Raw genomic sequence first — 115,343 nt, forward strand, 5'->3', positions numbered from 1 at the left:
CCGCTGCCCGAGGACCACCGGGCGGCGCCCGACCCCGTGTCCCGGCTCACCGGACGCGGCCTGCGCTACAAGGACCGGGCCACGAAGCTGGCCATGGCCGCCGCGCGGGACGCGCTGGCCGAGGCCCGACTGGTGGACGCCAAGGGGGAGCTGACCGTTCCGGGCGAGAGCGTCGGGGTGGTCACCAGTACCAACTACGGCAACGCCGACACGGTCTGCGAGACCGTGCGGACCATCGCCGAGTCCACCTATCTGGCGACCAGCCCGATGATGCTCCCCGCCACTTCCAGCAATGTGGTCGCCTCGTGGCTCGCCATCACGCACGGCCTGCGCGGCGCCAACCTGACCCTGTGCAACGGGCCGACCTCCGGGCTCGACGCCGTCCACTGGGCCCGGCTGCTCATCGGGGCGGGCCGGGTGGAACGGGTGCTCGTCGTCGGCACCGAACCGGACAACGCCCCCGTGCGCCACCTCACCGAGGTGCCGGACGACGACGGCACCGGCGCGCCCGCGCTCTTCGACGGCGCGGTCGCCCTGGTCGTCGAGTCCGCCGCCTCCGCCACGGCCCGTGGAGTGGACGCGCTGGCCGCGATCGGACCGTACGCACGCCGCGGCGACCACGCCGTCGCCGTCGCCGACGTGCGCGGCAGGCTGCCGGGAACGGTCGGCCTGTGGTGCGTGCCGCAGCACCCGGACGGGGTGCGCGCCCCCGCACCCGGTCTCGGCGCCGGGGCCGGAACGGCCCCGGTCCACGACCTGTCCGCGCTGTACGGCCCGTCGTCGGGCGCGCTCGGCGTGCTCCAGTGCGCGGCGGCGGCCCTCTGGTTCGACGACGCGGAGGCGGGCTCCGGGACCCTGGTCCTGGCCAGCGCGGGTACGGGCGACGCGGGCGGGGACGACGCGAGCGCGGCCCTGCTCCTGGCGGCCCCCGGTGCCCCGGTACCCGGTCCGGCGGGCGCGGCGCGATGACCCACTACGACGGGGAGGACAGCCCGGAGCCCAGGGCCTCGGTACGGCTGCGGCGTGCCGCCCGCGAGCCGGAGGGCGCCGTGCGCGTGCTCGCGCTGCACGGCCTCGCCGGGAGCGTGTCCAGTTGGGCGCCGTACGAGCGACTCGCCCTCGACGAGGTCGAGTTGTGGGACGGGGAGCTGCCCTGGGGCTCCGCCGGCGACCCCGGCTGGAGCCTGCGGGACGACCCGGCCGACCATGTGGAGCGCGCGCTCGACGCGGTGCCCGGAGGCGTCGACCTCCTCATGGTGCATTCCTTCACCGCGGGCCCCGCGCTGGAGGCCCTCGTACGCCGGGCGGACTCCGGCGGACCCCGGGCCGCCGTGGTCGTCGCCCCGTTCCACCGGCGTCGTACCGACGACTTCTCCTGGGACGACGCCACGTACTACCTGGGCGGCTTCCACCGCATCCTGGAGGAGGGCCTGCGGATCGGCGGCGGCGAGCGGCTGCCGGCCGAGGTGCGGGCCGCGATGGCGCTGCGGGTCCGCGACCGGGTCGGCCCCTACGGCTGGCAGCAGTTCTTCGGCGCCTACCTGCGCAGCCCCTTCCTGGACGTCGCCTCCTTGCGGCTTCCGGTGCTCGTCGTGGCCGGGAGCGAGGACTTCGCGGCCCCGCCGGACGACGCCCGCGCGCTGGCCGCCGCCCTGCCCGAGGGCAGGTTCCGGCTCTTCGACGACTGCGGCCACTTCGCGATGGCCGAACAGCCGCAGCGCTTCGCCGACGCGGTGCACGAACTGCTCCGCGAGACCTTCCCCGCCGCTCCCGCCACCCCTTCCCCTTCCGATGTCCATCCCTACGTACCGGAGTTGACGTGACAACGAACACCGCTGGCATCGAGGCCGCGGCTCTCGCGCTCCAGGAGCCCAGCACCCTGGAGATCCGCCCTCGCTACGAGGGCTCCAACATCTGCACCTGGATCGGCTTCAAGCACGTCAACTACCTCGTCGAGGAAGCCGTCCTGAACCATCTCAGGCAGGCCGGGATCGCCCCGGGCGCGATCTACGAGACGTACGGCCTGTGCACGGACATCGTCGACATCGACACCCGCATCCTGCATGCCTTCCACATCGACGACACGGCCGTCGCCGAGGTCAGGCCGCACCGCAGGGCCAAGGACGGAGAGCTCGTCCTCGCCGTCACCCTCCAGGTGCAGCGCGAGTCCCTCCTGAAGGCGGTCACCTCCACGGTCCGTGTCCAGTTGCGCCTCGACCCGCGCGGTGGCGGCGAGCAGCCCGTCCCCGCCGCGCTCGCCCCCTTCGCCGTCGACCGGCTCGGCGCCGTGCCCGGCTGGACGCCGGAGCCCGTCGCGGCGGACCCGGCCGCCGCCGACCTGGTCAAGGAGCTGACAGCCGGACGCAACGCGTACGCCTGGAAGTTCCGCATCCCCTACTGGTACTGCCACTTCACCGAGCGTCAGCAGATGTCCGGCTATCTGCGGCTCATGGAGGAGGCCAAGGACCGGCTCGTCGCCGATCGCGGGGTCTCCATCAAGACGCTGCTCGACGAGCAGAACTGGATCCCCGTCGTGCCGCACTCGCGGATCACCGTGCTCGACGAGGCGCGGATGGAGGAGGACCTGTATGTCGTCCTCACCGTGGAGAACGTCTTCAAGGGCTTCACGTACGACTCCCGCATGGACACCTACGTCGTCCGTGACGGGAAGCTGCTGCAGACCGCGACCGGCCGGATCACCCACGGCTACGCGGTGATCGAGAACCGCCGCGACTGGAGCCTCGTGCCCTTCGACGACCGTATGAACGCGGCCCTGGAGGGCCGGACGGCATGAACACCGAGGTCGAGGTCGTGGTCACCGGGGTCGGCGCCGTCACCTGCCACGGTGCGGGTGCCGGCACCCTGTGGCGGGCCATGACGGCGGCCGGGGTCCGTCGGCCCGAGCGGCCGGCGGACCCGCTCGCCCGGATGGACCTGCCGCTGATCAACCTGGTGCCCGATCTCGGCCCCGACCCCGTCCCGGCGGCCGAGCGGGCAACCCGCTTCGCCTCCCGCGCCGCCGCCGAGGCCCTCTCCGACGCCCGCCACGACACCGCGTCACTGCGCGCCTGCCGCACCGCCGTCGTACTCGGCAGCTGCATGGGGGAGCCCGGCCCGAACGAGCGCGGACGGGGACGCGGGGTCCACGGCGACGGCTTCGAGTGGACGCCTCCGTTCCGGCTCGCCGGCCGACTCGCCTCCGAACTGGGCGTGTTCGGGCCGGTGCACGACATCGCCAACGCCTGCGCGGCCGGCGGCTACGCCCTCGGCATCGCCGCCGACCTGATCCGCGCGGGGGAGGCAGACGTGGTGATCGCGGGCGGATCCGACGCGTACTCACGCGTCGCGCTCGGCTGCTTCAACCGGCTCGGCGCCGTGGACCCCGAGCGGTGCCGCCCCTTCGAGAACGACCGGGCCGGCACGGTGTTCGCCGAGGGCGCCGGAATCCTCGTCGTCGAATCGGCCGCGCACGCCGCGGCCCGGGGGGTACGGCCCGCACCGCGTCTGAGCGGGACCGCGTGGAGCTGCGACGCGGGACACCCGACAGCCCCCGAAGCGGACGGCGAGCAGATCGTACGGGCGATGCGGCAGGCCGTCGGTGATGCGCCGGAGAGCGTCGGCTGTGTGATCCCGCACGGCACCGGCACCCGCCTCAACGACGTGCTGGAGAGCCGCGCGCTGCACCAGGTGTTCGGCCCGCGCGCGGCACGCGTCCCCGTCTACAGCCTCAAGGCGCTGCTCGGTCACGCGGGCGGCGCGTCCGCGGCACTCGGCGCGGTGGCGGCGGCCCTGATCCTGCGGCACGGCTCCGTCCCTGCGAACGTGCCGCTCAAGGACCAGGACCCCGAGTGCGAGGTGCTGCTCCCGCAGGGAGCAGCCGTCCCGCTGCCGTCGTCGCGGCGGCGCGTACTCGTCAACGCCTACGGGTTCGGCGGCAACAACGCCTCGCTCGTTCTCGCGGGAGGTGAGGACCGGTGAACGGCCCGTACGGACAGCAGCTCGCCGTCACCGGCGTCGGCGTCGTCTCACCCTGGGGCGACGGGCCCGGAACCGCCCACGCCGCACGGGGAACCGCCCCGGCCGGGAACGGTGACTGGTTCGACCACCGGGACCGGCTCGGGCCGCGCGGCTACAAGTACCTGCCCGCCGCCGCCCAGTACGCGCTGGCCGCGGCCCGTGCCGCGCTCGCCGACGGCGGGCGGCCCGACGCGGTGCCCGACCACCGGCGAGGTCTGCTGCTCGCCACCAACGCGGGGCTCGCCGGGCTCTTCGACGTCATGGACACGACCGTGGCCGAGGACGGCGGCGCGGCACGCCTCTCCCCGGCCACGGCCCCCTACTTCGCCGTCAATGTCCTCGGCAACCGGCTGGCCGCCGAACTCGGACTCAGGGGCTTCGCGCTGACGGTCGCGAACGAGCGCACCGCCGCCGTCGACGCGCTGGCCACCGGTGCGCTCGCCCTGGCGGCGGGCCGCTGCGACACGCTCCTGATGGCCGCGGCCGAGGAGCCGCCGCCCGGGGGGCGGGGCGAGCAGGGGGCCGCGGCCCTCGCGCTGGAGCCGCTCGCCGCCGCGCGGGCCCGGGGAGCCGGGGTGCACGCCCTGGTGGCGGCCCGCTCCCTGTTCCTGCCGCCGCGCGCGCTGGGGAGCCCCGCGGGCCGGGACGGCGCGGTGAACCGCCTGGCGGAGGTTCTCGCGGCGGTACCGGGCCCCCGCACCGTACATCTGGACCTCGACGGATCCGCGGTGTCCGAGACGGTGGCGCTCGCCGTGGCGCGGGCCGCGGCGGGCCGGACCGTGCCGCCGCCCGGCGGAGCGACGGCCGAACCGCGCCGCGCGCAGCCGCTGTCGCCGCAACGCGGCGCCGGCTGCCTCGGGCCCGCGTTCGCCGTCGCGCACGCCGTCACCACAGCCCGCGAGGAAGACCGGATCGTCGTCACGGCCGACGGCGCCGGACACGTCGCCCTGGTCCGGATCTCTTCCGCGTCGGCCCACCACACACAGGAGTCGCAGCATGCTGAAACCGCTTGAGGGGAGCTGGAGCATGGTCCTCGGAGCGTCCAGCGGGATCGGCCGGGCCATCGCCCTCGGACTCGCCCGCGAGGGCGTGCACATCGCCGGGGTGCACTTCGACACGGCCTCCCGCACCGAGGAGATCGAGGCCGTCGTCGACGAGATCCGGTCGCTGGGTGTCGAGGCGCACTTCTTCAACGCCAACGCCGCCGCCAGGGCCACCCGGGCCGACATCGTGCCGCGGCTCGCCGAGCTGACCGGATCGGGCGGCGGCATCCGGATCCTCGTCCACTCGCTGGCCTTCGGCACCCTCGTCCCGTTCACACCTCGCGAGGGCTGGGACAAGCAGGTCAGCTCGCGCCAGCTGGAGATGACGCTCGACGTCATGGCCAACAGCCTCGTGTACTGGACCCAGGACCTGCTCGCCGCGGGCCTGCTGCGCAGCGGGGCCAAGGTGTTCGCGATGACGAGCGCGGGCACCTCCCAGGCGCTGCCCAGTTACGGTGCGGTCTCCGCGGCCAAGAGCGCCCTGGAGTCCCATGTGCGCCAACTGGCGTGCGAGTTGGCCGTCAGCGGCATCGCCGTGAACGCCCTGCGCGCCGGCACCACCGTCACCCCCGCGCTGCGGCGCATCCCGGAGCACGCCGGCTACATCGAGCGCGCGGCGGAGAACAACCCGCACGGCCGCCTCACCCGGCCCGACGACGTCGCCGAGGCGGTCGCCCTGCTCTCACGCACCGACTCCTCGTGGCTGACCGGCAACACCATCGGCGTCGACGGGGCGGAACTGCACGCCGCCGCCGGGGCGTGGGGCTGAGAGCCTGTCGGGCGACCTCCGCTCTCCGGTCGAAGGTCACCCGACAGGCCCAGAGCACCACCGGCCTCCCGTGCCCGTCGGCCCCCAGGGGCCTCCACCGGATCCCTCTTGTCCGGCCGGCCCGCACCCGACCGGGGCGGGCACCGGGCGGGGAACCACACCGGCCAGGTATTCGACCGACGGGTCCTCACCCCGGATCCTTCACCGACAGGAGCAGAACGCGATGAGTGCCAGTCTTGCCACCGGGGCGGACCCGGACACGCTGGTCGTATCCGGCTGGTCGGCGTCCTCCCCGTACGGGCTCGGCGCAGCGGCCTTCACCGAGGGCATCCGCGCCGACCGGGACGGGACGCGGGCCGCCGACGGCACCGCGGACCTCGGGCCCTACGAACGGGCGGGCCGCATACCCGACTTCGACGCCCGGTCGGTACTCGGCCGCAAGGGCACCCGCGCCATGGACCGCGCCACGGCCATCGCCGTCGCGACGGCAGGGATGCTCCTCGGCGAGGCCGGGCCCGGTCTCGCCGAGGACGTCCCGGAGGCCGTCGGCATGGTCCTCGGCACCGGACACGGCAGCGTCCAGAGCATCATGGACTTCACCCGGGACTCCCTCACCGGCGAGAAGCCCTTCCACGTCGACCCGGCCCTGTTCCCGAACACCGTGATGAACCGCGCGGCGGGCCAGAGCGCCATCTGGCACACCCTGCGCGGTCCCAACACCACGGTCGCGGGCGGCGCCCCGACCGGGCTGCTCGCGCTCAACTACGCGGCCAGGCTGCTGCGTCAGGGGCATTGCGGGGCCGTGCTGTGCGGAGCCGTGGAGGAGTTCTCGGCCGAGCGGGCCTGGCTGGAGTACCGGGCCCGCACCGGCGGCCCGCACCGCAGGCCCGCGGGGCCGCTCGGCGAGGGCTGCGCGCTGTTCCTGCTCGAATCGCCGGACCGGGCCCGCTCCTACGGGCGGACCCCGCTCGCCACGCTGCTCGGTACCCGCTTCATGGCGTTCACCGACCCCGAGCGTGCCCAGGACGCGGTGTCCCGCGCCGTCACGGAGGCGCTCAAGAACGCCGACGTACGTCCCGACGAGATCACGCTGATCGTGCCGTCGGACAGCGGCGGCCCGCTCGGCGCCCACGAGGACGCCGCGCTCGCCGCGCTCTTCGGCGACCGGCTGCCGCCCCGGCTGCGGCTGCGCAAGCTCCTCGGCGACGCCGGGGCGGCGTCCGCGTCGCTGCAGCTCGCCGGCGCGCTCGCCGCCGACGCCGCGGCCGGGCCCGTGCTCGTCACCTCCATCGACCCGGACGGCCAGACCGGTGCGGTCGTACTGCGCACCGGCGCGTCCTGACCGCCGCCACGGCACCCCGCGCGGCGTGCCGGCCGCACCGGATCCCCGACCACTGCCCGTATGCCGAACCACACCCGGAAGGACGTGTCCCGCTCATGCCCGAGACCACCACCCCCGCACTCGACAAGGAAGAACTGCGCGACCTGGTCGCGGATGTCCTCGACCTGGACGTCGCCGAGGTCACCGACAGCGCCCACTTCATGGAGGACCTGGAGGTCGACTCGCTGATGGCCCTGGAGATCGTCGTACGCCTGGAGAAGGAGTACGGGGTCCGGCTCGCGGAGTCCGAACTGACCTCGATCACCTCGCTGCTGGGCACCTACGAACTGCTCGCCGACAAGCTGCGGGACGCGCGGTGAGCGCCGCCACGCCCCTGGGCGACATCGAGCTGATCCGCACCGGCGCGCAGGGCGCGATCGCCGCGTTCGACGCTCCCGTCGACGGCCCGGTCGTCGACGGGCACTACCCCGGCTTCCCGCTGCTGCCCGGCGTGTTCCTCATCGAGGCCGCCGACCGCACGGTCCGGCAGTGGGCCAGGAGCAATCGCGCCACCCCCGACGGCGACGACGGGGAGGTGGAGCTGGTCGCCATGGACCGCTGCCGCTTCCACCGCCCCGTCCACCCGGGCGACCGGGTGCACACCGACATCGGCGTCACGGAGAGCGCCGCCGGGCTGCTGTTCAAGGCGGCCGTCACCACCAACCGCGGCAAGGTGGCCGACATCCGGCTGCGCTACCGCGACAAGGAACGGCAAGAGGAGGTCCGATGACCGTCCACGGCGTCGACCGGATCAAGGGCACCATCCCGCACCGCGGCGAGATCCTGCTGGTGGACCGGGTCGCGGACGTGGTGCCGGGCGAGAGCCTGACCGCGTACAAGGCCGTCTCCGGCAACGAGCCGGTGTACGCGCCGCTCGGCCAGGACGCCGCGGCGTCCGACTACGCCTACCCGACCTCGCTCGTCATCGAGTCGTGGGCCCAGTCCGCGGTGCTGCTCTCCGTGTGGGAGAAACCCAACCCCGACGTGCTCGCCGGGAAGGTCGAACTGGCCGGGGCCATCAACGAGGTCGTCGTCGGCGGGCGCGCCTGGCCCGGCGACGTGCTGGAGCACCGGGTGCGCCTGGTGAAGGCCGCCGGGGAGACCTCGGTCCTGGCCGGCGAGACGCTCGTCGGCGGGCGCGAGGTGCTGCGGGTCGGCGCGTTCGTGGTCGCGCTGCGCGACATGACCGAGCTGCTTCCGGCGCCCGACCGCGCCCTGCTGAAGGTGTGAGGAGAGGACGCGATGAGTGCGCACAGCACTGCACGGAACCAGGCCACCGCACAGAGCGGCGGCGAACCGCACGGGGACAAGGTCGCACTCGTCACCGGAGGGTCACGGGGCATCGGCCGCGCGGTCGTCGGCAGGCTGGCCCGCGACGGCTACGACATCGGCTTCTGCTACCGCTCCGACGACCAGGCGGCGGCCCTGGTGGAGAAGGAGGTACGTGAGCTGGGGCGCCGCGTCCTGGCGCGGCGGGTGGACGTCACGGACCGCACGCAGGTGCGGGACTTCGCCGCCGCCGCCGAGGACCGGCTGGGCCCCGCGTCGGCGGCGGTGACATCGGCCGGCATCACCCGGGACTCCCCGCTGGTGCTGATGCCGGACGAGGACTGGGACGCCGTACTGCGCACCAACCTCGACGGCACGTACAACCTGTGCCGCGCGGTGGCCTTCCCGATGATCAAGCGCGGCGGCGGCGCCGTCGTCACGTTGTCGTCGGTGGCGGGCGTCGCGGGCAACGCGGGCCAGACCAACTACTCGGCGTCCAAGGCGGGGATCATCGGCTTCACCCGGTCGCTCGCCAAGGAGGGCGGGCGGCACGGCATCCGCGCCAACACGGTGGCGCCGGGCTTCATCGACACGGACATGACCTCGGAGCTGCCGCCGAAGGTGGCCAAGGAGATGCTGGGCCGGATCCCGCTGAAGCGGTTCGGGCGACCCGAGGACGTGGCGTCGCTCGTGGCGTTCCTGGTGTCGCCCGAGGCGTCGTACGTCACCGGGCAGGTGTTCCAGGTGGACGGCGGGATCGCGCTGTGAGCGGCGCCGCCCGCGAGCAGCGCCGTCGCAGGCGTCCCCCGCGGTTCTACTTCTCGCTGCGCAGCCCGTACTCGTGGCTGGCGTGGCGGGATCTGCTCGACCGCTATCCGGCCACCGCGGCGGCCGTGGAGTGGGTGCCGTTCTTCGAGCCGGACGAACTGAGCCGGAAGCTGCTCGCCGAGGCGGGCGGCGCCTTCCCCTACACGCCGATGTCCCCGGCCAAACACCGCTACATCCTCCAGGACGTGCGGCGGCTGGCCGCCGAACGGGGACTGTCCTTCACCTGGCCGGTGGACCGTGATCCGGTGTGGGAGGTGCCGCACCTGGGCTACCTCGCGGCGCACCGGCACGGCAGGGGGGCCGAGTTCATCGCGCTCGCCGCACGGGCCCGCTGGGAACGGGGACAGGACATCTGCGACCGCTCGGTGATCGGGGGCTTCGGCCCCGAACTGGGCCTGGACGGCGAAGAGCTGGCGTCCGCCGCCGACGACCCGGGACTGCGGGCCGAGGGCGTGCGGGTGCTGCTCGACATCCAGCGCGACGGAGTCTTCGGCGTGCCGTTCTTCGTCGACCGCTTCGACAAGTACTGGGGCGTCGACCGGCTGCCGGCCTTCGCCGCGGCACTCGCCGCCGAGCCCCCCGAGGCCCCCGAGGCCCCGCCCCCCGCGGACGCGGTCCCGCCGCCCGCCCCCGCGGCCCCGGTGGACGACGGCCACGCGGGCGGCTGCGGCTGAGAGCCTGTCGGGCGGCCTTCGATCGGACGGCGGACGCGGTCCGGTGCGTGCGACTCCAAGGCGCCGGAATTTTTCCTCGTAGCAGAGCCACCAGGGCATTTCGGCGAACGGGAAGCGTGCGTGCCAGGGCGTGGCCGCCCGGTCAGAGGCCGCCCGACAGGCTCTGAGCCGCCCCGGACCGGCGCGGCCCGGAGCAGGCCGCGCCCAGGGCCGCCGCACGACGCCTCCCCCGCGCCGTGCGGCGGCCCTTCCATGTCCCCGGACGGCCGGGTCCGCGTATAGGTGCCGCATAGCGCACGGCTGTTGCGTGGGGATCCGTAACTCTACGAGAAGGTGGGTGGTTGGGTGTCCGGCTTCGAGAGCTTCGTCAGCGCGCTGCGCCGCGGGGCGGCGGCGGCGCCCGAGCGCCGCGCCGTCGTGTTCGGTGCCGCGTCCGGCGAGGAGGAACTGTCCTACGCGTCCCTGGACACCGGGGCCCGGGCCGCGGCCGTGACGGTCGCGGAACTGGTCGCGCCCGGCGACCGGGTGCTGGTCTCCTGCCTGCCCGGCACCGGCTTCCTCCGCGCCTTCCTCGCCTGCCTGTACGCGGGTGCGGTCCCGGTCCCGGTCCCCGCCCCCGGAGGGTTCGGCCGACAGGAGTCCCGGACCGACGCCATCGCCGTGGACACCGGGGCCCGGCTGGTCCTCACCGACGAGGCGAGCGCCGCCGCCGTCACCCGCTGGATCGAGGACGAGCGTGCCGCACCGCCCGGCCTCGACGCCGTCACGGTGGAGTCCGCCGAGCGGGCGGGCGATCCGGACGCGTGGACCGAGCGGTCCGTCGAACCCGGCACGCTCTGCTTCCTGCAGTACACCTCCGGGTCGACCGGCGACCCGAAGGGCGTGATGGTGCCGCACGGCGCACTGGTCCACAACCTGCGTCTGATGCGGGACAGCCACGGCTGGCACGGCGGCATGACGTGGTGCAGCTGGCTGCCCGCCCACCACGACATGGGCCTCATCGCGATGATGCTCGCCCCGCTGTACCTGGGCGGCACCGCGGTCCTCATGTCGCCCACCGACTTCCTCAAACGGCCGGTGTCCTGGCTGCGGTTGATCGCGCGGCACGGCGCCGAGATCAGCTGTGCCCCGAACTTCGCCTACGACCTGTGCGCCCGTCGCCTCACCGAGGAGCAGACCGCCGGGCTCGACCTGTCACGCTGGCGGTACGCCTGCAACGGCGCCGAGCCCGTCGACGCCGCGACCCTCGCCCGCTTCGCGGAGCGGTACGCCGCAGCGGGCTTCGAGGCGCGCTCCCTGCTGCCCGGCTACGGCCTCGCGGAGGCCACGCTGTACGTCAGCGGAACCCGTGCGCAACTGCCTCCGACGGTGCTCCGCGCGGATTCCGACGCGCTGGCCCGCGGCGAGCTGACCGGGGCCCGGCAGGGCGTGCCGGTGCAGGAACTGGCGAGCAGCGGCGTCGTGCGCGGACTCGACGTCCGGGTCGTCGACCCCGCCACACGCGCCGAACTGCCGGACGGGCGCGTCGGCGAGATCTGGATCCGCGGCGGCAGCGTCGCACTCGGCTACTGGAACCGTCCCGAGGAGACCGCCGCCGTCTTCCGCGCACGCACCGCCGCCGGCGAGGCCGGCTTCCTGCGCACCGGCGACCTGGGCGCGCTGCGCCTCGGCGAGCTGTATGTCACCGGGCGCATCAAGGAAATGATCATCGTGCACGGACGCAACCTGTACCCGCACGACATCGAGCGTGAACTCCGCGAAGCGGTACCCGCGTTCGCCGAGCACACCGCGGCCGTCTTCGCGGTGCGTCCGGGCGGCAGCCACGCGGCGGAGGAGATCGTCGCCGTGCAGGAGACCCGTGGGCGCGGCCTGTCGGGGGAGGAGCTCACCGCCCTCGCGCGCGGCGCCCGCGGCGCTCTCGCCCGGCGGCTCGGACTGCGGGTCGGCGGTCTCGTCCTGGTCAGACCGGGACGGGTCCGGCGCACCACCAGCGGCAAGGTGCGGCGCGCGGTGATGCGGGAACTCTTCGAGCGCGGTGAGCTGGAGGTCCTGCACGAGGAGCTGGCGCCGGAGGTGGCCGCCGCGTTCCGGGGACCGGCCGCGGCAGGGCAAGCCCGCCCCGTGGACGCGCTGAGCGTGCCGACCGACGAGCCCTGGCACCCGTACGCGCTCAGCCGTGAACTGGAGGCGAGGCTGGGCGACCCCGCCGACGGGAGCGGGGTGTTCTCCCGCCGGGCCTGCGCACAGCTGGACCGGGCCGAGGAGTTCCCCGCCGCGATCTGCCGGGAGCTGGACGCCCTCGGGGTGCCGCGCTGGTTCGCCCCCGCCCGGCACGGCGGCGAACTCCGCTCCGGCGAAGAACTGTCGCAGCTCATCAGGACGCTGGGACGGCGCGACTTCACCGTCGCACTCGGACACGTCAAGACCTATCTGGGTGCCGTCTCCGTATGGGCGGCCGGAACTCCCGAACAGGCCCGGACCCTCGCCTCGCGCGTCGCCTCGGGCGCGGTCGTCTCGCTCGCGGTCACCGAGCGGGAGCACGGCAGCGACCTGCTCGCGGGGGAGCTGCGGGCCACGCGCACGGAGCGCGGATGGCGGCTCGACGGTGAGAAGTGGCTGATCAACAACGCGACGCGGGCCGATTTCGTGACCGTGCTCGCCCGCACCACCGACCGGGGGGGAAGCCGGGGTTTCAGCCTCTTCCTGGTCGACACGTCCCGGCTGGGGACGGGGGGCCGGCGCGCCCTTCCCCGAGTGCCCACGCACGGCGTGCGCGGCGCCGACATCAGCGGCATCGCGTTCGACGGCGCCGAGGTGCCCGCCGACGCGCTGATCGGCGCCGAGGGCGAGGGCCTGGAGATCGTCCTCAAGGGATTCCAGATCACCCGGACCCTCTGCTCGGCGATGTCGCTCGGCATGACCGACCACGCGCTGCGCATCGCGCTGGACTTCGCCCGCACGCACCACCTCTACCGGCGTCCGCTCGCCGAACTGCCCTACGCCGCACGCACCTTGGCCGAGTCCTACGCCGACCTGCTCGCGATGGAGGCGGTGAGCCTCGTCGCGACCCGCTCGATCCACACACTCACCGGTGAGCTGGCTGTGGTCTCCGCCGTCGTCAAGTACCTGGTGCCGACCCTGGGCGACGAAACGATCGGGGCGCTGCGCGGACTGCTCGGGGCACGGGCGATGCTGGTCGAGGACTTCGCCGACGGCGCGTTCCAGAAGCTGGAGCGCGATCACCGCATCGTCGGCATCTTCGACGGCAGCACCGCCGTCAACCTCAACTCCCTGATCAACCACTTCCCGGTGCTCGCCCGCGGCTACCGCGACGGCACTGCCGACCGGGACGCGGTCGCGATGGCCGCCCGCCTGGACGGACCGCCGCCCGGGCTCGACCACGGACGGCTCGCGCTGTACGCGCGGTCGGGCTCCGGCGTCGTGCAGTCCCTGCCGGACGCGGTGGCGCGGATCAGGCCGGCGGCGCCGTCCCATGTCGCGGAGCGCGCCGCGCGGCTGCTCGCCCTGGCCACCGAACTCCACGAGGAGCTGAAGGCATCGCGGCACAGCCCCCGCGCGGTGCCGCCGGAGGCGTTCGCCGCGGCGCGCCGCTACGCCCTCGTGTACGCGGGCGCCGCCGCGGTGCACCTGTGGCTGGAGAACACCGGCACCGTCCGGGCGAGCGGCCCGCTCTGGCAGGACGCGGCATGGCTCGACGCGGTCCTGGCCCGTCTGCTGCGCCGTCTGACCGGCGCCCCCGACCTGGACGACCAGGACGGGCCCGCCCTCGACGCCCTGCTGCCCCCCCTGTACGCCCAGCACGAGGAGGGGCTGCTGTTCTCGCTGCTGCCCTGCCCGCTGGGCGAGGGACGCCGGGTGCCCGGCGGCGGGCCGGCGAGGGACGCGGCGTGACGCACCCGACCACCACCCCGACATCGACGAAGGACCTGGCATGACGGACCTGTTGACCACCGGCGCCCGCGAGGCCCCGCACCTCGCCGGGGAGGGTCCGGTGTCCGACCCGGACCTGGCGCGCGTCGACCGCCTGGAGACCCTGCTGGGCGATCCGCGGGACGCCGCCAATCCGCTCGGTCTGCGAGCGGTGCTCGCCGCCGACGAGCGCGGCGAGCTGTCGGCCGAGGGCGAGCGCGCGCTCGCGGACTTCGGGCTGGGTGCCGAGTTCGTGCCGGTCCGTCTGGGCGGCCGGTTCGCGCGTGCCGACCGGTTCGCGCTGCTCATGCGCTCCCTGTTCCGGCGCGACTGCGCGCTCGGCATCGGCTACGGCGTCACCAGCTTCATCGCGGGCCTGCCCATCTGGGCCGACGGCAGCGACGAACAGCGCCGCCGAGCCGCCGAACTGCTCATCGGCGGCGGCCGGATCGTCGCCGCGTACACCGAACTCGACCACGGCAGCGACTTCGCCCGTATCTCGCTGACCGCCGGGCCGACACCCGGCGGATACCTCCTGGACGGCGGCAAGCAGCTGGTGAACAACATCTGCCGCGCCGAGGCAGCCGTCCTGTTCGCCCGCACGGGCGAGGACGCCGGCAGCCGCGCCCACGCGCACTTCCTGGTCGATCTCGACGCGCTGCCCACGGAGCGCGCGGACCGCTCCGCCCGGTTCGCCACATCGGGCGTACGGGGATGCCGTCTCGGTGGCATCGACTTCGACGCCTGCCGGGTACCGGCCGATGCGCTCCTCGGCGTCGAGGGGGGTGCCATGGAGACCGTCCTGAAGGTCTTCCAGGTCACCCGCAGCGTGCTGCCGGGCATGGTCGTCGGCGTCGGCGACACCCAGCTGCGCACGGTGCTCGACTTCGCCCGGCAGCGCCTCCTCTACGGACGACCCATGTCCGAACTCCCCGAGGTGCAGGGCGTGCTGGCGGAGTCCTTCCTCGATCTGTTGATCTGCGACGCGCTGTCGGTCGTGGGGGCGCGGACACTGCATCTGGCACCGGGGGAGGCGAGCGTACGCGCCGCGGCGGTGAAGTACCTGGTGCCGAAGCTGCTTCAGGACAACTCCTACCGCCTCGGTGTGACGCTGGGCGCCCGCAGCTATGTGCGTGAGGGGCCGTACGCCGTCTTCCAGAAGGCCGCCCGGGACCTGCCGGTCGTCGCCCTCGCGCACGCGAGCGGAGCGGTGTGCCTGTCGAACATCGTTCCCCAGCTGCCGCGGCTCGCGGAGCGGTCCTGGCGGCCCGCCCTCGACGGCGGGACGGCCGTCCCCTGTGCCGCGGCGCTGTTCCGGCCCGACGAACCGATGCCCGACCTCGACCTCGGCCTGCTCGAACTGTCCGCGCGAGGCGCCGACGGCCTCGCGGCGAGCCTGCCCGCGTTCGCCCGCGACCTCGCCGAGCGCGCCGTCCGCGAGCCCGAACTCGGTGAACTCGCCTCATTGGCAGCCATGTTCGCCGAGGAACTGGCCGGCCTCGCCGACCGGGCCGCCGCCCTGCCGCCGCGCGACCGCACTCCGCTCGCGAGCCGTCGCGCCTTCCTGCTCGCCGAGCGCTACACCCATCTGCTCGCGGCCGCCGCCTGCCTCGGCATCTGGCACGCGGCCACGCCCGCCGACGGCTTCGCCGCCGACCCGCTGTGGGTCACCGGCGCGCTGCACCGGCTCGCCGACCGGCTCGGGCCGCGTCGCGGCCCGCTGCCCGGACACCTGGTCCGGGGCCTGACGGCGGAACTCGCCACCAGACACGAACACCACCGCACCTTCGACCTGTTCCGCGGACGGCTCGCCCACGGGCCGGTCCCCGCCAAGGGAGTCATCGCATGACCGAGACCACCGCAACCAGCCCCGACCCCGTCATCCGCACGCCGCAGGCGATCAGCTCCTGGCTCGTCGACCGCGTCTCCTACTACCTGGAGCGCCCCGCCTCGGAGATCGACGAGGGCGCCCAGCTCGCCGAGATGGGCCTGGACTCGGTGTACGTGTTCACGCTCTGCGGTGACATCGAGGACCGGTTCGGCCTGGTCGTCGAACCGACCATGGCGTGGGACCACCCGACGGTCGAGGCCATCACCGCCCACCTGGTGGCCGAGCTGGCCGGCCGGGCCGCGTCCGACCGATAGCGCCGTCCGCCCGGAGGGCGGGCGCGCGGCGTCCGGTGCGTGCAATCGCGAGACGGAGGACCGTCCCCGTACCGGGCGTACGTGGACGATTCCGGCGCGCGGCGCGTGTGCGTGCCGGACCTCGCGCGCCAGGCGGGATCCGTCAGACACGACCTGGTCCGGCGGACCGGGGCCGGACAGGGCCCCGGTCGCGCCCAAGTACGCGCTTCGCAGTGACTATCCGGGAAGGGGCAGCCATGCCCGACATACCGTTCCCAGGCATTCTGTCGACCGTGGGGAACACCCCACTCGTGGAATTGGAAAAACTGCTGCCGGATTTCGGCTCCCGGGTCTTCGGGAAGGTCGAGCGCTTCAATCCGGGCGGCAGCATCAAGGACCGCTCAGCCCTCGGCATGCTGCGCGAGGCCATCCGCAGCGGCGAGGTGGAGCCCGGCCGTTCGGTGATCGTCGAGTCCAGCTCGGGCAACCTGGCCGTCGGACTCGCGCAGATCTGCCGCTACTACGGACTGCGCTTCGTCTGCGTCGTCGACGCGAAGACCACCGAGCAGAACCTCGCGATCCTGCGCGCCTTCAGCGCCGAGGTGGAGGTCGTCACCGAACGCGACGAGCTGACCGGGGAGTACCTGCCCGTGCGGCTGCGCCGGGTACGCGAACTGGTGGCCTCCATCGACGGGGCGTACTGGCCCAACCAGTACGCGAGCCTGCTCAACCCCAAGGCACACGAGACCACCATGCGCGAGATCGAGGAAGCTCTCGACGGCAAGGTCGACTACCTCTTCTGCTCGGTCTCCACCTTCGGCACCCTGCGCGGCTGCCGCGACCACATCAGGGCCCGGGGCCTGGACACCACGATCGTCGCGGTGGACGCCCAGGGCAGCGCGATCTTCGGCCTGGAGTCGACCCAGCGCCTCATCCCCGGGCACGGCGCCTCGGTGGTACCGCCCCTGATGGACGCGTCGGCGGCCGATGAGGTGGTGCACATATCCGATCTGGAGTGCGTGGTCGCCTGCCGTCGTCTCATCGCCCGCGAGGCCGTCCTCGCGGGCGGATCGTCGGGCGCCACCGTCGCCGCACTGTGGAAGTTCAAGGACCGCGTCCCCCGGGGTTCCCACTGCGTGCTGGTCTTCCCCGACGGCGGCGACCGCTACCTCGACACCATCTATTCCGACAACTGGGTGAGCCGGAACTTCGGCGACGTGGCACACCTGTGGAAGGACTGACCTGCATGTCCACCGGGCTCATCTCCACCGGCCAGGAAGGACTCTGGCTCGCCCATCAACTCGACCCGGACAGCTCCGCGTACAACGTGGTTCTCGCGGTGCGGCTGCGCGACCCGGTCCGTGCCGACGTCCTCCAGGACGCGCTCACCGCGCTCGTGCTCCGGCACGAACTGCTGCGCTCCCGCTTCCCCGGTACGGACGCGGGGCCGACACGGGTGACCGATCCCGCCGACTCCGTACGGCTCGACGTGCGCGACGTGCCGGGAGCGGACGAGGAGGAGTTGTTCCGGCTGGCCCGGCGAGCGGCCGAGGAGCCCTTCCGCCTCGCCGACGAGGGCGCCTTCCGGGCGGTGCTGCTGCGCGGGGCGCCCGACGACGCCGTGCTCGTCACCGTCACGCACCACATCGTCAGCGACGCCACCTCGCAGTGGCTGCTCGTCAGGGACCTGTTCGCCGAGTACGGCGCACGCACCGGTCAAGGCGGCGTGGCCCGGCCCCCGGCCCCCACCGGCTGGGACCAACACGTCCGCGCGGAACGCGAATTCATCGCCTCACCGCGCGGCGAGCGGTCGGCGGCGCACTGGCGCGACCTGTGCCGGGGGCTGCCCGCGGCGGCTCTGCCCACCGACCGGCCGCGCCCGGAACAGCCCACCCTCAACGGAGCCACCGCTGAACTCACCCTGCCCGCGATCACCAGCCGCCGGCTGCGCGAGGCCGCCGCCGAACGCGCGCTGACGCCGTTCGCCTGGCTGCTGGGCACCTTCCAGTCCGCGTTGCACCGCTGCGGCGCGGGGGACGCCTTCCTGGTCGGCTGCCCGGTCACCACCCGGTTCACGCCCGCGACCCGCGAAGCCGTCGGCTACTACGTCAACTCCCTTCCGGTGGCCGGCCGGTTCGTGCCCGCCACCACGTTCCTGGAGACCTTCGAGGCGGCGCAGCGTCAGCTGCGCACCGGCATCGCGCACGCCCGCCACCCGGTGGAGCTCCTGCCGGGCGGCGCCGATCGCGGTCCGCTCTTCCGGATCGTCTGCACCCTCATCGCCGTGGACCGGCTGCCGATCCCCGGGCTCTACGAGGACCGGGTGCGCCTCGGCGGGCTGCGGGCCGAACTGTGCGACGTGCCGCAGCAGGAGGGCCAGCTCGACCTCGCCGTCGAAGTCCTTCAGAACAGCGCGGAGTTCAGGGCTGTTCTGCGCTACAACACCGATCTGTTCGACCGGGAGACCGTCGAGCGGTTCCGCGACACCTGGCGGCGGCTGATCGACGTGTCCCTCGACACGCCCGCGGCCCGCGTCACCGATGTCGGACTCGTCGCGGTCGACGACCTGGCGCGTCTGATCGCCCTCGGGGCAGGTGCGCCATGACGGGGGACACGGTCCAGGCCGGTCCGGACGAGCAGCTTCGGCTGCGGCTTCCCGCAGGACCCGCCGTCTGGTGCACCAACGGGCCCGCCGCCGTGGCGATGTGGCGCGAGATGCAGCCGCCCGGCGCCTACCACCGGGTGGCGCACAGGCTGCCGGCCGCCGCCACCGTCCTGGACATCGGCGCGAACATCGGGCTCATGGCGGTGCACTGCGCCCGCGTCCGGCCCGACGTCCGCGTCGTCGCGGCCGAGCCGGCCCCCGACCTGCACGCCTGTCTGGTCCGCAATCTCGCCGAGCACGCGGCCCCCGGCTGGCAGGCGGAGTGCGCGGCCGTCGCGGACCGCCCCGGCGAGCTGCGCTTCACTTACTACCCGCAGGCGCCGGGCAACTCCGGCGTCTACGCCGACCGGCGTGCCGACGACGAGATAACCCTGGCGTACCTGCGCAACAGCGGTGTCGACGCCGAGGACGCCGAGGAACTGGTGGAAGGGCTCCACGAAGGCGTCGAGTTCACGGTCCCCGCGCTCACCGTCTCCGAGCTGATCCGCCGCCACGGCGTCGCCCGGGTCGACCTGCTGAAGGTGGACGTGGAACGCGCCGAGATGGATGTGCTGCGGGGCGTCGAGGACGAGCACTGGCCCCTGATCGGCGCGGTCGTCGCCGAGGTCCACGACGAGGACGAGCGCCTCGCCCGCTTCACGGCCCTGCTGCGCTCCCGGGGCTTCACCGTCACGGCCCGCCAGGACCCGCTGCTCAAGGGGACGGGACTGTACGACGTGGAAGCGGAGCGGCACGGGTTCTGAGCCGGCACGGGGCCCGAACGGCGTCGGATGCCGAACGGGGCGGTTCGGGACGGCGCCGTGCACCGAGGGCGGCGCCGGCCGTGCACCGAGGGCGGCGCTGGCCGTGCACCGAGGGCGGCCCGTGCACCGAGGACGGCTCGTGGCCCGAGAACGGTCCGTGCCCCGGCGGGGAGGCATGCCGCCGGGGCACGGGCCGTCCGTATAGGCCGTATATAGCGACCTCTCGCACCATCTCCGCATCACCAGGCTTTGCCTCCCCCGTCAGCCCCGCAGGAAGGGAACCCCATGCTGATTCTCCGGCGCGCCGATGTGGCGGACGTCCTGGCCGACCGCGAGGCGGAGATCATCGAGCTCGTCGGCGAGACCTACCGGCTGCACGACGAAGGGCTCACGTCCCTGCCGCACTCGACGTTCCTGCGCTTCCCCGAGGAGCGGCACGGCCGGGACCGGATCATCGGCCTGCCGGCCTACCGGGGCGGCGGCCGGCCCGTCGCCGGGATGAAGTGGATCGCCTCGTTCCCCGGCAACGTGGAGGCGGGCACCGAGCGGGCCAGTGCGGCCATCGTGCTCAACTCGCTGGACGACGGCCGCCCGACGGCGTTCGTCGAGGGCGCGGTGATCTCCGCGAAGCGCACCGCCGCGAGTGCGGCTCTCGCCGCCCGGGAGCTGACCGCGGGAAACGCCCCGGACTCCGTGCTGCTGATCGGCTGCGGCGTGATCAACCTGGAGGTCCTGCGTTTCCTGGCCGCGGCCCTGCCGGGGCTGCGCGAGGCCGCCCTGTACGACACCGATCCGGCGCGCGCCGCGGCGTTCGCGCAGCGGTGTGCCGAGGCGGCCCCGAAGGTCACGACGTCCGTGGTGACCGACCTGACCGAGTCGCTCGGGGCGCACCGGCTCATCTCGCTCGCCACGACCGCCGCGGCCCCGCACATGGACCTGGCGGCCTGCGGCCCCGACACCACCGTGCTGCACGTCTCGCTGCGGGACCTGACGGCCGACACGGTCCTCGGCGCGGTCAACGTCGTCGACGACGCCGACCACGTCTGCCGTGAACGCACCTCCCTCGACCTGGCCCAACAGGCCGTGGGGAACCGCGACTTCGTGGCCGCGCCGATCGGGGCGCTGCTGCGCGGCACGGCCACGCTGCGCCGCGAGCCGCACCGCCCCGTCGTGTTCTCGCCGTTCGGCCTGGGCGTGCTCGACATGGCGCTCGCGGAGTACGTGCGCGAGCGGGCCGAGGAGCGCGGCCTCGGCGTCCGCGTCGAGGACTTCCTGCCCGCCTGATCCCACGGACCCCGACCGGATCCCGTACCCACCACCCCATCCACACCGAGGAGTCAGTCATGACCGCAGAGCAGTCCGAAGGCCCCGTCCAGCGCGTGGTGTTCAACGACGAGGAGCAGTACTCGCTGTGGCCCGCCGGGCGCGAGCTGCCCGCCGGCTGGCACGCCGAGGGCACGGAGGGCACCCGTGAGGAGTGCCTGGCCAGGATCAACGAGGTGTGGACGGACATGCGGCCGCTGAGCCTGCGCCGCCGCATGCACGAGTCCTCCGCGGCCTGAGCCCGTTCGCCCGCCCACCCGGATCTGTGACAGGAGTTACCGTGAACGCCGAACTGCTTTCGGAACGCTTCGCCGAGCAGGCGTTCCGTACCCCGCACGCGGTCGCCGTCGTCGACGGCGACCGGGCGGTGACGTACGAGGAGCTGGACCACGCGTCGCTGCGCATGGCCCACCACCTGCGGGATCTGGGTGCCGGGCCCGAGACGCTGATCGGCGTCGGCCTGCCGCGCGGCGTCGATCTGGTCGTGGCGCTGCTCGGGGCGTGGCGCGTCGGTGCGGGCTACGTCCCGCTCGACCCGGCACAGCCGCCCGCGCGGCTGTCCGGCCTGGTCCGCGAGAGCGGGGCACACCTGGTGCTGGCGGGGCCCGAGCTGGCGGACGCGGTGCGCGACGCCGGGGCCCGGCGCGTGGGACCCGAGGAGGTCCCGGCCGGCGATGCGCCCGACGGGCCGCCGCTCGCCGCCGCACACCCCGACAACGTCGCGTACGCCGTCTTCACCTCCGGTTCGACCGGAAAGCCGAAGGCCGTCGTCATCACCCACGCGGGCATCGCCCACCGGGTCGGCTGGACCGTGGACCGGCACCGGCTGGGGGCCGACGACCGCGTCCTCCAGAAGACCACCATCGGCTTCGACGCCGCGGCCTGGGAGATCTTCGCGCCGCTCGTCAGCGGCGGCACCGTGGTACTCGCCCCGGCCGGTGCCGAGCGCGATCCGGCCGGACTCCTGCGCACGGTCGCGGTAACCGGTGTCACGGTGCTCCAGGTCGTGCCGTCCGTGCTGCGCCTCCTCGTCGAGGAGGGCGACTGGAACGGCTGCGGCTCGCTGCGGTTGCTCTTCTCGGCCGGTGAGGCCCTGCACGCCGAGCTCGTCGCCCGGGTACGCGAACGGGCCGGCACCGAGCTGGAGGTGTGGAACACCTACGGGCCGACCGAGTGCTCCATCGACGTCACCGCCCAGCGGGTCGCCGCGGACATCACCACGGGGCCCGTGCCCATCGGACGTCCGCTGCCCGGCATGCGGGTCATGGTCCTGGACGCCAACGGCGCGCCCGTACCGGTGGGCGTGCCCGGTGAGCTGTGCGCCGGGGGCACGGGAGTGGCCCGCGGCTACGCGGGACGCCCCGATCTGACCGCCGAACGCTTCGTGCCCGACCCGTACGCCCCCGAGCCCGGCGGGCGGTTGTACCGCACCGGCGACCAGGTGCGCTGGCGTGCCGACGGCACCCTGGAGTACCTGGGCCGGCTGGACCACCAGGTCAAGGTCAACGGGGTGCGGATCGAGCCCGGCGAGGTCGAGGCGGCCCTCGCGGCGCACCCGGCGGTCACCGGCGCCGTCGTGACGCCGTACACGGTCGACGGCGGCAAGCGGCTCGCCGCGCACCTCACCGTCGGCGCCCCCGTCGGCGCGGCCGAGCTGCGCGGGTTCCTCGCCGAGCGGCTCCCCGACAGCCATGTCCCCGCCTTCCTCCACACCCTCGACGCCTTCCCGCTCATGGCGAACGGCAAGGTCGACCGGGCGCAGCTGCCGACGCCGGACGAGATCCTCGCCGCGGAGCAGCCGGTGTACACCGCGCCGCGCGACGCGGCCGAGGAACTGGTCGCCGGGGTGTGGGCGGAGCTGCTGGGCCTGGAGCGGGTGGGCGCGCACGACGACTTCTTCGCCCTGGGCGGCACCTCGCTGCAACTGACGCGCCTGGCCGCCCGGCTGCGGGCCGCCTCCGGCGAGAAGGTGTCGCTGCGCGGCCTGTTCGCGGCCACCACGGTCGAGGCGCAGGCCGGGCTGATCGGCTCGGCACCGCGGACGCGGACCGAGGAGCCCGGCATCGTGGCCGTGCCGCGCGACGGCGAGCTGCCGCTGTCGTCGGGCCAGCGCCGCCTGTGGTTCCTGGACCGGATGCACCCCGGCAGCCCCGAGTGGGTCGCCCCGCTCTTCCTGCGGTTGCCGGCCGGTCTCGACGCGACGACGGTCCGGCGTGCCCTGGACGCTCTCGCCGCGCGGCACGAGCCGCTGCGGACCCGGTACGCCGACAGCGACGGGGAGCCGCGCCAGATCATCGACGCCCCGGACGGCACGAGCGTGGAGCTGCGCGTCGAGTCCACCACCCGGGCCCACCTGCCGGCCCTGTTCGGCGAGCAGTTCCGGCGAGGTTTCGACCTGGCACGGGGTCCGCTGTGGCGGGCGCTGCTCGCCCGGGTCGACGGCCACGGCGACATCCTGCTCCTGACCATGCACCACATCACCTGCGACGGATGGTCGACGGTGATCCTGGAGCGCGAACTGCGCGTCCTGTGCGAGGCGTTCGCCGCGGGCGAGGCGCCACGGCTGCCCGCGCCGGCCCTCCAGTACGCGGACTACGGCGCCTGGCAGCACGCCCGGCTCACCGACGAGGTGATCGACAGGGAGCTGGCCCACTGGCGGGCCGCGCTCGACGGGATCGCCCCGCTCGACCTGCCCACCGACCGGCCGCGCCCGGCGGTGCGCGACCCGCACGGCGCGGTCGTACCGTTCCGGATTCCCGGCGAACTGGCCGAGAAACTGGGCGAATTGGGCAGGGCGCATGGTGCTACACCGTTCATGACGCTCCTCACCGCGTACGCCACGCTGGTGGCCCGCTACAGCGGCCAGTGGGACGTCCCGGTCGGCACCCCGGTGGCCGGCCGCACCCGGCCCGAGACCGACGGCATGGTCGGCTTCTTCCTCAACTCCCTCGTCGTGCGCTGCGGACTGCGGCCGGGGATGAGCTTCGTCCAGGCACTCGGCCGGGTCAGGGACACCGCCCGCGCGGCCTTCGTCCACCAGGAGCTGCCCTTCGAACGGCTCGTCGACGAGCTGCAGCCCGAACGCGACCTGTCCCGCACACCGCTCTACCAGGTGGCCTTCGACCTGCACAGCGAGGGTGTGACCAGCGTCGTCACGCATGACGCGGACCTCGCGGCGTTCACCGAGGCCTGGCAGGTGGCCAAGACCGACCTGTCGCTGTTCATGCGGCAGACCCCCGAGGGCGGCCTCGACGGCGTCCTGGAGTACGCCACGTCACTGTTCGAGCGGGCCACGGCCGAGCGGATGGCCGGCCACTTCCTGAGCCTGCTGGACACGGTGGCACACGACCCCGGCACCGTGCTGGGGGAGGTGCCGCTGCTGTCGCCGGACGAGCGCCGGCGGATCCTCGTGGACTGGAACGACACGGCGTACGGCACCGACGAACGCTCCGTACTCGAACGGTTCGAGGAGCAGGTCCGCACAGCGCCGGAGCACACCGCACTGACGTATGGCGCGCAGACGCTCACGTACGGGGAGCTCGACGCCCGCGCCAACCGCCTCGCCCACCATCTGCGCACCCTGGGCGTGGGCGCCGAGTCACGCGTCGCGGTGCTGCTCGACCGGGGGCCCGACCTCGTGGCGGCGCTGCTCGCGGTGTGGAAGGCGGGCGGCGCGTACGTGCCGGTCGATCCGTCCCACCCGGCCGGACGCGTCGCCGAGATGTGCGCGACGGCGCGCGTGCGCACGGCGGTGACCGTCGCCGGGTACGCGAGCCGCTTCCCCTCGCGCGGGCCGCGCCTGCTGTGCCTGGACACCGACGCCGGGGCCGTCGCCGAGCGGCCCTCGGCGGTACCGGCCCGCACCAGGGACCTGGACCGGCTGGCGTACGTCGTCTTCACCTCGGGCTCCACCGGCACGCCCAAGGGGGTCGAGGTGCATCACCGGGGCCTCGCGAACCACATCGACTGGGCGGCCCGGGAGCTGGCCGGGGGTGACTGCGGCGGCGGCGCCCTGTTCTCCTCCGTCGCCTTCGACCTGGTCGTCCCCAACCTCTGGGCGCCGCTGGTCACCGGGCAGCGGCTGTTCCTGCTGCCGCAGGACACCGACCTCTCGGAGCTCGGCAAACGCCTCGCGGAGGCCGAACCGTTCAGCTTCCTGAAGCTGACGCCAGGACACCTCGACATCCTTGCGACCCAGCTGACCGCGACCCAGGCGGGAGCGCTCACCCCGGTCCTCGTCGTGGCGGGCGAGGCGTTCACCCGCGCCGGCCTGGAGCGCTGGCGCGAACTCGCCCCGGACATGAGGATCCTCAACGAGTACGGGCCCACGGAGGCCTCGGTCGGCGCGACCGTCCACCCGGTACCGCCGGACGGCGAGACCCCCGACACCGACGTGCTGCCGATCGGGCGTCCGCTGCCGAACACGACGGTGTACGTCCTGGACGCGGCGTCGGCCCCGGTGCCGGTCGGGGTGGCGGGTGAGCTGTACGTCGGTGGTACGGGTGTGGCGCGTGGCTACGCGGGACGCCCGGACCTGACGGCGGAGCGCTTCGTGCCCGATCCGTACGCGAAGGAGCCGGGTGCCCGCCTCTACCGCACGGGCGACCTGGCGCGCCGACTCCCCGACGGCACCGTCGAGTTCCTGGGCCGCGCCGACGACCAGGTCAAGATCCGGGGTCACCGCGTCGAACTCGGTGAGATCCGGGCCGTGCTCGCCGCCCACGACGCCGTGCGCGACGCCGTCGTCACCGTGCACCGGGCCGAGGGCGCCGAACCCCGCCTCGCCGCGTACGTGGTGCCCACGGACACGGACGCACCGCTGCCGGACCTCGCCCCGCACTGCGCCGAGCGGCTGCCCGACTACATGGTCCCGGCGACGTACACCGCCCTCGACGTGATTCCCGTCAACGCCAACGGCAAGGTCGACCGACGCGCCCTGCCCGACCCCGGACGGCCCGAGCAGGACGGCGGACACGTCGCCCCGAGCGGCCCCGTCGAGGAGCGAATCGCCGGGATCTGGACCGAGCTGCTCGGCATCCAGGCCGGCGCGCACGACAACTTCTTCCACGTGGGCGGCAATTCGATCCTCGCGATCCGGTTGATCTCGGAGATCCAGCGCGCGTTCGACATCGACTTCACCGTCCGCGCGGTCTTCGAGGGCCCGACCGTCCGGCGGCTCGCCGAAGTGGTCGAGGAGCACGTCACGGCACAGATAGCAGTGCTGACCGACGACGACCTCCGCGCGGCGGTCGAGGACACGGACAACGCACCGCAGACATCCAAGGAGCACCAGGCATGAGCACCGGGGAAATGGAGAGGCCCGCTGTCCCGGGCGTCGACGCCGAAGCACTCCGCGCCGAGCTGCTGCGCCGCCGCCTCGGGGGCCGTCGCACCACCGCCCGCCGCACCGGGATCCCGCGGGCCGACCGGGGGGAGCCGCTGCCGCTCTCGTACGGGCAGCAGCAGATGTGGTTCCTCGGCCGCCTCGAACCCGACAGCCCCGAATACCTCGTGCCGCTGGTGCTGAGGCTGCGCGGCGACCTCGACACCGAGGCTCTCGGACGGGCCTGGCAGACGGTGCTCGACCGGCACGAGATCCTGCGCACCCGCTACGAACTGCGGGGCGAGGAACCCGTCCAGGTGATCGACCGGCCGCGGGAGTTCCCGATCGTCGTCACCGACGCGGCCGACGAGGACGCGGCCCGCGCCCTGATCGAGGCCGACCTGGCCGAACCGTTCGACCTCGCCGGCGGCTGGCCGGTGCGGGCCCGGCTGATCCGGCTCACCGCCGACGAGCACGTCCTGGCGGTCGTCCTCCACCACATCGCCTGCGACGCCTGGTCGACCGGCGTCCTCGGACAGGAACTGAGCGAGCTGTACCGGGGAGACGTGCCCGCGCCGCTCGCCGTGCAGTACGCCGACTACGCGGCCTGGCAGCGCGGTGAGCTGACCGGCGACGTGGTGGGACACCACCTGGACTACTGGCGCGGGCAGCTGGCCGGCCTGGCCCCGCTCGAACTGCCCACCGACCGGCCCCGCCCCGCCGTGCGGGACGGCGCGGGCAGCGCCGTCGCGTTCGAAGTGCCCGGCCCGCTCGCCGCCCGGCTGCGCGACCTGGCCGCCCGGCACGACGCCACTGTGTTCATGCTGTTCCTCGCCGCCTACCAGTCGCTGCTCGCCCGCTGGAGCGGCCGCACGGACATCGCCGTCGGTACGGTCGTCTCCGGCCGGGGCAGGCCCGAACTGCAGCAGCTCATCGGCTACGGCATCAACAGCCTGGTGCTGCGCGCGGACGTCGGCGGCGACCCCGCCTTCACCGAGCTGCTCGCCCGCACCCGCGCCACCGTCCTCGACGCCTACGACCACCAGGACGTGGCCTTCACCCAGGTCGTCGACGCGCTCGGCCCCGAGCGCGACCTGTCGCGCACGCCGCTGTTCCAGGTGGCGTTCACGATGCACGGCGACCGCGGCTCGTCCTTCACGTTCCCCGGTGTCGAGACCTCCCCGTTCGAGGGTTCGGGCCGGGTCGCCAAGTTCGACCTCGACCTGCAGGTCCGGGAGGGCGCGGAAGGCTCGCTCGGCGGCCACCTGGAGTACGCGACCGCCCTCTTCGACCGGGCGACCGTGCAGCGCTTCGCCGGTCATCTGCTGCGACTGCTGGAGGGGATCGCCGCCACGCCGGACGCGGCACTGTCCTCGTACGACATCTTCGACGCACGGGAGCGGACCGTACTGCTCGGCACCCCGGCGAGGACGCGGCCCGTGACACGGCGTGTGCACGAGGTCTTCGAGGAGCAGGCGGCCCGCACCCCGCACCGCGTCGCCGTGACCTTCGAGGGCACCGACCTGACGTACGAACAGCTCAACGCCCGCGCCAACCGCATCGCGCACGCCCTGATCGCACGGGGCGCCGGCCCGGAGGTCCTGGTCGGCCTGAGCCTGGAGCGCGACATCGAGCTGCTGCCCGCGCTGCTCGGCATCCTCAAGTCCGGGGCCGGATACCTGCCCCTCGACCCGGCCAATCCCGCCGACCGCCTGGCCTACATCCGTCAGGACGCCCAGGCCCCCGTCGTCGTCACCACAGCGGCGCACGCCGGGCCGTTCGACGTGGACCTGCTGCTCCTGGACACCGACGCCGAACTGATCGAGGCCCAGCCGGACACGGACCCGGCCGTGCCGGGCAGCCCCGACAACCTCGTCTACACGATCTACACCTCGGGCTCGACGGGCCGCCCCAAGGGCGTCGCGCTCACCCACCGCAATGTCGTACGTCTCCTGGAGCGCGGCCACGAGCACTACGCGTTCACCGAGACCGACGTATGGCCGCTGTTCCACAGCTATGCCTTCGACGTGTCGGTGTGGGAGATGTGGGGCGCGCTGCTGCACGGCGGCCGGCTCGTCGTGGTTCCGCACGCCGTCACCCGTTCCCCCGACGAGTTCCTCGACCTGCTGAAGCGCGAGCAGGTCACGGTGCTCAACCAGACGCCGTCCGCGTTCCGCTCGCTGGTGGGCACGGACACCGAACTCCCGCTGCGGGCAGTGGTGTTCGCGGGGGAGAAGCTGGAGGTCTCCGAACTGCGTCCGTGGACCGACCGGTTCGGCCTGGAACGCACCGCCCTGGTCAACATGTACGGGATCACCGAGACGACGGTCCACACCACCTACCACCGGCTCACCGGGCGCGACCTGGACCCGCGGGCCGGCAACCCCGTCGGACATCCGCTGACCGACCTGGACGTGTACCTCCTGGACGCCCAGGGCGCCCTGGTGCCGATCGGCGTGCCGGGGGAGATCCACGTCGGCGGGCCCGGCGTGGCCCGAGGCTACCTGGGCCGGCCCGCGCTGACCGCCGAGCGCTTCGTGCCCGACCCCTACGGGCCCGCTGGCGCCCGCCTCTACCGCAGCGGTGACCTGGCCCGGCGGCTGCCCGACGGCAGCCTGGAGTTCCTCGGCCGCATCGACGGCCAGGTCAAGATCCGCGGCTTCCGCATCGAGCTCGGTGAGATCGAGACGGCCCTTGCCGCGCACCCCGCCGTGCGCGACGCCGTCGTCCTCGCCCGTGAGGACACCCCCGGCGACAAGCGCCTCGTCGCCTACGCGACCCCGGCCGCGGACGCGGCCCCCACCCCGGCGGAGCTGCGCACGCACCTGTCCGGGGTACTGCCCGAGTACATGGTCCCCGCGGCCTTCGTCGCCCTGGACCGGCTGCCGCTGACCACCAACGGCAAGCTCGACAAGCGGGCCCTGCCCGAACCGGGACGGGACGCGCTCGGCGCCGGGGGGCACGTCGCGTTCCGCACCGTCGCCGAGGAGCGCATCGCGCAGGTGTGGGCCGAGGTCCTCGGGCTCGACCGGGTCGGCGTCGAGGACGGCTTCTTCGAGCTGGGCGGACACTCCCTGCGCGCCGTGACGCTCGTGGGCCGGCTGCGCGCCATCGGCTACGACCTCGCGGTGCGCGACGTCTTCGAGCACCGCACCGTCGCCCGCGTCGCCGAACTCGTCACCGGCCGCCCGGCACCCGCCGAGGCCGGTCGCACCGTCGAGCCGTTCGCACTGGTGACCGCCGAGGACAGGGCGCTGCTGCCCGAGGGGCTCGTGGACGCCTATCCGCTCTCCCAGGTGCAGCTCGGCATGGTCGTAGAGATGCTGACGGACGACGGCAAGCACCCTTACCACAACGTGACGTCCTTCCGGATCCGTGACGAGCGGCCCTTCTCCCTCGACGCGCTGCGCGCCGCCGCGGCCGCGGTCGTCGCCCGGCACGAGGCGCTGCGCACCTCCGTCGCCCTCACCGGCTGCTCCGTGCCGCTGCAGCTGGTCCACGAAGCGGCCGAGATGCCGGTCGGCGCCCGCGACCTGTCGCAGCTGACCGAGGACGAACTCCAGGCGTCCCTGCGGGAGTTCACCCTCAAGGAGCGCGGCGAGCTGTTCGACCTGGCCGCGCCGCCGCTGCTGCGCCTGTACGCGCACGTGGCGGGCGACGGCAGCTGGTGGATCACGCACACCGAGTGCCACGCGATCCTCGACGGCTGGAGCCACCACTCCCTCCTGATGGAGGTTCTCGACGACTACGGCCGCCTGGTCGACGGCGAGGAGCCGGCCGCACCGGAGCGCCCCGCCGTCCGGTTCGCCGACTTCGTCCGTGCCGAGCTGGACGTCCTCGACTCAGCGGAGTCGCGCGGGTACTGGCAGTCGGTCGTCGACGGCCACGCCAGGCTCACCGTGCCCGCGCCCTGGCGCGGCGACCCCGCCGACGAGGGGGCCCCCTACCGGGTTCCGGTGCCCTTCCACGACCTGGAGGACCGCCTGCGCGCGCTGGCCTCGAAGTCGGGCGCCTCCCTCAAGAGCGTGCTGCACGCAGCCCACCTGAAGACGCTCAGCATGCTCACCGAGGAGGAGCGCTTCTTCACCGGACTGGTGTGCAACGCGCGCCCCGAGGTGCTCGGCGCGGACCGCGTCTACGGCATGCACCTCAACACGCTGCCGTTCGCGCACGACCGCACGGCCGCCACCTGGCGCGACCTGGTCGCCGCGGTGTTCGCCCGCGAGATCGAACTGTGGCCGCACCGGGCCTTCCCGATGCCGGTCATCCAGCGGGAGCTCGCCGACGGCGAGCGGCTGATCGACATGCGTTTCAGCTATCACGACTTCGACCAGGTCGACCGCGAGCAGGTCGACTACCTGGCGAGCATCGACGACAGCCCCACGGAGTTCCCGCTGGGTGTCTCCGCACGCGTCGGCCACCTCGTCCTGACGGCGTCGCCGCGCGCGCTCAGCCGGTCGGGCACGGACCGTCTCGCGGCCATGCTGCGTCAGGTCCTGGAGGCGATGGCCGCGGATCCGGAGGGCGACGCGCAGGCGTCGTTCCTGCCGCAGGGCGAACGGGAGCGCCAGCTCGTCGAGTGGAACGACACGGCGTACGAGGCGGAGACGGCCACGGTGCTCCGGCGTTTCGAGGAGCAGGCGGCCCGCACCCCGGACGCCGCGGCCGTCACCCTGGACGGGCGGAGCCTGTCGTACGCCGAGCTCGACGCACGGGCCAACCGGCTGGCACACCATCTGCGCGGGCGCGGCGTCGGCGTCGAGTCCCGGGTCCTGGTCCGGCTCGACCGCGGCCCCGACCTGCTCGCCGCCCTGCTCGCGGTGTGGAAGGCCGGCGGCGCCTATGTCCCCGTCGACCCGACCCACCCGGACGAGCGCGTGGCCGTGATGCGCGAGGCGGCCGGTGCCACGGTGGTTCTCACGGAACTCCCCGAACAGGCCCTGAGCTCCCTGCCGTCCACGGCGCCGGAGCGCGTGGACGATCTGGACGCTCTGGCGTATGTCGTCTTCACCTCCGGTTCGACGGGGGTGCCCAAGGGTGTGGAGGTGCATCACCGGGGTCTGGTCAATCATGTGGCGTGGGCGGCGCGGGAGCTGGCCTCCCGTGGTACGGGGGGTGCTCCGCTGTTCTCCTCGGTCGCGTTCGACCTGGTCGTGCCCAATCTGTGGGCACCGCTGATCACCGGCCAGGCGGTGCACGCGGTCGGCGGCGACGTCGACATGGCCGACCTGGGGGAGCGTCTCGTCGCCTCGGGGCCGTACAGCTTCATCAAGCTCACCCCGGGCCACCTGGACGTGCTCGCCGGGCAGCTCACGGCGGAGCAGGCGTCCGCGCTCGCCCCGGTCCTGGTCGTGGCCGGCGAGGCGTTCACGCGCGGCACGCTGGAACGCTGGCGCGCGCTCGCCCCGCACACGGAACTGATCAACGAGTACGGGCCGACCGAGGCGTCGGTGGGGTCGACGGTGTTCCCGGTGACCGGACCGGTGGGCCGGGAGGTGGTGCCGATCGGGCGTCCGTTGCCGAACACGACGGTGTACGTGCTGGACGCGGCGCTGGCTCCGGTGCCGGTCGGGGTGGCGGGTGAGCTGTATGTCGGTGGTACGGGTGTGGCGCGTGGGTACGCGGGGCGTCCGGATCTGACGGCGGAGCGTTTTGTGCCGGATCCGTATGCGCAGCGGCCCGGTGCCCGGCTGTATCGCACGGGTGACCTGGTGCGTCAACTCAGCGACGGAAACGTGGAGTTCCTCGGACGGCTCGACGACCAGGTCAAGATCCGCGGCTACCGGATCGAGCTCGGTGAGATCCGGGCCGTGCTCGCCGCCCACGACGCCGTGCACGACGCCCACGTGACGAGCGCCGACGGCGAACTGGTGGCGTACTACGCACCCGCGACGGCCACCGCCGACGGGATCCGCGCCCACCTGGCCGGGCTCCTGCCCGACTACATGGTCCCCGCGGCCCTGATCCCCCTGGACGCCCTGCCGCTGAACGCCAACGGCAAGGTCGACCGCAGGGCGCTGCCCGCGCCCGACCCCGCCGGTGCGGTGGACGACGGCTACGTGGCGCCGCGCACCGGGACGGAGGAGCGCGTCGCCGCGGTCTGGGCCGAGGTCCTCGGCCTCGAACGGGTCGGCGTCCAGGACGAGTTCTTCGCCATCGGCGGCCACTCGATCCGTGCCGTCGCCCTCGTCGGGGCGCTGCGCGCCGCCGGGTTCGACATCGGGGTGCGCGACGTGTTCGAGTTCCGCACCGTCGCCGCGCTCAGCGAGCACCTCACCGGTCGGCCGGCGCCCACCGAGGCCGAAGCCCCCGTCGAACGGTTCGCGCTGGTGTCCGCCGAGGACCGGGCGCTGCTGCCCGAGGACGCCGTGGACGCGTATCCGCTGACCCAGGTGCAGCTCGGCATGGTCCTGGAGATGCTCGCGGACGACACCAAGCACGCGTACCACAACGTGTCGTCGTTCCGGATCACCGAGGACGTGCCGTTCTCGCCCGACGCGCTGCGCGCCGCGGCCCGCGCCGTCGTCGCCCGGCACGAGCTGCTGCGCACCTCCTTCCACCTCGACACCTGGTCCCAGCCGCTTCAGGTGGTGCACGCCGAGGCGGACATCCCCGTCGCCGTGCACGATCTGAGCGGGTTCGACGGGACGGGACTGCGGGACGCCGTGGCGGAGTTCATCTCCCGGGAGCGGGCCGACCTCTTCGACCTGGAACGGGCGCCGCTGCTGCGGATGACCGCGCACGTCGAGGGACCCGGTGCCTGGCGGCTCGGCCTCACCGTGTGCCACGCGATCACCGAGGGCTGGAGCCACCGCGCGCTGTTGATGGAACTGCTCGACGACTACCGGCGCGTCCGCGACGGCGGCGCCCCTTCCGACGTGCCCGCGCCTGCGGTCCGCTACGCGGACTTCGTGGCCGCCGAACAGCGCTCCCTCCGGTCCGGCGACGACCGTGCGCACTGGGCCGGAGTCACCGGCGGCCATGCGCGCTTCACCCTGCCGACGGCCTGGGCGGGCGACCGCTCGGCACCGCGCGAGACCTTCCGGGTCGCGGTGCGGCTGGCCCCGTTCGAGCAGGGGCTGCGCGCCGTGGCCGCACGGGCCCGGGCCTCCCTGAAGAGCGTGCTGCTCGCCGCGCACCTGAAGGTCCTGAGCATGCTCACCGAGGAGACCCGCTTCCACTCCGGGCTGGTCTTCAGCGCCCGCCCCGAGGCGCCGGGGGCCGAGCGCGTGTACGGCATGTACCTCAACACCCTGCCGTTCGCCTTCGACGCCGACCGCGAACGCAGCTGGGAGGGACTGGTCCGTGACGTCTTCGCCCACGAGGCGGGGATGTGGGAGCACCGGCGCTACCCGATGCCGGCGATCCAGCGCGACGCCGGGGTGGAGCGCCTGCTCGACGTCCGGTTCAGCTATCAGGACTTCGATCACGTGGACACCGAGCGGGTGGATGTCGGCGACAGCTCGGGGGAGGGCGCCACGGAGTTCGGCCTGGCCGTGTCCGCGGTCTCCGGCCACCTCCTGATGACGACGCACACCCACGCCCTGTCCCGTCACCACGCCGACCGGCTCACCGCCCTGTACGAGGGCGTCCTCACCGCCATGACGCGGGACCCCGCGGGCGACGCCCGGATCGTCCCGCTGCCCGCGGACGAGCTCCGGCGCCAGCTCGTCGAGTGGAACGACACGGCGTACGAGGCGGAGAGGGCCACGGTGCTCCGGCGTTTCGAGGAGCAGGCGGCCCGCACCCCGGACGCCCCGGCCGTCACCCTGGACGGGCGGACCCTGTCGTACGGCGAACTCGACGCGTACGCCAACCGCCTGGCCCACGCGCTGCGTTCGCGCGGCGTGGGCGCGGAGTCGAGGGTCGCCGTCCAGCTGGACCGGGGACCCGCCCTGGTGGCGGCGCTGCTCGCGGTGTGGAAGGCGGGCGGCGCGTATGTGCCGGTCGACCCGTCGTACCCGGCCGAGCGGGTCGCGGCGATCGTGCGTACCTCGGGGGCCGGGACGGCCGTCACGTCCGATGCGTACGAGGACCGCTTCGGCGCCGCGGCCCGGGTACTGCTCATCGGCGGCGACGTCGGCTCCCTGCCGTCCACGGCGCCGGAGCGCGTGGACGATCTGGACGCTCTGGCGTATGTCGTCTTCACCTCCGGTTCGACGGGGGTGCCCAAGGGTGTGGAGGTGCATCACCGGGGTCTGGTCAATCATGTGGCGTGGGCGGCGCGGGAGCTGGCCTCCCGTGGTACGGGGGGTGCTCCGCTGTTCTCCTCGGTCGCGTTCGACCTGGTCGTGCCCAATCTGTGGGCACCGCTGATCACCGGCCAGCGCGTCCTCGCCGTGTCCCAGGACACCGAACCGGGCGACCTGGGGCGGCAGTTGCTGGTCGGAGCCCCGTACAGCTTCATCAAGCTCACCCCCGGCCATCTGGAGCTGCTGGCCGCACAACTCACCACCGAACAGGCGCAGGAGCTGGCCGAGGTCACGGTGGTGGCGGGCGAGGCGCTGCCCGGCGCGGTCGCCGACCGTTCCCTGGACATCCTGGGGCCCGGCCGGCTGATCAATGAGTACGGGCCGACCGAGGCGTCGGTGGGGTCGACGGTGTTCCCGGTTACCGGACCGGTGGGCCGGGAGGTGGTGCCGATCGGGCGTCCGTTGCCGAACACGACGGTGTACGTGCTGGACGCGGCGCTGGCTCCGGTGCCGGTCGGGGTGGCGGGTGAGCTGTATGTCGGTGGTACGGGTGTGGCGCGTGGGTACGCGGGGCGTCCGGATCTGACGGCGGAGCGGTTTGTGCCGGATCCGTATGCGCAGCGGCCCGGTGCCCGGCTGTATCGCACGGGTGATCTGGTGCGTCAACTGCCGGACGGGAACGTGGAGTTCCTCGGACGGCTCGACGACCAGGTCAAGATCCGGGGCTATCGTGTCGAGCTCGGTGAGATCCGGGCGGTGCTCGCCGCCCACGACGCCGTGCGCGACGTCCATGTGACGGTGCACGAGCCGGTGCCCGGCGACCGGCGTACGGTCGCCTACTGGACGCCTGCTCCGCACACCGCCGCACCGGAACCCCAGGCACTGACCGAGCACTGCGCGCTGCGCCTGCCGGACTACATGGTGCCGTCGGCCTTCGTCGCCCTGGACGCCCTGCCGCTGAACGCCAACGGCAAGGTCGACCGCAAGGCGCTGCCGGTACCCGACCGCGGCGCGCTGCGCACCGGTACGGAACACGTGCCGCCGCGCACTTCGACGGAGAAGACCCTGGCCGCCATCTGGTCCGACGTCCTGGGCGTCGAAGAGATAGGTGTCCACGACCGCTTCTTCGACCTCGGCGGCCATTCCCTGCTGATGATCAAGGTCCTGGCCGCGGCCCGCGAGGCGGGTCTGACGGTCTCCGTCTACCGCATGTATCAGCACGACACCCTGATCGACCTGGCCGCGGCGGTGGACGAGGACGCGGCGGGATCCCCGACGGGCGACACCGCACCGGCCGGCTCCCCGGCCGAGTCGCCGGTGGCCGCCTCCCCGGCGAAGGACGACTCCCCGGCGGCCGGTGGCGCCGCCACCGTGGAGGTGCCCGCGGAACTCCTCGCCGCGCTGCTCGCGCAGGCGTCCGAAGGCGGACACGCGGACCACGACGCCGTCGCACGGGCCGCCGCGCTGCTCGGTCCGGCGCCCGAGGACGGGGACACCGACCCGCTCGCCGCGCGGCTCACCGACGTCATGGCCGAGCACCACGTGCCCGGCGTCGCCCTCGCGGTCATCCGCGACGGCGCACTCGCCGAACTGCGGACCCACGGGGTCCTCACGGCCGGGGGCGACGGACCGGTGACCCGGCGGACGCTCTTCCAGGTCGGCTCCGTCAGCAAGCACCTCACCGCGTTCGCGGTACTGCGCGTCGTCGACCAGGGCCTGATCGACCTCGACGCGGACATCGACACGTATCTGCGCTCCTGGCACCTGGACGACGACCCGGCCGCGCCGGGACCCGTCACGGTGCGCGCGCTGCTCGGGCACCGGGCCGGCCTCGCCCGGCACCGCAGCGTCGGATTCCGGCCCGGCGAGCAACTGCCCACCCTGCTCAACCTGTTGGAGGGAAGCGGCCCGGTCGGCACCCCGCGCGTGCGGCGCGAGCTGACACCGGGCGGGACCTTCCGCAAGAGCAGCACGCACTACTGGGTGCTGCAGCAGGTGCTGGAGGACGTCACGGGGGAGCCCTTCGAAGCCCTGATGCGCCGGCTGGTCCTGGACCCGCTCGGCCTTGCCGACAGCAGCTTCGACCAGGACCACCCGCGCACCTGTGGTCTCCCGGTGGCGCTCGGCCACGACGCGCACGGCACCCCTCTCAGGGGCGGCTGGCGCAACCGCGCCCACCTCGCCGCCGCGGGTCTGTGGGCCACCGCGGGCGACATCGCCGGGTTCGCACTCGCCGTCCGGGACTCCCTGCTCGGCGCACCGGGCGCGCTCCTTCCCCAGGCCCTGGCGCGGGAGCTGCTCGCGGGGGAGGCCGGCACGTTCTACGGGCTCGGCACCATCGTCGACGACACCGGCGACGACCTGGAGTTCGGCCACGGCGGCGAGCCGTCGGGCTACTGGAACATGGCGATCAGCCGGATGCACGGCGGGACGGGGTTCGTCGCCCTCACCAACGCCGACTCGGGCAAGGCGGTCGTCAAGCACCTCACCGCCGAACTCACCGCCCACGACGCCCGGTTCGGCAGCGGCAGGCTCGCCTCCGGCTGGCGCGACGCCTCCGGCACGGGCGAACTCCCCGCGGTCCTGGCCCCGGTCGTCACCGACGAGGACCGCGCGTCGCGGAACGACGCGTGACGACATGTCATCCACATCTTCGGCACCTCAGGAGGACACCGTGGCCCACGTACGGCATCTGATCTCCATCGACGACCTCACCGACACCGACCTGCACGCCCTCGTCGCCCGCGGCGCCGCCTTCTCGGCGGGCGGCGCGGGCCGCCCCGCCCCGCTCACCGGGGCCGTCGTCGGCGTCTACTTCAGCAAGACCTCCACCCGTACCCGTACCGCCTTCTCCAGCGGCGCACTGCGGCTCGGCGGGCAGATCGTCTCGTACGGGCCCGGAGACCTGCAGCTCAACACGGGCGAGACGAGCGAGGACACCGGACGCGTCATGTCCCGGATGCTCGATGTGCTGGTCGCCCGTACCGCGGGCGACCCCGCCGAGATGCGGGCCTGGGCGGCGCAGGACCGGATGGCGGTCGTCAACGCCATGAGCGCGGAGGAGCACCCCACCCAGGCGCTCACCGATCTCACCACCCTGTACAGGCGGTTCGGCCGCATCGAGGGACTGCGCGTCCTGTACGTGGGCGAGGGCAACAACACCGCCTCGGCGCTCGCGCTCGCCCTGACCCGCTTCCCCGGCGCCACGCTCGAACTGCGCACCCCGCCCGGCTACGGCCTCGCCCCGTACTACCGCGAGCGCGCCGCCGAGCAGGCGGCCCGCTACGGGGCCACGTTCCGGGAGCGGCACGACATGGACGAACCGCCCGCCGACCAGGACGTCGTCTACACGACGCGCTGGCAGACCACCGGCTCCAGCAAGCCCGACGCCGACTGGCGGGACGTCTTCGCGCCGTTCCAGGTGACCGCGGCCCTGTGGGACACCAGCCCCAAGGCGGTCTTCATGCACGACCTGCCCGCGCACCGCGGCGACGAGGTCACCGCCGAGGTGCTCGACGGCCCCGCGAGCATCGCCTTCGCGCAGGCCGAGAACAAGATGCACAGCGCGATGGCGGTCCTGGAGTGGTGCAGGACATGACGCTCGTGGACGGTGCGGCGCAGGGGGCCGGAGCACCGGCCGGGCCGTTGCGCCGCAACCGGGAGTTCCTGCTGCTGTGGTCGGGGGCGAGCATGTCGTTCCTGGCCGCGCGGGTCACCACCGTCGCGTATCCGCTGATCGTGCTCTGGCACACCGGCTCGCCGCTCGCCATGTCCGCGGTGACCACGGCGGCCCTGCTGCCCCTGCTCCTGGTGCAGTTGCCCGCCGGGGCTCTCGTGGACCGCTGGGACCGGCGTCGGGTGATGCTGGTCTGCGAGGCGGGCCGGGTGCTGGTGGTCGGCGGCGTGGCGCTGTCGCTCGCCGCCGGCCGCGTCTTCGTGGTGCACCTGGCGGCGGCCGCGTTCGCGGAGGCGTCGCTGTCGGTCTTCTACCGGCTCGCGGAGCGCGGCGCGGTACGCAATCTGGTGCACCCGGACCACCTGCCCGCCGCGCTCGCGCAGAACGAGGCACGCGGGCGCGCGGCAGGGCTGCTCGGCCAGCCGGGCGGAGTGCTGCTGCACTCGCTGGGCCGCTCGTTCCCCTTCGGGTTCGGGGTGCTCGGCTATCTCGCCTCGCTGCTCTCGCTGCTGTTCATCCGCAAGGACTTCCAGACGGAGGAGACCGGCCGGCGGGACGGCTCCCGGCTGACCGGTGAGGTCGCCGAAGGGATGAGGTGGCTGTGGCGTCAGCGGTTCCTGCGCTCCGCGCTCGGCTACGTGGCCGGCACCAACGTCCTGTTCCAGATGCTGGCGCTCGCCCTGATCGTGCGGGTCAAGGAGTCGGGGCTGTCGTCCTCGGCCCTCGCGGTGATCGTGGGCATCGGCGGCGTCGGCGGACTGTGCGGCGCGCTGGCCGGCGGCAGGGTGCGGCGCCGGATGCGCCAGCGCACCCTGCTGATCGGCGGAGCCGTCGCCTGGGCGCTGCTCATCGGCGCCATGGCCCTGACCGCGCACCCGGTGCTGCTCGGCGCCCTGTACGCGGGGACGGGATTCGTCGGCGCCGTGTTCAACGTGGCCGCCGCCGTCTACCAGGTGAGCATCACACCCGACGCGTTCCAGGGCCGGGTCGCCGCCACGGCGACCCTCATCGGCTCGGGCACCAACGCGCTCGGGTCCTTCGCGGGCGGCCTGCTGCTCGCGGCGTGGGGCGCACTGCCCACCGTCCGCGTGATCGCCGCGGCCATGGCCGTGCTGGCCCTGCTCGCCGTACTGGCACCGGACTTGAAGCGAGAGGTGACACATGAACCGGCCAAGGGGAGCGAGTGAGCGGACGGTGCGCGACGAGCCGTGGCTACGGCGCCACCCGGCCTTGTCCGGGCGGCCGCGGCTGCGCCTCGTCTGCTTCCCGCACGCGGGCGGCAACGCGCAGCTCTTCCACGGCTGGCCGGCGCGCCTGCCGTTCGACGTGGAGCTGCTCGCGGTGCGCTACCCGGGCCGCCAGGAGCGGCTGAGCGAACCCTGTGTGGAGTCCATGGCCGCGCTCACCGACGCCGTCGACGCCGCCCTGCTGCCCGAACTCGACGTACCCCTCGCGCTGTTCGGGCACAGCATGGGCGCATCCGTGGCGTACGAGACGGCCCTGCGGCTGGAACGCCGGCACGGCGTCGTACCGCGTCGCCTCCTGGTGTCGGCCCGTTCCGCACCGCACCGTGCCCGCCCCACCGGACTGCATCTGCGCGGAGACGACGACCTGGTCGCCGGGGTGCGCAGGCTCGGCGACCTGGGCTCTCAGGCGTACGACATCCCGGAGCTGCGCGAACTGCTGCTGCCCGCGCTCCGCGCCGACTACCGGCTCATCGAGGAGTACCGGCCCGCGTCGCCACCGCCAAGGGTGTCGGCGCCGGTCACCGCGTACCTCGGCCGCGACGACCCGGGCTGCTCCCGCGAGAACGTCCTCGCCTGGTCCGAGCTCACCTCGGCCGGGGACTTCGCCCTGCGCACCTACCCGGGCGACCACTTCTACCTCGCTCCCCGCGAGGCCGAACTGGTCGCCGACATCACCAAGGATCTGGAGGCATGAACCCATGACGCACACGCAGGCCTGGACTCCCCTGGAGATCGAGACCGAGAGCATCGGCGGCTGCGAGGAGCTCGTCGAGCGGATCACCGGCATGGGAGAGGAGTTCGACAAGCTGCTCGTGGCGGAGAAGGGCCTGGTCTTCCGCGGCTTCGGAGTCACCCCCGCGGACCTGGACCAGGTGCTCGACACGCTGCTGCCCAACCGGCTCGCCTATGTGCACGGCAACTCGCCGCGCACCAAGGTCGGCAGCAACGTCTACACGTCCACGGAGTACCCGCAGGAATTCACCATCTCCATGCACAACGAGATGAGTTACGCGCACGCCTGGCCGTCGCGGCTCGCCTTCTACTGCCAGGTGCAGCCCGGCAGCGGTGGCGCGACACCCGTGGTCGACGCGGCCGTGTGGCTCGAATCCCTGGACGCCGAGGTGCGCGAGGCCTTCGCCGACGGCGTGCGCTACGTCCAGAACCTGCACGACGGATACGGCTTCGGCAAGAGCTGGCAGGACACCTTCGAGACGACGAGCCGGGCGCAGGTGGACGCCTTCCTCGACCGGACCGGCGCCACCTGGGAGTGGAAGGCGGACGGCGGCATCCGCGTCTCCTCGCTGCGACCCGCCACCACCCGGCACCCGGTCACCGGTACCGAGGTGTGGTTCAACCAGTCCGACCAGTGGCACCCGGCCGGGCTCGGCGACGACACGGCCGGCGCCCTCGCGCGGATCCTGCCCGAGGACGAGCTGCCGCAGAACGTCACGTTCGCCGACGGCAGTCCCATTCCCGCCGAGTACGTCGCCCAGATCCGCGACCGCGGCCTGGAGCACGCCGTCGACGTGGACTGGCACCCCGGCGACCTGCTGCTCATCGACAACGTCCTGCTCGCCCACGGACGGCGCCCGTTCACCGGCGACCGCCGGGTGCTCGTCGCGATGTCGGACTGACTTCCGTGGACGAGGACCACGGACCCGGAAGAACGGACTGAGGCGATGACAGCCGCATACGAGTACCTGAGGGACCGCGACGCGGCCCACATCTGGCACGGCAGGGCCCCCGACGAACCCGCCCCCGGCGACGCCGTCCTGCTCGGCGAGGACGAGCTGCGCAGCGTGCGGCGGATGTCCTCGCGCGCCGCGGTGCGCTACACCGCTTCGCACGCGGCACTGCGCAGGGTGCTCGCCCGGTATCTGGACGTGGCGCCGCAGGAGGTCGTCCTCGGGCGCCGTCCCTGCCCGCGCTGCGGCCACCCGAGACACGGCAGACCGCGCGTCGACGCTCCCGTCACCGACCTGGACTTCAACTTCTCGCGGTCCGGGGGGCACTGGCTGCTCGCCGTGGTCGTCGGCCGGCAGGTCGGAGTGGACGTCGAGGACGGGCGCCGGCTCGATGTCGAGGGGGCCTCGAAACTGGTGATGAGCGCGTCCGAACTCGCGCACGCCCGCTCCCGGCCGGACGAGGCGGCGCGCCTCGACGCCTTCTTCCGTGCCTGGACGCGCAAGGAGGCCGTCGTCAAGGCGAGCGGCGTCGGCATCATCACGAACCTGAAGGCGGTCGACGTACAGCCCCACCGGGACGGCCCCGTCGTGGTGCGGCACACGGAGCCGACGGGCCCCGGCACCTGGCTGGTGCAGGACCTGCCGACGGCCGGCGGAGCGTTCGCCGCGCTGGCCCGCGAGGCGGGCTCGACGGGGCCGGTGGAACTGTGCGACTACGAGGAGCCGCGGAACGAGGAGCGGCAGTGGAGAGGGGTACTGGTCCCATGACCGCGATCGAGTACACGGCGGAGCCGGGCACGAAGGTGCACGAGTACATCGCCGGGAACCGGACGAAGCTGCGGCGGATCCTCGGCGAGCGCGGGGCGATCCTGCTGCGCGGCTTCGAGGTGGGAGGCGTCGACGGCTTCGACGCAGTGGTGCGGGAGTTCTCCGGCACCGGACCCCTGAGCTACACCGAGCGGTCGTCGCCGCGCTCCACCATCAAGGGCCAGGTGTACACGTCGACGGACTATCCGGCCGACGAGGAGATCTTCCTGCACAACGAGAACTCCTACCAGGCCGTCTGGCCGCTCGCGCTGTACTTCTACTGCGTCGAGCCGGCCCTGACCCGGGGCGCCACGCCCCTCGCCGACATCCGTGAGGTGTACCGGTCCATCGACCCCGAGGTCCGCGAGGAGTTCGCCCGGCGTGGTGGCTGGCGGGTGGTGCGCAATTTCCACGGCGACTTCGGAGTGCCGTGGCAGGAGGCGTTCAACACCCATGACCGGGCCGCGGTCGAGGCGTACTGCCGGGACAGGGGGATCTCGCCCGAGTGGCGCGAGGACGGCGGTCTGCGCACGACGACGACGCGGGACGCGGTCCACACGCACCCCGCCTCCGGCGAGCGGGTCTGGTTCAACCACGCCACGTTCTGGCACGTCACCTCGCTGGCGCCGGAGGTGCAGGAGGGGCTGCGGGAGATCTTCCCGGACGAGGACCTGCCCACCAACACCTACTTCGGCGACGGCACCCCGATCCCGGACGGGACGGTCGCCCATCTCAGGGCCGCCTACCGCGCGGCGACGACCCGCTTCGACTGGCAGCGCGACGACGTACTGATCGTGGACAACATGCTGGCCGCACACGGCCGGGAGCCGTTCACCGGGCCGCGCAGGATCGCGGTGGCGATGGCCGAACCGTCGGCCTGAACCCGGCTACGCGAAGGGCCGGGCACCGATCTCACGAGGTCGGTGCCCGGCCCTTCGCGTCCGCTCACTCCCGCATGCCGGCCAGCTCCACCGCCCGGCGCCGCAGGGAGAACCAGGCCGGGGTCATCGCCGAGACGACGGCGAGGACGGCGCAGGCGCCGACGGTCGCGCCGAGCGTCGACCACGGGACCTCGATGCTGGTCCACACCTTGAGCATGCCGAGGGCACTCCAGATCCCGAGCAGGTTGAGCGCGGCGACGAGGAGACCGAGCACCCCGCCGACCGCCACCACCATCAGCGCCTCCGCACCGACCAGCCGCAGCACCTGCCACTTGGTCGCCCCGGCCAGACGGAGCACCGCCAGGTCGCGCACCCGGTCGGACGTCGCCATGACCAGGGTGTTGGCGAGGGCGATCCCCGTGTAGAGGAGAGCGATGCCGAGGACGAGCAGGAAGCCCAGACGGGTGGTCCGGTTGGTCTCCGGGTAACTCGCCCGCACCCACTGCTCCTCGGAGCGCACCTGCCCGCCGCCCGCGACGGCCGCGCGCAGCCCCTCGGCGACCGCGGTGGCGTCCGCGCCGTCGGCGACCAACACGTCGACCCGGTCGACACTCGCGCCCGGGGCGTTGCGCGGAGTGACGTAGACGCCGTTGTTGCCGGTGCCGGTGCGCATCACCGCCGCGATCCTCAGCGACTTCTTCGTGCCGTCCCCGAGCCAGACGTCGACGCGCTGCCCGACGGTGTGCCGCGCCCACTCCTCGTTGACGATGATCGAGTCGTCGCCGAGATCGGCGACCCGGCCCGCCGCGATCGGCAGCCGCGTGGTCCTGGCGAGCATCGCCGGATCGGCCGCCCGCGCCTCGGACTTGATGAGCGCCACGCCGTCCTCCAGGACGTAGACGGCGCTCGCGGAGGTCGCGGACACCTCGGCGCCCTCGACCTTCCGCAGCCGTTCGACGGTGGCCGCGTCGAAACCGGCGGGGCCCGCGGGCGACACCACGTAGTCGGCGGTGGCCTGGTCGCGGGTCTCGGTGGCCTTGGCCTCGTTGAGTGTCGCGGTCGCCCCGAGCAGGGAGCCCGCGAGGGCGACCGTGACCAGGACGGGGGCCGCGATGGCCGAGGTGCGACGGATGCCCGCCGCCGCGTTCTCGCGCACCAGCATCCCGCCCGCGCCCGGGAGTTGGGCCGGGAGCCAGGCGATGAGCCGGGTCAGCGGGCGCACCAGGACCGGCGCGAGCAGGGCGACCGCGGTGATCAGGAGCATCGGGCGGCTCACGTACGTCTTGCGATGGAGCAGTTCGCCCGGTTCCGTGGACAGCGCCATGGCGAGCGTCACGACCGCGGCGAGCAGCAGGCCTCCGCCGAAGAGCCAGCGGCCCCAGGTCATCGTCCTGGTGTCCACGGATGCCTCGCGCAGCGCCTGGGCCGGGCCGGTCCTGCCCGCCCGCCACGACGCGGCGACCACTCCGCAGAGCGCCACCAGCAGGCCGGTCCAGAAGGCCATGTGGTACGGCCAGGTGTAGTCACCGATGGTGAACCAGCTCGGCGCCAGCTCACTGTCGACGACCCACCGGGCCAGCCGCGGGGCGCCGTACGAGCCGAGGACACAGCCGGCGGCCGACGCGAGGACACCGACGAGCAGCGCCTCGGCGAAGACCATCCGGCGGATCTGCCCGGGGGTCGCGCCCGCCGTGCGCAGCAGACCGAACTCGCGGCGCCGCTGGGCGACGGCGAACGCGAACGTCGATGCCACCACGAAGACCGATACGAAGCCGGTGACACCGGCGGCCGTGCCGAACATGGCGTTCATCGCGACCAGGGCCTCATTGTCGCGGTCCGGGTCGGCGTCCGCGAGCCTGCGGTCGTCGCCCGTCAGCACGCGCACACCCGGGCTGCCCTGCGCCGCCCGGCGCACCGCGTCCGCGTCGGCATCGACCACCAGCTGGACGCTGTGCGGCGAGAGCCGGGCGGCCCGCGCATCCGTGAAGAAGAGCGCGTCCTCGAAGCCGAGCCCCGTCACGGTGCCGGTGACCCGCACGGTGCCGCGGTCCGTGGCGATGCGCTGCCCCACAGCCGCCCAGTCGCCGCCGACGACGACCTCGTCGGCGGCCCGGGGCGCGTGCCCCTCGCTGATCCGGTACGGGGCGAAGGCGGCGGTGGACCAGGGATGGCCCACCAGGTCTCCGGGCCCGCCCTCGGCGCGTACGGCGAACGAGCGGTCCTCGATCACCCGGCCGAGCTCGCGCAGCTTCACCACGAGGGGGTCCGGCACGGCGCGCGGCTCGGCCAGCTTCTCGACCCGGTCGCCGATCCGGGTCGGCACCCGGAGCTCGTCCGCGCCCTTCACCACGACCGGCGCGGCGGCGAACCGCTCCGGCCCCCGGCCTGGCGCGTCGAGCGAGGAGGCGAGGGCCAGCCCCATGACGGCGATCAGCGCGACACCGAGCGACAGCGCGACGAAGCTGCCGACGAAGGTGATCCAGCGGGTGCGCAGGGTCCGCAGGGCGATGCTCAGCACGGCACGGCCTCCAGCTTGGTCATGCGGGCGGCGATCTCTTCGGCGCTCGCCCCGACCAGCTCGCCGTTGACGCGCCCGTCGACGAGGAAGACGACGCGGTCCGCGTAGGCGGCGGCCACCGGATCGTGCGTGACCATGATGATCGTCTGCTGCTCCCGGTCGACCATGCCGCGGAGCAGGGCGAGCACCTCACGACTGGTCTGCGAGTCGAGCGCACCGGTCGGCTCGTCGCCGAAGAGCACTTCGGGGCGGGTGATCAGCGCCCGCGCCAGCGCCACGCGCTGCTGCTGGCCGCCGGACATCTCCGAGGGCCGGTGCCCCGCGCGCTCGTCGAGGCCGACCTGATGCAGCACTTCACGGACCCGGGCCCGCGAGGGACGCCGGCCGGCCAGGCGCAGCGGCAGCGCCACGTTCTGCTCGGCGGTCAGCGAGGGCAGCAGGTTGAACGCCTGGAACACAAAGCCGATGCGGTCGCGGCGCAGCAGGGTCAGTTTGGTCTCGCTCAGCCCGGTCAGTTCGGTGCCCCCCACGGTGACCGAGCCCGAGGTGGGCCGGTCGAGCCCGGCCGCGCACTGCAACAGAGTCGACTTGCCCGAACCGGACGGGCCCATGACGGCGGTGAACGTGCCCATGGGAAAGCCGAGAGAGACCTGGTCGAGGGCGGTCACCGCGCCGCCCCCCGACCCGTACTGCCTGCTCACGGAGCGCAACTTGATCGCGTCGTCAGTCATCTTTCCACTCATTCGGTGTCGGTCACCCCGCACATCGGGCGGGACGGATGGTCGGGAGCGCGTCGGCCACCTTGCCCTGGCCGGGCCGTCGCCGGGCGGCCGGCGGGCGGTGCGCGGGGTGCAGGAAGTTGCGACGGCAGGAGGTTGCACGCGGCACGGGTCAGCCCGGCCCGGCGGGGCCCATGGCGTACCCGATCAGGACGAAGGCGGGCGCCCACACGGCACTGCTGACCAGGGACCAGCCCAGGTAGCGGCGCAGCGGCATCCGGGTGGCCCCGCACAGAGCCGGCACGAGGGTGCGCAGGACGGCGGTGAAGCGGCCGACGAACACCGCCGCACCGCCGCGCCGTTCGATCAGGCCCAGGGCCCGTTCGGCGTACCGCTGCCACCGCCCACCGTCCGGGATCCGGCTCAGGACCCGAGCGTTCCAGCGTCGCCCCACCGCGTAACCGATCAGGTTGCCCGTGACGGCCCCGGCGACCGCGGTCAGCAGAGCCGCCACCACGGTCACCCGTCCGTGCCAGGCGAGGACCCCGCCCATCAGCACGGCGGTCTGCCCCGGCATCAGCGCACCCACCAGCGGTAGCGCCGCCTCCAGCGCGGGCAGGAGCAGCACCGCCGCCAGGACGCCGAGGCTTCCGTACACCAGCGTGTGCTCGGTCAGCCAAGCCACCATCGGGATGCCGCCTTCCTCGCAACTTCGATGGCTCAACGAAACCGTGTCGCGGGGGGCCGGCGCAGTGCGGCAGGACCGAGACCTGGGGTAGGGCCAGGCATACCCTCCGCGTTCGGTTCAGCTCGCCCCGGTGAACGTCCGGTTCACGACGAGCGCGAGCCCTCCGGAGTCCAGGGCGGCCAGCCGGACCAGTTCGTGGAACCGGTAGTGGGGTTCACCCGCCGCGTCGATGCCCGACATCTCCAGGAGCGACTTCTCGACGAGGCGCTCAAGGAACTCCTCGGTCGCCGACTCGGACCTGCAGAGCAGCGGCGCGGCAGCCGACGCGGAGAAGACCGCGGGGCCGCAGGAGGCGAGCGCCCGGGTGCACTCCAGTTCATGAGGAGGCAGCAGACGCAGTGCGGAGCCGAGGCGGCCGCCGATGTCCAGATCGCCGACATGCAGTTCCGCGAGGCGTGTCACCGGCTGCGCGAGATTGCGGGCGAGGCGGGAGGCGGGCCAGTGCGGCCGCGCGGCGAGCCGGGTGGCGGCGGCCCGCAGCGCGAGCGGAAGCCCCCCGCAGGCGTCGACCAGGGCCCGGGAGGCCTGCGGCTCGGTGACGATGCGGGAGACCCCGGCGATCGCCGAGAGCAGGGCGAGCGACTCGCTGCCGTCCATGGGGTAGAGGGGGGTGGTGCGGAAGCCCGGCACCGCGCTCTGCCTGTTGCGGCTGGTGACGAGGACGGCGGCGTCCGCCGTGGCCGGGAGCAGCGCGTCGAGCTGGAGCTCGCTCGCCGCGTCGTCGAGGAAGAGGAGGAGCCTGCGCCCCGCGGTCCTCGTGCGGTAGAGGCGGATCAGTTCGTCGAGCTGGAGCCGGCTGCCGTCCGGGGAGAGAAGGGCTTCGGGCCGCTCACCGAGCGCTCGCAGCAGATGCGAGAGCACCTGTCCGGAGTCCTTGACGGTGCCGTCGCGGTGGCGCAGCCGCGCGTGGAGCAGTCCGTCGGGGAACTCGGCCGCGACGGCGTGCGCCACCCGCACCGCGAGCGCGGTCTTGCCGACGCCCGCCATCCCGGAGATCAGCAGTCGCCGTGGCCGCGCCCCGGCACGCCGGTCCGCCGGGGTGTCGGTCAACTGCGCGCACAACTCGGCGAACTGGCTCTCCCGGCCGGCGAAGTCCGCGATGTCGGGCGGCAGCATGACCGGTGACATCGGCGCGACGGCGGAGGGAGGCCCGGAGTGCGGAGCCGAGGTGGACAGGTGCGCCGGCTCCGGCAGAAGGCTCAACTCGCCCGACAGCACGGCCTGGTACTTGGCCGTCAGTTCGCTGCCCGGATCCACCCCGAGCTCCTCGGCGAGCACCTTGCGGCCCTCGTGGTACGTGCGCAGGGCCTCGGCCTGCCGCCCGCACCGGTACAGCGCCGTCATCAGCTGGCCGCGCAGCCTCTCCCGCACCGGGAACTCGCCGACCAGACCGGTGAGTTCCGGAACGAGCCGCCGATGCCGCGCCAGTGCCAGATCGGCTTCGATGCGGTGCTCCACGGCACTCATCCGCGCTTCCTCCAGCTGCGGCAGCTCCGCCTCGGCGAGATAGGGCGTCACATTCGCGAGCGCGGGACCCTGCCACAGGTCGAGCGCGCGCCGCAACAGCTCCTCCGCCTCCGCGAACCGCCGTTCCTCCAGGGCCTTGCGCCCCTGCCGGTCGAGCCGCTCGAACTCGACGGCGTCGACCGTCGCGCCCTCGGCGATCAGTTGGTAGCCGGGCTGTCTGCGGACCAGTTCGACGCCGGGCCCGAGCAGCTTTCTGAGTCTCGAAATGTAGGTGTAGATCTGGGCGTTCATGGTGACCGGTGGCTCCCACCCCCACAGCAGCGAGCTCAGCCGATCGTCTCCCACCACCCGGCCGCGCGCCAGCAGCAGCACGGCCAGCACGGTGTGTGCCTTCGATCCCGACAGTGCGATGCGACGTGTTCCCTCTCTTGCCTCGACCGGTCCCAGAAGCTGGAATTCCATGTGTGCCCCCCTTGTACGGCCGTGGCCGCCCTGTGCGGCCACGGCCGATCAGCACGCCGGAGCGTGAACTCCTGGCCATTGTTCGGCCAAGTTGTGGCGGAATTGAGCCTTCGGAAATGGCAACAGGCTGCGGTGGCAAGTCCTTGCCGCCGCCCTCGCTGGTCCGGCCGCCAGCGTCGTGTACGGGGCGTCACCGGGGAAGGTGGGGGCAGGCCCCACCCCGAACGTGCCCACTGGACCGACGGCCCGGCCGGTTTCGCGCCTTCCAAGGGCTGTCCCGTAATCCGTGGTGGATCAGTGCGCGGCGTCGGATGCGGTGCATCGCAAGGCGGAGGGACGTCCGCATACTGGATGTATGCGGACGTCCCGGCAACGCGGCGAGGTGCCGTGGCTGTCGTCGCGCGCCCGCCAGGGGTTGCGGGGCAGCCCTTAGGGTGACGCCATGCACCCTCGGAATGTGTGGCAGGCCATGACGGGGCCGGACTTCCTGCGTTCGGCCTGGCCCTGGCGGTCGGTGGCGTACCTGGTCACCGGAGTGGTGGCCGGTGCCGTCGCACTGGTCTCGATCGTGACCGCCGCCGCGGTCGGCGGGGTACTCGCCGTCGTCCTGGTGGGTCTGCCGCTCCTCGTGCTCGCGGCGCTCGGCGGGATCCCGGTGGCGTCCGTGGAACGGCGCAGGCTGCGCCTCATCGACCTCGACCCGGCCGCCGACCAGCATCGCACGCCGTCCGTGCCGGGTCTGTGGGGATGGCTGCGCACGCGGCTGCGGGAGCAGGTGACCTGGCGTGAACTCGGGTACGCGCTGCTGTTCGCGGTGGTGCTGTGGCCGCTCGACGCACTCGCCGTCATGGTGGCTCTGTTGTGCCCGGCGTCGATGGCCGCCACGCCGGTCCTGCTGGCGACCCTCGGGGACGGCCGGGAGACGAAGGTGCTCAAGCAGTGGACGGTCACCACCTGGCCGGCGGCGTTCGGCGTGGCCGTGCTCGGGGTGGTGCTGCTCGCGCTGGGCGCGTACCTCCTGGGGCTCGTGGCCGGGGCGCGGGCCGAGCTGACGCGCCTTCTGATCGCCCCGAGGGATACCGGCCTGGGCGCCAAGGTCACCGAACTCGTACGTTCCCGGGTGCGGCTGGTGGACGCCTTCGAGACGGAGCGGCGCCGCATCGAACGCGATCTGCACGACGGGGCGCAGCAGCGCCTGGTCGCGCTGACGATGACGCTCGGCCTGGCCCGCCTCGACGCACCCCCGGGGCCACTGGCCGACCAGCTCGCCAAGGCCCATGACGAGGCGGGCCAGGCGCTCACGGAACTACGTGAACTCATCCACGGCATCCACCCCAGGGTGCTCACGGACTACGGCCTGGAGGCGGCGGTGGCGGACGCCGCCGACCGTTCGGCGATTCCGGTCGAGACGGTCCTGCGGGTCCCGGAGCGACTGCCCCAAGCGGTCGAGGCCGCAGCGTACTTCGTCGTGTCCGAGGCCCTGGCCAACGTCGCCAAGCACAGCGGGGCGAGCCGCGCCGAGGTGACCGGTGGGCACCGGGACGGACGGCTGGTCCTGGAGGTGCGCGACGACGGCCGGGGCGGTGCGAGCGAGGAGGGCGGCAGCGGCCTCACCGGACTCGCGGACCGGGTGTCGGTCCTTGATGGCAGACTTGTCCTGTCCAGCCCGCCGGGTGGGCCGACCCTGTTGCGTGTGGAGATTCCTTGCGACCCCTACGAGCGGACCGACCCCTCCGCGTAGTCCTGGCCGAAGACAGCGTGCTGCTGCGCGAGGGACTCATCGGTCTGCTGACCCGCTGCGGCCACGAGGTGGTCGCGGCGGTCGGGGACGCGCCGGGGCTGCTCACCGCGGTCGCCGAGCACCACCCGGACATCGTCGTGACCGACGTGCGGATGCCGCCCGGCTTCCAGGACGAGGGCCTGCACGCGGCGGTCCGATTGCGCGAGAAACAGCCGACGTTGCCCGTCCTGGTGCTGAGCCAGTACGTGCAGCGGGCCTACGCGTCCGAGCTGCTCGACTCCGGCGACGGATCGGGCGTCGGCTATCTCCTCAAGGACCGTGTCGGCCAGGTCGAGGAGTTCGTGCACGCGCTGGCCGAGGTCGCCGACGGCGGCACCGTCGTCGACCCCGAGGTGGTACGCCAGTTGCTGCGCCGTCGCCGGGACCCGCTGGAGCGGCTGACGCCGCGTGAGCGGGAGGTCCTCGCCCTGGTCGCTCAGGGCAGGTCGAACGGCGCGATCGCCCGCGAGCTCGTCGTCTCCGAGGCGGCGGTCGGCAAGCACATCGGCAGCATCCTCACCAAGCTCGACCTGCCCCCGGCGGACGAGACGCACCGTCGGGTGCTCGCGGTGCTCGCCTTCCTGAGGGCCTGACACCTCCCCGGCCCTTCCCAACCTTCTGCCGCCCCTTCCCGGCCTTCTACGGCGGCGCGGCAGGCCGATATAGCTCCAGCGCACATCCGTCGTATGCCCGTGGCGGAAGCTGGGCGCGCCCCGACGAACCCACGTCGCGGTCGCCCCCACCCGCCATGGAGGACATTCATGCGTCGGCACATCCCCGTCTCGCTGGCCGGCACGGCACTCGCCATGACCGTCGCTCTGCTGTCCGTGACCCCCGCCTCGGCCGCCCCCGCCGACAAGGACGCGGTGCTCGCCCGCTGGACCCAGTCCGGTGCGACCAGTTACGACGCGTTCTTCGCAGCCCGCGCCGACCAGGGGGCCTGGAGCTCGTACGGCTTCGACTGGTCCACGGACTACTGCACCACCTCGCCGGACAACCCCCTGGGCTTTCCCTTCCGGAACGCCTGTGCCCGCCATGACTTCGGCTATCGCAACTACAAGGCGGCCGGCTCCTTCGGCGCCAACAAGTCCCGCCTGGACGACGCCTTCTACGGCGACCTCAAGCGGGTGTGCGCGACCTACTCGGGCGTGAAGAAGGCCACCTGCGACGCGACCGCCTGGACGTACTACCAGGCGGTCGACAAGCTCGGCTGAGGACGGTCCGGAAGGCGTTCGTGAGCGTCTTGCGGGGCCCGGCCCGTCCTTCCCGGCCCCATGCCGTCGGGGCCGGGCCCGTCGGGGCCGCGCAGCCGCGCGTACGGGGCGCCGCGGCCCGATCCTGTAGACACGGCCGGCCCCGCCTCTCCGCCCCGCCCGGACTCCGCCGCGGCCGGGTGCGTGCGGCCGGGAGACGCCCTCTTTTCCTAGTTTCCCACTCCTTTATGGATTTCTTATGTTTGATCCCGTGAGATTCAGGTCCGGAGGTTTGCGAGACTGGGGCGGTGAGAAGTTCAGCTCCCGCGCCGCGGGTCATCGCCGTCGTCGGTCCCACTGCGGCCGGAAAGTCCGATCTGGGGGTATTCCTTGCTCAGCGGCTCGACGGCGAGGTGGTCAACGCCGACTCCATGCAGCTCTACCGGGGCATGGACATCGGCACCGCGAAGCTGACGCCCGCCGAACGCGGAGACATCCCGCACCGGCTGCTGGACATCTGGGACGTCACCGAGACCGCCAGCGTCGCCGAGTACCAGCGGCTGGCCCGTGCCGAGATCGACAGGCTGCTCGCCGCGGGCCGCACCCCCGTCCTGGTCGGCGGCTCCGGCCTCTATGTGAAGGGCGCCATCGACGCCCTGGAGTTCCCGGGTACGGACCCCGACGTACGGGCCAGGCTGGAGGAGGAACTGCTCGAACGCGGCTCCGGGGTGCTGCACGCCCGCCTCGCCGCCGCCGATCCCGAAGCGGGCCGGGCCATCCTGCCCAGCAACGGTCGCCGAATCGTCAGGGCCCTCGAAGTCATCGAGATCACCGGCAAGCCCTTCACCGCCAACCTCCCCGGTAACGATGCGGTGTACGACACCGTCCAGATCGGCGTCGACGTGGCCCGCCCCGAACTCGACGAACGCATCGCCCTGAGGGTCGACCGGATGTGGGCGGCCGGACTCGTGGACGAGGTGCGCGCCCTGGAGGGGCACGGGCTGCGCCAAGGACGCACCGCGTCCAGGGCGCTCGGCTACCAGCAGGTGCTGGCCGCGCTGGCCGGGGAATGCACCGAGGCCGAGGCGCGCGCCGAGACCGTCCGCGCCACCAAACGATTCGCGCGCCGTCAGGACTCGTGGTTCCGTCGCGACCCGCGGGTCCACTGGCTGAACGGCGCGGCGGAGCATCGCGGGGAACTCCCGCGTCAGGCGCTGGCGTTGGTCGAACGGGCGGTTACAGCCTGATCACGTGATGGCATCGGGAAGCCCTGCCCGTCATTTCGGCGGCCGGGACCATGCCATCATCGAGCATCGATCGACCAGTGGAGTCCGAGTTGGGAGGGCGCGTGGCGATGGAGGCCGGCCCTCGCGACACGGAACAAGACGCACCGGACACGCCGCACGAGGCGGTACGGCTGAGCCCCGACGGGCCCGACGAGCCCGAGGCGACCCCCGAGGTCGAGGTCGAGTTGCGGCCCGCGCGGCGGCTGCGCATCTGGCAGCTCGCGCCGATCGTGATGCTCGCCGCCGTGGGTTCGCTGATGTTCGCGTTCCCCCTGGCCTTCGAGTTCGGCGACGGCGGGCCGGTCGTCGCCATGCTGGGCCTGCTGATCAGCTGCTGCGCCGCCGGCTGGGGGATGATGGCCGCCCGCCGCGTGGGCCACACCTGGCCCGGACTGCCGCAGCGGGGCTCGGGCGAGCGCTCCGACTGGCGCGTGATCGCCCTGTACGTCGTGGTGTGCGCCGTGCTGGTCTCCCTGGCCGTCTGGCGCGTGGCACGGCTGCGCCACTGAGGGAGGAGCGCCCCGCCGCGCTGCCGTCCGGCCGCCGCGACGCTCCGTCTCCCACCCGCGTGCGCCGTCGCGCGGCCCGCTTTCGCCGACTGCCGGTGACTCCTCGTACAGTTGCCCCGTGAGCACATCCCGGATCCCCTTCCTCAAGGGCCACGGCACCGAGAACGACTTCGTGATCGTTCCCGACCCGGACGACGCCGTCGACCTGCCCGCGTCCGTCGTCGCGCGGCTGTGCGACCGCCGGGCCGGCATCGGCGGTGACGGACTGCTGCACGTCGTACGGTCCGCCGCGCACCCGGAGGCGCGGGCCATGGCGGGCGAGGCCGAGTGGTTCATGGACTATCGCAACGCCGACGGTTCGATCGCCGAGATGTGCGGCAACGGCGTACGTGTCTTCGCCCGCTTCCTGCAGCGCGCCGGTTACGTCGAGGAGGGCGATCTCGCCGTCGCGACCCGCGGCGGCGTGAAGAAGGCGCACATCGCCAAGGGCGGCGACGTCACGGTCTCCATGGGCCGCGCCACCCTCCCCGAGGACGGCGTCACGGTCAGCCTGGACGGCCGCAGCTGGGACGCCCGCAACGTGAACATGGGCAATCCGCACGCGGTCGCCTTCGTGGACGACCTGGCGCACGCCGGTGATCTGCTCGCCGTACCGCCGTACACCCCCGCGGCCGTCTACCCCGACGGCGTCAACATCGAGTTCGTCGTGGACCGCGGACCGCGCCATGTCGCGATGCGGGTCCATGAGCGCGGCTCCGGCGAGACCCGCTCCTGCGGGACGGGTGCCTGCGCCGTGGCCGTCGCCGCGGCCCGCAGGGACGGCGCCGACCCCGCGGAGACCGGTACCCCGGTCACGTACACGGTCGATGTGCCGGGCGGCACCCTCGTGATCACCGAGCGGCCGGACGGCGAGATCGAGATGACCGGTGCCGCCGAGATCGTCGCCGAAGGCCTGATCGACCCGGCCTGGCTCGAAACGCCGATCGGCTAGACCTTCGCTCGAATGGGTGATCCGTTTCACGCTGAGCGAGAGCCGGACTCCGCCACGTGGTGGGCTCGGTAGCATCAAGCACCGGCCCGGAGGAGCGACCGCACCTCCCCACCGCCGGTCGACGCTGCCGGAGGTGCCCCATGAGCGCAGAGGCCACCAACCCAGATGTGCCCGTCCGCAGGCGGGGCCGTCCCCGGATCGATCTCCGCAGGCTCGGCCGCGTCGCGCTGCTCGGCCCCGTCTCCCGTGACCGGCTGCCCGACGCGATCGGACATGTCGCCGAGGCCCACCGGGCCCACCACCCCGACGCCGACCTCTCCGTCCTGCACAGGGCCTACGTGCTCGCGGAGTCCTCGCACCGCGGACAGATGCGCAAGAGCGGCGAGCCGTACATCACGCACCCGCTCGCCGTCACGCTGATCCTCGCCGAGCTCGGCGCCGAGACCACGACGCTCACCGCCTCCCTGCTCCACGACACGGTCGAGGACACCGACGTGACCCTCGATCAGGTGCGCGAACAGTTCGGCAAAGAGGTCTGCTACCTCGTCGACGGCGTCACCAAACTCGAAAAGGTCGACTACGGAGCGGCGGCCGAACCCGAGACCTTCCGCAAGATGCTCGTCGCCACCGGGGACGACGTCCGGGTGATGTCGATCAAGCTCGCCGACCGGCTGCACAACATGCGCACCCTCGGCGTGATGCGCCCCGAGAAACAGGTCAGGATCGCCAAGGTCACCCGTGACGTGCTGATCCCGCTGGCCGAACGGCTCGGCGTACAGGCCCTCAAGACCGAGCTGGAGGACCTCGTCTTCGCGATCCTCCGCCCCGAGGAGTACGAACGCACCCGCGCACTGATCGCCGCCGCGTCGGCGCGGCCGGACGCCTCCGCCGCCGCGGCCGTCCGGGACCCGCTCGCGGCCGTCGCCGAGAGCGTGGCGACGGTGCTGCGGGAGGCGGACATCCCCGCGGAAGTCCTCATCAGGCCACGCCACTTCGTCTCCGTTCACCGGGTCAGGATCAAACGCGGCGAACTGCGCGGCACCGACTTCGGCCGACTGCTGGTGCTCGTCGGTGACGACGCCGACTGCTACGCCGTGCTCGGCGAGCTGCACACCTGTTTCACCCCGGTCATCTCCGAGTTCAAGGACTTCATCGCCGCACCCAAGTTCAACCTGTACCAGTCACTGCACACCGCGGTCGTGGGCCCCGACGGGGCGGTCGCCGAAGTGCTCATCCGTACGCACCGGATGCACAAGGTCGCCGAGGCGGGCGTCATCGCCCTCGGCAACCCGTACGCCGCGGACAGCGGCTCCGGCACCCAGGCCGTCGAGCCCGCGGACGGGGAGCGCGCCGACCCGACCCGGCCCGGCTGGCTCTCCAGGCTCCTCCAGTGGCAGCAGTCCGCCCCGGATCCCGACACCTTCTGGACCACGCTCCGCGCCGACCTCGCCCAGGACCGCGAGATCACGGTCTTCCGCACGGACGGCGGCACGCTCGGGCTGCCCGCCGGAGCCAGCTGCGTCGACGCCGCCTACGCGCAGTACGGCGACGAGGCGCACAGCTGCATCGGCGCCCGGGTCAACGGCCGGCTCGCCACCCTCGGCACCGTGCTGAGCGACGGCGACACCGTGCAACCGCTGCTCGCCGAGGACTCCGCCTCCGGCCCGTCGCCCGACTGGCTCGACCACGCCCGCACCCCCGCCGCCCGCATCGCCATCACCGGCTGGCTGGACGCCCACCCCGAGGACACCCGGGGCCCGCACAGCAGCAGTACCGCGGAGCCCAGGTCCGAGCCGCAGCCCCAGGAATCCGGTGGCCCCGGGAGCGACGGGGCCGAGCCCCGTACCGCGAGCGCCTTGGTGGACCGGCCGGACGCCGACGTACGACTCGCGGGCTGCTGCACGCCCGCACCCCCCGACGCCGTCACCGGATTCGTCGTGCGCGGCGGCGCCGTCACCGTGCACCGGCTGGAGTGCTCCGCGGTGTCCCGGATGCGGTCCGTCGGCCGGGTGCCGGTCGGGGTGAGCTGGGGAGACACGGTCGGCTGCCGCGTCACCCTGGTCGCCGAGTCGTTCGGACGGGCGCGGCTGCTCGCCGATCTCACCGAGGCGATCGCGACGGCGGACGCGGCGATCATCTCCGCCACCGTCGAACCACCCAGCGAACAGCGCGTCCGGCACACCTACACCCTGCAGCTCGCCGACGCCGCCGGACTTCCGGCGCTGATCCGCGCGATGCGCGACGTACCAGGGGTCTACGACGTGAGCCGCGCCCAGCACCCCGCCGCCGTCTGACGTCCGGCCCGCCGCGCAGCCGTCCGTCGGGACGATCTCGTTCGAGTGGCGCGGCGCGCGCCGCGCCTGCTCGGGCGGGAGTCGCTGGTAGCGGTAGGTCATGCCGTTCATCTCCCGCCGTCTGCGGGCCGCTCTGCTGGCCACCGCATCGGCCACCCTCGTCGCCGCCGCCCTCCCTCCACCCGTGCCGCTCGGTATCGGCGATCCGCTCTTCCCGCACCTCGGCAACCCCGGGTACGACGTCCTCTCGTACGACATCGGGCTGACCTACCGCGGCAGCAACAGCGAACCGCTGGACGCCGTCACCACGATCGACGCGCGGACCACCGAGCAGCTGGACCGGATCAACCTCGACTTCACCCACGGCAAGGTCCGCGAGGTCGAGGTCAACGGTCTGCGGGCCGACTTCGCGACGGCCGACGAGGATCTGGTCGTCCGGCCCCCCGGCCGGCTCCCCGCCGGAGTACCGCTGCACATCACCGTCCGGCACACCAGTGACCCGAGCGGGAAGAAGGAGAGCGGCGGCTGGGTGCGTACCGCCGACGGTCTGGCCATGGCCAATCAGGCGGACGCCGCGCACCGCGTCTTCCCCAGCAACGACCACCCCGCCGACAAGGCGTACTTCACCTTCCGGATCACCGCCCCCAAGGATTTCACGGTGGTGGCCAACGGCCTGCCCACCGGCACGGCCCGGCACGGTGCCGAGACCACCTGGTCCTACCGGACCGAGCACCCCATGGCCACCGAACTGGCCCAGGTCACCATCGGCCGCTCCACCGTCCTGCGCCGCACCGGGCCGCACGGTCTGCCGGTCCGTGACGTGGTGCCGAGCGCCGACCGGAAGCGCCTGGAGCACTGGCTCGGCAAGACGCCCGCCCAGCTGGACTGGATGGAGCGGCAGGTCGGCCGCTACCCCTTCGAGACGTACGGACTGCTGGTCGCGGACACCGAAACCGGCTTCGAGCTGGAGACCCAGACGCTCGCGCTCTTCGAACGGTCCCTGTTCACCCGGACCGCCTACCCGGAGTGGTACGTCGACTCGATCATGGTGCACGAACTGGCACACCAGTGGTTCGGCGACAGCGTCTCGCCGCGTGCCTGGTCCGACCTCTGGCTCAACGAGGGGCACGCCACCTGGTACGAGGCCCGTTACGCCGAGGAGCATGCCGGCCAGAAGCTGGAGAGCCGCATGCGTGACGCCTACACCAGGTCCGACGGCTGGCGCGCCGCGGGCGGCCCGCCGGCCCGCCCCGACACCCCGGCGCCGGGACAGAAGCTCAGCCTGTTCCGGCCGGTGGTGTACGACGGCAGCGCGCTGGTCCTCTACGCGCTGCGCCAGGAGATCGGCGAGAAAGCGTTCGACCTGCTGGAGCGGGGCTGGGTGAAAGAACACCGGGACTCCAACGCCGCCACCGCGGACTTCGTCCGGCTGGCCTCGCAGACAGCCGGCCGCGATCTCACCGAGTTCTTCGACGGCTGGCTGTACGGCAAGAAGACCCCGCCGATGCCGGGGCACCCGGACTGGCACAGTGCCGAGCCCGCCGGACAGCGGTAAACCAGGGTGACGGGCGCGGCGGACCATGCCACTATCGACGAGTCGCCGCGGCGGCCGGATCGGTGATTCCCGACAGTGGGAATCATCGGGAGAGGTCACGCGTTGTGACTGACGTAACGGACTTTCATCGACGTAAGGATCCAATGACCTCCTCTTCTTCCCTTCCCCAGGACGCGCAGCACGCGCAGAGCGCTACGGAGAACGCCACCGAGAGCCTCACCGAGAGCCTTCGGGCCGACGCCCTGATGGAAGAGGACGTCGCCTGGAGCCACGAGATCGACGGAGAGCGGGACGGCGAGCAGTTCGACCGTTCCGAGCGTGCCGCGTTGCGGCGAGTGGCGGGCCTCTCCACGGAGCTCGAGGACGTCACCGAGGTCGAGTACCGACAGCTGCGCCTGGAGCGTGTGGTGCTGGTCGGTGTCTGGACGTCGGGGACCGTGCAGGACGCGGAGAATTCCCTCGCGGAGCTGGCCGCACTCGCGGAGACGGCGGGCGCCCAGGTGCTGGACGCCGTCTTCCAGCGCCGCGACAAGCCCGACCCGGCCACCTACATCGGCTCGGGCAAGGCACTGGAGCTGCGCGACATCGTTCTCGAATCCGGGGCCGACACCGTCGTCTGCGACGGTGAGCTGAGCCCCGGCCAGCTGATCCACCTGGAAGACGTCGTCAAGGTCAAGGTGGTCGACCGGACCGCTCTGATCCTCGACATCTTCGCCCAGCACGCCAAGTCCCGAGAGGGCAAGGCACAGGTCTCGCTGGCACAGATGCAGTACATGCTGCCGCGGCTGCGCGGCTGGGGCCAGTCGCTCTCCCGTCAGATGGGCGGCGGCGGTTCCAGTGGCGGGGGCGGCATGGCCACCCGTGGCCCCGGTGAGACCAAGATCGAGACGGACCGGCGTCGGATCCGCGAGAAGATGGCGAAGATGCGCCGGGAGATCGCGGAGATGAAGACCGGCCGCGAGATCAAGCGCCAGGAGCGCAAGCGCAACAGGGTGCCGTCGGTCGCCATCGCCGGCTACACCAACGCGGGCAAGTCCTCGCTGCTCAACCGCCTGACCGGGGCCGGTGTCCTGGTGGAGAACGCGCTGTTCGCCACGCTGGACCCGACCGTGCGCCGGGCCGAGACGCCGAGCGGCCGGATCTACACCCTGGCCGACACCGTCGGGTTCGTACGGCATCTGCCGCACCACCTCGTCGAGGCGTTCCGCTCCACCATGGAGGAGGTCGGTGAATCCGACCTGATCCTGCACGTGGTGGACGGATCCCACCCGGTGCCGGAGGAACAGCTCGCCGCGGTGCGCGAGGTGATCCGCGAAGTGGGTGCGGTGGACGTACCCGAGGTCGTGGTCATCAACAAGGCGGACGCGGCCGATCCGCTGGTGCTGCAGCGGCTGCTGCGCATCGAGAGGCACGCGATCGCGGTCTCGGCGCGCACGGGCGTCGGCATCGACGAGCTGCTGGCGCTCATCGACAGCGAACTGCCCCGGCCGTCGGTCGAGATCGAGGCGCTCGTGCCGTACACCCGGGGCGGGCTCGTCTCCCGGGTGCATGCCGAGGGCGAGGTGATCTCCGAGGAGCACACGTCGGAGGGCACCCTGCTCAAGGCGCGGGTCCATGAGGAACTGGCAGCCGACCTCTCCGCGTACGTGCCCGTGGCGCACTGACCGCGACACGGCACGGCTCGGTACGGACCGAAGGCCCGCTCCCTCGTTCGGGAGCGGGCCTTCGGGCGTCCTGCGTGCGGGTGGCCGTCAGCGGCCGCCGAACTTCTCGCTCATCATGGTGAAGACGTCCTGCGCGCCCCTGCCCAGGTGCGGACCGGCGAGCCAGCCCGAAGTCACCGGTCCGACGGAGATGTTCGAGACGAGGGCGAGCTTGCCGTCAGCGCCCTTGCTGAACCATCCGCCGCCCGACGAACCGCCCGTCATGGTGCAGCCGATGCGGTACGTCGTCGGAGTGCTCGGGCTGATGGAGAGCCGGCCGGGGCGGTCGACGCACTTGTGCATGATCAGGCCGTCGTACGGCGGGGCGGCGGGGTATCCCCAGGCGCCCATGGCACTGATCCGCGGGATCTCGGGGGCGTCGAAATCGACCGGCAGGGCGTTGCCCACGGTCTCCTCCAGGGACTCGGTGCCCCGCTCCGGCTTCACATGCAGCACCGCGTAGTCATAGGGGGCTCCCTCACCTCCGGTGGGACCGCCGTCGGCGAGCCATTCACCGGACGTCGTGGCCCAGTCGGCCCAGTCGGCCCAGTCGGCCCAGTACGCGCCGTACGGGGCGATCTCCTGCGGCTGCGCGCTCTCCAGCGCGGCGGCGGACCGGCCCTTGTCGTTGTACGCGGGCACGAAGACGAGGTTGCGGTACCAGCCGCCCTTCGAACCGGCATGCACACAGTGTCCGGCGGTCCACACCAGATTGGACCTGCCCGGGTTCTTCGGGTCCTTGACGACGGTGCCCGAGCAGACCATGGAGCCCTCGGGGGAGTCGAAGAACACCTTCCCGACCGGGGCGGCGTAGTCGTGGTAGGGAGTCCTCTCGCGCTCGGCCTTGACCGGGGCGGGCTCCGGGTCGGTGACACCCCGGTCGCCGGAGAGGTCGCCGGCCGCCATGGTCTTCGCGGGATCCTTGGCCGACTTCATCCGCTCGGGCTTCCACAACCCGTCGATGACCGGGTTGACGAAGTCCTTGGCCTCACGCAGCCACTTGTCCTTGTTCCAGTTCTTCCACTCGCCGTTCTTCCACTTCTCCGGGCCGACGCCGTGCTTCTTCAGAGTCTCGGCCAGGCCGCCGGACGGCGAACCGCCGGAATCCTGGCCACTGGTGGAGTCGGCGGCGGCGGGCTTGTCGGCCGCCGTGTCCTCCGCTCGGACCACAGGCCGTGGCCGTCGGCGCGAGCGCGGCGACGAGGCCGGTCGCGGCGAGGAGCGGACGTATGGAGCGCATGGAAAGGAATCCCCCTGAAATCTCTGAAAATGCCATGAACTTGTCATGCGAAACGGTGGCCGGACCAATGGCCGCCGCACATGCAGGTCCACCCTATGACGGGGTGGACCAGGCTCCTCGCCACGGAGGAACGGGCCGCGGGCGGCCCATGGCCACCGCCCGACGACAAGGGCTCCCGGCGGGCGATTGCCGCACCGGGAGCCCCTGAAGATCCGTCATCCGTCATCCGGAAGAGCCGGCTGACGGACCGTCGTCACTGCCCCGCGTACTTCTTGCTGACCGACTCGTAGACGCCCTTGGCCTCCTTGCCGAAGCGCGGCCCCGCCAGCCAGCCGGCCGTCACCGGGCCGATGGAGGTGTTCGAGACCAGCGCGGGCTTGCCGTCCTGGCCCGCTGCGACCCAGCCGCCACCGGAGGCTCCGCCCGTCATGGTGCAGCCGATGCGGTACATCGTCGGGTCCTGCGCGGTCAGCGAGAGCCGGCCCGGCTTGTCCGCGCACTGGAACGCCTTCTGGCCGTCGTACGGCGGAGCGGCCGGGAAGCCGGTGGCCGTCATGCTGCCGATCTTCGGCACGGCCGGTGCGTTGAACTCGACGGGCAGCGCGGAGCCGACCGTCTCCTCCAGCGACTTGCCCGTGGAGCCCTTCTCCGGGGTGACATGCAGCACCGCGAAGTCGTACGGGGCGCCCTGGCCGCCGACCGAGGCGCCCTGGGAGATCCACTGGTCGGACGTCTGCGCCCACTGGCCCCACCACACGCCGTAGGGGGCGATCTCCTGCTTGGTGGCCGTCTTCAGCTCCGCCAGTGACAGACCCTTGTTGTTGTACGACGGAACGAAGGCGATGTTGCGGTACCAGCCGCCCTTCTTGCCCGCGTGCACGCAGTGCCCCGCCGTCCACACCAGGTTGGACTTGCCGGGGTGGGCCGGGTCCTTCACCACCGTCGCGGAGCAGACCATGGAGCCCTCGGGGCTGTCGAAGAGCAGCTTCCCGGACTCCGCGGCGTTGGCGTGGTACGGCGTTCGGACACCGGCGGCCCGGACCGGCGCGGGGGTCGGGTCCGTCACGCCCACATCACCCGAGATGTCGTTGTCGACCGGCTTCTCCGGCGACTTGTCGGCATCCCGCATGCGGTCCGGGTCCCAGAGGCCCTCGATGATCGGGTTGACGAAGTCCTTCGCCTCGCGCAGCCACTTGTCCCTGTCCCAGTTCTTCCACTCGCCGTTCTTCCACTGGTCGAGATCGATTCCGTGTTCCTTGAGCCGGTTCTTCAGATCGTCCGGAATGGTGATCTTGCCGTCCGAGGCCTGGCCTGCGGGACTGCTCGGCTTGTCACTCGCCTCGTCCTCGCCGGGCCCGCAGGCGGTGGCGGTGAGCGCGAGGACCGCGGTGACCGCGGCCGCGGCGAGCACCGAGGAGCGCCTACGGCGTGTGCCCCCCTGACGGGCGGCGAGAGCCGGTCGAATGAGTCGCATGTGGTGATCCCCCTGGGACTTCGTAACTCAACACTTCTGTACTGCACTTCGGTACTGCTGCGAGCCGTTCGCTCCGAACGCCCTGCGGACTGCCGGAAATCTGCCCGAGCTCTCCGTGCGGCCCCCACTATGCCGGTGCCGATGGGGACGGCACGCGGCAGGGCCACGGTTCCGCCTCCGTAAGGATCTTCGGATTCGGCCGTGATCCCCGGCGTCCGGCGTCGTTGGTACGTACGAGGGACTCGCGGACAGCGTTCATCCCCGCAGTCCGTCCGTGCGCCGACGTACCGACGTGCAACGCAACTGTTACAGCGGGAGGACCAACAGCCGTGGCCGTGACCGAACCAGCTCCGGTGGCAGCACCGGCGGTGCACGAGGGGATCCTGCGCCGCCAGTCACTGCGTGAATCCGCCGCCCGTACCTATGCGCGTTCACTGCCGATCGTGCCGGTACGGGCCCGTGGGATGACCATCGAGGGCGCGGACGGGCGGCGATACCTCGACTGCCTCTCCGGGGCAGGCACCCTGGCGCTCGGGCACAACCACCCGGTGGTCCTGGAGGCGATCAAGAAGGTGATCGACTCGGGCGCACCGCTCCAGGTGCTCGACCTCGCCACCCCGGCCAAGGACGCCTTCACGACGGAGCTGTTCGCCACCCTGCCGAGGCGGTTCGCCGACAACGCCCGGATCCAGTTCTGCGGACCGGCCGGCACGGACGCCGTCGAGGCGGCGTTCAAGCTGGTGCGTTCCGCGACCGGCCGCAGCGGGCTTCTCGCCTTCACCGGCGCCTACCACGGAATGACGGCCGAAGCCCTGGCCGCCTCGGGAGGCGCCGAGGACGTACGCGTGACACGACTTCCCTTCCCCCGCGACTACCGCTGCCCCTTCGGCGTCGGAGGCGGGCGCGGCGCGGAGATCGCCGCCCGCTGGACGGAGAACCTGCTGGACGACCCCAAGGGCGGCACACCCCCACCGGCCGGCATGATCCTCGAACCGGTGCAGGGGGAGGGCGGCGTGAACCCCGCCCCCGACGGCTGGATGCGCCGGATGCGTCAGATCACCGAGACCCGCTCCGTCCCCCTGATCGCCGACGAGGTCCAGACGGGTGTGGGGCGCACCGGTGCCTTCTGGGCGGTGGAACACAGCGGGATCGTGCCCGACGTGATGGTGCTCTCCAAGGCCATCGGCGGTTCCCTCCCGCTCGCGGTGATCGTCTACCGCTCCGAACTCGACACCTGGCAGCCGGGCGCGCACGCCGGAACCTTCCGGGGCAACCAACTCGCGATGGCGGCGGGTACGGCCACCCTCTCCTTCGTACGGGAGAACCACCTCGCCGAGCGTGCCGCGACGCTCGGCGCCCGGATGCTCGCGCGCCTCCAGGCGCTGGCCACGGACCACCCGTCCATCGGAGACGTCCGTGGACGGGGCCTGATGATCGGGGTGGAGCTCGTCGACCCCGAGGAACCGGCGCGGGGCGACGGCCCCGAGCCACCGCCCGCCCCGGCCCTCGCCGCCGCCGTCCAGCAGGAATGCCTGCGCCGCGGGCTCATCGTCGAACTCGGCGGACGCCACTCCACCGTCGTACGCCTCCTCCCGCCCCTCACTCTCACCGACGAACAGGCGACAGCGGTCGTGGACCGCCTCGCCGACGCCCTGGCAGCCGCCGAGCGCCTGCCGCACCGCCGGACCACGACCGGGGCGATTCGCTGACCCCCCTGACAAGGAAGACCGCCGTGAACCCCACCCCCGCGCCCCAGGCCGACGGCCCTCCCCCCACCCCGCAGCGAGGACCGGCCGGGCTCACCGGCAACCTCGTCGTGGAGCACACCACCGTGCCGCGCCAGAAGGCGGCACCGCACGACGAGCAGTACCTCCCGATGCACATGGAGAGCGCCGAGGCACCCACCGACCACCTCGACCATCCGGACCCGCTGCGCGCCGCCGACACGGCCGGTGTCGAGAATCTGCTCCGCTGCTGGGTCCGGGAGAGCGATCTGTCCCGACCGGCCGGGGAGACGCTCCGTATCCCCCTTCCCGCGAGCGGAACCGCTCTGCTCGTCCCCGTCGTCTACTGGTCCGTCACGGGCTGGCACCGGTTCGGCATGCCCGTCCTGGAAGGCGCGCCCGAAGGCGCGCCACCCGTCGACGCCGTGACGGTCGCCGCGCTCCTGAGCCGCGAGGCCGACCGCGACGGGGGCACCGACATGGTGGCCCGGGTCGCCGACTCCGTACGGCGGACCGCCGGCTTCATCGCCGAGCGGCGCCGCACCCCCGAGGCCCCGGCCGAAGCGGACCTCTTCCTCACCGCCGAGCAGTCACTCCTCCTCGGACATCCGCTCCACCCCACGCCCAAGAGCCGCGAAGGCCTTTCCGACGCGGAATGCCGCCGCTACTCACCCGAGTCGCACGGCTCCTTCCCGCTCCACTGGATGGCTGTCCACCGGTCCGTACTGGCCACCGACTCCGCCTGGACCGAGGGCGGCCGTCCGGTACCGGCGGCGGAACTGGTCACCTCCCACACCGAGGGGCTTCGACTCCCCGACAACACCGCACCGATTCCGCTCCACCCCTGGCAGGCCCGCGAACTCGGACACCGGCCCGAAGTCGCCGCCCTGCTCGACGCCGGACTCCTCCACGACCTGGGGCCGCACGGGAAGCCCTGGCACCCCACCTCCTCCGTCCGTACCGTGCACCGGCCGGACGCCGATGTGATGCTCAAGCTCTCACTCGGCGTCCGCATCACCAACTCCCGCCGGGAGAACCTCCGCAAGGAACTCCACCGCGGGGTCGAGGTGCACCGGCTGCTCCGCAGCGGCCTCGCCGCACGGTGGCACGCGGTCCACCCGGGCTTCGACATCGTCCGTGACCCCGCCTGGCTCGCCGTCGACGGCCCGGACGGCGAGCCCGTCGCGGGTCTCGACGTGATGCTGCGTCACAACCCCTTCGGGCCGTTCGACGACGCGGTCTGCATCGCCGCGCTCACCGCCCCGCGCCCCTGGCCGGGCCGGACGGGTACGCACTCGCGCCTCACCGGGATCGTGCTCGCCCTGGCCGCCGCCACCGGACGAGCCGTGGGGGCGGTCGCCACCGAGTGGTTCCTGCGCTATCTCGACCGCGTCGTACGTCCGGTTCTCTGGCTCGACGCTCACGCGGGCGTCGCGCTCGAAGCCCACCAGCAGAACACCCTGGTGCTGCTCGACCCCCACGGCTGGCCCGTCGGCGGCCGATACCGTGACAACCAGGGCTACTACTTCCGTGAGTCCCACCGCACCGCGCTGGAGCACCGTCTCCCCGGCATCGGACGGGTCAGCGACACCTTCGTCTCCGACGCGGTCACCGACGAACGCTTCGCCTATTACGTCGGCATCAACAACGTGTTCGGCCTGATCGGCGCCTTCGGCGCACAGCGTCTCGCCGACGAACAGGTGCTCATCGCCGCGTTCCGCCGATTCCTCGACTCGGCCATCGCGCTGGGCTCCCCCCTGCCCGCGCATCTGCTGGAGAACTCCCACCTGCGGTGCAAGGCCAACCTGTTGACCCGGCTGCACGGCCTCGATGAACTCGTCGGGCCCGTCGACACGCAGTCCGTCTACATCACCATGGCCAATCCCTTGTACGCCTGAAAGAACATGGCAACGATCTGATCCGCCGAGAGGAGAGCGACACCGTGGCTCCCGCCGATGCGCACACCGAAGCCGGTGCCCGCCCTGCCCCGCTGACCGACACGGGCGCCGAGGACACCCTGGACCTGCCGCTCCCCGAAGAACTCCTCGCTCTGTTCGAGGAGGGGACACCGGCCACGCCCGGGGAGGACGCATCGGCCACCCCGGCGCTTCCCCTGCCGTCGAACACGTCCGCGTCGTCCGAACCGGGCGACGCGGGCCCGGCCGCAGGCAGACGGACGGCCACGAGCGGTGCGGCCTTCGCCGATCTCCTCGACCACCCGGCCGACTGGGGGCCGGTGACCACCCCGGCCGGGGTGCTCCAGCTCGTCCCCGTTCGGCTGGAACGCGACCTCGCCGTGATCAGCCGCTGGATGAACGACCCCGCGGTCGCCGCCTTCTGGGAACTCGCCGGATCCGAAGCGGTCACCGCCGACCACTTGCGTCCTCAACTCGACGGCGACGGGCGCAGCGTCCCATGTCTCGGCGTGCTGGCCGGGATTCCCATGAGCTACTGGGAGATCTACCGGGCGGATCTCGATCCGTTGGCGCGCCACTACCCCGCCCGCCCGCACGACACCGGAATCCATCTGCTCATCGGCGGTGTGAACAACCGAGGACGCGGCGTCGGCACCACCCTGCTCCGGGCCGTCTCCGACCTCGTGCTCGACAACCGCCCCCTGTGCGCGCGTGTCGTCGCGGAACCCGACCTGCGAAACACCCCCTCCGTCTCCGCCTTCCTGAGCGCCGGCTTCCGCTTCTCCGCGGAAGTCGAACTCCCCGACAAGCGAGCTGCCCTGATGGTCCGCGACCGAACCCACCGTGCCCAGCTGTGAACGATCTGCTGCCTTGCGTTTACCGCAACCACCCCATCGGTTCCGTCCCGAGGAGGCCTTGTGCCGAAATATCCCGCGAGCCATGATTCAGCGGAGTCAGCCCCACTGCTCAGCACACCGGAACTGAACCGGGCGGCCTGGGACGGAGCCGCCGCGCGGCTGCTCGCGAAGATGCTCGGTCAGTTCGCCTACGAGGAAGTCGTCGAACCGGTCGCACAGGCCGACGGGAGCGACACGTACACCCTCGGACTCGACGACGGCGGAACCCTGAGCTTCAGCGCCCGACGGGGCGTGTACGGCGGCTGGCTCATCGCTCCCGATTCGATTCGTGAGAAGCGCGGGAGCGCCGGGGCCGCCCCTGCGGAATCGACGCGCGACAGTGACCGGAGCGCGTCTGCGGAATCGACGCACGGCAGTGGCCGGGACATGCTCGCCGAGCAACTCCGGGACGGGAACAGCGACACCGTCCCCTTTCACGACCCGCTGAGCTTCCTCGCCCGCGCCCGCCACCTCCTCGGGATCGACGGCGCCACCCTCGGCCACCTCATCCGCGAGATCACCACCACCCTCGCCGCCGACGTCCGGCTCGACCACACCGCGCTCCCCGCCGCCCGGCTGGCCGACCTCGACTACGCCGAGCTGGAAGGGCATCAGACCGGCCACCCCTGGCTCGTGGCCAACAAGGGGCGCCTCGGCTTCTCGGCCTCCGACGCCTCCCGCTACGCCCCCGAGGCCCGCACGCCGGTCAGACTGCCGTGGATCGCCGTCTCCACCCGGATCGCCGCCTACCGCGGAGTGACCGGCCTGGCCACCCCCCGGCAGCTGTACGCGCAGGAACTCGACCGGTCGGTCCGCGACTCCTTCGCCGCCGTGCTCCACACCCGCGGCCTCGATCCCGACAGCTATCTCTGTCTCCCCGTGCACCCCTGGCAGTGGGACGAATGGATCGTTCCGGTCTTCGCCCCGGCCATTGCCGCGGGCGACATCGTTCCGCTCCACGCCGACGCGGACGACCGGTTGCCGCAGCAGTCCATCCGTACCTTGACCAACGTGTCCCGTCCCGACCGGCACACGGTCAAACTGCCCCTGTCGATCCTCAACACGCTGGTCTGGCGGGGTCTGCCGACCGAGCGCACCCTGGCGGCCCCCGCCGTCACCGGGTGGGTCCAGGGCCTGCGTGACCAGGACGCCTTTCTTCGCGACACCTGTGGGGTCATCCTGCTCGGCGAGGTGGCCTCCGTGACCGTCGAGCACCCGCTCTACGACCACCTTCCCGAGACCCCGTACCAGTTCAAGGAGATCCTCGGCGCGATCTGGCGAGAACCGCTCCAGCCCAGGCTCGCGCCGGGCGAACGGGCCCGGACCCTCGCCTCGCTGCTCCACACCGATCCCCGCGGACGCGCCTTCACGGCCGAACTCGTCGCCCGCTCGGGACTGACCCCCACCGTCTGGCTGACCCGGCTCTTCGCCGCGTTGCTCCCGCCGCTGCTGCACTTCCTCTACCGCTACGGCACCGTGTTCTCCCCGCACGGCGAGAACGCCATCGTCGTCTTCGACGACCAGGACGTACCCGTGCGCCTGGCGATCAAGGACTTCGTGGACGATGTGAACATCAGCGCCCAGTCGCTGCCGGAGCACGCGTCGATGCCGCAGGACGTACGCAGCATCCTGCTCACCGAGCCCCCCTCGTTCCTCACCCAGTTCATCCACGCCGGACTGTTCATCGGTGTCTTCCGATTCCTGTCCCCGCTCTGCGAGGAGCAGCTGGGAGTCCCGGAGGCCGATTTCTGGTCACTCGTGCGGGCCGAGATCCTGCGGTACCACGCCCGCTTTCCCGAGCTCAAGGAGCGTTTTGAGATGTTCGACATGCTGACGCCTCGCATCCAACGCCTCTGCCTGAACCGCAACCGCCTGCATGTGGACGGTTACCGGGACCGCCCCCGGCGGCCGCACGCCGCCATCCACGGAACCGTTCCGAACCCGCTCCACCCCTCCGTCCGAGTCCGGGAGTGATCGCCGTTGTCAGTGGTGCACCGTAGGGTGGTCGGGCTATGACGAAGCCATCCCTCCCCGAGCTCCTCCACGCCGCCGTGACCGCCGTCGGCGGTACGGAACGGCCCGGCCAGGCCGCCATGGCCGAGGCCGTCGCCGAGGCTGTCGACGACCAATCCCATCTGCTCGTCCAGGCCGGCACCGGCACGGGCAAGTCCCTCGGCTACCTGGTGCCCGCGCTGGCGCACGGAGAGCGCGTAGTGGTGGCCACGGCGACGCTCGCGCTGCAGCGCCAGCTCGTGGAGCGCGATCTTCCGCGCACGGTCGACGCCCTGCACCCGCTGCTGCGCAGACGCCCCCAGTTCGCCATGCTCAAGGGCCGGTCCAACTATCTCTGCCTGCACCGGCTCCACGAAGGAGTGCCGCAGGACGAGGAGGAGGGACTCTTCGATCAGTTCGAGGCCGCGGCCCCGTCGAGCAAACTCGGCCAGGATCTGCTGAGGCTGCGGGACTGGTCGGACGAGACGGAGAGCGGGGACCGTGACGACCTCACCCCCGGCGTCTCCGACCGCGCCTGGGCGCAGGTCTCGGTCTCCTCGCGCGAATGTCTGGGCGCCTCCAAGTGCGCGTACGGCGCCGAGTGCTTCGCGGAGCTCGCCCGTGAGCGCGCCAAGCTCGCCGATGTCGTGGTCACCAATCACGCCCTCCTCGCCATCGACGCCATCGAGGGCGCCCCGGTGCTCCCGCAGCACGAGGTGCTGATCGTCGACGAGGCCCATGAGCTGGTCTCCCGGGTCACCGGAGTGGCCACCGGAGAGCTCACCCCCGGTCAGGTCAACCGCGCTGTGCGCCGAGCGGCGAAGCTGGTCAACGAGAAGGCGGCCGACGCCCTGCAGACCGCTTCGGAGGGCTTCGAGCGGGTGATGGAGCTGGCGCTCCCCGGCCGGCTGGAAGAGGTCCCCGAGGACCTCGGCTACGCACTGCTGGCGCTCCGGGACGCCGCGCGTACGGTGATCTCGGCCCTGGGCGCCACCCGGGACAAGTCCGTTCAGGACGAGGACGTCGTCCGTAAGCAGGCACTCGCATCGGTGGAGACGATCCACGGCGTCGCCGAGCGGATCACCCAGGGCTCGGAGTACGACGTCGTCTGGTACGAGCGACACGACCGTTTCGGCGCCTCCGTGCGGGTCGCCCCGCTCTCCGTCTCCGGACTTCTCCGCGAGAAGCTCTTCGCCGAACGGTCCGTCGTCCTCACATCGGCGACGCTCAAGCTCGGCGGGGATTTCAACGGGGTGGGTGCGTCGCTCGGGCTCGCTCCCGAGGGCACTGCGGGCGACGACCTTCCGCAGTGGAAGGGACTCGACGTCGGGTCGCCGTTCGATTACCCGAAGCAGGGCATCCTCTACGTCGCCCGGCATCTGGCGACGCCCGGCAGGGAGGGATCGCGCACCGACATGCTGGACGAGCTCGCCGAGCTGGTGGAGGCGGCGGGCGGGCGCACCCTCGGGCTGTTCTCGTCCATGCGGGCGGCTCAGGCCGCCGCCGAGGAACTGCGGGGGAGACTCGACAAGCCGATCCTGCTGCAGGGCGAGGAGACCCTCGGAGAGCTGATCAAGAACTTCGCGGCCGACCCCGAGACCTGCCTCTTCGGCACGCTGTCCCTCTGGCAGGGTGTCGATGTGCCCGGGGCCAGCTGCCAGCTGGTGGTCATGGACCGGATCCCGTTCCCGCGCCCCGACGATCCGCTGATGAGCGCGCGCCAGAAGGCGGTCGAGGAGGCGGGCGGTAATGGGTTCATGGCCGTCGCGGCCACGCATGCCGCGCTGCTCATGGCCCAGGGTGCCGGCCGACTGGTCAGGGCCACGGGCGACAAGGGCGTGGTCGCGGTGCTCGATCCGCGCCTGGCCAACGCCCGGTACGGCAGCTATCTGCGCGCCTCGCTGCCCGATTTCTGGTACACGACCGACCGTAATCAGGCGCGCCGCTCACTCGCGGCGATCGATTCGGCAGCCAAGGCCGACGGCCGGTAGTCCGTCCGGTTGTCAGGGGGCACGGGCAGGCCCCGGGATCGGCGCAGTGAATCCCGGGGCCCGGTCGGAGCCGGCGAGTCGTCACACTCGCCGCAGCACCGCCACCACCTTGCCGAGAATCGTCGCCTCGTCGCCCGGGATCGGCTGATAGGCGGAGTTGTGCGGGAGCAGCCACACATGGCCGTCCTCACGCTTGAAGCGCTTGACCGTGGCCTCGCCGTCCAGCATGGCTGCCACGATGTCGCCGTTCTCCGCGACGGGCTGGCGACGCACGGTGACCCAGTCGCCGTCACAGATCGCCGCCTCGATCATCGAGTCACCGACGACCTTGAGCACGAACAGCTCTCCGTCGCCGACCAGCTGGCGGGGGAGCGGGAAGACGTCCTCGACCGACTCCTCGGCGAGGATCGGGCCACCGGCCGCGATCCGGCCCACCAGCGGTACATACGAAGCCGCGGGCTTCCCGGTCGTATCGGTGGGCTGCGAGGTGGGCTGGTCCGAGCCGCGGACCTCGTACGCCCGCGGGCGATGGGGGTCGCGACGCAGGAAACCCTTGCGCTCCAGGGCCATCAGCTGATGCGCGACGGAGGACGTGCTGGACAGGCCCACCGCCTGACCGATCTCCCGCATCGAGGGCGGATACCCACGTCGCTGCACGGAATCCCGGATCACCTCGATCACGCGCCGCTGCCGGTCCGTGAGCCCCGAGCTGTCCGCCCGGATCCCTGGAGGCCGGCCGGGCAACGAGCGCGCTGGGCGCATGGGCTCGGGCCCCTCCGTGTTCGTGACTGGGTCATTCATGGCATGCACCGGCTCGAGTCGGCTCTGGGAGCGGTCCTGGGCAGTGATGGTGGCACTGTCTGCGGTGGTGGTCACGTCGGCCCCTCTCGAATGGTCTCCCTAGCTGGACAACGGTAGTGGCTTTCGAAAGGTTGCGCCAAACACACGTTCGAGTGAAAAACGAATAAAAGTCTGTCGCGTGTTCACTGTCGGGTGTATGTGCGGCGTCGGGTCGGTCGAGCTCCGGCTCGGAGTGATCCGTCGGTCGAGGAGGAATCCGGAGCGCTTTCCCGTGGCAATTCGGACCATTACGGTAACGTTCGCCGGCGCGATCCCGCCGGGCGGGGGCCCTCTCCGGGTGTTGTCCGAGTCCGACAGCGGGAGCCCCGCAATCCTGGCGGCCTCGCGGTTCCCGTAACCTCGTGCTCGGCCGTACGCTGCCTGCCGATCGCCCGCGATGCGCGACACGCGCTAGGGCCGAATGCGCGACCAAACCCAAGATCTAGTGGTTGGATTGCTCCAGTCACCCAGAAGTTGTGGTCCCCGGTCCGCCGGGGGTGTGGCCATCGCCTATGCTTGTCACTGCTTCGAGGGGCCCCGGCGGGTCCTGAAGAGGCTATTCAGTCGTGCTGTGAAGGAGGGTTGGGAGCCATGCACTGTCCCTTCTGCAGGCACCCCGACAGCCGGGTCGTCGACAGTCGCACCACCGATGACGGCACGTCGATCCGCCGCCGCCGCCAGTGCCCCGACTGCGCCCGCCGCTTCACCACGGTGGAGACCTGTTCGCTGATGGTGGTCAAGCGCAGCGGTGTGACCGAACCCTTCAGCCGTACCAAGGTCATCTCCGGCGTGCGCAAGGCGTGCCAGGGGAGGCCGGTCACCGAGGACGCCCTCGCCAAGCTCGGCCAGTGGGTCGAGGAGGCGGTGCGTGCCACCGGCAGCGCCGAGCTGACCACCCATGACGTGGGCCTGGCCATCCTCGGCCCCCTGCAGGAACTCGACCTTGTCGCGTACCTGCGTTTCGCGTCCGTGTACCGGGCGTTCGACACACTCGAAGACTTCGAGGCCGCCATCGCGGAACTCCGTGAACGGCGACCTCCCGTGGAGGAACGCGGGACCGGAGAGACCCTTGAGGTCCCCGTTCCCGCCGTCGCCGCCGACTGAGCGGCACCGGCCGATCGGCGCAGGTGTGCGGATCGGCGACAGGGCGGCTTCATGGACCCGCTCCGGGCGCTGTGCGTGGCGCCCGAAGCATCAGAGACAGACTGTGCCCCGGGAAGTTCTGGGCACTTCAGGGCGTTTTTGCCCACATATGGGAGGCGGCATGACAGAGACGGCGAGCGGCCCGGCACGAGGTTCCCGAGCCAAGGGATCCAGGTCGAGCAAGGGTCTGCGTATCGAGCGCATCCACACCACCCCCGGCGTGCATCCGTACGACGAGGTGGCATGGGAGCGCCGTGACGTCGTCATGACCAACTGGCGCGACGGTTCGATCAACTTCGAGCAGCGTGGCGTCGAGTTCCCCGACTTCTGGTCGGTGAACGCGGTCAACATCGTCACCAGCAAGTACTTCCGCGGGGCCGTCGGCACCCCGCAGCGCGAGACCGGTCTGCGACAGCTCATCGACCGGATCGTGAAGACGTACCGCAAGGCCGGCGAGGAGCACGGCTACTTCGCCTCTCCCGCGGACGCCGAGATCTTCGAGCACGAGCTGGCGTACGCCCTCCTGCACCAGATCTTCAGCTTCAACTCGCCGGTCTGGTTCAACGTCGGCACGCCCCAGCCGCAGCAGGTCTCCGCCTGCTTCATCCTGGCCGTCGACGACTCCATGGAGTCGATCCTCGACTGGTACAAGGAAGAGGGCATGATCTTCAAGGGCGGCTCCGGCGCCGGCCTGAACCTCTCCCGTATCCGCTCCTCCAAGGAACTGCTGTCCTCCGGCGGCAACGCCTCCGGCCCGGTCTCCTTCATGCGCGGTGCCGACGCCTCCGCCGGAACGATCAAGTCCGGTGGTGCCACCCGCCGTGCGGCCAAGATGGTCATCCTCGACGTCGACCACCCCGACATCGAGAACTTCATCGAGACCAAGGTGAAGGAAGAGGAGAAGATCCGCGCCCTGCGCGACGCGGGCTTCGACATGGACCTGGGTGGCGACGACATCACGTCCGTCCAGTACCAGAACGCCAACAACTCGGTCCGCGTGAACGACGAGTTCATGAAGGCAGTCGAGTCCGGTGGCAAGTTCGGGCTGCGCGCGCGGATGACCGGTGACGTCATCGAAGAGGTCGAGGCCAAGTCCCTCTTCCGCAAGATGGCCGAGGCGGCCTGGGCCTGCGCCGACCCGGGCATCCAGTACGACGACACGATCAACCAGTGGCACACCTGCCCGGAGTCCGGCCGGATCAACGGCTCGAACCCCTGCAGCGAGTACATGCACCTGGACAACACCTCGTGCAACCTGGCCTCGCTGAACCTGATGAAGTTCCTCAAGGACGACGGCAAGGGCAACCAGTCCTTCGAGTCCGAGCGCTTCGCCAAGGTCGTCGAGCTGGTCATCACCGCGATGGACATCTCCATCTGCTTCGCCGACTTCCCCACGCAGAAGATCGGCGAGAACACCCGCGCCTTCCGCCAGCTGGGCATCGGTTACGCCAACCTCGGCGCCCTGCTGATGGCGACCGGCCACGCCTACGACAGCGACGGCGGCCGCGCCCTCGCCGGTGCCATCACCTCGCTGATGACCGGCACCTCGTACAAGCGTTCCGCCGAGCTCGCCGCGGTCGTCGGCCCGTACGACGGCTACGCCCGCAACGCCGAGCCGCACCAGCGCGTCATGAAGCAGCACGCCGACGCCAACGCCGCGGCCGTCCACATGGACGATCTGGACAACCCGATCTGGGCCGCCGCCACGGAGGCCTGGCAGGACGTGATCCGCCTCGGCGCGAAGAACGGTTTCCGCAACGCGCAGGCCTCGGTCATCGCGCCCACCGGCACCATCGGTCTCGCCATGTCCTGCGACACCACCGGCCTTGAGCCCGACCTCGCCCTGGTCAAGTTCAAGAAGCTGGTCGGCGGCGGTTCGATGCAGATCGTCAACGGCACCGTTCCGCAGGCCCTGCGCCGCCTGGGCTACCAGGAGGAGCAGATCGAGGCGATCGTCGCCCACATCGCCGAGCACGGCAATGTGATCGACGCCCCCGGTCTGAAGACCGAGCACTACGAGGTCTTCGACTGCGCGATGGGCGAGCGTTCCATCTCCGCGATGGGCCACGTGCGCATGATGGCCGCGATCCAGCCGTGGATCTCCGGCGCGCTCTCCAAGACGGTGAACCTGCCGGAGACGGCCACCGTCGAGGACGTGGAAGAGGTCTACTTCGAGGCGTGGAAGATGGGCGTCAAGGCGCTCGCGATCTACCGCGACAACTGCAAGGTCGGCCAGCCCCTCTCCGCGAAGACCAAGGAGAAGGAGAAGTCCGCGACCGACGCGGTCGCGGCCAGGGCCGAGGACACCATCCGTACCGCGGTCGAGAAGGTCGTCGAGTACCGCCCGGTCCGCAAGCGCCTCCCCAAGGGCCGTCCCGGCATCACCACCTCCTTCACGGTGGGCGGCGCCGAGGGCTACATGACCGCCAATTCCTACCCGGACGACGGTCTCGGCGAGGTCTTCCTGAAGATGTCCAAGCAGGGCTCCACCCTCGCGGGCATGATGGACGCCTTCTCCATCGCCGTCTCGGTCGGTCTGCAGTACGGCGTCCCGCTGGAGACGTACGTCTCGAAGTTCACCAACATGCGCTTCGAGCCGGCCGGCATGACGGACGACCCGGACGTGCGGATGGCGCAGTCGATCGTCGACTACATCTTCCGCCGTCTCGCGCTGGACTTCCTGCCCTTCGAGACCCGCTCGGCACTCGGCATCCACTCGGCCGAGGAGCGTCAGCGTCACCTCGACACCGGTTCGTACGAGCCCTCCCTGGAGGACGACGAACTGGACGTCGAGGCGCTGGCCCAGTCCGCCCCGGTGCGGACGGAGCCGCTGAAGGCGGTCGCGGCCGTACCGGAGGCCGAGAAGCCGGCTCCGAGGACGGCGCACACCTCGGCGGAGCTCGTCGAGATGCAGCTGGGCATCAGCGCGGACGCGCCGCTCTGCTTCTCCTGCGGTACGAAGATGCAGCGCGCCGGGTCCTGCTACATCTGCGAGGGCTGCGGCTCGACCAGCGGTTGCAGCTGAGAACGAGCCCCAAGGCGTCTGACGCGACATTGAGCGTCCCCCGCCGGGGGCATTGAGCCGCGCTGCACAGAGGGTGCCGACCACAGGTCGGCACCCTCTGCCGTGTCTTTGTCGCGGGGGTACGAGTTGCCGGGTGTCCGACGCGTCGACAGTGCGGCCCCGGCTCTTCCCCGTGACCCGTCACGCTCCGGGCGTACGGCCGCCCATCATCTCGGCGAACGTACCGGGGTCCCCGTCGAAGCCCCGGACCGTGGCGTGGAACTCCCAGACACCGGAGGCGCCGCGGACGAACTCGGCGACGGTCGCCGCGGTGGCGGTGCCGACCGAGGAGAAGTCGTCCTCGGCCAGATTCGTATAGCCCTCCCGGACCTGTACGCCCGTGTTCGCTATCTCGGCGAACGTCTTGCGGCCGTCGCGCTGCTGGATGGCGACGCCGACGACGACCCGGGTGTACGTGGCCGACAACCGGTGCAGTTCAAGCGTCATCACTTCGTCGAAACCGAAGCCCTGGCCGGTCCTGCTGTCGCGGTCGAGATTGATGGTGCCGTCCGGCGAACGGCTGTCGAAATGGACGAGGTACGCGGGACTGCCGTACGGCGCCTCCGCGAAGTAGGTGGCCGCGATGATGTCGAGGTCGTGGGCCGGGGCACCCGGCGGGCTGGGATCCCATTTCAGCCTGACTTCGACCTTTTCGAGGTCCTTGTTGGGCGTGCTCATCGGACTTCCCTCCTTGGTGCGCCGCTGGGCCGTCGGGCCGTTCATACCACCTGATCATGTCTGTAACGGGCTGTGGATCCAACCGGCTCGGTCATCGACGACGGATTCGGGCCAGCGTTCAGCCCGTGCAGCCCGCTCAGCCCGCTCAGCCCGTTCAGTGCGGAATGCGGCGCGGTGGTCGCTGCCGGACCTCGTCCCGGAACTTCGCGATGGAGCTGCTGACCTGACGGATGAGATGGGTGTCCTCGATGCGGTCGAGATAGAGGCAGTGGCGGGCCACTCCGTCCAGTTCGAAGGCGAAGCAGAGGGTCATCAGGGGATTGATGAACAGTTCACTGCCATGGGTGCGCGAGGTGAACTGGACGTCACCGAAGGCTCCCTGGACGGCTGCGGCGATCGACCCGTTGACGATACTGGGGTGGTCGGGGGTGTGGTGCTGCGCGTGCGCCACCGCGTCGACGAACAGCGCCCCTTCACGGGTCGTACGGGAGACGGAGAATGCTCCGAGGCAGGAACCGTCCCGTTCGAGTGCGGCGATGTTCTCCAGTACGAGGCCGTGACTCACCCCGTGATAGGCATCGATGCCGAAGCCGATGGACACAACCAGGCGTTCCGGTACGTCGATTGCGGCGAGTGCCGCGACGCTGGTCAGGTCCTCCTCCGGCGTGCCGAGGCCGGATTCGTCGCCGCGCATCAGGATGTCCGTGCCGCCGTCGACGAGGACGACCGCATCGATGTCGTACTTCTCGATCAGTGCCTGGTAGGCGGCTCGCAGCGGCTGTACTCCCACGCGCGAGAGGGCGTGCACCGTGCTCGGATAGCCGTGCAGTTCGAGCCACTGGGCGAGGGTCCGTTCCGGGAAGTACGCCTGGTGGAGAGCTGTTTCGGGGGTGACGACCGCGACATCCGGAGCGAGCCAGGCGTCGAGGGGCAGTCCTTCGAGAGCGCTGAACGAGAGATTGGCGAGTCGGACCTGCTTGCCCCGGTGGAGGAGGGAGAGCGCGACAGGGAGTCCCGCGTAGATGTCGAAGCCACCGCCGGCCCCGGCGACGAGGACGCGTTCCGCGGAATCGAGGCGGGCGAACAGGGGGTTGGAGTGCAACGAAGCCATGGAGGTCATTCTGTGCTTCGTGCCTTTCGGTTCGCGTGTACTCCATCAGAGCGTGACCCGCGGGATGTTCGGCACCGTACGATGGCGCGGTGCTGGTCAAGTGGATTCGTTGCACCGTGGTGGACCGTCGAGGATTTGAACGGGGACAGCGAAAGTGGGCGGGGCTGCTGGGTGAGCCGGGGTTCAGGGGACAGGGCGGCGGCTGGAGTCGAGGGCGTCCGGAAGTGGCGCATGTCTTCGCCTTCTGGGAGAACCGTGTCTTCTACGACTCGTTCATGGCGCGCGCGCACGACCAGTTGGCCGCCGCGCAGTCCGGTACGTACAGCAGCATCCAGGTCAAGCTGTTCGAGTACCGCTTCGATGTGAAGACCGGCTTCGAACCGCGCTTCACCGACGCGGATGTCGTCAGGGTGGCACACAGCAAGGTGCACGAGGACCGGGTCGAGCATTTCGCCCTGATGCAGGAGAGGGTGTGGAATCCGGCGATGGCCGGCTCGCCCGGCATGCTGCGAGGGGTGTTCGGGGAGGCGCCGGGGCACGAGTTCCTCGTGTTGTCCATGTGGCAGTCCAGCGCCGAGCGGGGCAAATACCGGGCGGGGAGCATCGATCGGCTGACGCAACGGGCGCAGACCGAGGACGATGTGGCCGCGGTGGCGGGAGACGTTGTGCAGCTTGAGCCGTCCTGGACGGTGTGACCGGACCGGACCGGACCGGATCCGATCGGATTGGGCGCACCTGGGGCGGGCCGGGAAGCTCGATGGCCTCTCCAGGCACGGCTGGGCATCGCCGCCCGATCGCGGCGTCCCCCGACCGTGGAGGAGGCGCCGGGCCTCCGGCAGGGTGCGCTGGTGGTGGTCTCCCACGACCGGCTGCTGCGCCGCCGCTTCACCGGCGACATCCGGCGGACGGAGTCCGGACAACTGCTCGCATGAGCCAGGGCCGATCCGGGGCCTTCCGGCTGGATCAGCCGGATCGGCGAGCGGTGCCCGGTGCCGTGTACCGCGAGGCGGAGGAGGGAGCCGGACGCGGCCTCCTCAGCCCGAGCGGAGCCGAGAGCCCGGGGGAAGGCGCCATGGTGACCGACGACAACGCCGCGAAGCGGGGCACCGGCCCACGCGAGCCCGGTATGACCGGAACGGGAGGCCCTACTAGGGTCTGTACATGGCACGACCGCAACGCATTGTCCTCGTCCGGCACGGGGAGTCCGAAGGCAACGTCGACGACACGGTGTACGAGCGTGAGCCGGACCACGCGCTGAGGCTCACCTCCGCCGGGCTGCGGCAGGCCAGGCAGACGGGGGTGCGGCTGCGCGAGATGTTCGACGGCGAGCGGGTCAGCGTGTACGTCTCCCCTTACCGCCGCACGCACGAGACGTTCAGATCCTTCGGCCTCGACCTTGAACGGGTGCGGGTGCGGGAGGAGCCGCGGCTGCGGGAGCAGGACTGGGGGAACTGGCAGGACCGGGACGACGTGAGGCTGCAGAAGGCGTACCGGGACGCTTACGGTCACTTCTTCTACCGCTTCGCGCAGGGAGAATCCGGGGCTGATGTGTACGACAGGGTCGGCGCCTTCCTGGAGAGTCTGCACCGGAGTTTCGAGGCCCCCGACCACCCGCCGAACGTGCTGCTGGTCACGCACGGACTGACCATGCGGTTGTTCTGCATGCGCTGGTTCCACTGGTCGGTGGCCGAGTTCGAGTCGCTGTCCAATCCGGGCAACGGGGAGACGAGAACGCTGATCCTCGGAGAGGACGGGCGCTACACCCTTGACCGGCCGTTCGAACGCTGGCGCGTACCCGAGCCGTACGGCATCACCGGATAGAGTGGAAGGGCGATGACAACCGCTGACTCTGCAACCGATCAACGTCTCGAACGCGCCTTGGCCAGCTTGCGTGGACTGGCTGTGGGAGACGCGCTGGGTTCCCAGTTCTTTGTGCCGGCCAACTACCCGCTGCTGAAGCGGCGCGAACTTCCCCCCGGCCCCTGGCAGTGGACGGACGAGACCGAGATGGCGTCCTCGGTGCTTGCCGTGCTGGCGGAGCACGAGCGGATCGACCAGGACGCGCTCGCGCGTTCCTTCGCTGAGCACCACGACTTCGACCGCGGATACGGCCCTGCCGTGAACCGGCTGCTCAGGCTGGTACGGGAGGGCGGCGACTGGCGGGAGCTGGCGTCCGCGCTGTTCAAGGGGCAGGGCTCCTGGGGCAACGGCTCGGCGATGCGCATCGCGCCACTCGGCGCCTGGTACGCGGACGACCCGGAGCAGGCCACGCACCAGGCCGAGATCTCTTCGTACACCACGCACCAACACCGCGAGGCGGTCGTGGGTGCGATGGCCGTCGCGGGCGCGGCCTCACTGGCGGCATCGACCACGGGGCCGCCCACCCCGACAGAGCTTCTCGACGGTGTGATCGCACTCGTGCCGCGCAGCGCGGTCGGTGCCGGGCTGCGCCGGGCACGCGACATGCTCGACTACGGCGACGCGGGAACGGTTGCCGCGGTTCTCGGCAACGGCCGGCGTACCAGCGCACACGACACCGTCCCGTTCGCTCTCTGGTCGGCGGCGCGAAGCCTCGGTGATTTCGAGCAGGCCTTCTGGGTGACCGCCCAGGCAGGCGGCGATGTCGACACCACCTGTGCCATCGTCGGCGGGATCCTGGCGGCGGGAAGCACAGGCGCGCCACCTGCCCACTGGTCGGCGCAGACGGAGGAACTGCCGGACTGGCTGCTGCGGTAGGACGAGGGCGACGACGGCGCCGTCGACATGGTGCGTCAGCCGGACCACCGACTGTCACGGTACTGCCACAGCCCTTCCGCGCACGGCCGGTGACTGTGAGGGGAAGCCACTCTTTCGGCCACGCCGCCCATGGTGATCATCCTTGCGGGCGTGCACCGAATGAGACGCCGGGGTGTTCCCGTGCTGCCCGGCGGCGGTGCGCGCGGATCCCGGTGGGGGAGGGGTCCCATGTCCGATCAACCATCGAAGACGCCCCGGCCACAGGCTGCCTCCGACCGGCCCGAGCCGTCGGGGCAGGCCGAGCCGTCGGTGCGGCCCGGGACGTCAAGGCCGACCGCGTCCGCTCCGTCCGCTGCGTCGTCCGTGCCGTCGGAGGGGCGGCTGCCGGAGTCCCGCGGCGCCGCCCCGGAACCGCAGAAGGTGCCGACCGGCACGCAACCGGTCGGACAACAGCCACACCCCACCCCTTGGCAGCACGGCAACCTCCAGCCCTCGCTGCTGTCGCGGCTGCGCCCGGCCGAACCCGCCACCATCGGGAGTGCGACGCTCTGCTGCGTCCTCGCCACCGCGATACCGAGCGCCCTGCTGCTGGGTGAGGGCCTCGGTTCGAACCTGTTGATCGTCGCGGTTCCCGCCGCGCTCGCGGCCTTCTTCGCCGCGCGGGCGGCCGGTCGTCGCCTCCGTCCCTGGACAGCTGTCCGGGCGGTCGGTGGCCTGGCCCTCCTCGTCGTCCCGGCCCTTCGGGACGCCGGATGGCCCACCTTCCTCGCCGTCGTGTCGACTGTCGCCCTGGGCTTGCTCGCTCTGCACGGCAGGCGTGGCCGGCTCGGGGTGCTGCTCGGCTCACTGGGCCTCTTCAGTTCCGTCACCGAGGGTGTGGCCTGGGGAGCGCGCGGCGTGCGCGAACGGATGGCGGACTCCCGAGGCCGGTGGGGCGTCGTCTTCCACACCACTGCGGTCGCTGTCGTCCTGCTCATCGTGTTCGGGGCGCTCCTCGCAAGTGCCGACGCCGCCTTCGCCGATGTGCTCGGCAACCTCGTCCCCGATGTGTCGGTGGGCGACAGCGCCTGGCGGTCGTTCCTTTTCGTGGTCGGCCTGGTCGGCGCACTCGCAGCCGCGTACACGGCGGCCGCCCCGGTGCGCCGGGGCGCCATCACCGTTCGTCCGGGGAGGGCCCGCGGGCGGTTGGAATGGGCACTGCCGCTCATTGTGCTGAATCTGCTGCTCGCCGCCTTCATCACCATCCAGCTCACCGTGCTGCTCGGCGGATACGACAAGGTGATGGCCGAGACCGACCTCAGCTACTCCCAATACGCTCGGCAAGGCTTCTGGCAACTGCCGTGGGCCACGCTCCTCACGCTGCTGGTGATCGCGCTCGCCCTGCGTCCGGCCCCCCGCGAGCGGGGGAGTGACCGCACTCTCGTACGGAGCGTGCTCGGCGTGCTGTGTCTGCTCACCCTTGTCGTAGTGGCCTCCGCGCTGAGGCGCATGGACCTGTACGTGGAGGCGTACGGCCTGACACGGTTGCGCATATCCGTGGCCGCGGTCGAGCTCTGGCTGGGCCTGGTGCTCGTCCTGATCATGATCGCCGGCGTGTCCGGTGCCCGACTGCTGCCGCGCGCCGTCGCCGCGAGCGCGGCCGTCGCCGTGCTGACGTTCGGCCTGATCTCGCCCGACGGGCTGATCGCCGAACAGAACGTTCAGCGGGTACCGCAATGACCACTCCATCGACATCGACTACGTACAGCGCCTCTCGGCCGACGCCGTGCCTGCCCTGGACACACTGCCGGAGCCACTGCGCTCATGCGCCCTCATGGAGATCGATCGGTCGCTGCGATCATCCGACGCCCCTTGGTACGCCACCAGTTGGCCCGAAGCACGGGCCCGCGACATTCTGGGAGAACGGGGTTCGGGCGATCTGGCGCGGGTGTGCCGCGCTTCGCGTACGGGCGGCGGCTTCGGCGGTGACGAAGGCGATCCGTACGACCCCTACGACCCGTACTGACGCGAGCGGAACGGGAGAGATGCGGCCGCGTGTGCGCGGCGGCCCGCATGTGCCGCGTTCCGTGATGCACGAATCCGGCATGTTGAGCATGTTCGGTCGGTGACCCTGGCGGCCGCTTCGGGGCGTCGGCACACCCATCAGTGATCACCGTCCCGTATGCGTGGCGCTTCGGACACATGGCCCACAGGCTTCGGACATGTGGCCCTCCATAAAACGGAATGCCGCGGTCCACGATCTTGTCGCAATCCGTTCTGCGACTCGGTGCGCGGCCCGGCCGGTCGTCGGGCGACCCGGGGTGTTGTCGGAGTTCCCATCGGCGTACGCTGACAGGCGCCATGCCGTACGAACCACCCACGCACACCGTCGAGCGCTCACTGCGCGCTACCACTGGTGCCAAGACCGTCGCCGGTGTCGACGAGGTCGGACGCGGAGCGTGGGCGGGACCGGTCACCGTGTGTGCGGCCGTCACCGGCCTTCGCAGACCCCCTGCCGGACTCACCGACTCCAAGCTGATCAGCCCCAAGCGCCGCGCGGAGCTGGCCCCGTTGCTGGAGCGCTGGGTCACCGCGTTCGCTCTGGGGGACGCCTCTGCGCAGGAGATCGACGACCTGGGCATGACGGCTGCGCTTCGGCTGGCCGCCGTGCGCGCGCTCGAAGCCCTGCCGGTGCGTCCCGACGCGGTGATACTCGACGGCAAACACGACTACCTGGGACAGCCCTGGCAGGTCCGCACGGTGATCAAGGGTGACCAGTCCTGTATCGCGGTCGCGGCGGCGTCGGTGATCGCGAAGGTGCGACGGGACACGATGATGGCCGAACTGGGCGCGGATTCCGGCGAGTACGCCGCCTTCGCCTTCGACGCCAACGCGGGTTACCCGTCACCTGTGCACAGGGCCGCGCTGGAGCAGTGGGGGCCCACGCCCCATCACCGTCTCTCGTGGTCCTACCTGGACGCGCTGCCCAGGTGGCAGCACCTCAAGAAGGTCCGTTTCTCCGCCGAGGCGGCTGCACTGGAAAGCGGGGGCCAACTCGGCTTCGACTTCTGATCGCGCACATGTACCCACCCGCTGATGCCTCGTGTGTCGGCGTTTGATAGACAACCACCCATGCCTCTCATCCCCGAGGAGCCTCAGATTCACGAGAGCGCCCAGGGTCCCCGCGTCACTCCGGCCGCAGGCCGCACCGCGCCGACCCCCCGTCCTGTACCCGGCCCGCGTTCAGCGGCCACGCCGCGCCCCGGTCGTCCGGGTCCCGGCCCCGCGAGGCCCGCGCCCCCGGCGCAGCGCCCGCACGTCACCCCCGGTCAGTCGAAGCCGGCCCGACCGGAGAATCGTTCCGCGCCGCAGATCCAGCTCATTCCCGCCTCGGCCGCCGGCGCTCTCGACGCCGCCGACGAAGCGGTGGATCTGCTGCTCGAATCCGGGCGTGCACCGGGTGACATCCTGGTGCTGACCACCGGTGAGCAGCACCCGTGGGCCGTGCACGAACTCTCCTTCGGTGACGCCGCCTACTGGGCGCAGCACGAAGCCGGTGACGACGTCTTCTTCGCCGGTGCCGCAGCTTCGGACCGGCTGGAGCCGCGGCCCGTGGTCGTCGTCGCCGTCAACGGCGGCGACACGGTCGCCGACGCGCTGTCCGGTGCCCGTGAACGTGCCGGAGCCCTGTTGATCGTCTGCGGCGACCCTCAGACGATCAACGCGGTGCTCGGCGCCGGCGTCTGAGCCGCAGGACACCCCGAAGCGTGGTGACCCGGCTGCCCGACGGGGCGGCCGGGCCCGCGACCACGGGTCAGCGTGCCGCGGTCCGCCGTTGCGCCTGAGCGGCGCCGCCGCCTGTGCGCAGCGGCACGGAATCGCGGCCGAGTGTCGTGTCGGCGAGCGCGGACGGCTGCGATGTGGAGTCGGGTCGACGTCCGCCCCGGCCCTCGCCCAGCACCTGCCAGCCGCCGCGGGTGAGTGTGATGTACGAGCCGCACCGCAGGCCGTGCAATGTGCAGGCGTCCCGCAGGCCCCACATCCACGCGCCGTCCTCCTCCGTCCAACGCTCGTCGCCCTCACGGCAGTAGAGCAGTACCGCGGTACGGACGGGAGTGCGGCGGCGGAGATCGTGCGGGATGACCCGGCGCAGATTCGACAGCAACGCGTTGCGGAATTCCCAGCCGTCCGCGGTCATGGAGCGGCGCGCGAACGAGGCACTGGCCGCGAGGCGTTCCTCGTGGTCGAGTACGGCGACGACAGCGGTCGTCGGCGTCGGCCGGTGGCGGGCGTGCAGGCCGCTGACAACCTCGCGTGGGCTGCGCAACAGGGGTATGCCCGCCTCTGCCCACTCGGCCGGTTCCAGCATCCGGGCCAGGCGGTTGGCGGATTCGGTGGACGCCGAAGACGTCGGCATCGAAGTGTCTGCGGACGGAGCGAATCCGAAGGTCACGGTCCTCCCTTCGCATACGCGCCCACGGTGCGGGCAAGGTCGAGTGGGGGCGCACCGCGGCACAGCCCTTCCGGGCCGCGAAAGGACCGTGCGGGGAGCGAGCCCAATTCTTCCTGGCGTATCGGCGGGCGGCAACGAGCAATTGGCGCAGCTGACGGGTATCAGGGGAATTGACTCTGATATCCCTGCCCACGCCGTGACCGGGTAACGCCTCCCGTCACGTTCGAACGGCCGGCATCAGCGGAAACACCGCCGACGCCGCGGCGGTGCAACAGCCGTAGCCCCGGTCGCCGCGGCAGGCCGGGGCGGGAACCGGCCCCGGAAACGGGATTGTTGAGCCGCTCGGTCGCCGAACCGGGAAGGTGTCGGGCTCCGGGTGGAACTGGGGCCTGACCTGCATGGACGCAACCATCGGTGAGGGGTGTGGTCGAGCGCCCCGGCCTGCGGTCCGCGATCGGTGCATGGCCGACACTTTTTGTGATTCGACTGTCACGGGGGGTGAATTGGTCGATTGTCCGTGCCATCGGGTTGCATGGGGGCATGGACAACCTGGAGCTCCGCACCGAAGCCGATACCGTTCTCGCTGAGCTCGTCGGTGACCCGAGCGGTTCGGCACGGCTCCGGGGGGACCAGTGGCAGGCGGTGGCGGCTCTGGTGGAGCAGCGCCGCCGTGCGCTGGTGGTGCAGCGCACGGGGTGGGGCAAGTCGGCGGTGTACTTCGTGGCCACTGCTCTGCTGCGTCGGCGTGGCGCCGGCCCGACGGTGATCATCTCGCCGCTGCTGGCACTGATGCGCAACCAGGTCGAGTCGGCGGCGCGGGCCGGCATCCACGCGCGCACCATCAACTCGGCCAACCCGGAGGAATGGGAGACGATCTACGGGGAGGTCGAGCGCGGTGAGACCGACGTTCTCCTCGTGAGTCCGGAACGCCTCAATTCTGTGGATTTCCGCGATCAGGTGCTGCCCGAGCTCGCGGCCACGACCGGTCTGCTCGTGGTCGACGAGGCGCACTGCATCTCCGACTGGGGCCACGACTTCCGCCCCGACTACCGGCGGCTGCGTGCGATGCTGACCGAGCTGCCCGCCGGCGTGCCGGTGCTGGCCACCACGGCGACCGCCAACGCGCGGGTCACCGCGGATGTGGCCGAGCAGCTGGGCACCGGTGCCGGCGAGGCCCTGGTGCTGCGCGGCCGGCTGGACAGGGAGAGTCTGCGGCTGGGTGTGGTCCAGCTGCCGGACGCCGCGCACCGCCTGGCCTGGCTCGCCGAACACCTGGACGATCTGCAGGGTTCCGGAATCATCTACACCCTCACTGTCGCCGCAGCCGAGGAGGCCACCGCCTTTCTGCGTCAGCGCGGCTTCCGCGTGGCCTCGTACACGGGGAAGACGGAGAACGCGGACCGGCTGCAGGCCGAGGTCGACCTGCAGGAGAACCGGGTGAAGGCACTGGTCGCGACGTCGGCGCTGGGCATGGGCTACGACAAGCCGGACCTGGGTTTCGTGGTGCATCTGGGTTCGCCGTCCTCACCGATCGCCTACTACCAGCAGGTGGGCCGCGCCGGCCGCGGGGTCGAGCACGCCGATGTCCTGCTGCTGCCCGGCAAGGAGGACGAGGCCATCTGGCGCTACTTCGCCGATACGGCCTTCCCGCCCGAGGCGCATGTCCGTCAGACCCTCTCGGCCCTCGCCGGCGCGGGACGGCCGCTGTCGGTGCCTGCCCTGGAGGCGGCGGTGGATCTTCGGCGCAGCCGACTGGAGTCGATGCTGAAGGTGCTCGATGTCGATGGCGCGGTCAAGCGGGTGAAGGGCGGCTGGACCGCCACGGGAACCGAGTGGGTGTACGAGGCCGAACGTTACGCGTGGGTGGCTCGGCAGCGGGCTGCCGAGCAGCAGGCCATGCGCGATTACGCGAGCACGTCCCAATGCCGGATGGAGTTCCTGCGCCGGCAGCTGGACGACGAGGGCGCCGCCCCGTGCGGTCGTTGCGACAACTGCGCGGGAGCCTGGGCCGATCCCGCTGTCTCGGCGGAGACGTTGACGGGGGCGACGAAGGAACTGGACCGCCCGGGGGTGGAGGTCGAGCCGCGCCGGATGTGGCCGACGGGTATGCCCGCGCTGGGCATCGACCTCAAGGGCCGCATTCCGGCCAAGGAGCAGTGTTCCACCGGGCGTGCCCTCGGACGGCTCTCGGACATCGGCTGGGGCAACCGATTGCGTCCGTTGCTGGCCGAGAACACGCCCGACGGTCCGGTCCCCGACGACGTTCTGCGGGCCGCGGTGGCGGTCCTCGCCGACTGGGCACGCTCCCCGGGCGGTTGGGCACCTGACGTCCCGGACGCCTCGGCACGGCCGGTGGGAGTGGTTGCCGTACCGTCCCTGACCCGACCCCAGTTGGTGGGCTCCCTCGCCCAGGGAATCGCGACCACCGGCCGCCTCCCCTTTCTGGGCACCCTGACGTACACCGGCCCGAGCGGCGCGCACGCGGCGCGCCGCAGCAACTCCGCCCAACGCCTCCGGGCGCTGTCCGGCAGCTTCGCTGTCTCCGAGGAGCTGGCTGATGCCCTGGCGAGTTCTCCGGGTCCCGTCCTGCTCGTGGACGATTCCACCGAGTCCGGCTGGACCCTCGCAGTCGCTGCCCGCCTGCTGCGCCGGGCAGGCAGCGAACAAGTCCTTCCGTTGGTCCTCGCTGCGGCGGGCTGAGATGTCCCGTGCCCGTGCCCGACGAACCACGGCTCGGCGTGGCGAGTTCGGGGGTGACGACGCCGAGGCACGGCCCCGGCCCGGCGTCCCCGCCGCTCATGACGACCTCGTCCTGGCCCCCCTTGCCAAGGATCCGACTGCCAAGGATCCCGACGACCGCCCCGCATCAGCGGCCGGGGTCTGCGACCGCCTCCGTGAACTTGCCGCCGCAATCACAGCACCCGGTGCCGGATCCCGTCGGCCCGGCGCGGACACGAAGACTGTCACCCCGCTCGCCGGTGCAGCCCGAACGCCCGTGAGCGTGCCTGGACCGGCCGCAAAACCCCGACATCGGCGGCAGTGGTCCGGGCCGACGCTTGGGAGTCGGGCCTGGGTTCTTTCGATTGGATCGGGCCGGATCGGTGCCTAGGGCCCGGTGCCGTGGATCGCAAGGCGGAGGAGGGGGCCGGATGAGGTCTCCCCTGCTCGAACGGAGCCGAGAGCTCGGGGACGACGCCCTGGCGACCGACGACAACGCGGCGAGGCACGGTGCCGGGGCACGTGAGCCCGCCGTGATCCAAACGAGAGGCCCTAACCGATCGAGAAGGTGGCACCGGGCGCGGCATGGTCGACGGGACCGTCGAACCGGGCCGAGGCGCGCGCCACCGCCTGCTGCGGGGTGAGGAACCGGCCGACGTGGGTGACGATCAAACGGCCTGCCCGGGCCGCGTCGGCCGTGTCGCCGGTGTCTTCGGGCGTGTGGTGCACCTGTTCGCCCTCGGCCGGCGCCTGGGCGCTCTCGGCCTCGCACAGCAGCGCATCGCACCCCTCGGCCAGCTGTGTGAGGTTCGCGCACGGCGCTGTGTCTCCGGAGTAGACCAGCGATCGGTTCGCGGCCTCGACGCGTAGGGCGAAGGCCGGAATTCCGTGCGCCACCGCCCGGCTGGTCAAGGTGAGTGCGCCGACACGTGCCTGATGCCCGTCGTGCAGCTCCTGAATGGCGAAGGCGGACTCGACCGGGCTGCTCTGCGAGGTGTTCGTCAGGAAGTGGACGAGCCGCGCGGCGATGCCCGGTGGCCCGAACAGGGGGATGGGCGCGGCGAGTTGTATGTCCGCGAAGAGCGCCGCGTAGTAGGCGGTGAGCAGATCCGCGCTGTGGTCGGCGTGCAGGTGCGAGATCCAGATCGCGTCCAGCTCATCGAACCGGACGTGCCGCTGCAACTGCGCCAGCGTCCCGCTGCCCGCATCCACCCAGACCCGAGTGTCGCCGCTGGACACCAGATACCCGGAGCACGGGTTGTCCACGCTCGCATAGGGCGTCGCAGACCCCAGGACGGTGAGACGGAGAAGATCGCTGGCCATCCAAGGAGTTTATAGAACACTTGATCCATAAGTGGTGACGTCTCTCCATGAAACGGCGTTGTGCGGCTGAGCGCCGGGGTGCCGTCTGCTGCTGGGTGATCCGCGGCTGTGCTGCCGACGGGGCCGGGGCGAGAGACCATGGTGGTGATCGGCCGGTGACACGGCGGGGAGCGAGGTGGCGACCGGTGGGGTCTGCCGAACCCTTCGTGAGAGGTGCCGGGCGCACGCCTGGGGCTCCGTCCGGCGGCCTGATCGATCTGCTCAGTGTTTCGGCGGTGGTGCTGGACGCACGGGGGCGCGTGGTGTTCTGGAGCCCACAGGCACAGCAGATCTTCGGCTACAGCGCCCGGGAGGCCCTGGGACGGTCCGCGGCCCGGCTGATGGTCGACGAGCAGCACCTGGACCTGGTCACCGGGCTGTTCTCCCAGGTGATGGCAGAGGGTACGAGTTGGGCGGGGGCCTTTCCCGTCCGGCACAAGGACGGCAGCACCCGCCTGGTGGAGTTCCGGAACGTACGGCTGGAGGGCGAGCACGGGGACTTCTACGCGCTGGGGATCGCCGCGGATCAGGCCGTTCTCCAGCATATGGAGCGCGATCTTGCGCTCTCCGCCCGGTTGGTCTCGCAGTCTCCGATAGGGCTCGGGGTCCTGGATCCCGATCTGCGGTACCTGGTGGTCAATCCCACGCTGGAGCGTATCAACGGCCGATCGGCAGGTCGGCCGCCGCGTGCGTGAGGTGCTGGACTTCATGGACGCCGGCCCGGTCGAGACCGCGATGCGACGCGTACTGGACAGCGGAGACCCGCTGGTGAACCAATTCGCGCTCGCCCCCACCCCCTCCGACCCGGGCCGCGTGCACGCCTGGTCGGCCTCCTACTACCGGCTTGAGGACAGCGCCGGGCAGGTGCTCGGACTCGCCCTGGAACTCGTGGACGTCACCGAACAGCACCGCGCGTCCTCCGAGGCAGCCGCGGCACGGCGGCGCCTTGCCCTGATCGCAGACGCCTCGACGCGCATCGGCACCACTCTGGACCTGGACACCACCGTCGACGAACTCGCCCGCACCTGTGTGCCCGAACCGGCAGACCTTGCCGCGGTCGACCTCTTGGAGGCCGTGCTCCGGGGCGGCGACAGCGACCGGGCGCCCGATGGCCCGGTCGCCCTCCGCACCCTGGCCGTCGCTGCCCACCCCGCCCCGGCCGTCTCCGTGCCCTCCGGGCATCCCGCCCGGTACGAGCCCGACCACCTGATCACCCGCTGCATCACCACCGGCCGCCCGGTCCTCGCTGCCCACATCACCGCCCAGGAACTCGCTCACATCGCCCCCTCCCATGCCGCCCGCGTCCTCACCGAGGCCGGGGCACACTCCTGCCTCGCCGTCCCGCTCATCGCCCGCGGCCGCGTGCTCGGCGCGCTGGGCCTCGCCCGCGCCCGCAATCCGCTGCCCTTCAGCGAGGACGACACCACCCTCGCCCTGGAACTGGCCTCCCGCGCCGCCGTCAGCATCGACCACGCCCGCTGGTACCAGAACCAGCGCCAGGTCGCCGAGAACCTCCAGCGCAGCCTCCTGCCCCAGAAACCGCCGTACCGGCCAGGCCTGGACATCGCCTGCCGCTACCGGCCCGCCTCGACCATCTGCGGAATAGGCGGCGACCGGTACGACGTCATCGCGTTGTCCGGCGACAAGACCGCCCTGGTCATCGGCGACGTCATGGGCAGCGGCACCGGCGCCGCCGCCACCATGGGGCAGCTGCGCACCGCCACCCGTACCCTGGCCGTGCTCGACCTGGACCCCGCCGCGGTCCTGCGCCACCTCGATCGCATCACGGGCGACCTGGAGCAACGGTTCGCCACCTGCACATATGCCGTGTACGACGCTTCCCGTGCCTGCTGCAGCATCGCCACCGCCGGTCACCTGCCGCCAGTCCTGATCCCCGCCGTCGGTGCCCCGCGCTTTCTCGACCTCCCCACCGGAGCGCCCCTCGGAGTGGGGAGCGTCCCCTTCGACACCAGCCGGTTGCGGATCGAGCCCGGCGACGGGTTGCTGCTCTACACCGACGGACTGATCGAAACCCGCAGCCACGCCCTCGACACGCGACTGGCCGTCCTCCTGCGGCTCCTCGCGAGATCGCCGCGTCGGCTGGAGGAAACCTGCGACCACCTGTTGGACGCCCTGCGTCGCCGCGACGAGCCTGACGACGTCGCCCTGCTCCTCGCCCGAGCCCGCCCCGTCGCCCGCACGCCACAGTTGCTACGGGGACGCCGGAAACACGTTGACGGGCTTCCTTGAGATCTGGACGCCGTACTTCCGGAGACGGACTGCGGCAGATCACCCACACCGTCCGAGCTGCCCGGCCCCAGGGCGGCGAAGGCACTCGGTCCGGGCTCCTCCGCGCTCAGCGAAAAGACGCACCGACGATCCCTCACCGAGCGAACTTCACCACCGCAGCCGCTGCCGCCGGACCGACCCCGCTCCACCGCATTCGGGCGCGCCCGTACCGGTCGCCGACCGCAGTGTCAGTGCCGCCTGCCATCCTGGTGAGATGCCTGGCGGCGCCCATCACCGAAGCCGATGCCGCCGCCGGGCACACCTCCACGCGGCGCCAACATGGAGCATGGCACTCCGCCCCCCTCCCCGGCCGCCACCTCGGCCTGGACGATGTGCCCCCATGCAACCCGATGACTACGACAAACCGCCAACGACCTCGCGACCCCTGTGGATAACTTTATCCACAGGGGTCGCGGAAATAGGCCGCTCGCGGGACGGTCATGCCATGAACCAGCACGACGAAACCAACGGTCCGGTCGACGAGCAGCAGATCACCCTGCGGGGCCCTGCCGAGCTCGCCGACGCCCTCCCGTACCTCATGGGGTTCCACCCGAACGACAGCGTGGTCATGGTCGCCCTGCACGGTGGCCGGGGTCGTTTCGGCGGGCGGCTCAGGCTCGGCATCCCGCAGTCACCGCAGGAATGGCCACCCGTCGCCGAGCAGCTCGCCGAGTGCCTGATCAAGGGGAGCGAGCGGCGAGGGCAGCGTCCTGACGCGATCGTCATCTTTCTCTGCCAGGATCCTGCCGAAGGCGAGAGCAGCAGTCAGATCATGGAGCGGCTCCGGCCCCTCGCCCAGCGCCTGCGTACGGCGTGCGGCGCGCTCGACGTGCCCGTTCTCGAAGCACTCTGCATCTCGGACGGCCGGTACTGGTCGTACTGCTGCCCGGATGAGCGCTGCTGCCCGACCGAAGGGAACCCATTGGCCTTGCCCGGCACCTCGGTGATGGCGGCCGCCGCCGCATACGCGGGTATTCAAGTGCGCGGAACGCTGCGGGAGATGGAAGCCAGGCTCATGCCTCTGCGCACCCCGGCCGCTGCGGAGCAGCAACGGGCGCTCGACTCGGCCGGGGCCGAGCTGGTGCCGAAGATCTTGGACGAGGCGGGACGCAAGGACGTCGCCCAGGAGACCTTGGGGCTTGCCCGTAGGCTCATGAAACGGCTCAGCGAGGCGCCGGTCGTGGTGCCGTCCGCATCGGACTTCGATGACGACCGGTTGATCAGTCACGACGAGGCCGCCACGGTGATCCTCGGGCTGCAGGACCGGGACACCCGCGACAAGGCCGCCGAATGGATGGAAGGGCCGGAGGCAGGCTCCGCATTGCGGCTCTGGCAGGCGCTGTCCCGTCGCTGCGTCGCACCGTACGAGGAGCACGCCGCGGCGCCGCTGACCTTGGCAGGATGGGTCTCCTGGTCGACGGGGGACGAGCCGGCCGCACGGGTCGCGCTGGGGCTCGCCCTGCGCGTGGACCCCGGGTACACCTTTGCTCAGCTTCTCCACGAGGCGTGCAACCAGGGGCTCGATCCGGAGATGCTTCGCCGTTGTCTCCGAGGGGAACGCCGCGCCCGGACGATCCGGCGAGTCCAACGCACGGACCGGAGCACACGGCCTCGCACGGTACGCCGGACCGCCACGCGACCGAGGAAGACTCCGTCCGGCTCCGCCCGACCCGGCACAGCTGCTGTCCGACGGCGGTCCGGGCAGGCCTCTCCCGGCCGCCGCGGATCCAGGGACGGTCGTTGATCCCCGCGCGTAGCCGCTCCGCGACACGTCTGATCAGCGTTCCGGACTCGGTGATCTCCAGGGCCGCTGGTCGGCGTCCAGGAATTCCCGTCGGCCAGTGAGCTGCCGGGGGCGCCGAACGTCCCGCCCCGCGTCGCAGCGGCGCTCGGGCCGGGGCTCTGCCCTCCGGACGCTTCCGGGCGGCGACGTCGGGCCCCGACGAGGAATCCGGCGCCTTGACGGACGACGAGTACGGCGCCGAGCAGCGCGACGAGCACGGCGAAGGCAGTCGCCGAAGAGCATGGCGAAGGGAGTGTTTATCGTCAGGCAGACGACTATGATCACCGCATGCCGCCCTACGACCCGTCGACCTTCCCGCCCTTCGCTGTCACCGTCGACCTGGTTGTGCTCACGGTGCGCCGTCATGCGCTCTGTGCGCTGGTGGTTCGCCGCGGTGAGCCGCCCTTCCAGGGGCGATGGGCACTGCCCGGCGGGTTCGTCAAAGCCGATGAGGATCTCGGGGCCGCGGCAGCGCGCGAACTCGTCGAGGAGACCGGGCTGTGTGCCCAGGATCCGGCCGCGTCGGCCGTGGGCAATGGTGCCCATCTGGAACAGCTGGCCACCTACGGCGACCCCGGGCGCGACCCCCGGATGAGGGTGGTGAGCGTCGCGCACCTCGCTCTGGCCCCTGATCTGCCGGCGCCGCGGGCGGGCGGCGATGCGAACAGCGCGCGTTGGGCGCCAGTGGGGGATCTGCTCGGCCCGGAGGGCGGGGTAGGCCATGAGGGCGAAATACAGGCTCCGCTGGCCTTCGATCACGCGCAGATTCTTGCCGACGGTGTCGAACGGGCGCGTTCCAAGATCGAGTACTCCTCCCTGGCCACCGCTTTCTGCCCGCCGGCGTTCACGGTCGGTGAGCTTCGGAGGGTGTACGAGGCGGTATGGGGCGTGGTCCTCGACCCGCGGAACTTTCACCGCAAGGTGACAGGAACCCCCGGATTCCTGGTGCCCGCGGGTGGGACGACCACGCGACAGGGCGGCCGTCCTGCCCAGCTCTTCCGTGCCGGAGCGGCCACGGTCCTCAACCCGCCGATGCTGAGGCCGGAAGTCTGACCCCGCGGAACACCGTAAGGCCAGGTGCACAAAAAGTCGGATATGTCGCGTTATCTTGCTGCGGTACCCGCCCTGCCGCCGAGCGGTCTCACCTCCCGCGAGAGAAGCGATGCTCCAGGCCATCGGACTCACCAGCTCCCCCCGCCGCGGCCTTCCGGTCGCCGTGGACGATCTCACCTTCGAAGCCCGGCCCGGCCACGTCACCGCACTTCTGGGGGCTCCCGGTTCGGGCAAGACCGCGGCTCTCCGCCTGATGCTCGAACTCGACTCGGGCCGGGGGGTCACCTACTTCCGGGGCAGACCGTTGCACCGCATCCGCCACCCGGCGCGTGAGGTGGGCGTACTCCTCGGGGATGTGCCGGGGCACCCCGCCCGTACCGTCCGGGGCCAGCTCCGCATGCTCTGCGCCGCCGCAGGCGTGCCGGCGTCCCGGGCCGACGAATTGCTCGAAACCGTCGGTCTCGCCGGACTCCGGGACCAGCGAATGGGCACGCTCTCCCTCGGCATGGACCGCCTGCTCGCCCTCGCTTCGGCGCTGCTCGGTGACCCGCACACGCTGGTCCTCGACGCCCCCGCAGAAGGCCTCTCTCCGCGCGAGGAGTGCTGGGTGCATGGGCTGCTGCAGTCCCACGCGCGACAGGGCGGGACCGTTCTGTACACCACGGCCGACCCCAAGGAGGCCGCGCGAGCTGCCGACCACGTGGTCACCATCGAGCACGGGCGCCTCGTCGCGGACCAGAGCGCCGACGACTTCTCCCGGACCCGCCTCCGTCCCCGGGTGGCGGTACGGACCCCGCACGCGGCCCGCCTCGCTGCCGTCGTCGGTCGCGAGGCCCGAGCGGCCGGACGCTCGGTCGAGGTGGTCAGCGAAGCGAGCGGCCGCCTCTCCGTGTACGGGTCCACCTGTGCGGAGATCGGCGACGCGGCGTTCCGGCACGGGCTCCCGGTGCATCAACTCGCCGACGAGGTCGCCGACACCGGTCCCGCAGGCGTCATGACCCCCACGGGCCACGCTCACGGCGAGAGGGAGGTCGCACCGCAGCCCGCCGCGCGTGCGTCCGGCTCGGAACCACTGCCATCGATCCGACGCCGCCCGGCCCGCAGCCCGCTCCGCCCCCTGCGATACGAACTCCGTCGCCTCCTCGGGGTCAGAACGGCAACCCTGGTCATGGCCATCGTTCTTGTCGCCTCGGTCGGGCTCTCCGTCCTCCTTGCCCGCTCCGGCCACGCTCAGCTGCCGAAGGTGCTGGCGGCGTGGCCGTCATCGCTGCCGTTGCCACCTGCGGCAATCGGCGCAGGAGTGCTCGGCGCCGTCTCGTTCGGCGACGAATTCCGCTATCCCGCGCTAGCGGCGGGCCGAGGCACCGTCCCCCGCCGCCTGGGGCTGCTCCTCGCCAAGCTGCTGGTATCGGCGGGCGTCACCCTGGTGCTCGCCCTGGCTGTCGTCCTGGCCGCCGCAGAAGCTCTCCACCTGGTCTATGGCGACGATTTGCTCCGGATTCCGCCGAATCCGGTAGCCATGGGTGCAAGTTGGGGAGCGCTGACCGTGGGCTGCGCCTGGGCGGGTCTCCTGGCTGCCGGAGTCTTCAGAGTGGCGACGGCGGGCGTTGCCGCGGTGCTCGCCGTTCCCGTGCTCGTTGTTCCGCTTGTCCAGAACGTGCTGACGGGGTCGGGCTCTCGTCCGATCGACGGCCTTCCGGGCAGGCTTCGAGAACTGATGTGGCCGCGCTGGCCGCACGAGACGGACCGATGGGTGGCGGTCGTCGTGCGCGTGGTGACGCACCCGGTGGGGACCGCACTGTCGCTGTCGTTGTCGGTCCTGATCTGTGCGTATCTGTTCACCAGTCTTCGCAGCAGGGTCCGTTGGTGATCGCGGCTCGGTGATTGAGTGCTCGCAGCCCCGCAACTTCCCGGAAGTCGCCCGATTTCCACCAATAAGGCGTCAATTGGGGGGTGGGTGCCGATCACCCTTTCGTGTGCTTTTCACCAAAGACCTCAAGGGCCGGGCGAGCCGCGCCGACAAAGGATGCGTGAGTACCCTTGCGCACACCATGATGACCGCCGCCCGCTCCGCCGATTCCGGCCTCGCCGGCCCGGGTGAACTCGATCGCTACCCGTACGCGGAGGCGCCGGCCGGCGAGCGCGCCCCTCTTCGTTCCTGGGACGGCCCCGATGCCGAGCTCGGCCGGGCGGGCCGGCGGGGCTCGGCCAGTCGTGGCCGCGGCCTCCATGGCCAACTCGTTCAGCAGTTGGGTCAGATGATCGTCTCCGGCGACCTGGGCGCCGACCGTCCTCTGGTGCCGGAGGAGATCGGCCAGCGTTTCGAGGTCTCCCGCACCGTCGTACGCGAATCGCTGCGCGTCCTTGAGGCCAAGGGCCTGGTCAGCGCCCGGCCCAACGTGGGTACCCGGGTCCGCCCGGTCAGTGACTGGAATCTGCTGGACCCCGACATCATCGAATGGCGCGCCTTCGGCCCTCAGCGCGAGGACCAGCGTCGCGAACTGGGTGAGCTCCGATGGACGATCGAGCCGCTCGCTGCCCGTCTCGCCGCAGGTCATGGCCGCGAGGACATTCAGCAGCGCCTCGGTGACATGGTCGAGATCATGGGGCATGCACTCGGGCAGGGTGACGGGATCACCTGTTCCAGGGCCGATGTGGAATTCCATTCCCTGCTCATCCAGGCGGCTGGCAATCGCATGCTCGAGCACCTCTCCGGCATCGTTTCCGCAGCCCTGCAGGTCTCCGGCGGCACCGTCACGGGCTGCGACCGTCCCACTGAGGCATCCCTCGGTCACCATGCGCGAATCGTCGACGCCCTCGCGTCCGGTGACTCGGCGGGCGCCGAGGCGGCCATGCGTCAACTGCTCGTCGTCCACCCCGAGGTGGAGCGGGTGGTGCCCGCGCCCCGCGAGCACTGAGCGCAGCACGGCCAGGGTGTACGAACCACGTGTCGCCGGGCCCAGGCGGTCCGGCGGCACAATTGTGGTGGGATGGCACCCCTGGTCACGTTCGTCGCAAATGAGGTGTGACTCGGGCCACGCGGATTGGGCGTAACACTCCTCGAAACAGTGCGATGACTTAAGAGGTGACCGCCACGGAAGGAATACAGCAGCCGTTCAGTGCGCTGTGCAGTTCTGAGGCCAAACCCGCGCCGTCGGTACATTCCCAGCCCGACGGTCGTCGGCTCCAGCCCTCTCCAGGGCCGGGCCGGAAGCCGTTTCCATCGTTCCGAGAGGTTGTTCGTGTCGGCCAGCACATCCCGTACGCTCCCGCCGGAGATCGCCGAGTCCGAGTCTGTGATGGCGCTCATCGAGCGGGGAAAGGCTGATGGGCAGATCGCCGGCGATGACGTGCGTCGGGCCTTCGAGGCTGACCAGATTCCGCCAACCCAGTGGAAGAATGTTCTGCGCAGCCTCAACCAGATCCTCGAGGAAGAGGGTGTGACGCTGATGGTCAGTGCCGCGGAGCCGTCGAAGCGTGCCCGCAAGAGCGTCGCAGCAAAGAGCCCGGTCAAGCGCACCGCCACCAAGACTGTCGCGGCCAAGACGACCGTGACCAGGACCGTCGCGGCCACTGCCGCCCCGTCGGCAGAGACCGTGGACGTGGTGGCTGACGACGCTGCCGCGACCGGCCCTGCGAAGAAGACGGCAGCCAAGAAGACGGCCGCCAAGAAGACCGCCGTGAAGAAGACGGCGGCCAAGAAGACAGCAACGAAGAAGTCCGGAAAGTCGGACGACGAGCTCCTCGACGGCGACGAGGCGGCCGAGGAAGTAAAGGTCGGCAAGGGCGAGGAGGAGGAGGCCGAGGGCGAGAACAAGGGCTTCGTCCTCTCCGACGACGACGAGGACGACGCTCCCGCGCAGCAGGTCGCCGTCGCCGGCGCCACCGCCGACCCGGTCAAGGACTACCTGAAGCAGATCGGCAAGGTTCCCCTCCTCAATGCGGAGCAGGAGGTCGAGCTCGCCAAGCGCATCGAGGCCGGTCTGTTCGCCGAGGACAAGCTGGCGAATTCGGACAAGCTCGCGCCGAAGCTCAAGCGCGAGCTGGAGATCATCGCCGAGGACGGCCGACGAGCCAAGAACCACCTGCTGGAGGCCAACCTCCGTCTCGTGGTTTCGCTGGCCAAGCGCTACACCGGCCGCGGCATGCTCTTCCTGGACCTGATCCAGGAAGGCAACCTCGGTCTGATCCGCGCGGTCGAGAAGTTCGACTACACCAAGGGCTACAAGTTCTCCACGTACGCCACCTGGTGGATCCGTCAGGCGATCACCCGCGCCATGGCCGACCAGGCCCGCACCATCCGTATCCCGGTGCATATGGTCGAGGTCATCAACAAGCTCGCCCGTGTGCAGCGTCAGATGCTCCAGGACCTGGGCCGCGAGCCCACGCCGGAGGAGCTGGCGAAGGAACTCGACATGACCCCCGAGAAGGTCATCGAGGTCCAGAAATACGGTCGTGAGCCGATCTCCCTCCACACTCCGCTGGGTGAGGACGGAGACAGTGAGTTCGGTGACCTGATCGAGGACTCCGAGGCGGTCGTCCCGGCCGACGCGGTCAGCTTCACGCTCCTCCAGGAGCAGCTGCACTCGGTGCTCGACACGCTCTCCGAGCGTGAGGCGGGCGTGGTCTCGATGCGCTTCGGTCTCACCGACGGCCAGCCGAAGACGCTGGACGAGATCGGCAAGGTCTACGGGGTGACGCGTGAGCGCATCCGTCAGATCGAGTCGAAGACCATGTCGAAACTGCGCCACCCGTCGCGTTCGCAGGTGCTGCGCGACTACCTCGACTAGGGATTGTCGTTTGGATCGGGGAGCGACACCGGGGCACGTGAGTCCGGCCTGATCCAAAGAAGAGATCCTGGGTCGTAGAAGTGCGAGCGGAGGGCCGGGTTCCCATGGGGGAGCCCGGCCCTCGGCCTATCTGGGGGTGCGGGGGATGGCAAGTGGGATGACTCTGGGTGGTGATGGTTCATCACAGAGTCAGGAGTGCGCATGTCCCGTACCGTCTTCCGTGCCATGGCCGGGGTGTTCGCCCTGGTTGCCGCCACGGCCGTGATACCGCTCGGATCCCCCGCTCAGGCCGTTGCGAACAGCGTCGTCATCGGTGGTGAGCCGGCGCACGTCAAGGACAGTCCCTGGGTCGTGGCGCTGTCCAGCCGCGACCGGTTCGGAGGCACACGCGCAGGCCAGTTCTGTGGGGGCGTCGTCGTGGGTCCGAAGAAGGTGTTGACCGCTGCGCACTGCCTGAGCCGGGAGGCTCTCGGTGTCGAGTTCGGCAAAGTGCGAGATCTTCGGGTCATCACCGGCCGGGACTCCCTGCTCGGGACCGACGGCAAGGAGATCGCGGTGCAGAAGGCATGGAGCAATCCGGGATTCGACCCCGTCACGAACGCGGGAGACCTGGCGGTGCTCACCCTGGCCGATGCGTTGCCCGCGAAGAGCGTGGTTCCGATGGCCGAGTCCGGTGACGCGGCGTACACGCCGGGCACCGGTGCCGTCGTCTACGGCTGGGGTGACACGACCGGCAACGGTGACTACGCGTCGTCCCTTCACTCCGCCAAGGTGAACGTTCTGCCGGACAGTCTCTGCGCGCAGGCCTACCCGGGGGGCGGGGACGGCACGTACGACCCCTCAGCGATGCTCTGCGCGGGCGAACTGCTGGGGCGGTATGACGCATGCCAGGGCGACAGCGGAGGGCCGCTGGTGGCCGGTGGGCGGCTCATCGGGCTGGTGTCCTGGGGGAACGGTTGCGCTCGGATGGGGAGCCCGGGTGTCTACACGCGGATCTCCGCCGCGATCGGCTGGATGCCGGGTGGTGGCTGAACGGCATCGTCGCGCAGCTACGAGAACGGGCGGCTTCCCTCTTCGGGAAGCCGCCCGTCGGCCGGTCCGGGACCTGCCCCAGGCTCGTCGTGGATGCGAGGTGTCAGTGTTCCTCTTCGGTGGCTTGGGCCTGTACGGCCGTCAGCCGGTCCGTCTCATCCTGTATTTCCGCGGCGATCTTCTTGAGTTCCGGCTCGAACTTGCGACCGTGGTGGGCGCAGAAGAGCAGTTCACCGCCGCTGATCAGGACGACGCGCAGATATGCCTGGGCGCCGCAACGGTCGCAGCGGTCTGCTGCGGTCAGCGGGCTCGCGGGGGTCAGAACAGTAGTCACGTCGCCTCTTCTCTAGCTCGACGAGCTGTCGTACCAGGGTCAACATCCAACCAGGCCGAAAACGTTCCCGCTCGTGGCTTTTCTTCGAAACTTCTTCTCAAGATGGCTGTTTGTTGCCGGTTGGCGGCGAATGTGCCGTATTGCGTAGCGCTACGGTTTCGCGTTGCTTGTCGTTGGTGGATCCTCCCGGCCGGCTTGCCGGTTTGTTCATGAGGACGTGCCCGGAGCCTAAATGGTTCATGCCTGGAAGGGAACGTGATGTGCGCGTCACTCCTGCGAGGGATCGAACGTGTATGCGAGGTTGGACTAGTGTGAGGGTTCTCGGAGGGTGGCGGTACAACCGCTCTACCAGGCCTCGGTACCCTCTCAGCGGCGACCGAAGCCGAGCCCGATACCCACCTGGGCCCCAAATGAAATTCAGCGAGGAGCGAACCGCGTGACCGCCGATACGTCCGTGCCGTCCACTGCGCTGCTGACCGGAGCAGACCGAGACGGTTCCAACTACACCGCGCGGCACCTGCTCGTACTCGAGGGGCTCGAAGCGGTTCGCAAGCGTCCCGGGATGTACATCGGATCCACCGACAGCCGCGGTCTCATGCACTGCCTCTGGGAGATCATCGACAACTCCGTCGACGAAGCTCTCGGCGGCTACTGCGACCACATCGAGGTCATCCTCCACGACGACCAATCCGTGGAGGTCCGGGACAACGGGCGCGGCATCCCGGTCGACGTCGAGCCCAAGACGGGCCTGTCCGGCGTCGAAGTCGTGATGACCAAGCTGCACGCCGGCGGAAAGTTCGGCGGTGGCTCGTACGCGGCGTCGGGTGGTCTGCACGGAGTGGGCGCCTCCGTGGTCAACGCGCTCTCCGCCCGGCTCGACGTCGAGGTCGACCGCAACAGCGCGACCCATTCGATCAGCTTCCGGCGCGGAGTGCCCGGGATCTTCACCGAGCAGGGGCCGGACAGTCCGTTCGACCCGGCAAACGGCCTGCTCAAGGGCAAGAGGGTACCCAAGGCGCGCACCGGTACCAGGGTGCGTTACTGGGCGGACCGGCAGATCTTCCTCAAGGACGCCAAACTCAACCTGGATACGCTCCATCAGCGGGCCCGGCAGACGGCCTTCCTCGTCCCCGGGCTCACGATCGTCGTCCGCGACGAACGGGGTCTCGACGGCGAGGGCAAGACCGAGGAGACCTTCCGCTTCGACGGCGGAATCAGTGAATTCTGCGAGTACCTCGCCCAGGACAAGGCGGTCTGCGACGTCCTGCGGCTGACCGGCCAGGGCACGTTCAAGGAGACCGTGCCGGTCCTGGACGAGCGCGGGCACATGACGGCGACGGAGGTCACCCGTGAACTCGCCGTCGACATCGCCCTGCGCTGGGGCACCGGGTACGACACCAACCTCAAGTCCTTCGTCAACATCATCGCCACCCCCAAGGGCGGCACGCATGTGACCGGATTCGAACGCTCCGTGACCAAGACGGTCAATGAGGCGCTGCGCTCCGCCAAGCTGCTCCGCGTCGCCGAGGACGACATCGTCAAGGACGACGCGCTGGAGGGCCTCACCGCAGTCGTCACCGTGCGGCTGGCGGAGCCCCAGTTCGAGGGCCAGACCAAGGAGGTGCTCGGCACTTCGGCGGCCAACCGGATCGTCGCCAATGTCGTGGCCAAGGAACTGAAGGCGTTCCTGACCTCGACGAAGCGCGATGCCAAGGCCCAGGCCAGGGCGGTCCTGGACAAGGCCGTGGCGGCCGCACGCACCCGTATCGCGGCCCGCCAGCACAAGGACGCGCAGCGCCGCAAGACGGCGTTGGAGTCCTCCTCGCTGCCGGCGAAGCTCGCCGATTGCCGCAGCGACGACGTGGACCGCAGCGAGCTCTTCATCGTCGAGGGCGACTCCGCGCTCGGTACGGCCAAGCTCGCCCGGAACAGTGAATTCCAGGCACTGCTGCCGATCCGGGGCAAGATCCTCAACGTGCAGAAGGCGTCCGTCTCGGACATGCTGAAGAACGCCGAGTGCGGCGCGATCATCCAGGTCATAGGAGCCGGGTCGGGGCGCACCTTCGACATCGACGCCGCTCGCTACGGGAAGATCGTCCTGCTCGTGGACGCCGATGTCGACGGCGCACACATCCGCATTCTGCTGCTGACGCTTTTCCAGCGGTACATGCGGCCCATGGTCGAGGCGGGCCGGGTCTTCGCCGCGGTACCCCCGCTGCATCGGATCGAGCTGGTCCAGCCCAAGAAGGGCCAGGACAAGTACATCTACACGTACTCCGACAACGAGCTGCGCCAGCGGCTGCTGGAGCTTCAGCGGAAGAACATCCGGTACAAGGAGTCGATCCAGCGCTACAAGGGGCTGGGCGAGATGGACGCCGACCAACTGGCAGAGACCACGATGGACCCCCGGCACCGCACCCTGCGGCGGATCAACATCGGCGATCTGGAATCGTCCGAGCAGGTCTTCGACCTGCTGATGGGCAATGAGGTGGCGCCGCGCAAGGAATTCATCACCAGCTCGGCCGCCACCCTGGACCGCTCGCGCATCGACGCCTGAGCGATGCCGTCTCCACCCGTGGGTGGAGACGGCGACTCCACCCACGATCAACCCGTGAGCCGATCCCCCGACCTGGCTGTTTCCGTAGCGTCGAAGGCGTTCAACCTTCTCGCGTCTCGGAGGCAGCCATGTCCGGCCTGGTCGACGTCCTGGTGATCGTCGCTGTCGTCGTTGTTCTCGTGATCCGCCAGTGCTCGGCACGGCGGATCTCCGACCACAAGCGTTGGTGGATCCTGCCGGGCGCTCTCCTCGTCATGTCGCTGCGCGAGCCCGGGCTGCTCGACCCGCGTCACTCGGCGCTGTCCGCGGCGCTCCTGGGCGCAGAGCTGGTGGTGGGGCTGGTGACCGGCGCCGGCTGGGGCTGGACGTCACAGCTGTGGCGCGAGGCGGACGGCTCGCTTTGGAGCAGGGGCACCAAGGCCACCGTCTTCGTCTGGACGGGCGGGATGGCGCTGAGGGCGGCCCTCTACGGGGCTGCGGCGCTGATGGGCATACATCAGGGCAGCGCGGCTCTGCTGTCGGCTCTCGCGGTCACTCTGGCGGTGCGCAGCGGCGTGCTGATGTGGCGGGCCGGGCTGATGCGTCCGGCGTACGGTGGCTGTGCCGACGGGGAGCCGTCGCAGCCGGTGTGGAAGGACCGCGTGTGACGCGCACGACCTGGACGGCCTGGCCGTCCCGTGAAGCCCTCTCGCCTGGGCATCGCACCCGCCCGCGAGCGGTGATCGCCTGGTCCGTCCGGGTCGCGCTGCTCACGGCCATGCTGTGGGGCACTTTCACCAGCGGACGGTTCGGGCCCTGGGAGGTGGCCCTCGGACTGGTGTGCGTCGTGGGCTGTGCGGTCGCCGCGTGGGCCTTCTTCCGGGCCAGCCTGGAACACCGGCTGTGGCCTTCGCTGGGACTCCTGGCGCTGCTGATGGCGGCGGCATTCGGGGCGCAACAGGCCGGCGCCGGTGTGCCCGCGGTGATCCTGTGGTGCGGTTGCGCGGTCGCCGCTCTGGAGCGGCTGCCCCTCACGGCAGGCCTTCCGGCCATCGCCGTGGCGCTCGGCGCGTACGCCGCCGTCAGCACGGACGGCTGGCTGAACACGGTCATAACGACAGCGGGCCTGTGCCTGGCGGGCTATGTACTGAGGCTGGATGCCGAGGCCCGTGGCAGCGCCCAGAGACTCCTCGCGCAGGAGCGAGCGGCCCGCGCGGCGGAGGCGGAGACCGCTGCCCTGGACGAGCGGGCCAGGATCGCCCGGGAGATCCACGACGTGCTCGCCCACAGCCTCTCCGCGCAGTTGGTGCACCTGGAGGCGGCGCGGCTGCTGATCGAGCAGGAGCCCGCGGGCGGGTTCCGGGACCAGGTCCTGGAGCGGGTGGTGTCGGCACGTTCCATGGCACGTGAGGGGCTCGCGGAGACCCGTCAGGCGCTTTCGGCGCTCCGGGGGGAGGTGTCCCCCGTGGAGGACTTCCTGCGGGAGCTGGTGGTCGCGGAGCCCGCCGAGATGAGTGTGGCGGGGGAGCAGCGGGCCTTGACCGCGGAGGCGTCGCAGACGGTTCGGCGGGTGGCACAGGAGGCCCTGACCAATGTACGTAAACATGCGCCGGGGGCCAGGGTTCTCGTACGGCTGGAGTATCTGCCGGACGCAATCGCCCTGGAGGTGCGGGATTGGGGCGGGCACGGAGTCGAGGAGGAACTCGCCGGTAGTGGCTCCGGATACGGTCTGCTGGGGATGAGGGAGCGGGCCGAGCTGATGGGCGGGACGCTGGAGGCCGGTCCCGGGGAGGAGGGTTTCGTGGTGAGTCTGCGGGTGCCCGCGTGAACGCGCGGGTCGTGGTTGCCGATGACCAGTCGGTGGTGCGCGAGGGAATCGTGATGCTGTTGGGGCTGCTGCCCGGAATCGAGGTGGTCGGATCGGCGAAGGACGGCGAAGAGGCCGTCGCACTTGTGGCCGAGCTGGACCCTGACGTGGTTCTGATGGATCTGCGGATGCCCCGTTGCGACGGGGCGGAGGCGACACGGCGGATTCGCAAGGAGTATCCGAGGACCCAGGTGGTGGTGCTCACGACGTTCGCGGACGACGACTCGCTCTTTCCCGCGCTGCAGGCAGGGGCCCGGGGTTACCTCACCAAGGACGCCGGAGGCGATGAGATCGTGCGGGCCATTCAGGCCGTGCTGTCGGGCGAGGCCGGACTCTCGCCTTCCGTCCAGCGCCGCCTTCTGGAGCGCGTCACCGCGCAAACCCCGCCGCCCGGCCCGGCCCCTGGGCCGCAGTTGCCCGATGGCCTGACGCCACGTGAACTCGAAGTGCTGGTCCTGATCGCGGAGGGGCTGTCCAATCCGGAGATCGCCCGGAGGCTGCATATTTCACAAGCGACCGTGAAGAGCCACATCAACAATCTCTTCGCCAAGGCCGGCGTGCGCGACCGGGCACAGGCCGTTCGCTACGCGTACGTTCGGGGCCTCGCGCAGCCGCCCGGATCGGTCTTCACCTGAAGAGGTGAAGACGGCCGAATGAAGTGCCCGGGATCTTCCCCATCTGCCCATTCTTGGGTACGCGGCCGAAGTGGTCCGTGGACAAGGGGAGTTGTTCGGTGGAGAAGGAAGCAGGGCGTGAGGCCGTAGCGACGCGGCTCGACGACCCGTGGTACGACGAGTCCGCCTCCGGACGGGGCGAGCTGAACGGCGCGGGGGGCTTCGCCCCCGCAGGGCCGCCCGGGCCGGCGAACCCGCGGTGCGGCCACAGCGCGGCGGACATCTATCTGGAAGTGCAGCACAGCGAGGCATTCCGGGAAGTGCGCCGCCGCTACCGGCGGTTCGTCGTCCCCGCCACCCTGGCCTTCCTCGTCTGGTATCTCGCCTATGTCGTCGTCGCGACCACGGAACCCGGACTGATGGCCCGTCCGGTGGTCGGAGCGGTCAATGTCGCGATGGTCGCGGGGCTCGGACAGTTCCTCTCGACCTTCCTGCTCACCGGGGCGTACGCACGACACGCACGGCTGCGCAGGGACCGGGTCGCGCTCGAATTGCGCTGGGAGACGCAGGAGATGACGCGGGAGATCGGGCGTTGAACGGGAACCATGAGACGTTGGCGCTCCTGCTGTTCAGCGCCTTCATCACAGTGACGCTCGCCATCACCACCTGGGTGAGCCGCAACCGGCACGGCTCGGCCGAGGAGTTCTACGCGGGCGGCCGGTTGTTCTCCCCCATGGAGAACGGTTTCGCCATCGCGGGCGACTACATGTCGGCTGCGTCCTTCCTCGGTATCTCGGGCCTGATCGCACTCTTCGGCTATGACGGCATGCTCTACTCGGTCGGCTTCCTCGTGGCCTGGCTCGTCGTCCTGCTCCTGGTCGCCGAACTGGTCCGCAACTGCGGCCGTTTCACTCTCGCCGACGTGGTCGCGGCGCGGATGGCGGAGCGCCCCGTCCGGATCGCCGCGGGCACCTCGTCCGTGACCGTCTCCGTGCTCTATCTGGTGGCACAGATGGTGGGCGCGGGCAGTCTGGTCGCGCTGCTGCTCGGCGGTACGAGCGGCGCGGCCCGCTCCTGGACGGTCATCGGTGTAGGGGCGCTCATGGTGATCTATGTGTCGCTCGGCGGGATGCGCGCCACCACCTGGATCCAGATCGTCAAGGCCGTTCTGCTGATGGCGGGAGCGGTCGTGCTCACCGTCCTCGTCCTGGTTCACTTCCACGGCAACTTCAACGCCTTGCTCAACTCCGCAGCCGAACGGAGCGGCCACGGGAGCCGGTTCCTCTCGCCCGGCCTCCGGTACGGCGGAACCTGGACGGCACGCGTCGACTTCATCAGTCTGGGTCTGGCCCTGGTACTGGGCACGGCGGGACTGCCGCACATCCTGTCGCGGTTCTACACCGTGCCCACCGCCCGTGCGGCCCGACGTTCGGTCGTCTGGTCAATCGGGCTCATCGGCAGCTTCTACCTGATGACGATCGCGCTCGGATTCGGGGCGGCGGCACTGGTCGGCACGGCTGAGGTGCGGGCGTCGAATCCCGCGGGGAACACTGCCGTGCCGCTGCTGGCCCTGGTGCTCGGCGGCGGCGAGGGGTCCACCGGGGGAACGATTCTGTTCGCCGTGGTCGCCGCTGTCGCGTTCGCGACCATCCTCGCCGTCGTCGCGGGGATCACCCTGGCCTCGTCCGCCTCCGTGGCCCATGACCTCTATGCCTCGCTCAGGCGTCCCGGCGCCAAGCAGCACAGCGAGGTCGCTGTGGCCCGGGTCGCCGCGGCCGGGATCGGGGTGGCCGCCATCGGGCTCGGTCTGGTCGCCCAGGACCTGAATGTGGCGTTCCTGGTGGGGCTGGCCTTCGCCGTCGCCGCTTCGGCCAACCTTCCGGTACTGCTGTATTCCCTGTTCTGGCGCGGGTTCACCACGCGGGGAGCGGTCTGGTCGGTCTACGGCGGGCTGATTCCGGCCGTGTTGCTCGTGATCCTCTCCCCGGTGGTTTCCGGCAGCCCCACCTCACTCTTCCCCGGCGCCGACTTCCAGCTCTTCCCCCTGGAGAACCCCGGCCTGGTCTCCATTCCTCTGGGCTTCCTGGCCGGCTGGATCGGAACGGCCACCTCCACCGAGCCACCCGACGCCGCAAAGCATGCGGAAACCGAGGTGCGGGCGCTGACCGGGGCCGGAGCGGTGTAGCCGCGCGCTCGCATGGTGCGGCCCGGGGATCTCAGGCCCGTCCGCCGGTGGACCAGATGTAGCGGTGTGCCGGGCGGCCCTTCTCGCCGTGTCGCAGCGTCAGCCGCACCCTGCCGGTCCCTTCCAGCAGCTTCAGACAGCGCTGGGCCGTCTGCCGACTCATCCCGGAGCTTTCCGCGATCTCCTGCGCGGAGAGCAGCGCTCCGGCACTGCGGAGCGCCTTCGCGTGGGTGAACGGCTTCACCAGGTACTGCAGTGCGCCGACCACGAGGTCTCCGGTGTTCAGGTTTCTTCCTGGCCGATGAACCCTCCACCGGAGACCTCACCTACTTCACGGACACGACACGCCCGTCACACCGGACTTCGAAGCGGACTCCAGTACCTGGTGCCCAGGCATGACCGATGAGCATCAGAGCGGGGCGAGGCGGGCCTTGAGCAGGCAGAACTCATTGCCTTCGGGGTCGGTGAGGACATGCCACGGCTCGTCCCCTGTCTGGCCGATGTCTGCCGGGCGCGCACCGAGCTTCAGAAGGCGTTCGAGCTCGGCGTGCTGATCGCGGTCGGTGGCGTTGACGTCGATGTGCAGCCGGGATTTCCCCTTCTCCGGCTCATCACTGCGACTGAGGATGATCGTCGGCTGCGGACCACCGAAACCTTCGCGCGGCCCGATCTCCACCGAGCCGTCGTCCTCGCGATCGAGCACGACGAAGTCCAGGACCTCGCACCAGAACCGCGCCAGCACCTCAGGGTCGCGGCAATCGAGCACGAGCTCGCTGATACGACATGCCATAACGAAACCTGCTCTCAGCCGGGTAACTGCCGGGGACGCCGCACGCGAACCTCATGGGCTCCCAGCAGCGAAAACAATCCCGCGACCGTACCGGGCGAGGCGAGCACGGGGGAAATGATTTCAGGGCCGACCCTCGACGACGCCAAGCAGCAGGTCGTGGACCACCTGAAGGTGCCGATGGGGCGCCCCGGTGAACCCGAGGACGTCGCAGAGATGATCGCGTTCCTCGCCTCCGGCCGCGCCGAATGGCTCACCGGTGCTCAGTTCCGAGTCGACGGCGGCATCATCCCCGTGGTCCGAGCCGCGCCTCCGCGAAGAGATCGAGGAGAGACAGCATGAACTTCAGCCTGGCGTCACTGATCGTGGACGCCGCGGATCCGGAGAGGGGGATCTCGTTCCGGCACCGGTTGCTCGGCGGCTCGCTCACGAGGACGGCAACCCACCACCCTCTGCAGATCGACGGCTTCCCCCGTGATCGTGATCCAGCACGCTCCGGGGCAGATGCCGCAGCAGTGGCCCGACGGCGTTCCCCAGCAGATGCATTTCGACCTCGCTACGGACGACGTGGGGACCGCCGACAAGCGGGTGCTCGACGTCGGCGGTCGACTACTGCGGCCGGCGGACGATGTCGTCGCCTCCGCCCAGCAGGGCTCCGGGGTGTACGCCGGCCCGGGAAGTCGATGTGCCCGTCCTTGAGAAGGGAGAGGCGGGCGACGCTTGAGAGGGGAGAGGCGGGCGACGCCCTCGTTCTTGATGCCGTGGCCCTCGGCGCGGAGCCGGGCGACGGCGGCGTCCAGGCAGCGGGTGTGTGCCCGACGCCGTCTTCAGCCGCTCGGTGCACCGCTTCGCGGCCGCTGCTCGACCGCTGGTCTTGGCACCACAAAGGGGTCCTCCAGGAACAGCCCCCGCGTAGCGGACCCTGCGCAACTGGAGTGCGAAGCCCGGCTGATGACACTTCGTGTGCCGCAGCACGACCAGGTCCCGGTCGACGGCGTCCGGGAAGAAGAACCGCGAGCCGGCATCGGTGGTGCGAGGCGTGCCACCGCCGAGCGGACCCGCACCGTTTCGCTCCAGCCGTCACCTCTTCGTGCTGTGCGGACCATATGAAGAACGGGGCGGGACATCTGTGGCGGTGGGCAGCGGCTGAGGGGGCCGGGGGCCTGTGTACTGGCCGCTGGGCCGCATGCGCAACGGCCGTTCCCCGTACTCCTCCAGTGCGTGCGCGATCCAGCCCGCTGTGCGCGACACGGCGAACACGGTCTCGCCCGCGTCCGCGGCCATGCCGGAGGAGACCGAGAGCACGGCGAGCGCCAGGTCGACATTGGCGTGCAGGGGTGCATGGCGAGCGGTCGTCGTGACCACGTCGCGCGCCGCAGCGAGCGCCCGCGCCGCTTGTGGAACGTCCGAGAGCAGGGCGAACAGGGCCTGCGCCCGAGGGTCCTCGGAGATGTAGAGGCGATGACCGAGTCCTGGCACTCTGCGTCCGCTGCGGAGATGGTCCGCGACCACCGGGACCGCACTGCCCCGCTCCAGGACCTCGGTCAGCATCCGGTGTGCCAGGCCGCTCGCCGCGCCGTGCAGGGGGCCCTCCAGGACCCCGAGGCCCGCGGAGACCACCGCGTACGGATGGGCGTGGGCGGACGCCGCGACCCTGGCGGCCAGCGTCGACGCCGCGAGATCGTGGTCGATCAACAGGGTGAGGGCGGTGTCCAGTGCGGCGATCGACGGCTCGTCGGCCGGACGGGTGGTGAGTTTCGGCCACAGCCGCCGTGCCAGTCGAGTCCCGGTTCCGTCCGCCGCCCCCTCTGAGGCGACACCCTCCGAACGCCCTCCCGCGGCCAGGGGCAGGGCTTCGACCAGGGTCGGGATCAGGCTCCGTGCGCCGGCGAGCACCGCTTCGCGCGAGAGGTCGAAGCGGAGTGGATCGGCCGTCGCCGCGGCGATCGCGGCCACCCGCAGCCGGTCCGTCGAGCCACTGTGCGCGGGCAGCGACTCGACTGCCCGGTGCGCCGCGGACAGCGCTTCTGCAGGTGCCGTGAATCGGATGCCGGGCCGCAGCTCGCCGGTCCAGAGCCATTCGGCGACCTCTTCGTAGGGGTACTGACCGGCCAGTTCGGTCGCGTCGACGCCGCGGAAGTAGTAGCGGTCGCCCTCGATCAAGGTGATGCCTGTACGGAAGACCAGATCGCCGGTGGCGGGGGAGGGCTCCCGGCGGCCCGTGCGCCGGGCCAGCGCATCGACCTCCGCGGCATCGAACGTGCTGCCGCGTCCACCGGGAGCGCGTGTGCTGCTGAGCTGCCCCCGGCTGACGTACGCGTACACCGTCTCGGGTTTCACACCGAGCCGTTCGGCCGTCTCGCGGGTGCTGAGCCGTTGCGGAGCGGACGCGGCCGGGACGTCGCCGGGCGCTGCTTGATCCTTCATGTCGTCAACCGTATCCATATTGATTCAATCAACATTGACAGCATTGAAGTCAATCATGGATGGTCAAATCAATATTGATGAGTCCACCGGGACGCAAACGGAGGAAGAGATGCAGACCACCACCGACGGAACCTCGCTCGACGTACCCCGAGGGCTCGCGGGCGTCGTCGTCACCGACACGGCCCTCGGCGACGTCCGTGGGCGCGAGGGCTTCTACCACTACCGGCAGTACTCGGCCATCGAACTCGCACAGACCCGCAGCTTCGAGGACGTCTGGTACCTGATGTCCGAGGGCACGCTGCCCGATGCCGCAGCCCGAGCCGAATTCGCCGCCCGCACCGCGGCGCTGCGCCGGCTGCCCGCGGAAGTGCGAGAGGCCTTGCCCGCCATAGCCCGAGCGGGAGCCGTCTCAGGACCCCTGGCCGGTCTGCGTACCGCCCTCTCGCTCCTCGGCGCCTCGGCCGGCTTCCGACCGGTGTACGACATCGACGCCGACCAGCGCCGCGGTGACGCCCTGGCAGCCTGTGCCGCCGTTCCCACCGTGCTGACGGCCCTGCACCGGCTCGGCCGGGGCCTCGAACCGGTGGAGCCGCGTGACGACCTGCCGTACGCGGCCAACTACCTGTACATGCTGACCGGTTCCGTGCCGGACGCCGCGCACGTCAGAGCCGTGGAGCAGTATCTGATCTCCACGGTCGACCACGGCTTCAACGCCTCGACCTTCACCGGCCGGGTGGTCGCCTCCACGGGTGCCGATGTCGCAGCCTGCCTGGTGGCGGCCGTCGGCGCGCTCTCCGGACCGCTGCACGGCGGAGCGCCGAGCCGCGCCCTCGACACCCTGGACGCCATCGCCACCCCCGACCGCATCGACAGCTGGATCCGCGAACGGGTGCTCGCCGGCGAGCGGATCATGGGATTCGGTCACCCCGTCTACCGCACCGAGGACCCCCGCTCACGCATGCTCCGGGGCATCGCCCAGGGCTTCGGCGGCCCGCTCGTCGACTTCGCCGTCGAAGTCGAGCGGCGGGTCGAGGCGATCCTTGCCGAGCTCAAGCCGGGCCGTGAGCTGCACACCAACGTCGAGTTCTACGCCGGAGTCGTCATGGAGCTGTGCGGGCTGCCACGAGAGATGTTCACGCCGACGTTCTGCGCCGCGCGGGTGGTCGGCTGGAGCGCCAATATCCTGGAGCAGGCGGAGGACTCGAAGATCATCCGTCCTGCGGCCCGATACGTCGGAAAGCCCCCGCCGCAGCCGGTCCCGGCGCCCTGACGTCCCCGAGGAAGGTCCCTGTTGAGCCCGTCGTCCCCGCCCCGCAAGCAGCAGATCCCGGTCATCGTCCTCGCGGGGTTCCTGGGATCCGGTAAGACGACGCTGCTCAACCACCTTCTCCGCAACCGTGCCGGGAACCGGATCGGTGTCATCGTCAACGATTTCGGTTCCATCGAGATCGATGCCATGACGGTCTCCGGGCAGGTCGGCTCGACGGTCTCGCTGGGCAACGGATGCCTGTGCTGTGCGGTCGACGCGAGCGAACTCGACACCTTCCTGGAGATACTGACCAGGCCCGCCGCCCGCCTCGACGTGATCGTCATCGAGGCCAGCGGACTCGCGGAGCCGCAGGAACTCGTACGCATGCTCCTGGCCAGCGACAATCCGCACATTGTGTACGGGGGGCTGGTGGAGGTCGTCGACGCCGCGGAGTTCGATGCCACCCGGCGGCGCCATCCGGAGATCGACCGCCATCTCGCTGTCGCCGATCTTGTCGTCCTGAACAAGACGGACCGGGTCGGAAGCGAGGAACAGGCCCGTATCAGGGACGCCATCGCGGCGACGGACGCCCCGGCCGCCGCCGAAGGGGCGGGCGGCGGCGCGGCCGCCGTCATCTGTGCCACGTACGGACGCATCGATCCCGAACTGCTCTTCGACCCGGCGCTGCGACCGGACGGCGAGGAGAAGGCGCGCCAGCTCACCTTCGAGGATCTGCTCCTGGCGGAGCGCGCAGAAGAGGGGACCGACGGGCACGAACAACATCCGCACGCCGCGTACGAGAGCCTCTCCTTCACCGCGGCCGTCCCCATGAATCCCCGTCGGCTGATGGAGTTTCTCGACTCCAGGCCGCAGGGCCTCTACCGGATCAAGGGGTTCGTCGACTTCGGCGTGGGTGACCGCGGCAACAAGTACTCGCTGCACGCGGTCGGCAGGTTCCTGCGATTCGACCCGCAGCCCTGGACACGCGACGAACCGCGCCTCACCCAGCTGGTGCTGATCGGCTCGGGCATCGACCCCGAGGCCCTGCGCAAGGAGCTGGCCGACTGCCGTGAGAGCACGGCACCGGCGCCCGACGCGACGCAGGACGCCGCACATGAGCGAAGCATGTGGGGCGTCCTGCGGTACGTACAACGGTACGACGAAGCCTAGAGAAACCGGCCCCGTCTCAGGTCAGGCCGCCTACACCGGGCCCGCGATCACCGCGACCGGCTTTACCAGGGGCGTCCCCGAGCCATCGCGCCTCGGGTCCGGCTCCGGCAGCTCGGTCGGCGCGCCGTTCTTCTGTGCGGCGCGGGCAGGCGTCGCGCCCGCCCAGCCGAACACCAGGACGTCCTCGCCCTTGAGGAAGCGCTGGCAACGCACCCCACCGGTGGCCCGGCCCTTGCGCGGATACTGGTCGAACGGGGTGAGCTTGCACGTCAGCACCGAGTCGTCCAGCGTGCCGTGCGAACCGGCCACCGTGAAGACCACCGCGTCCGCCGCCGGATCCACCGCGGTGAACGAGATCACCTCCGCGCCGGCCGTGAGCTTGATCCCCGCCATGCCCCCTGCCGGCCGTCCCTGCGGCCGCACCTGCGCCGCCTGGTAGCGCAGCAACTGCGCATCGGACGTGATGAAGACCAGATCCTCCTCGCCCGTGCGCAGCTCGGCCGCGCCGACGATCCGGTCACCGTCCTTGAGGGCGATGACCTCCAACTCGTCCTTGTTGGCCGGGTAGTCCGGCACCACCCGCTTGACGACTCCCTGCAGGGTGCCGATCGCCAGGCCGGGGGAGGCCTCGTCGAGGGTGGTGAGGCAGATGACCTCCTCGTCGCTCTCCAGCGTGAGGAACTCCGACACCATCGCCCCACCCGAAAGGTTGGGTGCCGCGTGGGTGTCCGGCAGCTGGGGCAGATCGATCACCGCGAGCCGCAGCAGCCGTCCCGTCGACGTCACCACACCCACATCACCGCGAGCCGTCGCCGGCACGGCCGAAACGATCACATCGTGCTTGGCACGCTTGGCGTCCTCGGCGAAGACGATCGGATCGTCATTGGCGGTACGGGCCAGCAGCCCGGTCGACGACAACAGCACCCGGCACGGGTCGTCCGCCACCTCCAGCGGCACCGATGCGACCTGCGAACCGGCCGACTCCAGCAGCACCGTACGCCGGTCGGTACCGAACTTCTTCGCGACCGCGGCCAGTTCGGAGGAGACGAGCTTGCGCAGCTCGGTGTCCGAATCGAGGATGGTGGTCAGCTTGTCGATCTCGTCGTTGAGCCGGTCCCGCTCGCTCTCCAGCTCGATCCGGTCGAACCGGGTCAGGCGGCGCAGCGGGGTGTCCAGGATGTACTGCGTCTGGATCTCGCTCAGCGAGAAGCGCTCGATGAGCCGCTCCTTCGCCTGCGCCGAGTTGTCACTGGATCGGATGAGCCGGATGACCTCGTCGATGTCGATCAGCGCGACGAGCAGGCCCTCGACCAGATGCAGCCGATCACGGCGCTTGCCCCGGCGGAACTCGCTGCGTCGGCGCACCACGTCGAAGCGGTGGTCGAGATAGACCTCCAGCAGCTCCTTGAGCCCCAGCGTGAGCGGCTGCCCGTCCACCAATGCCACATTGTTGATGCCGAAGGAGTCCTCCATCGGCGTCAGCTTGTACAGCTGCTCCAGCACGGCCTCCGGAACGAAGCCGTTCTTCACCTCGATGACCAGGCGCAGGCCGTGCTCGCGGTCGGTCAGGTCCTTCACGTCCGCGATGCCCTGGAGCTTCTTCGCCGAGACCAGGTCCTTGATCTTGGCGATCACCTTCTCCGGTCCTACGGCGAAGGGCAGTTCCGTCACGACCAGGCCCTTGCGGCGCGCCGTCACGTTCTCCACGGAGACGGTCGCGCGGATCTTGAACGTGCCGCGCCCGCCGGCGTACGCGTCCTTGATGCCGCCCAGGCCGACGATCCGGCCACCGGTCGGCAGATCGGGGCCGGGGACGAACCGCATCAGGGTCTCCAGGTCCGCGCCCGGATGCTTGATCAGATGCCGGGCGGCGGCGATGACCTCGCCCAGGTTGTGCGGCGGCATATTGGTGGCCATGCCGACCGCGATCCCGGACGACCCGTTGACCAGGAGGTTCGGGTACGCGGCCGGGAGGACGGTCGGTTCCTGCTCCTGGCCGTCGTAATTCGACTGGAAAGCGACGGTGTCCTCGTCGATCGACTCCGTCATCAGCGACGTCGCGTCGGCCATCCGGCACTCGGTGTACCGCATGGCGGCCGGCGGGTCGT

At 71.3% G+C, this 115,343-nt stretch carries 79 protein-coding genes and 5 pseudogenes (2 of these 84 cut by a window edge); 68 read left to right on the forward strand and 16 right to left on the reverse strand.

Going from position 1 to position 115,343, the window contains the following annotated elements:
• The 28 genes from ACIOHC_RS12355 to ACIOHC_RS12490 form a co-directional block, all read left to right on the forward strand.
• Positions 1-969, forward strand: partial view of a beta-ketoacyl synthase N-terminal-like domain-containing protein gene (locus ACIOHC_RS12355; protein ID WP_351082785.1) — the 3' portion only. It extends 78 nt beyond the left edge of the window; only the last 969 of its 1,047 coding nucleotides appear in the window; the start codon falls outside the window, past its left edge; its stop codon occupies positions 967-969.
• Positions 966-1,823, forward strand: coding sequence for an alpha/beta hydrolase (locus ACIOHC_RS12360; protein ID WP_351082757.1), 858 nt, complete (start codon positions 966-968; stop codon positions 1,821-1,823). The genes ACIOHC_RS12355 and ACIOHC_RS12360 overlap by 4 nt, the downstream gene beginning before the upstream one ends.
• Entirely contained in the window at positions 1,820-2,794 is a 975-nt protein-coding gene (locus tag ACIOHC_RS12365) for a thioesterase family protein (RefSeq protein WP_351082759.1), read from the forward strand. The genes ACIOHC_RS12360 and ACIOHC_RS12365 overlap by 4 nt, the downstream gene beginning before the upstream one ends.
• Complete coding sequence (locus ACIOHC_RS12370; RefSeq protein WP_351082761.1) at positions 2,791-3,978, forward strand: beta-ketoacyl synthase N-terminal-like domain-containing protein; 1,188 nt, start codon at positions 2,791-2,793, stop codon at positions 3,976-3,978. Before ACIOHC_RS12365 ends, ACIOHC_RS12370 begins: the two co-directional genes overlap by 4 nt.
• On the forward strand, positions 3,975-5,030 hold the full coding sequence (locus tag ACIOHC_RS12375) for a beta-ketoacyl synthase N-terminal-like domain-containing protein (RefSeq protein ID WP_401842665.1): 1,056 nt from the start codon (positions 3,975-3,977) through the stop codon (positions 5,028-5,030). The genes ACIOHC_RS12370 and ACIOHC_RS12375 overlap by 4 nt, the downstream gene beginning before the upstream one ends.
• Complete coding sequence (locus ACIOHC_RS12380) at positions 5,014-5,829, forward strand: SDR family oxidoreductase (RefSeq protein ID WP_401842667.1); 816 nt, start codon at positions 5,014-5,016, stop codon at positions 5,827-5,829. The genes ACIOHC_RS12375 and ACIOHC_RS12380 overlap by 17 nt, the downstream gene beginning before the upstream one ends.
• 223 nt (positions 5,830-6,052) lie before the next feature.
• The gene (locus ACIOHC_RS12385; RefSeq protein WP_351082767.1) at positions 6,053-7,171 is read left to right on the forward strand and encodes a beta-ketoacyl synthase N-terminal-like domain-containing protein; all 1,119 of its coding nucleotides are present in this window, start codon (positions 6,053-6,055) and stop codon (positions 7,169-7,171) included.
• 95 nt (positions 7,172-7,266) lie between these two features.
• The gene (locus ACIOHC_RS12390; RefSeq protein WP_351082769.1) at positions 7,267-7,530 is read left to right on the forward strand and encodes an acyl carrier protein; all 264 of its coding nucleotides are present in this window, start codon (positions 7,267-7,269) and stop codon (positions 7,528-7,530) included.
• Positions 7,527-7,940 carry a hypothetical protein gene (locus ACIOHC_RS12395; protein WP_351082771.1) on the forward strand — a complete coding sequence of 138 codons (414 nt, stop codon included), beginning with the start codon at positions 7,527-7,529 and terminating at the stop codon, positions 7,938-7,940. Before ACIOHC_RS12390 ends, ACIOHC_RS12395 begins: the two co-directional genes overlap by 4 nt.
• Entirely contained in the window at positions 7,937-8,440 is a 504-nt protein-coding gene (locus ACIOHC_RS12400; protein WP_351082773.1) for a 3-hydroxyacyl-ACP dehydratase, read from the forward strand. Before ACIOHC_RS12395 ends, ACIOHC_RS12400 begins: the two co-directional genes overlap by 4 nt.
• Before the next feature lie 12 nt (positions 8,441-8,452).
• Positions 8,453-9,247, forward strand: a complete 795-nt coding sequence (gene fabG / locus ACIOHC_RS12405) for a 3-oxoacyl-[acyl-carrier-protein] reductase (RefSeq protein ID WP_351082775.1) — start codon at positions 8,453-8,455, stop codon at positions 9,245-9,247.
• A complete protein-coding gene (locus tag ACIOHC_RS12410; protein ID WP_351082777.1) occupies positions 9,244-9,981 on the forward strand; it encodes a 2-hydroxychromene-2-carboxylate isomerase in 738 nt (245 codons plus the stop codon). The genes fabG and ACIOHC_RS12410 overlap by 4 nt, the downstream gene beginning before the upstream one ends.
• Positions 9,982-10,326: 345 nt before the next feature.
• Positions 10,327-13,893 carry an AMP-binding protein gene (locus tag ACIOHC_RS12415; protein WP_401842669.1) on the forward strand — a complete coding sequence of 1,189 codons (3,567 nt, stop codon included), beginning with the start codon at positions 10,327-10,329 and terminating at the stop codon, positions 13,891-13,893.
• A gap of 40 nt (positions 13,894-13,933) precedes the next feature.
• Positions 13,934-15,760, forward strand: a complete 1,827-nt coding sequence (locus ACIOHC_RS12420) for an acyl-CoA dehydrogenase family protein (protein WP_389636962.1) — start codon at positions 13,934-13,936, stop codon at positions 15,758-15,760.
• Entirely contained in the window at positions 15,757-16,056 is a 300-nt protein-coding gene (locus ACIOHC_RS12425; RefSeq protein WP_351075201.1) for an acyl carrier protein, read from the forward strand. The genes ACIOHC_RS12420 and ACIOHC_RS12425 overlap by 4 nt, the downstream gene beginning before the upstream one ends.
• Positions 16,057-16,292: 236 nt before the next feature.
• Positions 16,293-17,276: a 2,3-diaminopropionate biosynthesis protein SbnA gene (sbnA, locus tag ACIOHC_RS12430; RefSeq protein WP_351075200.1), complete on the forward strand. Its 984-nt coding sequence runs from the start codon at positions 16,293-16,295 to the stop codon at positions 17,274-17,276.
• Between the two features lie 5 nt (positions 17,277-17,281).
• The gene (locus tag ACIOHC_RS12435) at positions 17,282-18,640 is read left to right on the forward strand and encodes a condensation domain-containing protein (protein WP_401842671.1); all 1,359 of its coding nucleotides are present in this window, start codon (positions 17,282-17,284) and stop codon (positions 18,638-18,640) included.
• Positions 18,637-19,443: an FkbM family methyltransferase gene (locus ACIOHC_RS12440; protein WP_351075196.1), complete on the forward strand. Its 807-nt coding sequence runs from the start codon at positions 18,637-18,639 to the stop codon at positions 19,441-19,443. The genes ACIOHC_RS12435 and ACIOHC_RS12440 overlap by 4 nt, the downstream gene beginning before the upstream one ends.
• A 285-nt stretch (positions 19,444-19,728) precedes the next feature.
• Positions 19,729-20,727, forward strand: a complete 999-nt coding sequence (gene sbnB, locus ACIOHC_RS12445) for a 2,3-diaminopropionate biosynthesis protein SbnB (RefSeq protein ID WP_389636959.1) — start codon at positions 19,729-19,731, stop codon at positions 20,725-20,727.
• Positions 20,728-20,786: 59 nt separating this feature from the next.
• Positions 20,787-21,005, forward strand: a complete 219-nt coding sequence (locus ACIOHC_RS12450) for an MbtH family NRPS accessory protein (protein WP_351075194.1) — start codon at positions 20,787-20,789, stop codon at positions 21,003-21,005.
• Positions 21,006-21,046: 41 nt separating this feature from the next.
• Positions 21,047-26,065 (forward strand): amino acid adenylation domain-containing protein, encoded by a 5,019-nt coding sequence (locus ACIOHC_RS12455; protein ID WP_401842673.1) that lies wholly within the window; start codon positions 21,047-21,049, stop codon positions 26,063-26,065.
• Positions 26,062-36,915 carry an amino acid adenylation domain-containing protein gene (locus tag ACIOHC_RS12460; protein ID WP_401842674.1) on the forward strand — a complete coding sequence of 3,618 codons (10,854 nt, stop codon included), beginning with the start codon at positions 26,062-26,064 and terminating at the stop codon, positions 36,913-36,915. Before ACIOHC_RS12455 ends, ACIOHC_RS12460 begins: the two co-directional genes overlap by 4 nt.
• Positions 36,916-36,955: 40 nt before the next feature.
• On the forward strand, positions 36,956-37,879 hold the full coding sequence (locus ACIOHC_RS12465; RefSeq protein WP_401842675.1) for an ornithine carbamoyltransferase: 924 nt from the start codon (positions 36,956-36,958) through the stop codon (positions 37,877-37,879).
• Positions 37,876-39,144, forward strand: a complete 1,269-nt coding sequence (locus ACIOHC_RS12470; protein ID WP_351075187.1) for an MFS transporter — start codon at positions 37,876-37,878, stop codon at positions 39,142-39,144. Before ACIOHC_RS12465 ends, ACIOHC_RS12470 begins: the two co-directional genes overlap by 4 nt.
• A 7-nt stretch (positions 39,145-39,151) precedes the next feature.
• Positions 39,152-39,898 carry a thioesterase II family protein gene (locus ACIOHC_RS12475; RefSeq protein ID WP_401842676.1) on the forward strand — a complete coding sequence of 249 codons (747 nt, stop codon included), beginning with the start codon at positions 39,152-39,154 and terminating at the stop codon, positions 39,896-39,898.
• 4 nt (positions 39,899-39,902) lie between these two features.
• Positions 39,903-40,838 (forward strand): TauD/TfdA family dioxygenase, encoded by a 936-nt coding sequence (locus ACIOHC_RS12480; RefSeq protein ID WP_351075185.1) that lies wholly within the window; start codon positions 39,903-39,905, stop codon positions 40,836-40,838.
• Positions 40,839-40,883: 45 nt separating this feature from the next.
• Positions 40,884-41,657, forward strand: a complete 774-nt coding sequence (locus ACIOHC_RS12485) for a 4'-phosphopantetheinyl transferase superfamily protein (protein ID WP_351075183.1) — start codon at positions 40,884-40,886, stop codon at positions 41,655-41,657.
• Complete coding sequence (locus ACIOHC_RS12490) at positions 41,654-42,577, forward strand: TauD/TfdA family dioxygenase (protein WP_365692740.1); 924 nt, start codon at positions 41,654-41,656, stop codon at positions 42,575-42,577. The genes ACIOHC_RS12485 and ACIOHC_RS12490 overlap by 4 nt, the downstream gene beginning before the upstream one ends.
• Before the next feature lie 64 nt (positions 42,578-42,641).
• Here ACIOHC_RS12490 and ACIOHC_RS12495 read toward each other — a convergent pair whose 3' ends face one another.
• The 4 genes from ACIOHC_RS12495 to ACIOHC_RS12510 all read right to left on the reverse strand — a co-directional run bounded on the left by ACIOHC_RS12495 (position 42,642) and on the right by ACIOHC_RS12510 (position 48,491).
• Entirely contained in the window at positions 42,642-45,095 is a 2,454-nt protein-coding gene (locus ACIOHC_RS12495) for an FtsX-like permease family protein (protein ID WP_401842677.1), read from the reverse strand.
• The gene (locus ACIOHC_RS12500) at positions 45,089-45,826 is read right to left on the reverse strand and encodes an ABC transporter ATP-binding protein (RefSeq protein ID WP_351075180.1); all 738 of its coding nucleotides are present in this window, start codon (positions 45,824-45,826) and stop codon (positions 45,089-45,091) included. The genes ACIOHC_RS12495 and ACIOHC_RS12500 overlap by 7 nt, the downstream gene beginning before the upstream one ends.
• 160 nt (positions 45,827-45,986) lie before the next feature.
• Positions 45,987-46,502, reverse strand: a complete 516-nt coding sequence (locus ACIOHC_RS12505) for a DedA family protein (protein WP_351075178.1) — start codon at positions 46,500-46,502, stop codon at positions 45,987-45,989.
• Positions 46,503-46,619: 117 nt separating this feature from the next.
• Positions 46,620-48,491, reverse strand: coding sequence for a BTAD domain-containing putative transcriptional regulator (locus ACIOHC_RS12510; protein ID WP_401842678.1), 1,872 nt, complete (start codon positions 48,489-48,491; stop codon positions 46,620-46,622).
• A gap of 442 nt (positions 48,492-48,933) precedes the next feature.
• On the opposite strand from ACIOHC_RS12510, the gene ACIOHC_RS12515 reads away from it, so the two are divergent.
• The 9 genes from ACIOHC_RS12515 to hflX all read left to right on the forward strand — a co-directional run bounded on the left by ACIOHC_RS12515 (position 48,934) and on the right by hflX (position 59,763).
• Positions 48,934-50,232 (forward strand): sensor histidine kinase, encoded by a 1,299-nt coding sequence (locus tag ACIOHC_RS12515; RefSeq protein ID WP_401842679.1) that lies wholly within the window; start codon positions 48,934-48,936, stop codon positions 50,230-50,232.
• Between the two features lie 17 nt (positions 50,233-50,249).
• Complete coding sequence (locus tag ACIOHC_RS12520) at positions 50,250-50,864, forward strand: LuxR C-terminal-related transcriptional regulator (RefSeq protein ID WP_391744657.1); 615 nt, start codon at positions 50,250-50,252, stop codon at positions 50,862-50,864.
• Between the two features lie 168 nt (positions 50,865-51,032).
• Entirely contained in the window at positions 51,033-51,485 is a 453-nt protein-coding gene (locus ACIOHC_RS12525; protein WP_351075172.1) for a phospholipase, read from the forward strand.
• 287 nt (positions 51,486-51,772) lie between these two features.
• Positions 51,773-52,711 carry a tRNA (adenosine(37)-N6)-dimethylallyltransferase MiaA gene (gene miaA / locus ACIOHC_RS12530; protein ID WP_351075170.1) on the forward strand — a complete coding sequence of 313 codons (939 nt, stop codon included), beginning with the start codon at positions 51,773-51,775 and terminating at the stop codon, positions 52,709-52,711.
• A gap of 107 nt (positions 52,712-52,818) precedes the next feature.
• Positions 52,819-53,259 carry a hypothetical protein gene (locus ACIOHC_RS12535; protein WP_351075207.1) on the forward strand — a complete coding sequence of 147 codons (441 nt, stop codon included), beginning with the start codon at positions 52,819-52,821 and terminating at the stop codon, positions 53,257-53,259.
• A 118-nt stretch (positions 53,260-53,377) separates the two neighbouring features.
• On the forward strand, positions 53,378-54,250 hold the full coding sequence (gene dapF / locus ACIOHC_RS12540; protein ID WP_351075168.1) for a diaminopimelate epimerase: 873 nt from the start codon (positions 53,378-53,380) through the stop codon (positions 54,248-54,250).
• Positions 54,251-54,390: 140 nt separating this feature from the next.
• Positions 54,391-56,544 (forward strand): HD domain-containing protein, encoded by a 2,154-nt coding sequence (locus ACIOHC_RS12545; RefSeq protein ID WP_351075167.1) that lies wholly within the window; start codon positions 54,391-54,393, stop codon positions 56,542-56,544.
• A gap of 100 nt (positions 56,545-56,644) precedes the next feature.
• Positions 56,645-58,099 (forward strand): M1 family metallopeptidase, encoded by a 1,455-nt coding sequence (locus ACIOHC_RS12550; RefSeq protein WP_351075165.1) that lies wholly within the window; start codon positions 56,645-56,647, stop codon positions 58,097-58,099.
• Between the two features lie 143 nt (positions 58,100-58,242).
• On the forward strand, positions 58,243-59,763 hold the full coding sequence (hflX, locus tag ACIOHC_RS12555; RefSeq protein ID WP_351075164.1) for a GTPase HflX: 1,521 nt from the start codon (positions 58,243-58,245) through the stop codon (positions 59,761-59,763).
• 87 nt (positions 59,764-59,850) lie between these two features.
• Here the strand turns inward: hflX and ACIOHC_RS12560 are convergent.
• A pseudogene (locus tag ACIOHC_RS12560) lies at positions 59,851-61,042 on the reverse strand (trypsin-like serine peptidase).
• Positions 61,043-61,295: 253 nt separating this feature from the next.
• On the reverse strand, positions 61,296-62,516 hold the full coding sequence (locus ACIOHC_RS12565; protein WP_351075163.1) for a hypothetical protein: 1,221 nt from the start codon (positions 62,514-62,516) through the stop codon (positions 61,296-61,298).
• A gap of 329 nt (positions 62,517-62,845) precedes the next feature.
• On the opposite strand from ACIOHC_RS12565, the gene ACIOHC_RS12570 reads away from it, so the two are divergent.
• The 5 genes from ACIOHC_RS12570 to ACIOHC_RS12590 are packed head-to-tail and all read left to right on the forward strand — an operon-like array spanning position 62,846 to position 71,035.
• Positions 62,846-64,225: a diaminobutyrate--2-oxoglutarate transaminase family protein gene (locus ACIOHC_RS12570; protein WP_401842683.1), complete on the forward strand. Its 1,380-nt coding sequence runs from the start codon at positions 62,846-62,848 to the stop codon at positions 64,223-64,225.
• Positions 64,226-64,248: 23 nt separating this feature from the next.
• Positions 64,249-66,138, forward strand: a complete 1,890-nt coding sequence (locus ACIOHC_RS12575) for an IucA/IucC family protein (RefSeq protein ID WP_351075161.1) — start codon at positions 64,249-64,251, stop codon at positions 66,136-66,138.
• A gap of 44 nt (positions 66,139-66,182) precedes the next feature.
• Positions 66,183-67,013 carry a GNAT family N-acetyltransferase gene (locus ACIOHC_RS12580; protein WP_401842685.1) on the forward strand — a complete coding sequence of 277 codons (831 nt, stop codon included), beginning with the start codon at positions 66,183-66,185 and terminating at the stop codon, positions 67,011-67,013.
• A gap of 60 nt (positions 67,014-67,073) precedes the next feature.
• A complete protein-coding gene (locus tag ACIOHC_RS12585; RefSeq protein WP_401842686.1) occupies positions 67,074-69,026 on the forward strand; it encodes an IucA/IucC family protein in 1,953 nt (650 codons plus the stop codon).
• Positions 69,027-69,064: 38 nt separating this feature from the next.
• Complete coding sequence (locus ACIOHC_RS12590; protein WP_365692726.1) at positions 69,065-71,035, forward strand: ATP-dependent DNA helicase; 1,971 nt, start codon at positions 69,065-69,067, stop codon at positions 71,033-71,035.
• Between the two features lie 81 nt (positions 71,036-71,116).
• On the opposite strand, the gene lexA is transcribed toward ACIOHC_RS12590, so the two are convergent.
• Positions 71,117-71,911 carry a transcriptional repressor LexA gene (gene lexA, locus ACIOHC_RS12595; protein ID WP_351075154.1) on the reverse strand — a complete coding sequence of 265 codons (795 nt, stop codon included), beginning with the start codon at positions 71,909-71,911 and terminating at the stop codon, positions 71,117-71,119.
• Positions 71,912-72,466: 555 nt separating this feature from the next.
• Between lexA and nrdR the strand changes: the two genes are divergently transcribed.
• Together nrdR and ACIOHC_RS12605 are read left to right on the forward strand one after the other, a co-directional pair.
• Entirely contained in the window at positions 72,467-72,979 is a 513-nt protein-coding gene (gene nrdR, locus ACIOHC_RS12600) for a transcriptional regulator NrdR (RefSeq protein ID WP_351075152.1), read from the forward strand.
• A 160-nt stretch (positions 72,980-73,139) separates the two neighbouring features.
• Positions 73,140-76,043, forward strand: coding sequence for a vitamin B12-dependent ribonucleotide reductase (locus ACIOHC_RS12605; RefSeq protein ID WP_401842688.1), 2,904 nt, complete (start codon positions 73,140-73,142; stop codon positions 76,041-76,043).
• Between the two features lie 180 nt (positions 76,044-76,223).
• Here the strand turns inward: ACIOHC_RS12605 and ACIOHC_RS12610 are convergent, their stop codons facing one another.
• Both ACIOHC_RS12610 and ACIOHC_RS12615 read right to left on the reverse strand, forming a co-directional pair.
• Positions 76,224-76,760: a TerD family protein gene (locus tag ACIOHC_RS12610; RefSeq protein WP_351075148.1), complete on the reverse strand. Its 537-nt coding sequence runs from the start codon at positions 76,758-76,760 to the stop codon at positions 76,224-76,226.
• A 154-nt stretch (positions 76,761-76,914) separates the two neighbouring features.
• Positions 76,915-77,871: a DUF1152 domain-containing protein gene (locus tag ACIOHC_RS12615; RefSeq protein WP_351075146.1), complete on the reverse strand. Its 957-nt coding sequence runs from the start codon at positions 77,869-77,871 to the stop codon at positions 76,915-76,917.
• A gap of 89 nt (positions 77,872-77,960) precedes the next feature.
• Here ACIOHC_RS12615 and ACIOHC_RS12620 point away from each other — a divergent pair, with 89 nt between their 5' ends.
• From ACIOHC_RS12620 to ACIOHC_RS12645, 6 genes and pseudogenes are all read left to right on the forward strand, one after another.
• On the forward strand, positions 77,961-78,566 hold the full coding sequence (locus ACIOHC_RS12620; protein ID WP_351075144.1) for a YdbC family protein: 606 nt from the start codon (positions 77,961-77,963) through the stop codon (positions 78,564-78,566).
• Positions 78,567-79,032: 466 nt separating this feature from the next.
• Positions 79,033-79,692, forward strand: a complete 660-nt coding sequence (locus ACIOHC_RS12625) for a histidine phosphatase family protein (protein WP_351075142.1) — start codon at positions 79,033-79,035, stop codon at positions 79,690-79,692.
• A 12-nt stretch (positions 79,693-79,704) separates the two neighbouring features.
• Positions 79,705-80,607: an ADP-ribosylglycohydrolase family protein gene (locus ACIOHC_RS12630; RefSeq protein ID WP_351075141.1), complete on the forward strand. Its 903-nt coding sequence runs from the start codon at positions 79,705-79,707 to the stop codon at positions 80,605-80,607.
• Between the two features lie 228 nt (positions 80,608-80,835).
• Positions 80,836-82,612 (forward strand): annotated as a pseudogene (locus ACIOHC_RS12635) (DUF4153 domain-containing protein).
• 335 nt (positions 82,613-82,947) lie between these two features.
• Complete coding sequence (locus ACIOHC_RS12640; protein WP_351075139.1) at positions 82,948-83,658, forward strand: ribonuclease HII; 711 nt, start codon at positions 82,948-82,950, stop codon at positions 83,656-83,658.
• A 60-nt stretch (positions 83,659-83,718) separates the two neighbouring features.
• Positions 83,719-84,333 (forward strand): hypothetical protein, encoded by a 615-nt coding sequence (locus tag ACIOHC_RS12645; RefSeq protein ID WP_351075137.1) that lies wholly within the window; start codon positions 83,719-83,721, stop codon positions 84,331-84,333.
• A gap of 67 nt (positions 84,334-84,400) precedes the next feature.
• On the opposite strand, the gene ACIOHC_RS12650 is transcribed toward ACIOHC_RS12645, so the two are convergent.
• Positions 84,401-85,039, reverse strand: a complete 639-nt coding sequence (locus ACIOHC_RS12650; RefSeq protein WP_351075135.1) for a hypothetical protein — start codon at positions 85,037-85,039, stop codon at positions 84,401-84,403.
• A gap of 540 nt (positions 85,040-85,579) precedes the next feature.
• Here ACIOHC_RS12650 and ACIOHC_RS12655 point away from each other — a divergent pair.
• On the forward strand, positions 85,580-87,739 hold the full coding sequence (locus ACIOHC_RS12655; RefSeq protein WP_365692718.1) for a RecQ family ATP-dependent DNA helicase: 2,160 nt from the start codon (positions 85,580-85,582) through the stop codon (positions 87,737-87,739).
• 570 nt (positions 87,740-88,309) lie between these two features.
• On the opposite strand, the gene ACIOHC_RS12660 is transcribed toward ACIOHC_RS12655, so the two are convergent.
• Positions 88,310-89,080, reverse strand: coding sequence for an MBL fold metallo-hydrolase (locus tag ACIOHC_RS12660; protein ID WP_365692716.1), 771 nt, complete (start codon positions 89,078-89,080; stop codon positions 88,310-88,312).
• Between the two features lie 185 nt (positions 89,081-89,265).
• On the opposite strand from ACIOHC_RS12660, the pseudogene ACIOHC_RS12665 reads away from it, so the two are divergent.
• The 7 genes and pseudogenes from ACIOHC_RS12665 (at position 89,266) to ACIOHC_RS12695 (ending at position 100,066) form a co-directional block, all read left to right on the forward strand.
• Positions 89,266-91,369, forward strand: a pseudogene (locus ACIOHC_RS12665) (SpoIIE family protein phosphatase).
• 484 nt (positions 91,370-91,853) lie between these two features.
• Complete coding sequence (locus tag ACIOHC_RS12670; RefSeq protein WP_351075130.1) at positions 91,854-93,152, forward strand: DUF4192 domain-containing protein; 1,299 nt, start codon at positions 91,854-91,856, stop codon at positions 93,150-93,152.
• Positions 93,153-93,479: 327 nt separating this feature from the next.
• Entirely contained in the window at positions 93,480-94,244 is a 765-nt protein-coding gene (locus tag ACIOHC_RS12675) for an NUDIX domain-containing protein (protein ID WP_401842692.1), read from the forward strand.
• Positions 94,245-94,353: 109 nt separating this feature from the next.
• The gene (locus ACIOHC_RS12680) at positions 94,354-96,114 is read left to right on the forward strand and encodes an ATP-binding cassette domain-containing protein (RefSeq protein WP_401842694.1); all 1,761 of its coding nucleotides are present in this window, start codon (positions 94,354-94,356) and stop codon (positions 96,112-96,114) included.
• 160 nt (positions 96,115-96,274) lie between these two features.
• Positions 96,275-97,162, forward strand: a complete 888-nt coding sequence (locus tag ACIOHC_RS12685) for a FadR/GntR family transcriptional regulator (RefSeq protein ID WP_351075127.1) — start codon at positions 96,275-96,277, stop codon at positions 97,160-97,162.
• Positions 97,163-97,486: 324 nt separating this feature from the next.
• A complete protein-coding gene (locus ACIOHC_RS12690) occupies positions 97,487-99,034 on the forward strand; it encodes an RNA polymerase sigma factor (RefSeq protein WP_351075126.1) in 1,548 nt (515 codons plus the stop codon).
• Positions 99,035-99,235: 201 nt separating this feature from the next.
• Positions 99,236-100,066, forward strand: coding sequence for a serine protease (locus ACIOHC_RS12695; RefSeq protein WP_351075125.1), 831 nt, complete (start codon positions 99,236-99,238; stop codon positions 100,064-100,066).
• 103 nt (positions 100,067-100,169) lie between these two features.
• Here the strand turns inward: ACIOHC_RS12695 and ACIOHC_RS12700 are convergent, their stop codons facing one another.
• Positions 100,170-100,400 carry a hypothetical protein gene (locus ACIOHC_RS12700; RefSeq protein ID WP_283854449.1) on the reverse strand — a complete coding sequence of 77 codons (231 nt, stop codon included), beginning with the start codon at positions 100,398-100,400 and terminating at the stop codon, positions 100,170-100,172.
• A gap of 436 nt (positions 100,401-100,836) precedes the next feature.
• Between ACIOHC_RS12700 and ACIOHC_RS12705 the strand changes: the two genes are divergently transcribed.
• From ACIOHC_RS12705 to ACIOHC_RS12730, 6 genes are all read left to right on the forward strand, one after another.
• Positions 100,837-102,957, forward strand: a complete 2,121-nt coding sequence (locus ACIOHC_RS12705; RefSeq protein WP_365692567.1) for a DNA topoisomerase IV subunit B — start codon at positions 100,837-100,839, stop codon at positions 102,955-102,957.
• Between the two features lie 128 nt (positions 102,958-103,085).
• Positions 103,086-103,604, forward strand: a complete 519-nt coding sequence (locus ACIOHC_RS12710; RefSeq protein WP_351075122.1) for a DUF1453 domain-containing protein — start codon at positions 103,086-103,088, stop codon at positions 103,602-103,604.
• Positions 103,601-104,764: a histidine kinase gene (locus ACIOHC_RS12715; RefSeq protein WP_351075121.1), complete on the forward strand. Its 1,164-nt coding sequence runs from the start codon at positions 103,601-103,603 to the stop codon at positions 104,762-104,764. Before ACIOHC_RS12710 ends, ACIOHC_RS12715 begins: the two co-directional genes overlap by 4 nt.
• A complete protein-coding gene (locus tag ACIOHC_RS12720) occupies positions 104,761-105,438 on the forward strand; it encodes a response regulator transcription factor (protein ID WP_351075120.1) in 678 nt (225 codons plus the stop codon). The genes ACIOHC_RS12715 and ACIOHC_RS12720 overlap by 4 nt, the downstream gene beginning before the upstream one ends.
• 98 nt (positions 105,439-105,536) lie before the next feature.
• On the forward strand, positions 105,537-106,013 hold the full coding sequence (locus ACIOHC_RS12725; RefSeq protein WP_401842695.1) for a DUF485 domain-containing protein: 477 nt from the start codon (positions 105,537-105,539) through the stop codon (positions 106,011-106,013).
• Positions 106,010-107,602, forward strand: coding sequence for a cation acetate symporter (locus ACIOHC_RS12730; protein WP_351075118.1), 1,593 nt, complete (start codon positions 106,010-106,012; stop codon positions 107,600-107,602). The genes ACIOHC_RS12725 and ACIOHC_RS12730 overlap by 4 nt, the downstream gene beginning before the upstream one ends.
• A gap of 31 nt (positions 107,603-107,633) precedes the next feature.
• On the opposite strand, the pseudogene ACIOHC_RS12735 reads toward ACIOHC_RS12730, so the two are convergent.
• Positions 107,634-107,825: pseudogene (locus ACIOHC_RS12735) on the reverse strand (HTH domain-containing protein); the annotation flags it as partial.
• 186 nt (positions 107,826-108,011) lie between these two features.
• Positions 108,012-108,392 carry a VOC family protein gene (locus ACIOHC_RS12740; RefSeq protein ID WP_401842697.1) on the reverse strand — a complete coding sequence of 127 codons (381 nt, stop codon included), beginning with the start codon at positions 108,390-108,392 and terminating at the stop codon, positions 108,012-108,014.
• Positions 108,393-108,542: 150 nt separating this feature from the next.
• Between ACIOHC_RS12740 and ACIOHC_RS12745 the strand changes: the two are divergent.
• Together ACIOHC_RS12745 and ACIOHC_RS12750 are read left to right on the forward strand one after the other, a co-directional pair.
• A pseudogene (locus ACIOHC_RS12745) lies at positions 108,543-108,731 on the forward strand (SDR family oxidoreductase); the annotation flags it as partial.
• Between the two features lie 132 nt (positions 108,732-108,863).
• Entirely contained in the window at positions 108,864-109,088 is a 225-nt protein-coding gene (locus ACIOHC_RS12750; RefSeq protein WP_351075116.1) for a VOC family protein, read from the forward strand.
• Positions 109,089-109,469: 381 nt separating this feature from the next.
• On the opposite strand, the gene ACIOHC_RS12755 is transcribed toward ACIOHC_RS12750, so the two are convergent.
• The gene (locus ACIOHC_RS12755) at positions 109,470-110,816 is read right to left on the reverse strand and encodes a citrate synthase (protein WP_351075115.1); all 1,347 of its coding nucleotides are present in this window, start codon (positions 110,814-110,816) and stop codon (positions 109,470-109,472) included.
• 109 nt (positions 110,817-110,925) lie between these two features.
• On the opposite strand from ACIOHC_RS12755, the gene ACIOHC_RS12760 reads away from it, so the two are divergent.
• Positions 110,926-112,086, forward strand: coding sequence for a citrate synthase/methylcitrate synthase (locus ACIOHC_RS12760; RefSeq protein WP_389636947.1), 1,161 nt, complete (start codon positions 110,926-110,928; stop codon positions 112,084-112,086).
• A gap of 21 nt (positions 112,087-112,107) precedes the next feature.
• Complete coding sequence (locus tag ACIOHC_RS12765) at positions 112,108-113,235, forward strand: CobW family GTP-binding protein (protein WP_401842698.1); 1,128 nt, start codon at positions 112,108-112,110, stop codon at positions 113,233-113,235.
• Between the two features lie 30 nt (positions 113,236-113,265).
• On the opposite strand, the gene ACIOHC_RS12770 is transcribed toward ACIOHC_RS12765, so the two are convergent.
• Positions 113,266-115,343 carry the 3' portion of a DNA topoisomerase IV subunit A gene (locus ACIOHC_RS12770; protein ID WP_351075111.1) on the reverse strand. Its footprint extends 373 nt past the window's final position, so the window shows 2,078 of its 2,451 coding nt (coding positions 374-2,451); its start codon lies beyond the right edge, outside the window; its stop codon occupies positions 113,266-113,268.

The sequence above is a fragment of the Streptomyces sp. NPDC088252 genome, assembly GCF_044740965.1.
Classification (GTDB): Bacteria; Actinomycetota; Actinomycetes; order Streptomycetales; family Streptomycetaceae; genus Streptomyces.

Excerpts from the sequence above, each read along its gene's own strand:
- nrdR (WP_351075152.1), top strand. The coding sequence starts at position 72,467 with ATGCACTGTCCCTTCTGCAGGCACCCCGACAGCCGGGTCGTCGACAGT.
- ACIOHC_RS12480 (WP_351075185.1), top strand. The coding sequence starts at position 39,903 with ATGACGCACACGCAGGCCTGGACTCCCCTGGAGATCGAGACCGAGAGC.
- ACIOHC_RS12755 (WP_351075115.1), bottom strand. The coding sequence starts at position 110,816 with ATGAAGGATCAAGCAGCGCCCGGCGACGTCCCGGCCGCGTCCGCTCCG.
- ACIOHC_RS12460 (WP_401842674.1), top strand. The coding sequence starts at position 26,062 with ATGAGCACCGGGGAAATGGAGAGGCCCGCTGTCCCGGGCGTCGACGCC.
- ACIOHC_RS12660 (WP_365692716.1), bottom strand. The coding sequence starts at position 89,080 with ATGGCCAGCGATCTTCTCCGTCTCACCGTCCTGGGGTCTGCGACGCCC.
- sbnA (WP_351075200.1), top strand. The coding sequence starts at position 16,293 with ATGCCCGACATACCGTTCCCAGGCATTCTGTCGACCGTGGGGAACACC.
- ACIOHC_RS12630 (WP_351075141.1), top strand. The coding sequence starts at position 79,705 with ATGACAACCGCTGACTCTGCAACCGATCAACGTCTCGAACGCGCCTTG.
- ACIOHC_RS12675 (WP_401842692.1), top strand. The coding sequence starts at position 93,480 with ATGCCGCCCTACGACCCGTCGACCTTCCCGCCCTTCGCTGTCACCGTC.
- ACIOHC_RS12740 (WP_401842697.1), bottom strand. The coding sequence starts at position 108,392 with ATGGCATGTCGTATCAGCGAGCTCGTGCTCGATTGCCGCGACCCTGAG.
- ACIOHC_RS12385 (WP_351082767.1), top strand. The coding sequence starts at position 6,053 with ATGAGTGCCAGTCTTGCCACCGGGGCGGACCCGGACACGCTGGTCGTA.
- ACIOHC_RS12680 (WP_401842694.1), top strand. The coding sequence starts at position 94,354 with ATGCTCCAGGCCATCGGACTCACCAGCTCCCCCCGCCGCGGCCTTCCG.
- ACIOHC_RS12435 (WP_401842671.1), top strand. The coding sequence starts at position 17,282 with ATGTCCACCGGGCTCATCTCCACCGGCCAGGAAGGACTCTGGCTCGCC.
- ACIOHC_RS12640 (WP_351075139.1), top strand. The coding sequence starts at position 82,948 with ATGCCGTACGAACCACCCACGCACACCGTCGAGCGCTCACTGCGCGCT.
- ACIOHC_RS12535 (WP_351075207.1), top strand. The coding sequence starts at position 52,819 with ATGGAGGCCGGCCCTCGCGACACGGAACAAGACGCACCGGACACGCCG.
- ACIOHC_RS12625 (WP_351075142.1), top strand. The coding sequence starts at position 79,033 with ATGGCACGACCGCAACGCATTGTCCTCGTCCGGCACGGGGAGTCCGAA.
- ACIOHC_RS12695 (WP_351075125.1), top strand. The coding sequence starts at position 99,236 with ATGTCCCGTACCGTCTTCCGTGCCATGGCCGGGGTGTTCGCCCTGGTT.
- ACIOHC_RS12390 (WP_351082769.1), top strand. The coding sequence starts at position 7,267 with ATGCCCGAGACCACCACCCCCGCACTCGACAAGGAAGAACTGCGCGAC.
- ACIOHC_RS12505 (WP_351075178.1), bottom strand. The coding sequence starts at position 46,502 with ATGGTGGCTTGGCTGACCGAGCACACGCTGGTGTACGGAAGCCTCGGC.
- ACIOHC_RS12565 (WP_351075163.1), bottom strand. The coding sequence starts at position 62,516 with ATGCGACTCATTCGACCGGCTCTCGCCGCCCGTCAGGGGGGCACACGC.
- hflX (WP_351075164.1), top strand. The coding sequence starts at position 58,243 with ATGACCTCCTCTTCTTCCCTTCCCCAGGACGCGCAGCACGCGCAGAGC.
- ACIOHC_RS12490 (WP_365692740.1), top strand. The coding sequence starts at position 41,654 with ATGACCGCGATCGAGTACACGGCGGAGCCGGGCACGAAGGTGCACGAG.
- sbnB (WP_389636959.1), top strand. The coding sequence starts at position 19,729 with ATGCTGATTCTCCGGCGCGCCGATGTGGCGGACGTCCTGGCCGACCGC.
- ACIOHC_RS12655 (WP_365692718.1), top strand. The coding sequence starts at position 85,580 with ATGGACAACCTGGAGCTCCGCACCGAAGCCGATACCGTTCTCGCTGAG.
- ACIOHC_RS12550 (WP_351075165.1), top strand. The coding sequence starts at position 56,645 with ATGCCGTTCATCTCCCGCCGTCTGCGGGCCGCTCTGCTGGCCACCGCA.
- ACIOHC_RS12605 (WP_401842688.1), top strand. The coding sequence starts at position 73,140 with ATGACAGAGACGGCGAGCGGCCCGGCACGAGGTTCCCGAGCCAAGGGA.
- ACIOHC_RS12400 (WP_351082773.1), top strand. The coding sequence starts at position 7,937 with ATGACCGTCCACGGCGTCGACCGGATCAAGGGCACCATCCCGCACCGC.
- ACIOHC_RS12615 (WP_351075146.1), bottom strand. The coding sequence starts at position 77,871 with ATGGCTTCGTTGCACTCCAACCCCCTGTTCGCCCGCCTCGATTCCGCG.
- fabG (WP_351082775.1), top strand. The coding sequence starts at position 8,453 with ATGAGTGCGCACAGCACTGCACGGAACCAGGCCACCGCACAGAGCGGC.
- ACIOHC_RS12470 (WP_351075187.1), top strand. The coding sequence starts at position 37,876 with ATGACGCTCGTGGACGGTGCGGCGCAGGGGGCCGGAGCACCGGCCGGG.
- ACIOHC_RS12425 (WP_351075201.1), top strand. The coding sequence starts at position 15,757 with ATGACCGAGACCACCGCAACCAGCCCCGACCCCGTCATCCGCACGCCG.
- ACIOHC_RS12645 (WP_351075137.1), top strand. The coding sequence starts at position 83,719 with ATGCCTCTCATCCCCGAGGAGCCTCAGATTCACGAGAGCGCCCAGGGT.
- ACIOHC_RS12515 (WP_401842679.1), top strand. The coding sequence starts at position 48,934 with ATGCACCCTCGGAATGTGTGGCAGGCCATGACGGGGCCGGACTTCCTG.
- ACIOHC_RS12590 (WP_365692726.1), top strand. The coding sequence starts at position 69,065 with ATGACGAAGCCATCCCTCCCCGAGCTCCTCCACGCCGCCGTGACCGCC.
- ACIOHC_RS12450 (WP_351075194.1), top strand. The coding sequence starts at position 20,787 with ATGACCGCAGAGCAGTCCGAAGGCCCCGTCCAGCGCGTGGTGTTCAAC.
- ACIOHC_RS12440 (WP_351075196.1), top strand. The coding sequence starts at position 18,637 with ATGACGGGGGACACGGTCCAGGCCGGTCCGGACGAGCAGCTTCGGCTG.
- ACIOHC_RS12360 (WP_351082757.1), top strand. The coding sequence starts at position 966 with ATGACCCACTACGACGGGGAGGACAGCCCGGAGCCCAGGGCCTCGGTA.
- ACIOHC_RS12525 (WP_351075172.1), top strand. The coding sequence starts at position 51,033 with ATGCGTCGGCACATCCCCGTCTCGCTGGCCGGCACGGCACTCGCCATG.
- ACIOHC_RS12760 (WP_389636947.1), top strand. The coding sequence starts at position 110,926 with ATGCAGACCACCACCGACGGAACCTCGCTCGACGTACCCCGAGGGCTC.
- ACIOHC_RS12545 (WP_351075167.1), top strand. The coding sequence starts at position 54,391 with ATGAGCGCAGAGGCCACCAACCCAGATGTGCCCGTCCGCAGGCGGGGC.
- ACIOHC_RS12710 (WP_351075122.1), top strand. The coding sequence starts at position 103,086 with ATGTCCGGCCTGGTCGACGTCCTGGTGATCGTCGCTGTCGTCGTTGTT.
- ACIOHC_RS12485 (WP_351075183.1), top strand. The coding sequence starts at position 40,884 with ATGACAGCCGCATACGAGTACCTGAGGGACCGCGACGCGGCCCACATC.
- ACIOHC_RS12670 (WP_351075130.1), top strand. The coding sequence starts at position 91,854 with ATGAACCAGCACGACGAAACCAACGGTCCGGTCGACGAGCAGCAGATC.
- ACIOHC_RS12510 (WP_401842678.1), bottom strand. The coding sequence starts at position 48,491 with ATGGAATTCCAGCTTCTGGGACCGGTCGAGGCAAGAGAGGGAACACGT.
- ACIOHC_RS12420 (WP_389636962.1), top strand. The coding sequence starts at position 13,934 with ATGACGGACCTGTTGACCACCGGCGCCCGCGAGGCCCCGCACCTCGCC.
- ACIOHC_RS12370 (WP_351082761.1), top strand. The coding sequence starts at position 2,791 with ATGAACACCGAGGTCGAGGTCGTGGTCACCGGGGTCGGCGCCGTCACC.
- ACIOHC_RS12500 (WP_351075180.1), bottom strand. The coding sequence starts at position 45,826 with ATGACTGACGACGCGATCAAGTTGCGCTCCGTGAGCAGGCAGTACGGG.
- ACIOHC_RS12610 (WP_351075148.1), bottom strand. The coding sequence starts at position 76,760 with ATGAGCACGCCCAACAAGGACCTCGAAAAGGTCGAAGTCAGGCTGAAA.
- ACIOHC_RS12380 (WP_401842667.1), top strand. The coding sequence starts at position 5,014 with ATGCTGAAACCGCTTGAGGGGAGCTGGAGCATGGTCCTCGGAGCGTCC.